Annotated in this window: 110 protein-coding genes and 2 tRNA genes (2 of these 112 running past the window's edge); 60 read left to right on the top strand and 52 right to left on the bottom strand. The window is 64.3% G+C overall.

From position 1 onward, the window contains the following. From recJ to AC04PH_RS12650, 5 genes are all read right to left on the bottom strand, one after another. Positions 1-1713, bottom strand: the 5' portion of a protein-coding gene (recJ, locus tag AC04PH_RS12670; RefSeq protein WP_483066101.1) for a single-stranded-DNA-specific exonuclease RecJ. 51 nt of this gene lie to the left of the window's left edge; the window shows 1713 of its 1764 coding nt (coding positions 1-1713); the start codon lies at positions 1711-1713; the stop codon falls past the left edge of the window. 72 nt (positions 1714-1785) lie between these two features. Next, positions 1786-2751 carry a class II fructose-bisphosphatase gene (glpX, locus tag AC04PH_RS12665; RefSeq protein WP_483066100.1) on the bottom strand — a complete coding sequence of 322 codons (966 nt, stop codon included), beginning with the start codon at positions 2749-2751 and terminating at the stop codon, positions 1786-1788. Between the two features lie 88 nt (positions 2752-2839). Beyond that, complete coding sequence (locus AC04PH_RS12660) at positions 2840-3226, bottom strand: VOC family protein (protein ID WP_483066099.1); 387 nt, start codon at positions 3224-3226, stop codon at positions 2840-2842. Positions 3227-3293: 67 nt separating this feature from the next. Beyond that, complete coding sequence (locus AC04PH_RS12655; protein WP_483066098.1) at positions 3294-4580, bottom strand: homoserine dehydrogenase; 1287 nt, start codon at positions 4578-4580, stop codon at positions 3294-3296. Between the two features lie 55 nt (positions 4581-4635). Continuing rightward, the gene (locus AC04PH_RS12650; protein ID WP_483066097.1) at positions 4636-4956 is read right to left on the bottom strand and encodes a hypothetical protein; all 321 of its coding nucleotides are present in this window, start codon (positions 4954-4956) and stop codon (positions 4636-4638) included. Between the two features lie 106 nt (positions 4957-5062). On the opposite strand from AC04PH_RS12650, the gene AC04PH_RS12645 reads away from it, so the two are divergent. Next, positions 5063-5659, top strand: a complete 597-nt coding sequence (locus AC04PH_RS12645; protein ID WP_483066096.1) for a TetR/AcrR family transcriptional regulator — start codon at positions 5063-5065, stop codon at positions 5657-5659. Between the two features lie 67 nt (positions 5660-5726). On the opposite strand, the gene AC04PH_RS12640 is transcribed toward AC04PH_RS12645, so the two are convergent. Then, a complete protein-coding gene (locus tag AC04PH_RS12640) occupies positions 5727-7934 on the bottom strand; it encodes a hypothetical protein (RefSeq protein ID WP_483066095.1) in 2208 nt (735 codons plus the stop codon). A 275-nt stretch (positions 7935-8209) separates the two neighbouring features. On the opposite strand from AC04PH_RS12640, the gene AC04PH_RS12635 reads away from it, so the two are divergent. Continuing rightward, positions 8210-8791, top strand: a complete 582-nt coding sequence (locus AC04PH_RS12635; RefSeq protein WP_483066094.1) for a thiamine diphosphokinase — start codon at positions 8210-8212, stop codon at positions 8789-8791. Here the strand turns inward: AC04PH_RS12635 and AC04PH_RS12630 are convergent. The 4 genes from AC04PH_RS12630 to AC04PH_RS12615 all read right to left on the bottom strand — a co-directional run bounded on the left by AC04PH_RS12630 (position 8736) and on the right by AC04PH_RS12615 (position 14013). Then, complete coding sequence (locus AC04PH_RS12630; RefSeq protein WP_483066093.1) at positions 8736-9644, bottom strand: DMT family transporter; 909 nt, start codon at positions 9642-9644, stop codon at positions 8736-8738. The genes AC04PH_RS12635 and AC04PH_RS12630 overlap by 56 nt on opposite strands. Positions 9645-10648: 1004 nt before the next feature. Next, positions 10649-11794: a serine hydrolase domain-containing protein gene (locus AC04PH_RS12625; protein ID WP_483066092.1), complete on the bottom strand. Its 1146-nt coding sequence runs from the start codon at positions 11792-11794 to the stop codon at positions 10649-10651. A gap of 162 nt (positions 11795-11956) precedes the next feature. Then, a complete protein-coding gene (locus AC04PH_RS12620) occupies positions 11957-13330 on the bottom strand; it encodes an L-serine ammonia-lyase (protein ID WP_483066091.1) in 1374 nt (457 codons plus the stop codon). After that, positions 13330-14013 (bottom strand): glutathione S-transferase family protein, encoded by a 684-nt coding sequence (locus tag AC04PH_RS12615; protein ID WP_483066090.1) that lies wholly within the window; start codon positions 14011-14013, stop codon positions 13330-13332. The genes AC04PH_RS12620 and AC04PH_RS12615 overlap by 1 nt, the downstream gene beginning before the upstream one ends. A gap of 130 nt (positions 14014-14143) precedes the next feature. Here AC04PH_RS12615 and rpiA point away from each other — a divergent pair, with 130 nt between their 5' ends. Continuing rightward, complete coding sequence (gene rpiA, locus AC04PH_RS12610) at positions 14144-14932, top strand: ribose-5-phosphate isomerase RpiA (protein WP_483066089.1); 789 nt, start codon at positions 14144-14146, stop codon at positions 14930-14932. An 8-nt stretch (positions 14933-14940) separates the two neighbouring features. Here the strand turns inward: rpiA and AC04PH_RS12605 are convergent, their stop codons facing one another. Both AC04PH_RS12605 and AC04PH_RS12600 read right to left on the bottom strand, forming a co-directional pair. After that, on the bottom strand, positions 14941-15288 hold the full coding sequence (locus AC04PH_RS12605; RefSeq protein ID WP_483066088.1) for a hypothetical protein: 348 nt from the start codon (positions 15286-15288) through the stop codon (positions 14941-14943). A 62-nt stretch (positions 15289-15350) separates the two neighbouring features. Then, a complete protein-coding gene (locus tag AC04PH_RS12600) occupies positions 15351-16004 on the bottom strand; it encodes a hypothetical protein (protein ID WP_483066087.1) in 654 nt (217 codons plus the stop codon). Between the two features lie 235 nt (positions 16005-16239). Here AC04PH_RS12600 and AC04PH_RS12595 point away from each other — a divergent pair, with 235 nt between their 5' ends. The 5 genes from AC04PH_RS12595 (at position 16240) to AC04PH_RS12575 (ending at position 21976) form a co-directional block, all read left to right on the top strand. Beyond that, positions 16240-17694 carry an FAD-dependent oxidoreductase gene (locus tag AC04PH_RS12595; protein WP_483066086.1) on the top strand — a complete coding sequence of 485 codons (1455 nt, stop codon included), beginning with the start codon at positions 16240-16242 and terminating at the stop codon, positions 17692-17694. 69 nt (positions 17695-17763) lie between these two features. Continuing rightward, positions 17764-18933, top strand: coding sequence for an FtsH protease activity modulator HflK (gene hflK / locus AC04PH_RS12590; protein WP_483066085.1), 1170 nt, complete (start codon positions 17764-17766; stop codon positions 18931-18933). Further along, positions 18933-19814 carry a protease modulator HflC gene (gene hflC / locus AC04PH_RS12585; protein ID WP_483066084.1) on the top strand — a complete coding sequence of 294 codons (882 nt, stop codon included), beginning with the start codon at positions 18933-18935 and terminating at the stop codon, positions 19812-19814. The genes hflK and hflC overlap by 1 nt, the downstream gene beginning before the upstream one ends. Before the next feature lie 106 nt (positions 19815-19920). Further along, on the top strand, positions 19921-20328 hold the full coding sequence (locus AC04PH_RS12580) for a hypothetical protein (protein ID WP_483066083.1): 408 nt from the start codon (positions 19921-19923) through the stop codon (positions 20326-20328). A gap of 223 nt (positions 20329-20551) precedes the next feature. Continuing rightward, the gene (locus AC04PH_RS12575; RefSeq protein WP_483066193.1) at positions 20552-21976 is read left to right on the top strand and encodes a Do family serine endopeptidase; all 1425 of its coding nucleotides are present in this window, start codon (positions 20552-20554) and stop codon (positions 21974-21976) included. Positions 21977-22032: 56 nt separating this feature from the next. Here AC04PH_RS12575 and AC04PH_RS12570 read toward each other — a convergent pair whose 3' ends face one another. The 3 genes from AC04PH_RS12570 to AC04PH_RS12560 all read right to left on the bottom strand — a co-directional run bounded on the left by AC04PH_RS12570 (position 22033) and on the right by AC04PH_RS12560 (position 25874). Continuing rightward, the gene (locus tag AC04PH_RS12570) at positions 22033-24141 is read right to left on the bottom strand and encodes a TRAP transporter permease (RefSeq protein ID WP_483066082.1); all 2109 of its coding nucleotides are present in this window, start codon (positions 24139-24141) and stop codon (positions 22033-22035) included. A gap of 72 nt (positions 24142-24213) precedes the next feature. Further along, a complete protein-coding gene (locus AC04PH_RS12565; RefSeq protein ID WP_483066081.1) occupies positions 24214-25221 on the bottom strand; it encodes a TAXI family TRAP transporter solute-binding subunit in 1008 nt (335 codons plus the stop codon). A gap of 113 nt (positions 25222-25334) precedes the next feature. Then, a complete protein-coding gene (locus AC04PH_RS12560) occupies positions 25335-25874 on the bottom strand; it encodes a peptidoglycan-binding domain-containing protein (protein ID WP_483066080.1) in 540 nt (179 codons plus the stop codon). A gap of 200 nt (positions 25875-26074) precedes the next feature. On the opposite strand from AC04PH_RS12560, the gene AC04PH_RS12555 reads away from it, so the two are divergent. Then, positions 26075-26398 (top strand): 2Fe-2S iron-sulfur cluster-binding protein, encoded by a 324-nt coding sequence (locus AC04PH_RS12555; RefSeq protein ID WP_483066079.1) that lies wholly within the window; start codon positions 26075-26077, stop codon positions 26396-26398. A 2-nt stretch (positions 26399-26400) separates the two neighbouring features. Continuing rightward, a complete protein-coding gene (locus tag AC04PH_RS12550) occupies positions 26401-27135 on the top strand; it encodes an FG-GAP repeat domain-containing protein (RefSeq protein ID WP_483066078.1) in 735 nt (244 codons plus the stop codon). A gap of 1 nt (position 27136) precedes the next feature. On the opposite strand, the gene AC04PH_RS12545 is transcribed toward AC04PH_RS12550, so the two are convergent. Further along, the gene (locus tag AC04PH_RS12545) at positions 27137-27904 is read right to left on the bottom strand and encodes an adenosylcobinamide-GDP ribazoletransferase (RefSeq protein WP_483066077.1); all 768 of its coding nucleotides are present in this window, start codon (positions 27902-27904) and stop codon (positions 27137-27139) included. Positions 27905-27980: 76 nt separating this feature from the next. On the opposite strand from AC04PH_RS12545, the gene cobT (AC04PH_RS12540) reads away from it, so the two are divergent. Continuing rightward, entirely contained in the window at positions 27981-29003 is a 1023-nt protein-coding gene (gene cobT / locus AC04PH_RS12540) for a nicotinate-nucleotide--dimethylbenzimidazole phosphoribosyltransferase (RefSeq protein WP_483066076.1), read from the top strand. On the opposite strand, the gene AC04PH_RS12535 is transcribed toward cobT (AC04PH_RS12540), so the two are convergent. Together AC04PH_RS12535 and AC04PH_RS12530 are read right to left on the bottom strand one after the other, a co-directional pair. Then, positions 28988-30904: a monovalent cation:proton antiporter-2 (CPA2) family protein gene (locus AC04PH_RS12535; protein WP_483066075.1), complete on the bottom strand. Its 1917-nt coding sequence runs from the start codon at positions 30902-30904 to the stop codon at positions 28988-28990. The genes cobT (AC04PH_RS12540) and AC04PH_RS12535 overlap by 16 nt on opposite strands. A gap of 39 nt (positions 30905-30943) precedes the next feature. Beyond that, positions 30944-31399 (bottom strand): Lrp/AsnC family transcriptional regulator, encoded by a 456-nt coding sequence (locus tag AC04PH_RS12530; RefSeq protein WP_483066074.1) that lies wholly within the window; start codon positions 31397-31399, stop codon positions 30944-30946. 141 nt (positions 31400-31540) lie between these two features. On the opposite strand from AC04PH_RS12530, the gene hppD reads away from it, so the two are divergent. Next, positions 31541-32635: a 4-hydroxyphenylpyruvate dioxygenase gene (hppD, locus tag AC04PH_RS12525; protein ID WP_483066073.1), complete on the top strand. Its 1095-nt coding sequence runs from the start codon at positions 31541-31543 to the stop codon at positions 32633-32635. 54 nt (positions 32636-32689) lie between these two features. On the opposite strand, the gene AC04PH_RS12520 is transcribed toward hppD, so the two are convergent. Continuing rightward, positions 32690-35425, bottom strand: coding sequence for a hypothetical protein (locus AC04PH_RS12520; RefSeq protein ID WP_483066072.1), 2736 nt, complete (start codon positions 35423-35425; stop codon positions 32690-32692). Positions 35426-35600: 175 nt separating this feature from the next. Between AC04PH_RS12520 and AC04PH_RS12515 the strand changes: the two genes are divergently transcribed. After that, positions 35601-36326 carry an SIMPL domain-containing protein gene (locus tag AC04PH_RS12515; RefSeq protein WP_483066071.1) on the top strand — a complete coding sequence of 242 codons (726 nt, stop codon included), beginning with the start codon at positions 35601-35603 and terminating at the stop codon, positions 36324-36326. A 45-nt stretch (positions 36327-36371) separates the two neighbouring features. Here the strand turns inward: AC04PH_RS12515 and AC04PH_RS12510 are convergent, their stop codons facing one another. Together AC04PH_RS12510 and AC04PH_RS12505 are read right to left on the bottom strand one after the other, a co-directional pair. Next, complete coding sequence (locus AC04PH_RS12510) at positions 36372-37664, bottom strand: O-acetylhomoserine aminocarboxypropyltransferase/cysteine synthase family protein (protein ID WP_483066070.1); 1293 nt, start codon at positions 37662-37664, stop codon at positions 36372-36374. 359 nt (positions 37665-38023) lie between these two features. Beyond that, complete coding sequence (locus tag AC04PH_RS12505) at positions 38024-39025, bottom strand: hypothetical protein (RefSeq protein WP_483066069.1); 1002 nt, start codon at positions 39023-39025, stop codon at positions 38024-38026. A 102-nt stretch (positions 39026-39127) separates the two neighbouring features. On the opposite strand from AC04PH_RS12505, the gene AC04PH_RS12500 reads away from it, so the two are divergent. After that, the gene (locus AC04PH_RS12500) at positions 39128-39661 is read left to right on the top strand and encodes a hypothetical protein (RefSeq protein ID WP_483066068.1); all 534 of its coding nucleotides are present in this window, start codon (positions 39128-39130) and stop codon (positions 39659-39661) included. A 16-nt stretch (positions 39662-39677) separates the two neighbouring features. Here AC04PH_RS12500 and AC04PH_RS12495 read toward each other — a convergent pair whose 3' ends face one another. From AC04PH_RS12495 to AC04PH_RS12485, 3 genes are read right to left on the bottom strand one after another with little or no spacing between them, the layout of a single operon-like run. Then, positions 39678-42812 (bottom strand): efflux RND transporter permease subunit, encoded by a 3135-nt coding sequence (locus AC04PH_RS12495; RefSeq protein ID WP_483066067.1) that lies wholly within the window; start codon positions 42810-42812, stop codon positions 39678-39680. Further along, a complete protein-coding gene (locus tag AC04PH_RS12490; RefSeq protein WP_483066066.1) occupies positions 42809-44026 on the bottom strand; it encodes an efflux RND transporter periplasmic adaptor subunit in 1218 nt (405 codons plus the stop codon). Before AC04PH_RS12490 ends, AC04PH_RS12495 begins: the two co-directional genes overlap by 4 nt. Then, on the bottom strand, positions 44023-44535 hold the full coding sequence (locus AC04PH_RS12485; RefSeq protein WP_483066065.1) for a GbsR/MarR family transcriptional regulator: 513 nt from the start codon (positions 44533-44535) through the stop codon (positions 44023-44025). The genes AC04PH_RS12490 and AC04PH_RS12485 overlap by 4 nt, the downstream gene beginning before the upstream one ends. Before the next feature lie 229 nt (positions 44536-44764). Between AC04PH_RS12485 and AC04PH_RS12480 the strand changes: the two genes are divergently transcribed. Beyond that, positions 44765-45235 carry a Dps family protein gene (locus AC04PH_RS12480; protein WP_483066064.1) on the top strand — a complete coding sequence of 157 codons (471 nt, stop codon included), beginning with the start codon at positions 44765-44767 and terminating at the stop codon, positions 45233-45235. A 65-nt stretch (positions 45236-45300) separates the two neighbouring features. Here the strand turns inward: AC04PH_RS12480 and AC04PH_RS12475 are convergent. Next, a tRNA-Tyr gene (locus tag AC04PH_RS12475) sits at positions 45301-45384 on the bottom strand. Positions 45385-45497: 113 nt separating this feature from the next. Here AC04PH_RS12475 and rlmB point away from each other — a divergent pair. The 3 genes from rlmB to AC04PH_RS12460 all read left to right on the top strand — a co-directional run bounded on the left by rlmB (position 45498) and on the right by AC04PH_RS12460 (position 47287). Continuing rightward, complete coding sequence (gene rlmB, locus AC04PH_RS12470; RefSeq protein ID WP_483066063.1) at positions 45498-46274, top strand: 23S rRNA (guanosine(2251)-2'-O)-methyltransferase RlmB; 777 nt, start codon at positions 45498-45500, stop codon at positions 46272-46274. Positions 46275-46288: 14 nt separating this feature from the next. Continuing rightward, positions 46289-46633 carry a hypothetical protein gene (locus AC04PH_RS12465; RefSeq protein WP_483066062.1) on the top strand — a complete coding sequence of 115 codons (345 nt, stop codon included), beginning with the start codon at positions 46289-46291 and terminating at the stop codon, positions 46631-46633. A gap of 183 nt (positions 46634-46816) precedes the next feature. Continuing rightward, entirely contained in the window at positions 46817-47287 is a 471-nt protein-coding gene (locus AC04PH_RS12460; RefSeq protein ID WP_483066061.1) for a CoA-binding protein, read from the top strand. 114 nt (positions 47288-47401) lie between these two features. Here the strand turns inward: AC04PH_RS12460 and AC04PH_RS12455 are convergent, their stop codons facing one another. Both AC04PH_RS12455 and hisF read right to left on the bottom strand, forming a co-directional pair. After that, positions 47402-47707 (bottom strand): phosphoribosyl-ATP diphosphatase, encoded by a 306-nt coding sequence (locus AC04PH_RS12455; RefSeq protein WP_483066060.1) that lies wholly within the window; start codon positions 47705-47707, stop codon positions 47402-47404. Beyond that, positions 47704-48465 carry an imidazole glycerol phosphate synthase subunit HisF gene (hisF, locus tag AC04PH_RS12450; RefSeq protein WP_483066059.1) on the bottom strand — a complete coding sequence of 254 codons (762 nt, stop codon included), beginning with the start codon at positions 48463-48465 and terminating at the stop codon, positions 47704-47706. The genes AC04PH_RS12455 and hisF overlap by 4 nt, the downstream gene beginning before the upstream one ends. A gap of 77 nt (positions 48466-48542) precedes the next feature. Between hisF and AC04PH_RS12445 the strand changes: the two genes are divergently transcribed. Continuing rightward, positions 48543-48992: a DUF302 domain-containing protein gene (locus AC04PH_RS12445; protein WP_483066058.1), complete on the top strand. Its 450-nt coding sequence runs from the start codon at positions 48543-48545 to the stop codon at positions 48990-48992. Here AC04PH_RS12445 and hisA read toward each other — a convergent pair. Next, entirely contained in the window at positions 48989-49711 is a 723-nt protein-coding gene (hisA, locus tag AC04PH_RS12440; protein WP_483066057.1) for a 1-(5-phosphoribosyl)-5-[(5-phosphoribosylamino)methylideneamino]imidazole-4-carboxamide isomerase, read from the bottom strand. The genes AC04PH_RS12445 and hisA overlap by 4 nt on opposite strands. 138 nt (positions 49712-49849) lie before the next feature. Between hisA and AC04PH_RS12435 the strand changes: the two genes are divergently transcribed. Next, complete coding sequence (locus AC04PH_RS12435; protein ID WP_483066056.1) at positions 49850-50242, top strand: DUF2147 domain-containing protein; 393 nt, start codon at positions 49850-49852, stop codon at positions 50240-50242. A gap of 54 nt (positions 50243-50296) precedes the next feature. On the opposite strand, the gene AC04PH_RS12430 is transcribed toward AC04PH_RS12435, so the two are convergent. From AC04PH_RS12430 to hisB, 3 genes are all read right to left on the bottom strand, one after another. Then, on the bottom strand, positions 50297-50797 hold the full coding sequence (locus AC04PH_RS12430; protein ID WP_483066055.1) for a transglycosylase SLT domain-containing protein: 501 nt from the start codon (positions 50795-50797) through the stop codon (positions 50297-50299). Between the two features lie 96 nt (positions 50798-50893). Beyond that, complete coding sequence (gene hisH, locus AC04PH_RS12425; RefSeq protein WP_483066054.1) at positions 50894-51532, bottom strand: imidazole glycerol phosphate synthase subunit HisH; 639 nt, start codon at positions 51530-51532, stop codon at positions 50894-50896. After that, positions 51529-52116: an imidazoleglycerol-phosphate dehydratase HisB gene (gene hisB / locus AC04PH_RS12420; protein ID WP_483066053.1), complete on the bottom strand. Its 588-nt coding sequence runs from the start codon at positions 52114-52116 to the stop codon at positions 51529-51531. Before hisB ends, hisH begins: the two co-directional genes overlap by 4 nt. Before the next feature lie 128 nt (positions 52117-52244). Between hisB and AC04PH_RS12415 the strand changes: the two genes are divergently transcribed. After that, complete coding sequence (locus AC04PH_RS12415; RefSeq protein WP_483066052.1) at positions 52245-52484, top strand: Lrp/AsnC ligand binding domain-containing protein; 240 nt, start codon at positions 52245-52247, stop codon at positions 52482-52484. A gap of 98 nt (positions 52485-52582) precedes the next feature. Here AC04PH_RS12415 and AC04PH_RS12410 read toward each other — a convergent pair whose 3' ends face one another. The 6 genes from AC04PH_RS12410 to AC04PH_RS12385 all read right to left on the bottom strand — a co-directional run bounded on the left by AC04PH_RS12410 (position 52583) and on the right by AC04PH_RS12385 (position 58945). Beyond that, complete coding sequence (locus AC04PH_RS12410) at positions 52583-53572, bottom strand: hypothetical protein (RefSeq protein ID WP_483066051.1); 990 nt, start codon at positions 53570-53572, stop codon at positions 52583-52585. Positions 53573-53783: 211 nt separating this feature from the next. Then, positions 53784-53858: transfer RNA gene (locus AC04PH_RS12405), tRNA-Gly, on the bottom strand. 96 nt (positions 53859-53954) lie between these two features. Then, entirely contained in the window at positions 53955-54353 is a 399-nt protein-coding gene (locus tag AC04PH_RS12400) for a VOC family protein (RefSeq protein ID WP_483066050.1), read from the bottom strand. Beyond that, positions 54353-54748, bottom strand: a complete 396-nt coding sequence (locus AC04PH_RS12395) for an MAPEG family protein (RefSeq protein ID WP_483066049.1) — start codon at positions 54746-54748, stop codon at positions 54353-54355. The genes AC04PH_RS12400 and AC04PH_RS12395 overlap by 1 nt, the downstream gene beginning before the upstream one ends. Then, positions 54745-58188: a pyruvate carboxylase gene (pyc, locus tag AC04PH_RS12390; protein ID WP_483066048.1), complete on the bottom strand. Its 3444-nt coding sequence runs from the start codon at positions 58186-58188 to the stop codon at positions 54745-54747. Before pyc ends, AC04PH_RS12395 begins: the two co-directional genes overlap by 4 nt. A gap of 109 nt (positions 58189-58297) precedes the next feature. Then, complete coding sequence (locus AC04PH_RS12385; RefSeq protein WP_483066047.1) at positions 58298-58945, bottom strand: PAS domain-containing protein; 648 nt, start codon at positions 58943-58945, stop codon at positions 58298-58300. A gap of 129 nt (positions 58946-59074) precedes the next feature. On the opposite strand from AC04PH_RS12385, the gene AC04PH_RS12380 reads away from it, so the two are divergent. Then, the gene (locus AC04PH_RS12380; protein WP_483066046.1) at positions 59075-59470 is read left to right on the top strand and encodes a hypothetical protein; all 396 of its coding nucleotides are present in this window, start codon (positions 59075-59077) and stop codon (positions 59468-59470) included. On the opposite strand, the gene AC04PH_RS12375 is transcribed toward AC04PH_RS12380, so the two are convergent. Both AC04PH_RS12375 and AC04PH_RS12370 read right to left on the bottom strand, forming a co-directional pair. Then, positions 59467-60216, bottom strand: a complete 750-nt coding sequence (locus tag AC04PH_RS12375; protein ID WP_483066045.1) for an SDR family NAD(P)-dependent oxidoreductase — start codon at positions 60214-60216, stop codon at positions 59467-59469. The genes AC04PH_RS12380 and AC04PH_RS12375 overlap by 4 nt on opposite strands. A gap of 16 nt (positions 60217-60232) precedes the next feature. Further along, positions 60233-61369 (bottom strand): alpha-hydroxy acid oxidase, encoded by a 1137-nt coding sequence (locus AC04PH_RS12370; protein WP_483066044.1) that lies wholly within the window; start codon positions 61367-61369, stop codon positions 60233-60235. Between the two features lie 164 nt (positions 61370-61533). On the opposite strand from AC04PH_RS12370, the gene AC04PH_RS12365 reads away from it, so the two are divergent. Together AC04PH_RS12365 and AC04PH_RS12360 are read left to right on the top strand one after the other, a co-directional pair. Continuing rightward, positions 61534-63927, top strand: a complete 2394-nt coding sequence (locus AC04PH_RS12365) for an ATP-dependent helicase (protein WP_483066043.1) — start codon at positions 61534-61536, stop codon at positions 63925-63927. A gap of 128 nt (positions 63928-64055) precedes the next feature. Then, positions 64056-64457, top strand: coding sequence for a DUF6157 family protein (locus tag AC04PH_RS12360; RefSeq protein ID WP_483066042.1), 402 nt, complete (start codon positions 64056-64058; stop codon positions 64455-64457). A 51-nt stretch (positions 64458-64508) separates the two neighbouring features. Here AC04PH_RS12360 and AC04PH_RS12355 read toward each other — a convergent pair whose 3' ends face one another. Both AC04PH_RS12355 and AC04PH_RS12350 read right to left on the bottom strand, forming a co-directional pair. Then, complete coding sequence (locus AC04PH_RS12355; protein WP_483066041.1) at positions 64509-65345, bottom strand: phytanoyl-CoA dioxygenase family protein; 837 nt, start codon at positions 65343-65345, stop codon at positions 64509-64511. 68 nt (positions 65346-65413) lie between these two features. Beyond that, complete coding sequence (locus AC04PH_RS12350; protein ID WP_483066040.1) at positions 65414-66013, bottom strand: LysE family translocator; 600 nt, start codon at positions 66011-66013, stop codon at positions 65414-65416. Between the two features lie 73 nt (positions 66014-66086). Between AC04PH_RS12350 and AC04PH_RS12345 the strand changes: the two genes are divergently transcribed. Beyond that, complete coding sequence (locus tag AC04PH_RS12345; protein WP_483066039.1) at positions 66087-66539, top strand: Lrp/AsnC family transcriptional regulator; 453 nt, start codon at positions 66087-66089, stop codon at positions 66537-66539. 20 nt (positions 66540-66559) lie between these two features. On the opposite strand, the gene AC04PH_RS12340 is transcribed toward AC04PH_RS12345, so the two are convergent. Beyond that, the gene (locus AC04PH_RS12340) at positions 66560-67183 is read right to left on the bottom strand and encodes a hypothetical protein (RefSeq protein WP_483066038.1); all 624 of its coding nucleotides are present in this window, start codon (positions 67181-67183) and stop codon (positions 66560-66562) included. A gap of 408 nt (positions 67184-67591) precedes the next feature. Then, the gene (locus tag AC04PH_RS12335; RefSeq protein ID WP_483066037.1) at positions 67592-67801 is read right to left on the bottom strand and encodes a DUF1127 domain-containing protein; all 210 of its coding nucleotides are present in this window, start codon (positions 67799-67801) and stop codon (positions 67592-67594) included. A gap of 266 nt (positions 67802-68067) precedes the next feature. Between AC04PH_RS12335 and AC04PH_RS12330 the strand changes: the two genes are divergently transcribed. The 12 genes from AC04PH_RS12330 (at position 68068) to AC04PH_RS12275 (ending at position 80653) form a co-directional block, all read left to right on the top strand. Continuing rightward, entirely contained in the window at positions 68068-69162 is a 1095-nt protein-coding gene (locus tag AC04PH_RS12330; RefSeq protein ID WP_483066192.1) for an Mrp/NBP35 family ATP-binding protein, read from the top strand. A gap of 3 nt (positions 69163-69165) precedes the next feature. Next, positions 69166-69651, top strand: coding sequence for a GNAT family N-acetyltransferase (locus tag AC04PH_RS12325; protein WP_483066036.1), 486 nt, complete (start codon positions 69166-69168; stop codon positions 69649-69651). A 614-nt stretch (positions 69652-70265) separates the two neighbouring features. After that, positions 70266-70760, top strand: a complete 495-nt coding sequence (locus tag AC04PH_RS12320) for a division/cell wall cluster transcriptional repressor MraZ (protein WP_483066035.1) — start codon at positions 70266-70268, stop codon at positions 70758-70760. A gap of 9 nt (positions 70761-70769) precedes the next feature. Beyond that, on the top strand, positions 70770-71777 hold the full coding sequence (gene rsmH, locus AC04PH_RS12315) for a 16S rRNA (cytosine(1402)-N(4))-methyltransferase RsmH (RefSeq protein ID WP_483066034.1): 1008 nt from the start codon (positions 70770-70772) through the stop codon (positions 71775-71777). 1 nt (position 71778) lies between these two features. Next, a complete protein-coding gene (gene ftsL, locus AC04PH_RS12310; protein ID WP_483066033.1) occupies positions 71779-72141 on the top strand; it encodes a cell division protein FtsL in 363 nt (120 codons plus the stop codon). After that, the gene (locus AC04PH_RS12305) at positions 72138-73919 is read left to right on the top strand and encodes a peptidoglycan D,D-transpeptidase FtsI family protein (protein WP_483066032.1); all 1782 of its coding nucleotides are present in this window, start codon (positions 72138-72140) and stop codon (positions 73917-73919) included. The genes ftsL and AC04PH_RS12305 overlap by 4 nt, the downstream gene beginning before the upstream one ends. Positions 73920-73932: 13 nt before the next feature. Beyond that, complete coding sequence (locus tag AC04PH_RS12300) at positions 73933-75435, top strand: UDP-N-acetylmuramoyl-L-alanyl-D-glutamate--2,6-diaminopimelate ligase (protein ID WP_483066031.1); 1503 nt, start codon at positions 73933-73935, stop codon at positions 75433-75435. Beyond that, on the top strand, positions 75432-76868 hold the full coding sequence (locus AC04PH_RS12295; protein ID WP_483066030.1) for a UDP-N-acetylmuramoyl-tripeptide--D-alanyl-D-alanine ligase: 1437 nt from the start codon (positions 75432-75434) through the stop codon (positions 76866-76868). The genes AC04PH_RS12300 and AC04PH_RS12295 overlap by 4 nt, the downstream gene beginning before the upstream one ends. Before the next feature lie 15 nt (positions 76869-76883). Next, positions 76884-77966 (top strand): phospho-N-acetylmuramoyl-pentapeptide-transferase, encoded by a 1083-nt coding sequence (mraY, locus tag AC04PH_RS12290; protein WP_483066029.1) that lies wholly within the window; start codon positions 76884-76886, stop codon positions 77964-77966. Between the two features lies 1 nt (position 77967). Then, positions 77968-78483: a hypothetical protein gene (locus AC04PH_RS12285; protein WP_483066028.1), complete on the top strand. Its 516-nt coding sequence runs from the start codon at positions 77968-77970 to the stop codon at positions 78481-78483. 42 nt (positions 78484-78525) lie between these two features. Then, the gene (murD, locus tag AC04PH_RS12280; protein ID WP_483066027.1) at positions 78526-79935 is read left to right on the top strand and encodes a UDP-N-acetylmuramoyl-L-alanine--D-glutamate ligase; all 1410 of its coding nucleotides are present in this window, start codon (positions 78526-78528) and stop codon (positions 79933-79935) included. Then, positions 79922-80653 carry a CPBP family glutamic-type intramembrane protease gene (locus tag AC04PH_RS12275; RefSeq protein WP_483066026.1) on the top strand — a complete coding sequence of 244 codons (732 nt, stop codon included), beginning with the start codon at positions 79922-79924 and terminating at the stop codon, positions 80651-80653. Before murD ends, AC04PH_RS12275 begins: the two co-directional genes overlap by 14 nt. Here AC04PH_RS12275 and AC04PH_RS12270 read toward each other — a convergent pair. Further along, positions 80632-81819 carry a BaiN/RdsA family NAD(P)/FAD-dependent oxidoreductase gene (locus AC04PH_RS12270; protein ID WP_483066025.1) on the bottom strand — a complete coding sequence of 396 codons (1188 nt, stop codon included), beginning with the start codon at positions 81817-81819 and terminating at the stop codon, positions 80632-80634. The two genes, AC04PH_RS12275 and AC04PH_RS12270, sit on opposite strands and share 22 nt — an antisense overlap. Before the next feature lie 181 nt (positions 81820-82000). On the opposite strand from AC04PH_RS12270, the gene ftsW reads away from it, so the two are divergent. The 17 genes from ftsW to AC04PH_RS12185 all read left to right on the top strand — a co-directional run bounded on the left by ftsW (position 82001) and on the right by AC04PH_RS12185 (position 100123). After that, positions 82001-83164: a putative lipid II flippase FtsW gene (gene ftsW / locus AC04PH_RS12265; protein WP_483066024.1), complete on the top strand. Its 1164-nt coding sequence runs from the start codon at positions 82001-82003 to the stop codon at positions 83162-83164. A gap of 1 nt (position 83165) precedes the next feature. Continuing rightward, positions 83166-84287, top strand: a complete 1122-nt coding sequence (locus tag AC04PH_RS12260; RefSeq protein WP_483066023.1) for a UDP-N-acetylglucosamine--N-acetylmuramyl-(pentapeptide) pyrophosphoryl-undecaprenol N-acetylglucosamine transferase — start codon at positions 83166-83168, stop codon at positions 84285-84287. Between the two features lie 17 nt (positions 84288-84304). Then, positions 84305-85702 carry a UDP-N-acetylmuramate--L-alanine ligase gene (gene murC, locus AC04PH_RS12255; protein ID WP_483066022.1) on the top strand — a complete coding sequence of 466 codons (1398 nt, stop codon included), beginning with the start codon at positions 84305-84307 and terminating at the stop codon, positions 85700-85702. A 4-nt stretch (positions 85703-85706) separates the two neighbouring features. Then, on the top strand, positions 85707-87257 hold the full coding sequence (locus AC04PH_RS12250) for a hypothetical protein (protein WP_483066021.1): 1551 nt from the start codon (positions 85707-85709) through the stop codon (positions 87255-87257). Continuing rightward, the gene (locus AC04PH_RS12245; RefSeq protein ID WP_483066020.1) at positions 87254-87508 is read left to right on the top strand and encodes a DUF2484 family protein; all 255 of its coding nucleotides are present in this window, start codon (positions 87254-87256) and stop codon (positions 87506-87508) included. The genes AC04PH_RS12250 and AC04PH_RS12245 overlap by 4 nt, the downstream gene beginning before the upstream one ends. Next, positions 87505-87756 (top strand): DUF2484 family protein, encoded by a 252-nt coding sequence (locus AC04PH_RS12240; protein WP_483066019.1) that lies wholly within the window; start codon positions 87505-87507, stop codon positions 87754-87756. The genes AC04PH_RS12245 and AC04PH_RS12240 overlap by 4 nt, the downstream gene beginning before the upstream one ends. After that, entirely contained in the window at positions 87756-88055 is a 300-nt protein-coding gene (locus AC04PH_RS12235) for a UDP-N-acetylmuramate--alanine ligase (RefSeq protein ID WP_483066018.1), read from the top strand. Before AC04PH_RS12240 ends, AC04PH_RS12235 begins: the two co-directional genes overlap by 1 nt. Next, entirely contained in the window at positions 88055-88342 is a 288-nt protein-coding gene (locus AC04PH_RS12230) for a hypothetical protein (RefSeq protein WP_483066017.1), read from the top strand. Before AC04PH_RS12235 ends, AC04PH_RS12230 begins: the two co-directional genes overlap by 1 nt. Further along, on the top strand, positions 88339-89259 hold the full coding sequence (gene murB, locus AC04PH_RS12225) for a UDP-N-acetylmuramate dehydrogenase (RefSeq protein WP_483066016.1): 921 nt from the start codon (positions 88339-88341) through the stop codon (positions 89257-89259). Before AC04PH_RS12230 ends, murB begins: the two co-directional genes overlap by 4 nt. A gap of 106 nt (positions 89260-89365) precedes the next feature. After that, positions 89366-90292, top strand: coding sequence for a D-alanine--D-alanine ligase (locus AC04PH_RS12220; protein WP_483066015.1), 927 nt, complete (start codon positions 89366-89368; stop codon positions 90290-90292). Then, positions 90280-91164, top strand: a complete 885-nt coding sequence (locus AC04PH_RS12215; RefSeq protein WP_483066014.1) for a cell division protein FtsQ/DivIB — start codon at positions 90280-90282, stop codon at positions 91162-91164. Before AC04PH_RS12220 ends, AC04PH_RS12215 begins: the two co-directional genes overlap by 13 nt. Beyond that, positions 91164-92498, top strand: coding sequence for a cell division protein FtsA (gene ftsA, locus AC04PH_RS12210; RefSeq protein ID WP_483066013.1), 1335 nt, complete (start codon positions 91164-91166; stop codon positions 92496-92498). Before AC04PH_RS12215 ends, ftsA begins: the two co-directional genes overlap by 1 nt. A 174-nt stretch (positions 92499-92672) precedes the next feature. After that, positions 92673-94256: a cell division protein FtsZ gene (ftsZ, locus tag AC04PH_RS12205; RefSeq protein ID WP_483066012.1), complete on the top strand. Its 1584-nt coding sequence runs from the start codon at positions 92673-92675 to the stop codon at positions 94254-94256. Positions 94257-94488: 232 nt separating this feature from the next. Further along, positions 94489-95403, top strand: coding sequence for a UDP-3-O-acyl-N-acetylglucosamine deacetylase (gene lpxC, locus AC04PH_RS12200; protein ID WP_483066011.1), 915 nt, complete (start codon positions 94489-94491; stop codon positions 95401-95403). A gap of 169 nt (positions 95404-95572) precedes the next feature. Continuing rightward, positions 95573-96385, top strand: a complete 813-nt coding sequence (locus AC04PH_RS12195; protein WP_483066191.1) for an outer membrane protein assembly factor BamD — start codon at positions 95573-95575, stop codon at positions 96383-96385. A 39-nt stretch (positions 96386-96424) separates the two neighbouring features. Continuing rightward, the gene (recN, locus tag AC04PH_RS12190) at positions 96425-98077 is read left to right on the top strand and encodes a DNA repair protein RecN (protein ID WP_483066010.1); all 1653 of its coding nucleotides are present in this window, start codon (positions 96425-96427) and stop codon (positions 98075-98077) included. A 357-nt stretch (positions 98078-98434) separates the two neighbouring features. Then, on the top strand, positions 98435-100123 hold the full coding sequence (locus AC04PH_RS12185; RefSeq protein ID WP_483066009.1) for a chloride channel protein: 1689 nt from the start codon (positions 98435-98437) through the stop codon (positions 100121-100123). 2 nt (positions 100124-100125) lie between these two features. On the opposite strand, the gene AC04PH_RS12180 is transcribed toward AC04PH_RS12185, so the two are convergent. Genes AC04PH_RS12180 through cobS form a run of 5 tightly spaced genes read right to left on the bottom strand, consistent with a single transcriptional unit; the run spans position 100126 to position 105634 of the window. Further along, positions 100126-100470, bottom strand: coding sequence for a DUF427 domain-containing protein (locus AC04PH_RS12180; RefSeq protein WP_483066008.1), 345 nt, complete (start codon positions 100468-100470; stop codon positions 100126-100128). Between the two features lie 22 nt (positions 100471-100492). After that, complete coding sequence (locus AC04PH_RS12175) at positions 100493-102283, bottom strand: aminopeptidase P family protein (protein WP_483066007.1); 1791 nt, start codon at positions 102281-102283, stop codon at positions 100493-100495. 38 nt (positions 102284-102321) lie between these two features. Then, entirely contained in the window at positions 102322-104199 is a 1878-nt protein-coding gene (cobT, locus tag AC04PH_RS12170) for a cobaltochelatase subunit CobT (protein ID WP_483066006.1), read from the bottom strand. Next, complete coding sequence (locus AC04PH_RS12165; protein ID WP_483066005.1) at positions 104196-104603, bottom strand: hypothetical protein; 408 nt, start codon at positions 104601-104603, stop codon at positions 104196-104198. Before AC04PH_RS12165 ends, cobT (AC04PH_RS12170) begins: the two co-directional genes overlap by 4 nt. 44 nt (positions 104604-104647) lie before the next feature. Next, positions 104648-105634 carry a cobaltochelatase subunit CobS gene (cobS, locus tag AC04PH_RS12160; RefSeq protein WP_483066004.1) on the bottom strand — a complete coding sequence of 329 codons (987 nt, stop codon included), beginning with the start codon at positions 105632-105634 and terminating at the stop codon, positions 104648-104650. Positions 105635-105807: 173 nt separating this feature from the next. Between cobS and AC04PH_RS12155 the strand changes: the two genes are divergently transcribed. The 3 genes from AC04PH_RS12155 (at position 105808) to AC04PH_RS12145 (ending at position 107635) form a co-directional block, all read left to right on the top strand. Further along, the gene (locus AC04PH_RS12155; protein WP_483066003.1) at positions 105808-106350 is read left to right on the top strand and encodes a sigma-70 family RNA polymerase sigma factor; all 543 of its coding nucleotides are present in this window, start codon (positions 105808-105810) and stop codon (positions 106348-106350) included. Then, positions 106347-107036: an anti-sigma factor gene (locus AC04PH_RS12150; RefSeq protein WP_483066002.1), complete on the top strand. Its 690-nt coding sequence runs from the start codon at positions 106347-106349 to the stop codon at positions 107034-107036. Before AC04PH_RS12155 ends, AC04PH_RS12150 begins: the two co-directional genes overlap by 4 nt. Before the next feature lie 155 nt (positions 107037-107191). Further along, entirely contained in the window at positions 107192-107635 is a 444-nt protein-coding gene (locus AC04PH_RS12145) for a hypothetical protein (protein ID WP_483066001.1), read from the top strand. A gap of 47 nt (positions 107636-107682) precedes the next feature. On the opposite strand, the gene AC04PH_RS12140 is transcribed toward AC04PH_RS12145, so the two are convergent. Next, entirely contained in the window at positions 107683-108318 is a 636-nt protein-coding gene (locus AC04PH_RS12140; protein WP_483066000.1) for a J domain-containing protein, read from the bottom strand. Between the two features lie 76 nt (positions 108319-108394). Here AC04PH_RS12140 and AC04PH_RS12135 point away from each other — a divergent pair, with 76 nt between their 5' ends. After that, positions 108395-108649: a BolA family protein gene (locus tag AC04PH_RS12135; RefSeq protein WP_483065999.1), complete on the top strand. Its 255-nt coding sequence runs from the start codon at positions 108395-108397 to the stop codon at positions 108647-108649. Between the two features lie 16 nt (positions 108650-108665). Here the strand turns inward: AC04PH_RS12135 and AC04PH_RS12130 are convergent, their stop codons facing one another. Beyond that, complete coding sequence (locus AC04PH_RS12130) at positions 108666-109079, bottom strand: DUF4177 domain-containing protein (protein ID WP_483065998.1); 414 nt, start codon at positions 109077-109079, stop codon at positions 108666-108668. Positions 109080-109266: 187 nt separating this feature from the next. Next, positions 109267-110793 carry an Asp-tRNA(Asn)/Glu-tRNA(Gln) amidotransferase subunit GatB gene (gatB, locus tag AC04PH_RS12125; protein WP_483065997.1) on the bottom strand — a complete coding sequence of 509 codons (1527 nt, stop codon included), beginning with the start codon at positions 110791-110793 and terminating at the stop codon, positions 109267-109269. Positions 110794-110906: 113 nt separating this feature from the next. Here gatB and AC04PH_RS12120 point away from each other — a divergent pair, with 113 nt between their 5' ends. Continuing rightward, positions 110907-111467: a type 1 glutamine amidotransferase domain-containing protein gene (locus AC04PH_RS12120; protein WP_483065996.1), complete on the top strand. Its 561-nt coding sequence runs from the start codon at positions 110907-110909 to the stop codon at positions 111465-111467. A 69-nt stretch (positions 111468-111536) separates the two neighbouring features. Further along, a protein-coding gene (locus tag AC04PH_RS12115) for a transglycosylase SLT domain-containing protein (protein ID WP_483065995.1) crosses the window boundary here: on the top strand, positions 111537-112100 show its 5' portion. 363 nt of this gene lie beyond the right edge of the window; 564 of the gene's 927 nt are visible here — the first part of the coding sequence; it begins with the start codon at positions 111537-111539; its stop codon lies beyond the right edge, outside the window.

Raw genomic sequence — 112100 nt, 5'->3', positions numbered from 1 at the left:
CTGCCAGTGATTGACTTCCAGGCGCCCGGCCAGATGAAAGCGCCGCCCGCCGTGATCGCGCAACGCCGGACCCATCGGCCCGTCCATCGCGCCAAAGCTGATCGCGTCGATCCGCGCACCCAGCCCGTCGCCGAATGTGACTTTCAGATGATTGGCCCCGACCGTCTTTGCAAACAGGATCTGGCAATCCGGAAAGACGAACCGTGGGGCAGGGGCACCGGCCCCGAAAGGACCGGCCGTTTCAAGCTGGGTGATCAGGGCCACGCTGGCGGCACCGGGCATCAGCACACCGTCAAGCCGCAGATCGGCCGGGCCGATCCGGTCGGCCCCCTGCCGCGCCAGCAGCTCCGCGATCCGCGCCATCGCCGCGTCGAGGTTCTCGCGCGCGACCGTCAGCCCCGCGGCCATCTTGTGACCGCCGCCCTTGATCAGCAGGCCCTCCTGCGCGACCCGCTGGATGACCGCCCCAAGATCGACGCCCGACACGGACCGGCCAGAGCCTTTGCCCTCGTCCCCGTCCAGCCCGATCACGATGGCGGGGCGGTTCGTGGCCTCTTTCAGACGCGCCGCCACGATGCCCACCACACCGGGGTGCCAGCCTTCGCCTGCGGCCCAGACCAGCGCGCTGTCCAACCCCCGGGCCTCCGCCTGTGCGAGCGCGCTTTCGCGCACGACAGATTCGATTTCGCGCCGGTCTGTGTTCAACCGATCCAGCTTTTCGGCCAGGGCGGCGGCCTCATGCGGATCGGCGGTGGACAGCAGCCGCGCGCCTAGGTCGGCCTGTCCGATCCGCCCGCCCGCGTTCACGCGCGGCCCGAGCAGAAACCCGAGGTGATAGCTGCTCGGCGCAGTGTCCATCCCGGCCACATCCGCCAGGGCCACGATCCCGGGTCGCATCCGGCGGGCCATCACGGTCAGGCCCTGGCGCACCAGCGCCCGGTTCACACCCACAAGCGGGGCGACATCGGCCACCGTGGCCAGCGCCACCAGATCGAGCAGCGCCATCAGGTCCGGCCCGCTCTGGCCCGCGACTTTGTACTGTCGGTTCGCCTCCACCAGCATCAGGAACACGACGGCGGCGGCGCAAAGATGTGCCAGCGCCCCATCCTCGTCCTGCCGGTTCGGGTTCACCACGGCCAAGGCATCGGGCAGCGTTTCGCCCCCCAGATGGTGATCGAGGATGATGACGTCCGCGTCCGACGCCGCGGCGACCGGCCCGTGCGAAAGCGTGCCGCAGTCGACGCAGATAATCAGATCGTGGTCTGTCGCCAGTTGCGCCATCGCCGCGTCGTTCGGCCCGTAACCCTCGTCGATCCGGTCCGGCACATAAAGCGTCGCGCCATGCCCCATGTCACGCAGCCAACTGATCAGAAGGGCCGCCGAACTCCCGCCGTCGACGTCGTAATCGGCAAAGATGGCGATGCGCTGCCGTTCACGCACCGCCGTCAGGAACCGTGTGGCAGCTTTCTCCATGTCGCGCAGGCTGCGCGGGTCGGGCAACAACTCGCGCAGGGTGGGGGCCAGATAGCCTTGCGCCTCCATCGCCGGAACACCGCGCTTGACCAAAGTCCGGCAGACAGGGGCGGGCAGGCCGGTCGCCTGTGCCATCGCTTCGGCCAGACGGTCTTCCGCCTCGCTGGGGCCGACCCAGCGCCGGCCGTTGAGCGAGGTCGCGACGCCCAGAAATGGCGGCTTATCTTGTGGCTTGTCCATGGCCGCATACTAGACCCTGCATCAGCGCAAGACCATGTCGCGCGGCATCGTCAGACAAGAAAATCGCGAGAATTAGGGCGCGGGATTGCGATAGCTCATCCGGCGTACCGATCCGGTCTTGGATCGCATCAACACGGTCTCGGCGGTCACGAACCCGACCTCGCGCTTGATCCCGGGCAACAGCGATCCGTCGGTCACGCCGGTCGCCGCAAAGATCACATCGCCCGTTACCATATCGTCGCGGGTATAGACGCGGTCGAAATTTGTGATCCCGGCCTTGGATGCGCGTGCGCGTTCGTCGTCGTTGCGAAACAGGAGCCGCCCGAAAATCTGCCCGCCCATGCATTTCAGCGCGGCGGCGGCCAACACACCCTCGGGCGCGCCGCCCGATCCCATGTACATATCGATCCCGGTCTTGCCCGGCTCGGCGCAGTGCATCACACCGGCCACGTCGCCGTCGGTGATCAGGCGGATGGCGGCCCCGGTGCTGCGGATTTCCGCAATCGTATCCTCGTGACGCGGGCGTTCCAGCACGCAAACGGTGATGTCGTTGACGGAACACCCCTTCGCCGATGCCAGCGCCGACACCCGTTCGGACGGCGACATATCAAGCGTGACGACACCGGGCCGATAGCCCGGACCGATGGCCAGCTTGTCCATATAGACGTCGGGCGCGTGCAGCATCGTCCCGCGCGGCCCCATCGCGATCACGGCGAGCGCATTGGGCATGTCCTTGGCCGTCAGGGTCGTGCCTTCCAGCGGATCGAGTGCGATGTCCACGCCCGGTCCGGTGCCGGTGCCGACCTCCTCGCCGATGTAAAGCATCGGCGCCTCGTCACGCTCGCCCTCGCCGATCACGACGACACCGGCAATGTCCAGTTTGTTGAGCTGTCGGCGCATGGCGTCGACCGCGGCCTGATCGGCGGCCTTTTCGTCACCGCGCCCGATCAGCGGGGCGCAGGCGATTGCCGCGGCCTCCGACACGCGGGCAAGGCCCAAAGACAGGGTGCGGTCGTGAAACTCGGGTGCGGTCGGCATGGTCAATTCCTCGGCTGGTTGGACGTGACCTAGACTCAAGGCGGAATCAACACAACCATGGTGGCGCTAACGGCCCGGAAATGGCCGGTCAGCCCTCCGGCGTGTGGCACACCGCCTCGATATTGTTGCCGTCGGGATCCAGCAGGAACGCACCGTAGTAGTCTTCGTGATACTGCGGGCGAAGTCCCGGTGCACCGTTGTCGCGGCCACCCGCGGCAAGGCCGGCGGCGTGGAAGGCATCGACCATCGCACGGTTGTTCGCGCTGAACGCGATATGGACGGCCGGCCGTTGCGGATCGCCTTGCGAAATCCAGAATACCGGGCGGTCGCGGCCATAGCCCGTCACGGCGACGCCGCCGGTGAATGCAGTGGGCACGGTGGCCAGCAGCGCGCCGCCCAGTGCCGCGAAAACGGCGTCGTAAAATTCCGTCGCCTTGGCGAAATCCGATGCGGTGATACCGGTGTGGTCGATCATTCTGGGCCTCCTGAGCAATGTGCGGCCCCAGTCTGCCAGACCGCCCTGTCAGATTGCGGCAGCAGGGTCAGACCGCCTCGATCCGGATGGCCACAGGCGATCCGGTCACCACACCCGTGCCGCCCATGGCGTCCAGCGCCTCGTCCAGCGCCGTGCGGGTCGTCTTGTGCGTCACGATCAGCACCGGGGCCGAGGCGTCCGCGTGTTCGTACTGCCGCATCCGGTCGATCGAAATCCCGGCCTCGCCCAGCGCGCGGGCGACCTTGGCCAGCGCGCCGGGCTTGTCCTGCAACTGCAAGCGCAGGTAGTAGGGGGCGGATACCGCCGACATCGCCGCCCGCGCGCGACGCAACCCCTTGGCAGGCTGCCCGAACACCGGCATCCGAAACCCGCGCGCCAGATCGACGACGTCGCCCATCACCGCACTCGCGGTCGGTCCTTCACCTGCGCCGGGGCCGCGCAGCACGATCTGGCCGACGCTGTCGCCCTCCAGCACGATCATGTTCGTGCCGCCCTGCAACTGCCCCAGAGGAGAGGTGTCGGGCACCAGACACGGCGACATGCGTTGTTCCAGCCCGCGCCCCGACATCTGTGCCACGCCCAGCAGCTTGATCTTGTAGCCCATGTCGGCGGCCTGCCGGATATCGTCGATCGTCACGCTGCCGATCCCTTCCAGCGTGACCGCACCGAAATCCACCTGCGTGCCGAACGAAATCGCGGCCAGCAGCGCCAGTTTGTGCGCCGCGTCGATCCCGCCGACATCCAGTTCCGGGTCCGCTTCGAGATAGCCAAGCTGGTTCGCCTCGTCGAACACCGCCTCATACGACAGGCCCGCGTCCTCCATCCGGGTCAGGATGTAGTTGCAGCTGCCGTTCATGACGCCCATCACGCGGGTGATTTCGTTTGCGGCCAACCCCTCGTTCAGCGCCTTGATGACCGGGATACCACCGGCGACCGCCGCCTCGAACCGGATCGCCCGTCCTGCCGCTTCGGCCTGTTCGGCCAGTGCCTGGCCGTGGATCGCCAGCAGCGCCTTGTTCGCGGTCACGATATCCTTGCCCGCCGCAAGCGCCGCCTCGGTCGCGGCTTTCGCCGGTCCGCTGTCCCCGCCCATCAGTTCGACGAACACATCGACGTCGTCGCGCGTGGCCAGGGCGACCGGATCGTCCTCCCAGGCGTAGCCCGACACATCGACATCGCGGTTCTTGGAGCGCGAGCGGGCCGACACCGCCGTGATTTCGACGGCCCGTCCGGCCCGCAGCGCAAGGTCGGCCGCGCGCTTCTGCACGATCCGCACCACGCCGACGCCCACCGTCCCGAGGCCTGCGATTCCAAGGCGAAGTGGCTGTGTCATGTCCGGGTCCGTTTCTGTCTAAATCTGTCGGGACGCTGTTAGCGAGTTTGCGGCGCTACCGCAACGCGGCGCGGGCAATTGCGCCCCGCATCCGCCCGCGCGTCGCGGCATCGACAACCGGGCCGCGCAATCCCGCAGCGCGCCCGCGCAGCGCCGCGATGCGGCTATCGAAGCTGGCGACAGTGGCCGGCGTGATCCGTGTCGTCGTGGCGTCGCCCGCCTGCGCCAACAACGGTGCCAGCGGCACCAGCGCCGGATAGGGCGTGCCCTCCGCAACCGCAGGCACCACCGCGTCGATCTGCGGGAAATCGGTGCAGGCGGCGAGGCACGCAACCGCAAGGATCGGGAACAGGCGCATGGGGTTCGGGGTCCGCATCTGGTGGGCCCATGGGGCCATCCGCGCGACCATATCGGCGGGGGGGCAGGAGGGGCAAGGCACGTCGGGGCTTTTCAAATGAACAGACGTTCAGTTAAATGCCGCCATGGCGCGCAAGCAAGGCTCTCACTCTGATATCACCGGACCGAAGGTCCGCGATGCGGCCCTGCGCCTGATCGCGCGCCACGGCTATGCCGCGGTGTCGATGCGCCAGATCGCGGCCGAGGTCGGCGTGCAGGCCGGGGCGCTCTACAATTACACGCCGGACAAGCAGTCCCTGCTGTTTGACCTGATGCAGTCCCACCTGGCCGAGGTGCTGGCCGCGCTCGACGCGGCGGGCATCGCCGGCAGTGCCCTGGATCAGCTGGAGGCTTTCACCCGGTTCCATATCCGGTTCCACATTCCGCGCACCGATCAGGTCTTTGTGGCCTACATGGAGCTGCGCAACCTGTCGCCAGAGAATTTTGCCCGGATCGAGCAGTTGCGGCGCGCCTACGAGGACCGGCTGGAGCGGATCCTCGATCAGGGCGTCGCCGAAGGTGTGTTCGACCTGCCGGACAAGCGGATCACCACGCTGGCGCTCATCGCTTTGCTGACGGGCGTGAACAACTGGTATCGCGCCGGTGGCAGACTGGAAATCGCGCGGATCGAAACGATCTATTGGGATCTTGTGCGCAAGGCCGTTGCGCAGGGCGGTGCATGACGCACCCCCACGCAAAAAAGCGGCGCCGGGTTGCTCCGACGCCGCCTTTCATTTCGTTTGTGCCTGATCAGCCGGCGCGCTGTTCCGGGCGGAACCGCGTCTGCTCGGACACCTGAAAGCGGCCGTTGCGGACCTTGCTGATCCGGCCCTGGCGCAGCAGCGTCCCGAAAGAGCGCAGACCGTCCTCGCGGCTGAACGCCTGATCCGTGGTCAGCTGCACCTTCTTCATGATCTGCGGGCGCGAGAAATCCTCGACCCCTTCGACGAAGGCGGTGTAGGCCGCTGCCGCTTCCAGAAGATCGGGCAACTCTGTCGCGCCCATTTCTTCGGCGAATTCGGCAAAGCTGGCCGCATCCGTCTGGATCATCGGCTCGGTTGCGGCCACGCGGCGTGGTTGCACCGGTGCCTGTGCCGCGGCGGGGGTGTCGACCCGCTGCGACGCCACCAGCTTGAGCGGGGCAGGGCGCGGACGCTCTGTCCGGCTCTGGTCCGATACCTGTGGCCGTGTAGGGCGTGCAGGACGCTGCGGGCGCACCGCATCTTCCAGATCGGCCCGGAACGCGGTTTCGGTCTCGGCAGCCGGGTCGCTCTTGTCGCCCAGCTGGCGCGCCGCCTCTGTCGCCGCGACGGCGGCTTTCAGCTGTGCAATCGCGTTGCGCCGGCGGCTGCCTTCGGGCTCCGACAAGGCCTCGTCGGTCTGGGACATGATGCGCGACATCGCGGCATCGTCCGTTTCGGGAAGCACGCTGCGACCGGGGCGGGGTGCGGGTGCCGGCATCGCCGCCACTTCCGCCTCGACCTCTGCCAGTTCTTCCTGCAGCGCCGCCTCGTCTTCTGGCGACAGGTCGCTTTCGGCGTCGGCATCGGTGCCGTCGCTGCCGATCAACTCGTCGGCACCGTCAAGGGCAGCGATGCTCTCGACGGGTTCGTCTTCATCGGCGACCGAAAAACTGTCGTCGAGCAAAAGCGCGTCGGCAGCGTCGTCCTGTGCAGCATCTTCCTGCTCAGCGACGTGCGCTTCATCGCTTTCGGCGACATCGTCCTGTGCATCGGCGCTGGCCTCTTCGGGCGCCGCCTCCGCAGCATCCGTATCCGTACCAAGAACGCTTTCGATCAGGCTTGTGTCGGCGGTAGTCGCCTGCTCCGTCACGGGCGATTCTTCAACTGGCTCGGTCTTGCGAAGACGCACGATCCGGGCGCGCACGGCTGGCTGTGCCGCACCTGTGTCGGTCTGTGCCGCGATATTGGCGAGAGTGTCGCTGTCGTCGGTAGCATCGGCTTCGGAGGAGACCTCATCGTCGACGTTATCCGACACTTCCGCCTCGTCAGACGCTTCAGCCTCTTCCGACGTGTCCATGTCGAACCCGTCGTCTTCGGCCGTCGCCTGTTCGATCGCGTCAGCGGCAAGCGCCGTCTCTTCGGCGACAGGCTCCGCCTCGGTGCGGTCGTCCGCCGGGTCTTCCGCAACTGCGGCATCACCCGCAACGGCATCGTCCGTCACGCCGTCGAACGCCTGTACCTCATCGATGGCGTCTTCTTCGATGGCGGTCTCGGCTTCATGTGCCGCGTGATCGTGCACGGATTCCGCCATGTCTCGCTCGTCGTCGCTGTCGACATCGGCCTCGAACGTGTCTGCGGTCAGGGTGTCATCTGCGTCAGACCCGGCGATGTCACGCGCGTGCTGGTCCTCGGCATAGGCGGCGGTGGGAGCGGCCCCCTTGCTGACCACGGCACGGATACGCTGCAACTTTGCCGCGACGCTTTCGGCGTCGGGATGGGCCGGCGGCTCTGTCGGTGTCGTCGGTGCCATATCCGCAAAGGTGAGCGACGTATCGGCCAAGGCATCGTCCTGATCGGACTGGTCGTCGGCGAGCGTTTCTGCGGCGACCTCCTGATCCGGCGCTGTCGCGTGCTCTGCGGCGGTATCGGCGACTGGTGCTGCGTCCTCCTGCGTCCGGTCGGCAACAGCCTCGTCCATCGCCTGGGCGGGCGGTGTCGCGGCGGGTGGCATCGTCGGCGCTTCGGTCTGCCCGGCGGGGGCGGACGGTTCGGATGCCTCGGGCGCTGCAAGCGCGCTTGCGGCGCGCAGCACAATGCCGGAATCATCCGTGCGCGCCTCGACCCGGCGCGAAATTTCGCGTTCGGCGATGCGCGCCAGCATGTCGGCGTCGGGGGTCGGGGGTTCGGCCCCGAAATATCTGTCGTCGGCTGCCAGATCACGGAAGTATTCCGCAATCGCCTTCATCGTGGAGAAGGAATCGTCGAATCCCTCCAACGTGCACGAGAAGGTCCCGTAGGAAACCGTTAGAATCTTCGATGATCCTAGCATGTTTTTGCTCGCTTTCTCCCAATCCCAGTGACAGTTTGTTTACCATCAATTGGTTCGCAAACCGGCACAAGACAGGGTTTATGGCGGTATTATTTCGTGGCCGTTTTGGGGAATGTTTCCCGATTGGAGTGTAATCGCAAATGCCCGGCCCGATTGTTCGCAGCCCCGATCCTGTCGGCCTTTTCGGTGGGGCCGAGATTGCACCGCAAGTTCTTAACATAGTGCAAACCCACGCGCCAACCCATGTGGCGGCTGACGGCGGGGCGGATCATCTCCTGCGGGCGGGGCTGGTGCCGCAGGCGGTGATCGGCGATATGGACTCGCTTTCGCCAGCGGCGAAGGCGGCCTTCGCCGACCGGCTGTATCCTGCGAACGATCAAAACCTGTCGGATTTCGAAAAGGTCGTGGCCGAGATCGACGCGCCGCTGATCATCGCCGCCGGGTTTCTGGGCGGGCGGCTGGATCATACGATGGGCGTGTTGAACACGCTGGTGCGCCGCAAGCTGTGGAACGTGGTACTTTTGTCCGCCGCCGACGTCTGTTTTCTGGCCAGACAGGGGCGGACCACACTCGACCTGCCGCCCGGCACGCGGGTCGGTCTGCTGCCATTGGGCGCGGCGCGGGTCGATACCGATGGCCTGCGCTGGGACATCACGGATGCCGCCATGACCGCACAGGGCTTTGTCAGCACATCGAACGAAACGCGCGCGCCCCGCGTGACAGTTCACTGCATGGGGCAGCTGTTGATCACGCTGCCGCTGGCGGCATTTTCAGCCGTGCAAGGCGTTGTTCGCGCAGGATGATGTAAAGCCCGGCGGCCACGGTGATCACGATGCCCACAGCCGCCAGCCCGTTCGGCAGGGCCGCGAAAATCATCCAGCCGATCAGCGTGCTGATCGGAATTTCCAGATATTGCATCGGGGCCAGCGTCGCCGACGGCGCGAAACGCAGGCTCCACGTCATCAGCAGATGCGCGAAGGTGCCCAGCAGGCCAAGGGCGGCCAGCATCAGCCACGTCGTCTGGTCGGGCATGACGAGGGCCAGACCGGGTGCGTCGGGAAACAGGATCAGGAACGGCAGGATCATCGCGCTGGCCTGCGCGCCGCTGACGGCCTGCAGCGGGATCGCGTCGATCTGCTTGGCGATCTGCCGGGTGACGAGCATGAAGAACGCGAACACCACCGCGACGCCCAGCGGCAGCAGCGCGGGCCAGCCCACGGCGGCGAAATTGGGCTGGATCACCAGCAGCGTGCCGATGAACCCGACGCCGCAGGCCCACATCCGCTGCGGGCCGACCTCCTCGCCCAGCACGAAGTGACCCAGCAGCAGCATGATGAACGGCATGACGAAGGCGATGGCCACCGCATCGGCCAGCGGCAGATAAAGCAAGGCGCTGAACATCAGGCTGATGCCCGCGATATGCAGCATGGTGCGCAACATGACGAACTTCAGCGTGCCGGGGGGAAGGCGCAGCGATTTGCCTGAAAGCAGCGCCAGCGGAATCAGGATCGCCGCCTGCACCGAGAACCGCACGAACACGAGCAATCCGATGGAAATCCGGTCGCCGAGCAGCTTGGCCAGGCTGTCGCCCAGCGGTGCCAGAATGCAGAACCCCAGCATCAACAGGATTCCGAGAAAGGGGCGATCAGCGTTCATCCGGCAACCCTAGGCCGCGCCGGTGCCGGGTGCAATTTGCAATGCGACGGTCCGCGCGGAGAGACGGCGGCGTTTCGCACGCGAAACGTGTTATGTGCAGCGTACGTTCCTGAAAGGTTAATATGAAGAGAGGGTTAACGGTGGGTACGGGTGGGAGGTAACGGTGAACAGTCGAATGTCGCTCTTGAATTCAGATATGGTAATTTGCTGCAGAACGGCGAATGTCGGGACTGAGTCCAGACTAACCTAAGCGCTGCAACGTGGCGAAGGTCGGCTATGATGCTGGCGGCCAGTGAGTGCGAACCCAATCAACGTTCTGTTCATTCGAGGCCTTACCTCAAACTTTTTTCGTAGAAACGCGACATTTTGAGATTTTGCAGGTTGCGTAACTTCTAAAATTCCCAAAGCATCTACAACTAACTGTTTTATATATATTTTCCATTTTATTTGAATGGCAGAGTTTCTCTTTCGCTCATAAGTTTACTCATCGTAGACAGTCGGTGGCGTGCCGCACAGGTCGTAAACGACTTACGGCGACCAAAAAATATGTGAATATTGGAGGGCTATAACGAATACGGAGTATATCGATATGGCACCAGTAATAGGGTTGATTTCTGATCTAGTGGCTACACTGGCAGGCGTCCTTGCAATTTGGTTGGGAATCAAAGTCCTCAAAGATGGCAAAGCAAAGAATGATGACACGTCAGAGAAAGAACATCGGGATACTTCTGATCGCGATCGGCGTGATGATCCTGAGCAATAGGATGCCCGATCTATTTGCTTTCATCTTGAGTTTGTAACACGAACTGTCTGCTTGTTCGTACTGCTAAGTCATCACTCTTTCGACGTGGGCGTGTCTGAAACCACGAGCATTTGTCACTTGAGCAGACTTCAAAACTTCCAGCCTACCCAGCAATAGCAAATCTTGAACTTTCACTCATGGATGACTGCTAACTCCCGCAAACCGGACACCCCTCAGAAACCAAAACGCAATGCATCCCTACTCAGCGCAAAGCGCGGAGGATTCGGCCGAGGATCACCTCGTCGATACCGCTGCAACAGGTGTCGTAGTTGCCCGCGAAGATGGTGATCGCCAAACCCTCCTCGGGCAGAACGAATATCCGCTGATCGCCGCTGCCGACCGCGCGGATCACCTTTTGGCCGGACGGGAGCGTGCCGGGGAACCAGAAATAGCCGTAGCCATAGACGCCGGGCGGTCCCCAATCGGTGTTCTGGACGTGGCGCATGGTGGACAGCCTGACCCATTCCGCAGGCACGACCTGACGCCCTTGCCACCTTCCGTCATGCAGGATGAGCGAGCCGATCTTGGCCAGATCGCGCGCCCGCATGCGCAGACCCGCCCCGGCGCTGGGAAAGCTGTCCGGCCCCCAGGCGGCGGGCCGGTGCCAGTCGTAGTCGGTGATGCCGAGCGGGCCGAAAAGCACTTCGTCGGCGTAGTCGATCACTGGCCTGCCGGTCAGGTTCCCGATGACCCCGGCGGTGATGTCGGTCAGCCCGGAGTTGTAGGTCCAGCGATCCCCGGGTGTGTCGCGAAGCTCTTTCGTCAGCACAAATCCGACAGGATCGTCTGTCATGCCAAGCCTGCGGAAGTCATTATTTTCGTTGACGTAGGGCACCAGCGTCTCGTTCCACGCCAGCCCGGCGGTCATCGTCAGGACATGGTGCAGCGTGACCGCCTCCAGCCCGCCGCCGAGGTCAGGCCTGTCGGGGAAGAAGCCGGCAATCGGGCGGGCAAGCGCATCCTCTGCCGTATCGCCGAGCGCGATGCCCAGGAGCAGGGAGGTCACGCTTTTTGTAACGGAGCGCAGGCTGTGCAGGGTCGTCGGGCCATGGTTCACGCGGCGCATCGGTCCGTCCCAGTCCAGGTCCTCGCCGGGCCAGTACTGTTCGAAAACCAGCCGTCCCTCATGTTCGATCAACAGGGCGTGGACGTTCGGTATGAAGGGGCCCGCGTCGATCCGCTCGGCAAGGGCGGCGAGCGCATCGGGGTCGAGTCCTGCCTGAGACGGTGACGCGACCGGCCAGCCGTCGCCGCGTTCGGCTGGCGTGGTGTCGATCTGCTGGGCCGCCACGACCGCCGGCAAACAGACGGCGAGCAGGCTGGACAGAATGGTACGCCGGGTGAACATCGCTGACCTCCCTCGTTCACCGACAGGATGAAGGGTTGGAACGATACGCGCAATGGCCAAGGACCCCCGTCAGAGAACATTGCCCATGTCCGTGTCGGCTTGCCGCTATTGGACGACAGTCAGCGGACACGCGTAAGGTTTAGTGGACGCAGAGGTCCGCCATCAGCAATTCGGCACGTTCACCGCCAAGCCACCCAAGGCCGTTTCCTTGTATTTCTCCGACATATCCATGCCGGTCTGGCGCATCGTCTCGATCGCGACGTCGAGATGCACCAGATGGGTGCCGTCGCCGCGCAGGGCGAGGGACGCGGCGGAGACGGCCTTGATGCAGCCCAGACCGTTGCGTTCGATGCAGGGGACCTGCACGAGGCCCTTCACCGGGTCGCAGGTCATGCCGAGGTGGTGTTCAAGCGCGATTTCCGCTGCGTTTTCAATCTGCTCCGGGGTGCCGCCCATCACGGCGCAGAGGCCCGCGGCGGCCATGGCCGAGGCCGATCCGACCTCTGCCTGGCAGCCGCATTCGGCACCGGAGATCGAGGCGTTGAACTTGATCAGCCCGCCGATGGCCGCCGCCGTCAGCAGGAAGTCCGGCACGCGGTCGACCGTGGCACCCGGTACGTGATCGAGCCAGTAGCGGATCGTGGCGGGCACCACGCCGGCGGCCCCGTTGGTGGGGGCGGTGACGACCTGCCCGCCTGCGGCGTTCTCCTCGTTCACGGCCATGGCGTAGGCCTGCATCCAATCGTTGATCGTGTGCGGCGCGCGCTGGTTCATGCCGCGTTCCGCGATCAGCGCATCGTGGATGCCCTTGGCCCGCCGCCGCACCTTCAACCCGCCGGGCAGGGTGCCGTCGGTGGTCAACCCCCGGTCGATGCAGCCGTTCATCACGTCCCAGATGCGGGTCAGGCCATTGTCGAGGTCGAGTGCGGCGCGGCGGCTGAGTTCGTTGGCGCGTTTCATCGCGGCGATGGACTTGCCGCTGATCTTTGCCATCTCCAGCATCTCTGCGGCGCTCTTGAACGGGTAGGGGACAGGGGGGCCGTCGTCGGTGTCCTTGCCTGCGGACAGTTCCGCCTCGGTCAGGACAAAGCCGCCGCCGATGGAATAATAGGTGACGGAGGTGATGACATCGCCCTGCGCATCGGTGCCGCGCAGGATCAGCCCGTTGGCGTGGCCGGGCAGCGGCGGGCCGAAGTCGAAATGCAGATCGCCGGTGGGATCGAAGCGCAGGGTGCCCAGCCCGTCCGGCATCACCGTCTTGTCCGCCTTGATCCGCGCGAGTTCCGCCTCTGCCTTTTCGGCGTCGTAGTCATCGGCGCGAAACCCGGCGAGGCCGAGGATCACCGCGCGGTCGGTGGCATGGCCGACGCCGGTAAACGACAGCGAGCCGTGCAGCGACGCCTTCAGCCCGGCGACCGCGAAAGGCTGCGCGCGCAGGTGATCCAGAAACCGGGCGGCGGCGACCATGGGGCCGATGGTATGGGAGGACGACGGGCCGACGCCGACCTTGAACATATCGAAAACGGACAGAAACATCAGGTGGCGGTCCCTTCGGGCGGGTTGGGGTGCACGGGTGCGGTGATCGGATGCGAGCCGAGACCTTCGGCAGTGATCGCGTCCAGCATCGCGGGTGTGGTTTCGAAACGCGCGGCAAAGCGGCGCAGGTTTGGATAGTCCGCCAAGCCAAACCACGACGCATCACCGCCGTAAAGCCCGGACCAGCGCAGCATCGGGGCCAGATAGCAGGCCATGATCGCGGGGCCGTCGCGGTCGATCCAGGTCAGATCCGCCTGGTCGAGTTGCCGGTAGAGTGCTTTCAGCCGTCCCTGTGTTTGCTTGCGCAGATGCGCCGCAGCCTCCGGCGCGTAGTGGTCGGGGTAGAACAGCATCCTCAGGGCCGGGTGCAGGGTGTTCGACAGCCAGAACAGGCGGGCCAGCGCCGTCGTGCGGGCCGGGTCACCGGGGGCCGGAAACGCGGTGCCGGGCTGGCGGTCGGCCAGCCACAACAGGATCGCCGCGGTTTCGAAGATCGGGCCGTCGGGGGTTTCCAGCACCGGGATCAGGCCGTTGGGGTTCAGCTTCAGGTAGGCAGGCGACCGTTGCTGCCGCGTGGCGCGGTCCACCAGCTGCGTTGAAAAGGGCAGGCCCAACTGCCGCAGCGCGAGGCGCACGCAAAGCGAGGCGTTGTCGGGGGCGTAGTGGAGGGTCAGCTGTGTCATGCGCGCACCTTATCCGCTGGCGCGGAACCGCGCGCGCGAAATGCGACGTGGCGCGACGGGATTGCGGTCTGGCGCGCGCGTGCCGCCGGCGTTATCCTAAGATCGACCCCAAAACGCGGAGACCAACAAGATGTCATCGACCCTTTCCCCCATCGACAAGGCCAAGTTCGTCGCGGCCAAACAGGCCACGACCTATGTGGAATCGGGTATGAAAGTCGGCCTCGGCACCGGGTCCACCGCGGCGTGGCTTGTGCGCTGTCTGGGCGATATGGTGCGCGACGAAGGGCTGCGCATCAAAGGCGTGCCGACCAGCAGCCGCACGGCGCAACTGGCCCGCGATGTCGGGATCGAGGTGATCTCGCTGGACGAGGCAAAGTGGCTGGATGTCACCATCGACGGGGCCGATGAGTATGACGGCAGCCTGAACCTGATCAAGGGCGGCGGCGGTGCGTTGCTGCAGGAAAAGATCGTGGCGACTGCGAGCGACCAGATGGTCGTGATCGCCGATATATCCAAGCAGGTCGAGACGCTGGGCGCTTTCCCGTTGCCGGTTGAGGTGATCCCCTTCGGCTGGCAGACGACCAAGACCCTGATCGAGGAGACGCTGATCGGCATGGATGTGCTGGGCCGCACCGCCAGCCTGCGGATGAACGGCGATGCCCCGTTCTTCACGGACGAGGGCAACCATATTCTCGACCTGCATCTGAACCGGATCGGCAACGCGCGTCAGTTGAGCCTTGTGATCAACCAGATCCCCGGTGTCGTTGAAAACGGGTTGTTCATCGACATCTGCGATGTCGTCGTCATCGGATTCGGCGACGGCCGGGTGGAGGTCCGCGACATCAACAAGGGGTCGGTCGAACAGGGCCGGATCGACTTTCTGGAAGACGAAAACCTGTTTGCCGATTTCGCGGACTAGGGTCGCGGCTAGCTGATCGTGTAGCGGGTCGCGCGGCCACGGCCACGGTCGCGCACCAGCGTCAGCGTGTTCCCGGTGACGTTCACGGTCTGGCAGGTATTGGAAACCGGAGTCGTGCCCAGCGTGCCCTCGCGGCAGAAAAAGCCATCCGTTTCGCGCCATGTGCCGGTCAGTGGCTGCCCGTCGATCGTGCCCGAGAACGTGCCGTCGGAGGCGATGACGATCGTGCCTGTATCATTGCTCAGCTGCCGGTCGAGGATCGCCGCGAGGTCGGAGCCTTCGGTCTTCGGCACCGCGCAGGCCGCAAGGGCCGCACAGGCGGCGGTGACTACCAGTGACTTGAGTGCGTGTATCATTTCGGTCTCCCTGATGTGGGGTTTCCCCGCGCCGTCATACGGCAGCGCGGGGGTGGTATGCGTCAGTCAGCGGCATAGGCCCCGACAAAGACCTCTTCGACGCCGTCGACGGTGACGGTGCCGTTGATGATGCCGCCGATCCCGTCGACACCGTCCGGCCCGACCAGAACGCCGCCGGCGCTGGCATCGACGGTATGTGCCACACCTTCGGGAGAGGTGATGGTGCCGTCCACATCGACGGTCAGGAAGGCATCGTTGGGCGTATTGGCGGCCCCGAAACGGCGCACACTGTTGGAGAACGTGAGGCTGCCGCTATAGGCGCCGGTGCTGGCCTGATCGTAGAAATTGGTCGCCACGCCGGTCAGTGGCGCCCTTGTCTCGTTGCCGATATAGACCGTCAGGCTCGCCTCGCCGATATGGCTGGGCGGGGGCAGGGTGGCCGATGACGCCTGTGCCACGGTCGGCGCGCCGTCGAAGAACAGCGCGACATTGCCTTCCATCGCAATCGTCGCCCGCGTCGGGATATCGGCCACGTCGGTGTAGTTGGAGAATGACCCGAAACTTTCGTACTGGTTGCGATCAAGCAGCATCTGCGTGTCGTTGACCAGCCGTTCATATTCCGTCGGGCCACCGGGATCCATATTCGACGATCCGCCGCCGGAACAGGCGGCGGCGAGGCCGAGCGGCAGGACGATGGTCAGCATCTTGGTATTCATGATTTTTCCCCTTTATGCATTCAATAATTTTGCAGCCGCCCGCAGCAGTGCAGAACGACCTTAACAAACGGTTAAGGCGGATCGTGCGGTCGGTCATCACCCATTTGGGTAAGCCGCGCTATCGCAGCGGTCCCTTTCGGATGCACCGGCACGTGACCGACACGCCGTGTTGTAGTTGTGACGGCGGCTCATTAGGTTGCGCGAAATCGATGCGCATTGGAACGGGAACACGCGGATGGCCTTTGACTATGATTTGTTTGTGATCGGCGGCGGGTCCGGTGGCGTGCGCGCGGCGCGGGTCGCTGCGGCGACAGGGGCCAAGGTCGCCATCGCCGAGGAAAGCCGGATGGGCGGCACCTGCGTAATCCGTGGTTGTGTGCCCAAGAAACTGATGGTCTTCGCGTCGGGCTATGGTGGTGTGATGGAAGACGCGCAGGCCTACGGCTGGAAGGTAAAGTCCAGCGGTTTCGACTGGCAGCCGTTTCGCAAGAAACTGCATACGGAGCTTGACCGGCTCGAAGGGGTTTACCGCAAACTTCTGGGCAACTCCGATGTCGAGATTTTCGACGCCCGCGCCCGGTTGACCGACGCGCACACCGTGCAGATGGGCAAGAAATCGGTCACGGCCAAGCATATCCTGATCGCCACCGGTGGCCGGCCCGTGCGTCCGGACATGAAGAACGCCGATCTGGGGCTGGTGTCCAACGATATGTTCCTGCTGGAAAAACTGCCGGACTCCGTCCTGATCGTCGGCGGCGGCTATATCGCCTGCGAATTTGCCTGCATCCTGCACGGGCTGGGCGTGGCGGTGACGATGTACAACCGTGGCGCGGGCATCCTGCGCGGCTTCGATGACGAGGCGCGCGGCCTGTTACAGGAAAGCATGAGCGCCCGTGGCATCGACATTCATACCGGCACCGTGATCACCGAAATGGGGTCACCGGATGCAGAGCATATCTCCGGCGGTGCCAATTCGGACGCCGCGTCCGGCGCCGAAGCGCGCGACCTGTCCGACAACGACAAGAGCGAGACCGATCCCAAGGCGGCGGGTCCGATCTGGGTGAAGGCCAGCAACGGCATCGAAAAGGTGTTCGATCATGTGTTTTTCGCCACCGGTCGGGCGGCCAACAGCGACGACATGGGACTGGAGGACGTGGGCGTGAAGATCGGCCGCGGCGGCGCGATCGCGGTGGATGAATACAGTCAGACCGCCGTGCCGTCGATCTATGCCATCGGCGACGTGACCGACCGGGTGCAACTGACGCCCGTGGCGATCCGCGAGGGCATGGCTTTCGTCGAAACGGTGTTCAAAGGCAACCCGACGCCGGTGGATCACGAATTGATCCCCTCGGCGGTCTTTACCCAGCCCGAACTGGGCACCATCGGCATGACAGAGGAACAGGCGGCGGCGCAGGAAGAGATCGAGGTTTACTGCACGTCCTTCCGGCCGATGCAGTCCGCCTTTGCGGACCGCGACGACCGGGTGCTGATGAAACTGGTCGTCAGCAAGGAAAACCGCACGGTGCTGGGCTGTCATATCGTCGCAGATCACGCGGGCGAAATGATCCAGCTTGCGGGCATTGCGGTCAAGATGGGTGCGACGAAAGAGGATTTCGACCGCACCGTGGCCGTTCACCCGACGATGTCGGAGGAACTGGTGACCATGAAGGAACCGGTGCGCACAGCTTGATATTGCACCGGGCACCCACACATTACAGTATAAGGGTCTGCGACGAGCAGACACAGCATAGGAAGCACAATGGCTGGAAATAACGGTGGCCCCTGGGGCGGCGGCGGCAATAACGGAAAGGGCGGCGGCGATGATGGCCGCGACCGTGGCGGGCGAGATCCGCAAAACGGCAGGCCGGGCAACGATGGCCCGCAGATTCCCGAAATCGACGAATTGATGAACAAGGGCCGCGAACAGCTGCGCGTTCTGATGGGCGGCGGCGGCAATGGCCCTCGGCGGCCGGGCGGCAGCGGTGGCGGCGGCGGTTTCGCCGTGACCCGCGGCATGATTGTTCTTGGGCTGCTGGGTGCGCTGATCCTCTGGCTGATGGCGTCGTTCTATACGGTGAAGCCGGAAGAACGGTCCGTCGAACTGATGCTGGGCCGCTACAGCGAAACCGGCGGTCCGGGCCTGAACTTTGCGCCCTGGCCCATCGTCACCCGCGAAGTGCTGGCGGTGACGACGGAACGCAACATCGACATCGGCACACAACGCTCCGGTATGGATGCGGGTCTGATGCTGACGGGTGACGAGAACATCGTCGACATCGACTTCCAGGTCGTCTGGAACATCACCGATCCGCAGCAATACCTGTTCAACCTGGCAAACCCTCCGCAGACGATCGAGGCGGTGGCGGAATCGGCGATGCGCGAGATCATCTCGCAGTCCGATCTGGCACCGATCCTGAACCGTGACCGGGGTGCCATCGCCGACCGGCTCAGCGATCTGATCCAGTCGACGCTCGACAGCTATGATTCCGGTGTGAACATCGTGCGTGTGAACTTTGACAAGGCGGACCCGCCGGAGCCGGTGATCGCCGCGTTCCGCGCCGTGCAGGACGCCGAGCAGGAGCGTGACCGGCTGCAGAACGTGGCCGACGCCTATGCAAACCGCGTCGTGGCGGAGGCGCGCGGTGAATCCGCTCAGCTTCTCGAACGCGCCGAGGCCTATCGGTCGCAGGTCGTGAACGAGGCGCAGGGTGAGGCGTCGCGCTTCACTGCCGTGTTGCAGGAATACGAGAAAGCGCCGGAGGTGACCCGTAAGCGTCTTTACCTCGAAACGATGGAAGAAGTGCTTGGCGGGATCGACATCATCCTGCTTGATGAAACCGGCAACGGTGCCGGGCAGGGCGTCGTGCCCTACCTGCCGCTCAATGAATTGCGCCGCGCCCCGGCGCCCGCGAACGGAGGGTCGAACTGATGCGGAAAACGACACTTTTGCTGCCCGCCGTCCTCGTGGTCGTGATCGGGCTGCTGTCTTCGGTCTTTATCGTGGATGAACGGGAAAAGGCGCTGGTGCTGCAATTCGGACAGATCGTGCGTGTGCAGGAGGAACCCGGGCTGGGCTTTATCATCCCGGTGATCCAGAACGTCGTGCGCTATGACGACCGTATCCTCAGCCGCGACCTCGACCCGCTTGAGGTCACGCCATCGGATGATCGTCGTCTCGTGGTCGACGCCTTCGCCCGTTACCGGATCGCCGATGTGGAACGGTTCCGACAGGCCGTCGGTGACGGCGGTGAAGAGGCCGCGGCCCGTCGCCTTGACAGCATCCTGCGCGCCGAAACGCGCGAGGTGCTGGGTTCTGTGTCCTCCAACGATATCCTGTCGGTGGACCGGGCCGCGCTGATGCTGCGTATCCGCAATCAGGCGATTGCGCAGGCCAACGCGCTTGGTCTGCAGGTGATCGACGTGCGTCTGAAGCGGACCGATCTGCCGCAGGAAAACCTCAACGCGACCTATCAGCGGATGGAGGCGGAGCGTGAACGCGAGGCCGCCGACGAAATCGCCCGCGGTAACGAGGCCGCGCAGCGTGTCCGCGCGACCGCCGACAGAACCGTGGTCGAACTGGTCTCTGATGCCACGCGCCAGGCCGAAATCGCCCGTGGTGAGGCGGATGCTGAACGCAACGCCATCTTTGCCGAAAGTTTCGGCGCGGACCCGGAATTCTTTGAATTCTACCGCTCGATGACGGCCTATTCCCGCGCGCTGAATCCAGGCACGACCAGCATGGTCATGTCGCCCGACTCGGAGTTTTTCAACTATCTGAAAAGCGATCAGGGCCAGCGCGCCGATCAGTAAAGCCGGTATCGCTGATGCGAACACCCAAAAGCCTCCCGCATCTGCGGGGGGCTTTTTTCGTATAGCTGGCCCGCTTATAATCATGCCGACCGATGGAGCCTGATACGTGAGCACCGAACTTTACATGCAAGGATTTCAGGACGGCGCGGCGCATGGATTGCCGCTCGCCACTGTCCGCGACATTTTTGGCGTGACGACGCAGGACGGGAAAGACGGCCTTTATGTGCTGCGGTACGATGACCGTAACGCCCTGACACTGCATATTCAGGAAACGGACGGTCGCGCCACGACCGTGACGGCCATGCGCCCCTGCCAGCACGCGGCGTTCTGGTCGGCGGTGTTCGATTTGCTGCGCAAGGGTCTCTACGTCGCCTTCATGCCGGACGGTCTCGCGCCGGTAGTGGCACGCGCTGAAACGACTGCGCAGATACCGCTCGACATGGTGACAGCACTGGGCGATCCGGTAGTCGTGCAACGTGCCGACGACCTCGTCCCCGCCCTGCTTGGCGGTTGAGGGGGCGCGAGTCGTACTGACCTTCGCCCCGTCAAATCACAGGACCGTCAATTCCTGCGATCAACATTTGTGTTGTGTCTTTTATGTCCTACATAGACAAACACAAGACGCATGGGGGCGGCAGGGCCACCCCCATTCACCAAGCTAGGAGAGAGACGTGACCTCAAGAGCGATTGCAATTCAGGCAGAGCGCACCGGCGCGCGACAAATGCTGTCCGCGATGATGGGCGGGCTTGCGCTTGTCGCGGCGCTGGCCGTCGCCGCCCCCACCATGGGCGAGGCGCAGACCCGCCCCGCAACCTTTGCCGATCTGGCCGAACAGGTCAGCCCGGCGGTCGTCAACATCACCACATCCACAACTGTCGCCGGACGGACCGGGCCGCAGGGCATCGTGCCCGAAGGCTCCCCGTTCGAGGATTTCTTCCGCGACCTCGATCCGGGCGACGGCCAGCCACGGCGGTCGTCCGCGCTGGGTTCGGGCTTCGTGATTTCGGCCGACGGCTACATCGTGACGAACAACCACGTCATCGAGGGTGCTGACGAGATCGAGATCGAATTTTTCCCCGGTGACGGCCAGCCGCCCGAACTGCTGCCCGCCGAACTGGTCGGTACCGACCCCAATACCGATATTGCGCTGCTGAAGGTCGAATACGACACGCCGCTGCAATTCGTCGAATTCGGCGACAGCGACGCCGAAGGCGCGCGCGTGGGCGACTGGGTCATGGCGATGGGTAACCCGCTGGGGCAGGGGTTCTCTGTCTCCGCCGGGATCGTATCGGCGCGCAACCGGGCGCTGTCGGGCACCTATGACGACTACATCCAGACCGATGCCGCGATCAACCGCGGCAACTCCGGCGGGCCGCTGTTCAACATGGATGGCGAAGTCATCGGCGTGAACACCGCAATCCTGTCGCCCACCGGCGGCTCTATCGGGATCGGTTTCGCGATGTCGTCGGAAGTGGTCACCAACGTCGTGGATCAGTTGCAGGAGTTCGGTGAAACCCGTCGCGGTTGGCTGGGTGTGCGCATTCAAGACGTCACCCCTGATATGGTCGACGCCATCGACGGGCTGGACACCGCGCGCGGTGCGCTGGTCACCGATGTGCCCGCCGGCCCCGCAGAGGACGCCGGGATGGAATCGGGCGACGTGATCGTCAATTTCGACGGGATCGAGATCGAGAATACCCGCGAACTGGTCCGCATCGTCGGCAATTCACCTGTGGGTAAAGAAGTGCCGGTGATCGTCCTGCGTGACGGCGAGAGCGAAAGCCTGACCGTCGTGCTGGGCCGCCGCGAGACATCCGAAGCGACGGCCTTCCCCGCCGCGGGAGAGCCGGAAGCGCCTGAGCAGGCGGATATCCTTGGACTGACGCTGTCGGAAATCACGCCGGAACTGACCGAGCAATACAGCCTGTCCGCCGACAGCGGTCTGGTGATCACGGAAATCGACCCGGAGTCGGAAGCCGCGTCCAAGGGCCTCGTCGTCGGTGACCTGATCACCGAGGCCGGTCAGCAGAAGGTCGTGAGCGTGTCCGATCTGGAAGACCGGATCGCCGATGCCCGCGACGCCGGACGCAAATCGCTGCTGCTGCTGGTGCGGCGCGGTGGCGACCCGCGCTTCGTGGCGCTGGTGCTTGACGAGGAATAACCGTCCCGTCATCGCGAGTGTTGAGGGGCCGCCCGCCGGGGTGGCCCCTTTTCGTGTCAGGTGCCGGTCACATGCGTGGCCGCGACCCCGCGCTTGTTGAACACCAGCAGCACGACGATACCGATGGCCGCCGCGATGTGCATCCACAACGGACCCGGCCACAGGCAGGCCGCCCCCAGCACACCCGCCACCACACGCATCTGCCAGCCGATGGGGTTCTCCATGCTGCCCTGCAGGGCGGCGGCGAGGCCGTAGATGCCGAACACGCCGAACCCGAAGATCAGCAGCATCACGCCCCAATCCCCTGACAGGAAGGGCGTGTAGGCGATCATCAGTGGCACGATATAAAGTCCTTTCGCCAGCTTCCAGCTTGCGAACCCCGTGGCCATGGCTGGTGCCTTGGCGATGGCGGCGGCGGTGAAGGCGGCGAGCGCCACCGGCGGTGTCACGTTGCTGTCCTGGCTGAGCCAGAAGATGATCATATGCGCTGACAGCACGGCGGCCACCGTCACCTCTGTCGGGACCACGATATCGCGCAGCGGTGCCGCGACCTCCAGCGGCAGGCCGCGCACGATCTGCGATGCGCTGTCATAGGACATCGCCTGGCCCAGTTCCGCTGCGCGTTCGGGGATGCCGAACATCAGGATCGCGTTGGCCGCATCCCCCAGCGTGCCCGCCGCCATCGCGTCGATCACGAAGCGGTCGGCGATCATGCCAGCAAGGGCCGGGGCCGATAGCGTGGCCAGCACGATATAGGCCGCCGTCACGGGCAGCCCCATGCCCAGCACCAGCGACGCGAGCGCCACCAGGACGATGGCGATCAGCAGGTTGCCCCCGGCCCAGCTTGCGATCATCAGGCTGAATGTGTTGCCGATGCCCGCGGTGGCGATCACGTTCACGACGAGCCCCACCGCGCATAGCAGCACCGCCGTCATCACCATGCCCTTGGTGCCCATGACCAGCGCCTCGTAAACCGCCTTTGGCCCCATGCGGGTTTCCGTCAGCCAGCTTGACACCACGACGGCGCAGATGCCGAAGACGGCGGCATAGGCGGGCGTGAAGCCCGCCACGAGCATCCCGATCAGACCGGCGATGGGAATGACGAAGGATGCGCCGCCCTTGCGGAAGGCGGAGCCCAGCGTCTCGCCGTCGGCTGCCATGGGTTGCAGGCCAAGCCGTTGCGCCTCGATCCGCACGAAGAACGCGACCGAGAGGAAATACAAAAGCGCGGGCAGGGCGGCCACGGCGACGATGGTTTCGTAGGGAATCTGGGTGAAGCTGGCCATGACGAAGGCACCCGCCCCCATGATCGGCGGCATCAGCTGGCCACCGGTCGACGACGCGGCCTCGACGCCGCCCGCGAATTTCGGCGGAAAGCCCGCCTTCTTCATCAGCGGAATGGTGATGACGCCGGTGGAGGCCGTGTTCGCCACGGCGGACCCCGAAATCGTCCCGGTCAGGCCGGAGGCGATCACCGCGACGATCCCCGGCCCGCCGACCATACGGCCCGCGACCGCGCGCGCCAGATTGATCACGAAATCCCCGGCGCCTGACCGCAGCAGGAAGGCCCCGAAGATGATGAACAGAAACACGTAGGTCGAGGAAATCCGCGCGATGGTCCCGAACATCGCGTCATCGCCATAGACGGAGCGGAAGGCGATGGTTTCCCAGCTGAGGCCCGGAAAGCTGAACACCCCGCTGATGTATTTCCCCCAGAACCCGATATAGGTCAGCGACAGCACGATCAGGATCGGGATCACCAGACCGGTCAGGCGGCGGGTCAGTTCGACCGCGCCGACGATGCAGATCGCGATGGCGATCCAGTCCAGCGTGATCAGTTTGACCCCGCGGTCGTAAATCCCGTTTTCCGCCGTCGTTAGATAGATTGCCGACAGGGCCACCGCGGCCCCCAGCACTGTATCGACGATCAGCAAGCCGCGGTCTTGCGTGCGTCCGCGCAGGGCCGGGGTCAGCACCGCGGCGAGAAACGCAAAACCCGCATAGTGAAACGCATTGCGCTGTAGTTCGGAGATGAACGGATCGAAGGCGACATAGATATGCCCCACCGCGATGAACGCGCAAAGCAGCGACAGCGCGTGGTCGATGCCGCCTGTGAAACTGCGCTGCACAAGGCCCTCGGCCTCTGCCTCTGTCTTGTCCGCCATGTCGTCATCCCCCGAGTACGAAAAGCCCGCGCAAGGGATGTCTTGCGCGGGCGGTTGTTCTAGCGCGGCACGTTACTGCGCGATCAGGCGATCAGGGATCGTGACGCCCACTTCCTCGTAATACCGCTGTGCACCGGGGTGCAGCGGCACCGGCAGACCGGCGATCGCGGCTTCGATCGTCATGACCTTCGTGGCGGGGTGGATCGCCTGCAGGAACGGCAGGTTCTCATAGATCGCCTTGGTGATCAGATAGACGTTTTCCTCCGACAGGCTTGCGTCGGTCGCCAGAAAGTTCGGCTGTGCGATGGTGTTCACGTCTTCCGTTTGGCCGGGGTAAGTGCCCGCAGGGATCACATAGCGTGTCCACAGGTCCTTGCCGCCGTCGGCCGCGGCCATTTCCTCGTCCGTGAAGCTGAGCAGCGTCACACCGTCACCGGCGGATGCGAGCAACTGGCTGATAGCACCGGTGGGCACACCGGCGGGCGTGCCGATACCCGCGACCTGGCCGTTCTGCAGCGCCTCGGCCGATGGTCCGTAGCCGCCGTAGACCAGTTCATAGTCTTCGTAGATGTCGACGCCCAGACCGCCCAGCAATGTCGCGTTCGACCCGATGGTGCCGGAGTTCTCGCTCCCCAGCGCCATGGCGGAGCCTTTCAGCGCGACCATATCGGCCATCGTGCCTGTCGCGGCGGCGTCGGAGGAAATCGCGAATTGCTCCACGTTCTGCCACAGCATCGACACCGACCGCAGGTTGTCCTGTGCGCCGGCCTCTTCCAGCGGGCCGGTGCCCGTGGCGGCGTAGTAGCCGTAAAGACCCTGCAGAATGGCGAACTGCGCCTCGCCCTCGCGCAGCAGGCGCACATTTTCGCCCGATCCCGCGCTGCTGATCGCGGACATACCGATGCCTTCGCCCGGCTCCAGCTTGACCTTCACCAGCGTCGAAAGGGCCACGCCGACGGGGTAGTAGGTTCCGCCGGTCGAGGCGGTGGCCAGGATGTAGTTGGCTTCTTCCGCGATCGCGGCGGGGGCCGACAGGCCGGTGGCCAGTGCCACACCGGCGGCAAGAAGTGTCTTGTTCATATATGTCATGTTTTCCTCCCAGGAATGGGTCGTTGGTCCGACCCGGTGCGCAAAGACTAACCGCTGCCGTTCAAAAAACCACCGGATATCGGGAAATTTCGGGCCTGTTTACGCTAACCCGCGTCCAGTTCCGAAAGCGGGGTCACGACGATGCCCAATTGTTGGGCGATTTTCACCTCGATCAGGTCGCTGGCGATCCCGCGCGGGGACTGGAAATTGCGGATCGCCTGTCCGGTCGCGGCGTCCAGCACCCCGTTGATCGGTCCCTGATAGGTGCCGCGCACCCGCAGGGCACGTTGCAAAGTCGCCACCCGCTCTGGCGTGAAATTCGGCGGACACAGCGTTTCGAACCGCGCGCCTTCGCCGACCGCCACGGTCTGCGGACGCGAGACGGTGCGATAGACCGGCGGGGCGGTCACGGTGCCGTTGGCATCGCGCACGGCCGGCACGACAAGTTCGAGTTCGTCGACGATGCTGGTCCGGGTTGGCCTGTCCGCCTTGGCAAAGCAGCGCCCGTTCGGCCCGGTTTCGATTTCTCCAAGGTCCAGCAAACCCACGGCGTTGACCGGCCCGGTGGCGGGTACCGGCACCGCCGCGCGGTCACAGGCGGCGAGGGTCAGAACGGTGATGCCACTCCACAGAACGTGTCTCATCAGGGGTCCGTCACACAGGTTGCGGGTGACACCGGTGTAGCGGCTGCCCGACACACCCGCCAGTGCGCACCGCGGCGGTCGGTGCCTGCCGCGCGATGTGTCGCCGTCAGCCCACAAATCGTGCCGTTTTCGGGCTGGTCGCTGGCAGCCCGAGCCTTTAGACAGGCCCGCAGATTTGTGTCGCAAGAGGTATCAGGCAGATGGCAAAGATCACATATGTGGAACATGGTGGCAAGGAACACGTCGTCGACGTCGCCAACGGGCTGACCGTCATGGAAGGCGCGCGCGACAACGGCATTCCGGGGATCGAGGCCGATTGCGGCGGCGCCTGCGCCTGTTCGACCTGCCACGTCTATGTCGACCCGGCCTGGGTCGAGAAACTTCCCGCCAAGGACGCGATGGAAGAGGACATGCTGGATTTCGCCTATGAGCCGGATGCCGAACGCTCGCGCCTGACCTGCCAGCTGAAGGTCACCGACGACCTTGACGGGCTGCGGGTGCAGATGCCGGAAAAGCAGATCTGATCATGCGCCGCGCGGTCTGGGGCATCGCGGTTGTTCTGGCCTCGGCCCTGCCGGCCTGGGCCGAGATCACCGGCGCGCAATACGCCCTGCCGACCGATGCCTACGGTCACGGTGCTGTCGCGGGGGGCGAATACGCCGCGATTGAGTTCACCGTGGCACCGGATCGCACCATTGCGGCAGGTACCTTTGAAAATGTTTACGAAGACACCGCCCCGCGCCTGATCGACTTTGACGGTGACGGCACGCCGGAGGTGCTGACCGTCGTTTCCTATTTCGACAGGGGTGCCGTCATTCGTATCTGGGACGAGATCGACAACCCCGATCACCCGGAGGGCACGACCATGGCGATCGCCGTCGAAGGCGCACCGATCGGCACGCGCCACCGCTGGCTGGCCATCGCCGGTGCCGCCGATCTGGATGGCGACGGCTGGATCGAGATCGCTTATGTCGATCGGCCCCATCTGGCCAAGGTGCTGCGCGTGGTCGAGGTGCGGCGCGAGGGTGACACGTGGTCGCTGCGGGCCGAGGCATCGGCGCCCGGCTACACCAACCACAAGTACCGCGATCCGTCCATCGAGGGCGGTATCCGGCTGTGTGACGTGCCCGAAATTATCACCGCCAGTGCGGACTGGACCCGGGTTCTGGCCACGCGGTTGACCGGGGGCGTGTTGGTGACGCGCGATCTGGGACCCTATAGCGGGCCGCAGTCACTGACGGCGGCGCTGGCCTGCGCCTAGATCAAATACCGGTCGCGATCAGGATCAGGAGCGCGATTTCGGAAAGTTGCTGCGTCGCCCCCAGAATATCGCCGGTCTGGCCGCCGATCTTGTGCCGGGCGATCATGGCCCAGCCAAGCGTGACAGCCCCCGCCAAGACAACCGCGCCGATCACGCCCGACCCAAGGGCAATCAGCGCGACCACGGTGGCGATGGCGACGCCTGACCATGCAATCTTCAGGGGCGCGCGGCCGACGCTCCGGCTCAACCCGTCGGCGCGTGCGTGGGGCAGGGTGGCCATCACCGGCAGCATCGCGGCGCGGCTGAGTGCCGCCACGGCGATCAGCACCGGCCAGTGGTTTTCATGCGCCAGAACTACCGTCAGCGCGAACCACCGCAAACCGAGGCTCAGAACCAGTGACAGAACACCGTAGGTGCCGATCTGGCTGTCCTTCATGATCGCCAGCCTTTTGTCGCGGTCCCAGCCGCCCCACAGCCCGTCGCAACTGTCGGCCAGACCGTCCTCGTGTATCGCGCCGGTCATCACGATCAGCATCGCCAGCACCAGCCCGGCGACGATGGTGGACGGCACGCCGAGCCACAGCCAGGCGCCGGCCCAGAGTGCGGCGATAGCGCCCAGCACGGCACCGGCGACCGGATAGGCCCAGGCCGCGTTTGCGCCCCGCGCCTGCGCCCTGCCGACATCCACCCGCACCGGCAGGCGGCTCAGCAATCCCAGCGATCCGGCCACATCCGACCATGCCTGCGCGACCGTGTCGTTTTTTGTCATGGCGATGCCCTTTGCGGTCTTCCACTCCGTTGCGTGATCGTTAGACAGATGCAAACACGCTTGCAATGAGGTCCCGATGACTGCGCCGTTTTCCACGCTCACCGAATTCCGCGACACGCTGGCCAACGCCCCGGCCACGGACGTTGCGGCCCTGGCCGCCGCACAGGATCGCAACGGACAGTTGACCAAACCGCCCGGCGCGCTGGGCCGGCTGGAGGATCTCGCGATTTGGTATGCGGGCTGGCGCGGCACCGCGACACCGGCGATCGACGCCCCGCAAGTCATTGTCTTTGCGGGCAATCACGGCGTCTGCGCGCAGGGTGTGTCGGCCTTCCCGCCGGAGGTGACGGTGCAGATGGTCGCCAATTTCGAACACGGCGGTGCGGCGATCAACCAACTGTCCAAAGCCTTCGGCGCGAAGATGGACGTGCATGCGCTCGACCTCGACACGCCGACAGCCGATTTCACCCAGGGCCCCGCCATGACCGAAGGCGAGGTTGTCGCGGCACTGCAAACCGGCTGGAACGCGGTCGACCCCAACGCCGATCTGCTGGTGACCGGCGAGATGGGCATCGGCAACACAACCGCCGCCGCCGCTGTCGCCGCTGGCGTTCTGGACGGCGATGCCGCCGCGTGGACAGGACGCGGCACCGGCGTCGATGATGCGGGTCTGGCGCGCAAGACCGAGGTGGTGGCGCGGGGCCTCGCACTGCATGCCAGCGACGACGCGCTTGAAATTCTGCGCTGTCTGGGGGGGCGTGAACTGGCCGCCATGGCCGGGGCCATCGCCGCTGCCCGCGCGCACCGGATCCCGGTGATCCTCGACGGGTTCATCTGCTCCGCCGCCGCTGCGGTGCTGCACAGGGCGGCCCACGGCGCGCTCGATCACTGCGTCGCCGGGCACCTCAGCGCGGAAGGGGCGCATGAAAAGCTGCTCGCCGCTCTGGGGAAAGAGCCGCTGCTGCGCCTTGGCTTGCGTCTTGGCGAAGGGTCGGGTGCGGCACTGGCTATCGGCGTGCTGAAAGGTGCCGTCGCCTGCCATTCCGGCATGGCCACCTTTGCCGAGGCGGGCGTCGTCGCCGGTCAGTCCGACGCCTGATCCTGCCGCGCGCCCAGCCGTCGCCTCTTGCGGGCGGCGGTCTTGGCTTCCTTGGTCTGCTGGCTCGATGCCAGCGCGGCCTCCAGATCGTTGTTGAGCGCGCGCGCCTTTTCCAGATAAAGCGGGTTGTCGGCGACGGGAACGCTTGGGTCCCAGTAGTCCGCCAACTCGCGCATCGCGGCCCGGTCATGGTGATAGAACATGGTCTCGGCCTCGGCGGCCTCGTATTCGCTCAGCCCGAGGTTCTCGAGAGCATAGCGCCCCGCACGCAACGAGCTGTCGAACATCTCGCGCACGATATCGTCGGCGCCTGCGGCATACATCTCGTAGACATGCACCCGGTCGCGGGCGCGGGCGATGATATGCAGATCGGGACGGACCTTGCGCGCATAGGCGACCAGCTTGTTGGCCTGCGCCTTGTCGTCGATCGCCACCACCAGCACCTTGGCCGCGTCGATCCCTGCGGCCTTCAGCAGGTCAGGGCGCGTGGGGTCGCCGAAATAGCCGCGAAACCCGAACTTGCGCATCATCTGCACGGTCGGCAGGTCGCTGTCGATCACGACGGTGCTGAAGCCCGCCGATTGCACCAGCCGGTTCACGATTTGCCCGAACCGCCCGATGCCCGCGATGATCACGGTGCCCTGTTCGTCGATCTCGTCATCGGCGGGCGCGTCGTGATTGGCGGCGCGGCTGTTGATGTAGCCATAAAGCATGAACAGCAGCGGCGTGATCAGCATCGACATCGCGATCACCAGCAGCAGCGTTCCGGCCAGACCGGGGCTGAGCACGCCCTGCGTCAGCGAGAAGGAGATCAGCACGAAGCCGAATTCCCCCGCCTGCGCCAGCCCCAGCGTAAAGAGCCACCGGTCGGTGCCGCGCAGTCGGAAGATAACCGCCAGGGTGAACAGCACCGCCCCCTTGATCGCCATGACCGCGACGGTCAGCGACAGGATGTAAAGCGGTCTGTCGAACAGCAGGACAAAGTTGATGCCCGCGCCGACGGTGATGAAAAACAAACCTAGCAGCAGTCCCTTGAACGGCTCCAGATCGCTTTCCAATTCGTGCCGGAATTCGGAGTTCGCCAGCACCACGCCCGCCAGAAACGTCCCCAATGCGGGCGACAGCCCGACCATGCCCATCAGCACGGCGATGGACACCACCATCAGAAGGGCGAGGGCGGTGTACATCTCGCGCAGGCGGGCATGATGAATGTAGCGAAAGATCGGCCGCGTCAGATAGACGCCGGCAAAGATGATCGCGGCGACAGCCCCCAACGTGACCAGCGTGACACTCCAGCCGGGCAGGCCTTCGACCAGCGAAAACCCGTGATGCGCGTCGTGGGCGTCGGCCCGGATCACGGACCCGTCCGGCGCAATGGTCATCAGCGTGCCGATCCCCAGAAGCGGCAGCACCGCCAGCATCGGGATCACGGCGATATCCTGTGTCAGCAGGACAGAGAAAGTGGACCGCCCGCCGCTGGTCTGTGTCAGGCCCTTTTCGTGCAGCGTCTGCAACACGATGGCGGTGGAGGACAGCGCGAAGATCATGCCGATGGCCAAGCCGCGCGCCCAGTCATAGCCCATCGCCATGGCACCGCCCATGATTAGCAGCGTGGTCACCACGACCTGCAAGCCGCCCAGCCCGATCAGCCGGTCGCGCATGCCCCAGAGCGTGCGCGGCTCCAGCTCCAGCCCGATCAGGAACAGCATCATCACGACGCCGAATTCGGCGAAATGCTGCAAGTCCTGCGCCTCGGTCCCGATCAACCCGGTCAGCGGGCCGATCACGATGCCCGCCATCAGGTAACCCAGCACCGACCCCAGCCCCAGACGAGCGGCCAGCGGCACCGCTATGACCGCGGCCCCCAGATAGATCGTCGCCTGAAAGAGGAATGTTTCCATGACAGTCGTATCGCCCCGCAGCTGCGCAAAGGCAATGATCTATAGCGGCAGCGGCGCGTCCGGCTTCACTCTTTCCATCACGATCTGGCTATGGACCCGGCTGACTGCGGGATGCGGCAGCAAGACCTGCTGGACCAATGTGTTCAGTGCGGTAAGGTCGGCGCAATAGACCCGCAGCAGGTAGTCGGCCTCGCCGGTCAGCGTCCAGGCACCGACGATCTGCGCCTGCGTCCGGGTCAGGCGCACGAAATCGCGGGCGTTCTGTTCCGTGTGCGTCGCCATGACGATCTGCAGAAAGGCCTGCACGCCCAGACCGACGGCCTCTGGCGCGACAGTGGCGCGGTAACCCGCGATCAGCCCGGCGGTTTCCAGCCGCTGCTTGCGCCGCCCTGCTTGGGACGCCGACAGGTTCAGCCGTTCGCCCAGCGCGTGCACGGACAGGGTAGCGTCCTCTTGGAGCAGCGACAACAGGCGACGGTCGAGGTGGTCGATCACTGTGCAAATTTCTCGCGTAGTTTTCAGCTAATACGCGAAACTTTCGCAGCTTGTCAGATTTTAGTCCAGCAGATTGCGCCCCGTTCGCGCGCCAGTGCAGCTATATTCGCATCAACCGCGATCAATCCAAGGAGACACCCCATGGGACCCTTCCCGCACGACGCCCCCAAAGCCACCATCACCGACAAGAACCCCGCCGGCACCGACGGTTTCGAGTTCGTCGAATTCGCCCACCCGGAGCCGGAAAAGCTGCGCGATCTTTTCGGCAGGATGGGCTACGTCCACACCGCGACGCACAAGACCAAGGCGATCGAATTGTGGCAGCAGGGCGATATCACCTATGTCATCAACGACGAACCCGGCAGCCACGCCCGCACCTTCGTCGAGGAACACGGCCCCTGCGCCCCCGCCATGGCCTGGCGCGTCGTCCACGCCGACCATGCGTTCAAGCACGCCGTGTCGAAAGGGGCCGAACCCTACGAAGGGGACGGCAAGACGATGGACGTGCCCGCCATCAAGGGCATCGGCGGCAGCCTGATCTATTTCATTGACCAGTATTACGAAACCAATCCCTACAACGCGGAATTCGACTGGGTCTCGCACGCGCACCCCGAAGGTGTGGGGTTCTACTACCTCGATCACCTGACCCACAACGTCCACAAGGGCAACATGGATACGTGGTTCAAGTTCTACGGCGACCTGTTCAACTTCCGCGAAATCCGTTTCTTCGATATTTCCGGCAAATACACCGGGCTGCGTAGTCGCGCGCTCACCTCGCCCTGCGGGCGCATCCGCATCCCGATCAACGAGGACAGCGGCGAGACGGGCCAGATCGTCGAATACCTCAAGCGTTACAACGGCGAGGGCATCCAGCACATCGCCGTCGGCGCGCGCGATCTTTACGAGGCGACCGACCAGATCGCCGAGAACGGCATCAAGTTCATGCCCAAACCGCCCGAGACCTATTACGACTTGTCATACGACCGCGTCGTCGGCCACGACGAACCCAAGGACCGGATGTCCAAGCATGGCATTCTGATCGACGGCGAGGGCGTTGACGACGGCGGTGAAACCCGCATCCTGCTGCAGATTTTCAGCAAGACCGTCATCGGGCCGATCTTTTTCGAGTTCATCCAGCGCAAGGGCGACGACGGGTTCGGCGAGGGGAACTTCAAGGCGCTGTTCGAAAGCATCGAGGCCGATCAGGTCGCGCGCGGCGTGCTCGAAACCGACTAGCGGCGGGTCCTGCGGAAAACCAAAGCGGCTCGGCATGTCCGGGCCGTTTTCACGTCAGCCCGACGGCAATTGCAGCGCATAGGTCTGGCCGCGCACCACGTAGTTGAGGGCGCTGTCGCCGATCGCCGTCACCCGCCCGCCTTCGAGAGAGCTGCCGACCTCGACCTTCACGTAACGGCCGTTCGACAGCCGGATCAGCGCGCGACGGTCGTTGGGGCGGCCATAGACGCCGATCAGGTTGACGCTGCGCAGGTTGATTGCCCCATCCATCGTCGCCGCGGCGGCCACGCTTTGCGGGATCGCCCCCGATGGCCGTGCGGCAGCGGAAGATGCGACGGCGGGCGCGCTGGCCTGCTGCGTCGTCTGCTGCTGTTGCTGCTGGCGGGCCGCGTTCTGCTGCGCGCTGGCCACCACGCGCGAGAAGTTGTTGGGCCGGGTGTCGGGCCGGGGCGAGGCGACGATAGCGTTCTGCGTCGGATTGACCAGCGCGCTGGGCGGGGCGGCGGCGGCGATGGTCGCGATGACGGACGCGATATCGGCAGGGGCCGGTGCGGCTTCCTCCTCCTCGGGCGTTTCCTCCGCCTCGGCCACGTCCTCTTCCGGTGGCGGGGCCAGTCCTTCGGGCCGCAGCGACGGGCGCAGCCCGGCCAGTGCCTCGTCGGCAAACGGCGCTTCTGGAGCCAAACCGTCAGGGCGCAACGCGGGCCGGAAGCCGAACAACGCGGGATCGGCAAAGGCCTGTTCCGTCTGTGCTTCTGCCTCGGTCGTGGGCACATCACTGTCGGCGACCGCCGTATCCGGCGCAGTATCGTCCGCATCGGGATCGGCCACGTCCGGTTCGGCAACTTCGGGATCGGGCGCAGCGGCCACGTCGGGTTCATCCAGCGCCGGGGTTGCCGGCACCTCCACCTCCGGCTCGGCGATCACGGGGGTCGCTTCGGGGACCTCCGTTTGCGGGCGCAGCGGCGGTCTGATCTGCGGCGCGCGGGCATAGACGAGCACCCCGTCCGGCATCACCGTCCCTGAGGCAGAGGCAAGGATGAATCCGTCCGCGTCGCGCGGCACGACAGTCCCGGCTGGCGCTGGGTTCGGCGGTGCAAGGAACGGCGTATCGAGGCTTTGCGCCGCCGCCGCCAGATCGCGCGGACGGGTCACGGGGGCCACGACCGGCACGGTGGCGATTTCGGTCAGGCCGTCCAGCGAACCGGCCTGGGGCAGAGCGGGCAGGCGTGGTGCACGTTGCCACACGCCCGTCGCGGCATAGATTCGGTCGGCCTCGGCGGGGCTCAGCACGCGGCCCGGCACAGTGGTCACAATCGGGACCGGCGGCGTGTCCTCCGCAACAGCGGCGGTCTCTTCGGTCGGCGCGTCCGCGTCGGACACCTCCGGTACTGCGGGTTGCAGGATCTGCGGCGCCGGTGCCTCGGGCGGGACACTGGCCAGATCACTGGGGTTGTCCCGACCAAAGCCGAGCAGCCCGGCAAGACCGTCCTCGTCAAGCGTGCTGGCCCAGAGTGCGACGAGCATCAGGAAAACCAGCAGCCCGGCCGTCAGCATCAGCCCCAGAAAGCGCGGCTTGCCTCCGACCTGCGCCGCCGACGCGCCACCGATGGGGCCGATCCCGGTCGGCGCCGTGCGGGCCGGTTTGGTTTTTCTGCGCGCGGGCCGCTCCGACGCGGGGGCGGCAGCCGTCGGTTCCGGAGCAGCAGCGGCGACCGGCACGATCGGCGGCACGACGGGCGTCGCGGCAATCACGGGCGCGCGGGGTTCGGGGTCGTTGTCGGGGACGTGCTGCGGCGTGGGTGGTGCGGGCGCGTCGGATTCCGCCACGCGCAGCGGCGGCGGTATCGCGGCCTCGCGGTTGCGGCGGAAAAGAGGTTCCGGCGACGCATCTTCGCCTGCATCGACGACTGGCTTCTTGTCTTCCGAATCCGGGGTCGCGCCGCGGTGGCGGGTCGCAAAGACCGGCTCCTCGATCTCAGGCACGCTCGGCGCTGGCTTTCGCGGTGCGCCGTCCGTATCGGCCACCGGTGCTTTTTGTTCCTCCTGCGCCGCGCGGCGGAATGTCGGGACGATCTCTGGCGGTTCCTCCGCCTCGCCGCCGCTGTCGATCGCGTCACCGTCATCCGCGACGCCCGGCGTCAGCGCGGTTTCGGGCGGTGCATCGAGCGCTGTCTCAAGATCGGGTGCTTCGTCGGCCACGCGGGTGGTCAACGGCATCGCGTCCGGGGCCGGGTCCGGTTCGGGGATGGTCGCGCTGCCGATCACCTGCACCGGGTCGTCGTCGCGCGCGATCACGACATCCGGCCCCAGCACCGCAGGCGCGGATTTGGTCATCCCGAAAAAGACCTCGGTATTGAACGTGAACGGCTCGGCCACCGCGGCAAAGGTGACAGGGGAAAAGCGGTGTTGTGTGGCAAAGGCCTCTGCCTCCACCAGCGTCTCGCGGGCGACGGCGGCAATATGCGTGCGCCCGCCCGAGCGGTTGAAATCAATCGCCAGTTCGTCGACGGCATAGGGCGTCGCCCCTGCGAGCGCGCCGCGCACATCGTCGATGGTGGTCTGCGTGGTATCGAGCGACAGATACTTGATCTGGTCGTTGGGCAGCAGCACCTTCGTGCGCATGCCGCCCGGTTCCAGCGCCACCGCGGTTTGGCGCAGGCAGGCCAGCGCCGCCGTCAGGTCGGGATCGTCAAGCGCCACTTCGCCCACAAGATGCCAGCCGCCGGTGACGCGGTGCATCAGGCGGATGCCGTCGAACGAGAGCGAAAGCGCGAAGTTTGGTGTCATGCAAAGGCTCTAACAGGTTGGATCACGTGACAAAACGGCTTTTCCGCCTGGAGCGGAACCTAGCGCAAAATCCCGCCAATTCCAAGTTGCGGCCATTCTCTCGCCAAGGCACAGCGATTAGCATGCGTCAAAGAGGTTAATCGCAATTTACCACACCGCACGAGGATCGTCGCAGATGCTGAAATTCCTGACCCTGATCGCCGTTCTGGCAAGTGCCGCGCCAACCGTCGCAACCGCGCAGGACGTGGCGCCGCCGCCCTTGCGCACGCTGACGGTCAATGGCACGTCCGAACTGCGCGTCGCTCCCGATCTGGCCACCGTGTCCATCGGCGTCCGCGCCGCCGCCGACACACCCGACGCCGCCATGAATGAGGCCAGCGACCGGACCGCGGCCATGCTCGCGGAAATCACGTCGCTCGCCATCGACCCCGGCGACATCCAGACGACGGGTGTCCGGCTGACGCCGCAATATGGCCAGACGGTCCTCGGCAACACCGACTATCGCCGGATCGACAGCTACACCGCCGCCAACACCGTGATCGTAGAGGTGCGTGATCTGACCCTTCTCGGTGATCTGATCGCACGGTCCGTCGGCGAGGGCGCGAATGCGCTGAACGGGGTGAGCTTCGGCCTGCAAGACCCTGAAAACGCGGAAGATGATGCGCGCCTCGCCGCGGTGATCGAAGCCCGCAGATTGGCCGGACTTTACGCCGAGGCCGCCGGGGTGGCGCTCGGTCCGCTGCAGCAGTTGACCGAAGGCGGATCGGGCGGGTACCGCGCCTACGATGCCCCCGTGGTGGCAGAGGCGTCGTTTGCCTCCTCCGCCGTGCGCGAGGTGCCGGTCGCGCCGGGCGAAATCGCGATCAGCGCGCGCGTGACGCTGGTGTACCTGATCGAATGAGAGGTCGCCGCCCCGATATTCCGGGGCGGCGAATTGGCCATGATGTCAGGCGACAGCCTTGGCCAGCGCCTGATCCAGATCGGCGATGATGTCGTCGGCATCCTCGATCCCGATGGACAGGCGCACGATGCCCGGGCCGGCACCCGCCGCTTCCTGCTGCTCTGCCGTCAACTGCCGGTGCGTGGTCGAGGCCGAGTGGATGATCAGCGACCGCGCATCGCCAAGGTTGGCGACGTGGCTGAAGATTTCCAGACTGTCCACCAGCTTCACACAGGCGTCATAACCGCCCTTCACGGCGACGGTGAACAGCGCCCCGGCCCCGCGCGGGCAAATCTTCGGCACCAGCTTGTTGTAGGGCGAAGACGGCAGCCCGGCGTAGGTGACGTAATCCACGCGGGAATCGCTCTCCAGCCATGTGGCGACCTTCACTGCGTTTTCCACATGCCGGTCCATGCGCAACGACAATGTTTCGATCCCCATCAAAGTATAGTGCGCCGCCTGCGGGTTCATCGTCATGCCCAGGTCGCGCAGACCGATGGCGATGCCGTGGAATGTGAAGGCCAGCGGTCCGAAGGTCTCGGCGAACTTCAACCCATGGTAGGCGGGTTCCGGTTCGGACAGCGACGGGAACTTGTCGTTCGCTGCCCAGTCGAACTTGCCCGAATCGACGACACAACCGCCGGTGACCGTGCCGTTGCCGGTCAGGTATTTCGTGGTCGAGTGCACCACCAGCGTCGCGCCGTGCTCGATCGGGCGGCAGAGGTAGGGCGTGGCCGATGTATTGTCCACGATCAGCGGAATGCCCGCATCGTCCGAAATCGCGCTGATCGCGTCCAGATCGGTGATATGCCCGCCGGGGTTGGCGATGGCCTCGCAGAACACCGCGCGGGTGTCGTCGTCGATGGCCGCTTTGACCGCGTCCATATCGTCGAAATCGACGAATTTCGCCGACCAGCCGAAACGTTTGATCGTCTGCGAAAACTGCGTGATCGTCCCGCCGTAAAGCCTTGAGGACACGACGATATTGCGCCCCGGTGCCATCAGCGGAAACAGCGCCATCAGCTGTGCCGCGTGACCAGACGAACAGCATACACCGCCCGCACCGCCCTCCAGCGTGGCGATGCGTTCCTGCAAGGCCGCGACCGTCGGGTTGGTCAGGCGCGAATAGATGTAGCCGACCTCCTGCAGGTTGAAGAGTGCCGCGGCATGTTCGGCATCGCGGAACACATAGGCGGTGGTCTGGTAGATCGGCACCTGCCGCGCGCCGGTCGCAGGATCGGGCCGCGCGCCCGCGTGGATCTGCAGCGTGTCGAAGCCATAGGATGTAGTGTCGGACATGGATCTCTCCCCTTGGATGATTTTGCACCCTGTGTAGGGCCAATCCCGCCGCCTGTGCAACGTGCCGCCCGGTCTTCGGACCGTCCGGTCCGGTTTCGGTGCATCCTTTGGAACCATGTTCCGCGTTCAGCGGCCTATCAGGCCAGCCAAACCGGACAAGCGGGCGGCCCGCGGAGCAAGCCTGCTGATTTCATCCGGTCAAAAATACCTCGGGGGAGGGGCCGCAGGCCACGGGGGCAGCGCCCCCAAAAGTGCGGTCGCCGCAAACAGGATCATGGGCTGCGGACCGACGCCGGTGCCGCCTCAATCATGCAAAAGCCTGAAATGCGGCGCAGCCGCACATCGCGGTCAAACCATCGTCAGCGGACCCAGAAACCTGCGGATTTGATCCGGTTGCGGATCTGTTTTTCCTTTACCGGCAGGTCGTCGCGGTCGAACATCGCGCGCACCTTCTGCCCGCGCCCGTGAAAGATCATCTTCTTGAAGGCATCATGCTGCTTGAGCCATTTTTTGATCTTGTTGGGGGCCGCGACATCCTCCATCACCTTGACCGCGTGATCGCTTTCGCGGGCGTAGAAGAGCGGCAGCAGACGATAGTGGCAGGTGATGTCGCCATCCAGACCGTCCAGTTCCGGCCCGGGGCGTCCGCCGCCAAAGGAATGGATCACCAGCGGCAGCACCACCTGATCCAGCCAGGGGTCGAGCGATTGCACGACCAGCGGTTCCGGTCTGTCGTCGCGCACGGAGACCGCCCAGTCCAGATACCGTTGGCCGAACGCGGCGGGATCGGCCCCGAAAAACCAGCCCGCGTTGAAATAGAGATACCGCTGCCAGTATTCATCCGGCTGGCTGAGGTCGAGCGAGCTTTCGAAATCCAGACCGAAGCGGTCGTAGAGCGATTTCCAGATCGCGGTGTAGCCGGGCCAGTAGAGTTCCTCCTCGGGCCATGTGCCTTCGCGTTTCATCGACGCGGCTGGCCAGTCGAAATCGAAAGGCACCGACATGATATCCCCGGTGATCAGCGTGTCCGTGTCGAAAAATACGAAGGGTTCGCCGGCGGGCAGGGTCGCCAACCCCTCGATCTTGTTGCCGTAAGGATAGGACTGGCCGAAGTGCACGGACTGGAACGGTACGATCTCCGCGCCGTTTTCCTCCAGCGCCGCGCGGATATCGTCGCCGATCCGCGGATCGTCGTCCCACAATGGCCCCGGCTGCGGTTCGGCCACGATCATCCGGCCCGCAAAATCGGGCGACATCGCCCGCAATGAGGCCACGAACAGCAGCGCCTCGTGCTCCAGCCGCCCGGCCTGACCGACGATCATGATGTTGAATGGCTGGCTTGATGCCTTTTTCTTCGCCATAATCCGCTCATCCCGCAATTATTGCGAGGACTATAGGGTGGATTGCCGGGGCTTCACAATCGCCGTGGCCGTCCCGCACCCTGTTGCAGGAGGAAAAAACATATGCTCGATCTCTATTTGCCGTTCATCATCGGCATCGCCATCGGTATCGCACCGGCCCCGCAGGACGTGGACATCGCCGTCAACGAGTTGCCACAGGTCGAGGAGGCGGTGCCGCTCGATGTGGGGTCCGGTGACGATATCACCGCGCGCGAACCCGAACCGCAGGTGCCCACCGGCAAATACACCACCGCAGTCGAGGTCCGTCCGATCCTGGGCATGACCAAAAGCAACTGGGCGGCGGTGCGGCTCTTCAACGATCAGGATCTTGTCTATTTCACGCACCTGATGGCGTGGCGCTGCGGGCTGTGGGAAATCCGTTACGGCATCAACGGCGACCCCGCCGACACGATCATGCCGATGGAGCCTTGCAACGAGGAGTTCCAGCAGCCCAACGTCATGGTCGATGTCGAAAACTTCCTGCCCTATGTGACCTTTCCCCCCAATTCGGTGGAATCGGTCTATGTGGAGATCACCTTCGACGACGGCACGACCGACTTTGCGCAGTTCAATCGCAACGAAATCCTGATCCCCTGACCGGTGGTCGCCCTGGTCATTCCGCAGGCAGCGCCGTTTGCGGCGCTGTCGGCTCTGCCCTCCGCGCCCGCTTTTCGCCCAGCATCAGCATGGCGGGTGTGACCACGAGGGTCAGCACCGTCGCCACCACCAGCCCGCCTGCAATGGCCGACGACAGTTCGGTCCACCACTGCGTCGACGGCGCGCCATAGACGATCTCGCGCGTGAAGAAGTTCAGGTTCAGCCCGATCACCATCGGCATCAATCCCAGCGCCGTGGTCACAGAGGTCAGCACCACGGGGCGCAGACGTTGGGCACCGGTACGCAACGCGGCCTCCAGCGGCGATTGGCCCAGCTTCTTGAGGTCGTTGTAGGTGTCGATCAGGATGATGTTGTTGTTCACCACGATGCCCGCGAGCGCGATCACCCCGATCCCGCCCATGACGATGCCAAAGGGGCGGCCGGTCACGATCAGCCCCAGCAAAACTCCGGCAATCGAGAAGATGATCGCGCTCATCACGATGAACGCCTGATAGAAGTTATTGAACTGCAGCACGAGGATCACGAACATCAGGAAGATCGCCGATACGAAAGCCCCGACGAGGAAAATCATGCTCTCCTGCTGGTCCTCCGCTTCACCGGCAAAGCTGAACGCCACGCCCTCGGGCAGATCGGCGGCGTTGAGCGCCTGCGTCAGCGCCACGACCTGATCGTTGACCAGCACGTCGGGGGCCACGTTGGCCTCGATCGTCGTGACGCGTTTTTCGTCGATCCGGCGGATCACGCCGGTGCGGTCAGAAGGCGCGAAGGTCACGAAATTCGCGATCGGCACCAGACCGGAGGATGTCGGCACCCGCAGGCTGCCCAACTCGGCCAGCGAGCGTTCCTCGCGCGGGAAACGCACCCGGATATCGAGCGAGCCGTCCACATCGTCGGGGCGGTAATCCGCCACCGTGATGCCCTGCGTCAGCAGTTGCACCGCCTGCCCAAGCAGGCTGACGTCGGCACCGAAACGCGCGGCCTCTGCCCGGTTGACGAGGATCGAGACCTCGACCCCGGGCACGGGCCGCGTATCGGTCACGTCGGTAAACCCGCCGATACGGTCCATGATGTCGCGGATTTGCTGGACCGCGGCGGCTTGCGCATCGCCGTTGCGCGCGGTGACCTGAAGATTGATCGGCTTGCCTGCCGCCGGGCCGCCGCTTTCGGTCTGCACCTGCACGTCGATGCCCGCGATGTCGGACACGCTTTCGCGGATATCGACGCCGATCTCGGCAGCGGTCCGGCGGGTGTCCCACGGTGTCAGTTCAAGCTGCAGCGTGCCGATGGTTTCCTCGTCGCCTTGCCCGGCCGACATGGTGGAGCGGGCGTAGATACTTGCGATCTCGTCGTAACCCAGCAGCCGGTCCTCGACCGCGCGGACCAGCGCGTCGCGCTCGAAGATCGAAAAGTTGTCGCGCGCGCGGACCTGCACCTGCATGAAATCGGGTTCGACCGAAGGGAAGAACGTGACGCCCTTGCCGAATTGCCCATAGGCCCCGAACCCGCCCAGCAGCAGCGCCACCGCCAGCAAAAGCGTCGCACCGGGCCGCAGGATCGCCCAGTGCAGGACGCGCACATAGGCCCCGGTCAGCCCGCCCATGTCGCGCGGATCGCCGATTTCGGCGGCATGCAGCGCGGCCTTCTGCCGGGCGGTCTGCGGTTGCCGTTTGCCGATCAGCCCGCCGACGACAGGAATGAAGATCAGCGCCATGAACAGCGACGCAAACAGCGTCAGGATCACCGTGATCGGCAGGAATTTCATGAACTCACCGACCATGCCGGTCCAGAACAGCAGCGGGAAGAACACGCTCAGCGTCGTGGCCGTCGATGCGATGATCGGCCAGGCCATGCGCTTGGCGGCAAAGGCGTAGGCCTCGCGCGGTTCGGCCCCTTCCTGCAATTTGCGGTCGGCCAATTCGGTGGTCACGATGGCCCCGTCGACCAGCATCCCCACGACGAGGATCAGCGAGAACAGCACGACGATGTTCATCGTATAGTCCATCGCCCAGAGCGCGATGACACCGGCCAGAAACGCCCCCGGAATCGCCAGCCCCACCAGAATGGCGGAGCGAAACCCCAAAGCCAGCACGATCACGATCATCACCAGGATCACGGCGGCGATCACGTTCGCCTCCAGATCGCTGAGCAGGTCTTTCACCGATTTCGACTGGTCCTGCAGATAGGTGATCTTGATGCTGTCGGGCCAGTCCTGCTGCAATTCCGCGACGGTCGCGCGCACCTCCGCCACGGTCTCGATGATGTTGGCGCCCGACCGTTTGGTCACTTCCAGCGCCAGCGCGGGCTGGCCGTTGATCCGGGCGAATGAATCCGGGTCCTCGAACGTGCGGCGGATGGTGGCGACGTCGCCGAAGGTCACGACGGCGTCGCCGCGCACCTTGACCGGCATCGCCATCACATCCTCAAGATCCTCGATCAAACCCGGCACCTTGAGCACGATACGCCCCGATCCGGTTTCGATGGCCCCCGCCGCGATCAGGCGGTTGTTGCGCTGGATCTGGCCGATCAATTCATCGAATGACAGGTTGTAGGTCTGGAACACGGTCGGGTCGATCAGCACTTCGAGAAACTCGAACCGCTGGCCGCCGATATCGGCTTCCAGCACGCCCTCCAGCCCCTCCAGTTCTTCCTGCATCTCTTCCGCCAGCGTGTTCAGCGTGCGTTCGGGCACTGGACCCGACAGGATCGCGGTGATGATGGGAAACAGGGCGGTGTTGATTTCCGTGACCGTGATATCGCGGGCGTCTTCGGGCAGGTCGCCCTGCGCACGGTCGGCGGCCTCGCGCACCTTGTCGAGCGCCTCGTCGTTGTCGCCGCCGGGGGTGAATTCAAGCTGGATACTAGCGAAGCCTTCGGTCGCTTCCGACGTCAGGCGGTCCAGCCCCTCGATGGAGGCGAACTCCGTCTCCATCGGTTCCAGCAGCAGGCGTTCGGCGTCACCGGGGCTGATCCCGTCGAGACTTGTCGAAACGTAGAACAGCGGCAGCGGCACCTCCGGGTTCGATTCCTTCGGGATCGCGGTATAGGCGTAGGCGCCCACCGTCAGGACCATGACCAGCGCCATGACCACCACGCGGCTGCGCGAGAATGCGGCGTCGACGATGGCGTTCATTGGTCCGTCTCCGCAGATGCGTCACCGGCAACATCCTCGGCCAGATCCTCCGCCACGGCGTCGACATCTTCGCCCGCGCTCGGGTTCACGGTCTCGCCCGCGTTGACGAAGCCCTGACCGACGGTGATGACCCGCACGCTGTCCGGCAGGCCGGTGACCCAGATGCCGTCGATCTGCGCCTTCACGACCTTGATGGGAAAGAAAGTCACGACATCGTCGTCATCCACCGTCTTGATCCCCAGCGCCCCTTCGGTGTCGAGCGACACGATGGACGGCGACAGGAAATGCGCCGTGGTCTCGCCGGTGGGGATGATCACCTCTGCCGATATTCCTGCGGGGATCGCGGCATCTTCGTTCGCTACCTCGATCTCAGCCAGAAAGGTGCGGGTTTCGGAGGCGGCGGAAGTGCCGACGAAGGCGACCGTGCCCTCGCGCTCCTCACCGGTGATGAAACGCACCATGGCCGTTTGCCCGGCCTTGATCCGGGTCAGCGATTGCTGCGGCACCTGAATGGCGACGGTCAACGGCGTGATGTCGACCAGTCGCCCGACCTCTGTGCCCGCCGACACGAATTCGCCCACGTCGATGTCGAGCGTTTCGATCCGTCCGTCGAATGGCGCAGTGATCTGCAGAGCGCCGGCAGCCTGTTCCACGGCGGTGACCTGCGCCTGCGCGGATGCCAGCGTCGCGCGCGCCTGTGTCACGCGGTCCTGTGTGGCCACACCGCGTTCGAGCAACTGCTCTGCGTTGTCGAATTCGCGCTGGGCGCGGACCAGTTCCTCGGCGGCGCGATTGGCCTCGGCTTCGTTGTTTGCGGGATCGAAGCGCGCGATGACATCGCCTGCGGCCACATCCTGCCCCTTGCGCACCAGAACTTCCGCCACATCGCCGGAGGTTTCCGCGCGCAGCGTGGTGTCGCGGTCGGGCAGGGCCTGCCCCTCGGCCTGAAAGAATTGCGTGACCGTTTCGGCAGTAGAGGTCGTGACCGCGACGGCGACGGGTGCCGGTTCGGTCCGCGCCACGGGGGGCGCTTCCTCCTCGGAAGGAATGACGAAACCGCTGCCCATCCAGCCGACGATCAGAATGACGAGCAGAGCCGCGATCCAGGTGGAGCGCCCCGCGCCCTTGTCCGCCTCGAAGGACAACGGTGTCCTTGTATCGGGGCGCGGTGCGTCGGCTGTGTCCGGCGTCGTGTCTGTTTTTGGCGCGGTCATGTCGTCTGGTCCTTCTGGTCGGCGAGGGCGTGCCCCTGTTCCGGCGTGTGTTCGGTGCCGAGTGTTTCGAGTGCGGCTGCAATGGCGGCATCGGTCGCGGCATAGAAATCCGCATATTCCTGCAATCGTGCGACGGCGCCGGCCCCTGGTGGGAGCGCCGCGATGGTGCGGGCGATCTCGCCATGGGTCGCGCGGGTGCGCTGGCGGATACCCCGAAGCATCGTTGCGTAGGGATCGGGCGCGAGCTGGAAATAATCCTGCCGTTCGCCGGGTTTCGTCATACGTTTCACCAGCCCGCGTTCCTCCAGCAGGCGCATGCTGGTACTGATACTGGCGCGGCTGACCTGAAGCTGCGTCGCAAGGTCGCCGAAGGACACCATGTCGCCGTCGAAGATCAGCAGTCCAAAGATGCGGCCCGCGATGCGCGGCAGCCCCTCGGCCTGACTGATCAGCCCGTTACGTTCGATGAATGCGGCGCGGGTGGTGTCGAGCGTGTCTATGGCGGTCATGCGGGGCCTCCGGTGTCTGCGCCCACATACGGCGCGTTGGCAGACGATGTCAAATCCGTTCAGTCATGACTGAACGGAACGTCACGTCATCGGCGGACGTTTGATATCGCCTCATCTTTAGTTTAGAATTATTCTAATTTGCTCTTGCGCTCATCCCGTCGCGTATTAATTTCAGATCGAAAGCCGCGAACGGCAAGTTATGCCCGACGCTTAAGGACAGGAGAAACCCATGACACAGACAGCGGACGCCCTCAGGAACGACGCCCGGGCAGAGATCGCCGACGCCTTGAACCAATGCGTCGCGGAAACTGCCGTGACGACAATGCTTGCCCAGAATTTTCATTGGAACGTCAAGGGGATGGCCTTCGGACCTTTGCACGCCCTGTTCCAGACCATCTATGAAGACCATTTCGTCGCACAGGACGATCTGGCAGAACGGATCCGCGCGCTGGAGGCCCATGCCGAAGGCATGCTCGCCAAAATGCTCGAACGGTCGAAGGTGACCGAACACGACGGCCACGCCACCGACCGCGAGATGATCGAAACGCTGCTGTCGGCGCAGGAAACCCTCGCCGCGACCCTGGCCGGGGCGGGCGATCTGGCCGCCAAGCACGGCGACACCCTGACCGAGGACCTCTGCATCGCCCGCGGGCAGACGCACGAGAAATTCGTATGGATGCTGCGTGCGCATCTCGCATGATACCAGGCCCGTCGGCATGATGTGCAGCCTAACGTACACATGGCAGACGTTTCAGGCGTTATGAATGGTGGGCGACCCTGGAATCGAACCAGGCGTGCGTCTCCGCGAGGGAGTTACAGTCCCCTGCCACACCTTGCGGCCTGTCGCCCACTGCCGCGCTGATTACGCAAAGCCGCCCGAGGCGTCAACCGCGAAAAGACCCGCCCTTTCCACAAGTCGCAGGCTCGGGTAGGGAGCAGCGGACAACCAGTGGAGACGGGCCATGCAGAAGCCGAAATGGGTGATCGCCAAGGAACAGGGCAAGCGGGCGGCGGCGCAGGCGACGGTCTGGCTGTTCGGCCTGCACGCGGTGCGCGACGCGCTGGAAAACCCGCGCCGCGAGAAGCTGCGGCTGGTGGTGACACGCAATGCGCTGGACAAGCTGCAGGATGCCGTTGCCGCCGCCGGGATCGCGCCGGAAATGTCGGACCCGCGCAAGTTCGCGGCCCCGCTCGATCCGCAATCGGTGCATCAGGGGGCCGCGCTGGAGGTGAAACCGCTGGACTGGGGCACGGTCGCGGATGTCGCACTTGGCGACGGGCCGATGCCGCCGCGCTTGGTGCTGCTCGACCGGGTGACCGATCCGCACAATGTCGGCGCGATCCTGCGCTCTGCAGAAGTATTCGGCGCGCGCGCGGTGATCGCGATGCAGCGCCACGCGGCACCGGAAACCGGCGCGCTGGCCAAGACTGCCAGCGGCGCGCTGGAACGCCAGCCCTATTTGCGGGTGCGTAATCTGGCCGATACGATGACGGCGCTCAAGGACATGGGCTATCTGGTATTGGGCCTCGACGGGGACGCGAAACAGGGGATCGAGGACGCGCTGGACGGCAAACGCGACCGCGCGGTGGCGCTGGTGATGGGTGCCGAGGGACCGGGATTGCGCGAAAAGACCCGAGAGACCTGTGATGCGCTGGTACGGATTGACGCAAGTGGTGGATTTGGGTCGCTCAACGTCTCAAATGCCGCCGCAGTCGCCCTATATGCTTCTAAGGGCTGACTGAAAGGAACGATATGGGTGCCGTCAAGATTGCGACCTGCTGCTATTGCGGGGTGAAGGCGGCGCTGGTGTTGCGCGGGGCAGAGCGGCACGAGTTGAGCTGCGCCAGTTGCGGCGCGCCGCTGCACGCGATGAAACTGCTGCCCGCCAGCCCGGACGGGGCGACTGCGCCTGCGGCGACACCCGCCCGCCCGGCCAGGACCGTGCCGCAATCGCGCCCCGCCGCCGATCCCCGCCGTCACGACGAAAAGCCGAAGCGCAAATCCGTGAAACGCCCCGGCAAGCGCAAAAAATCCAGGAGCCTGGGCCGCAAGATCTGGTCCGAGGTCTGGGACGTGATCGAGGACGTTTTCGACTGAGCGCCTTTCACATTTTCTTGAACGGTACTGGCAAATCGAGATGCGGCCCCCAATTTCAGTTTCAGAGAGGCGACCGGTCGGAACACCGCGCCTCGATACACTGTCCCTCGTTCCACACTCAGGCGCCCGTGGTATCCCCCCACGGGCGCTTTTTTCTTTGGCTCGCCCCGGCTAGGGTGGGCCATGACATACTCCGACGCCTTTCTGAAAGATATCCTGTCACGCACCCGCGCGATCGCGGTGGTCGGCGTATCGGCCAACCCGGTGCGGCCGAGTTATTTCGTGGCGCGTTATCTCGGGCTCAAGGGCTTTCGTGTGATCCCCGTCAATCCGGGACTGGCCGGGCAGACCCTGCTGGGCGAGACCGTTCATGGCGGACTGGACACGGTGCCGGACGATGTGGACATGGTCGATATCTTTCGCCGCCCGGACGCGGTGCCGGGTATCGTGGATGCGGCGCTTGCGCGTTGGCCCGGCCTGCGCACGATCTGGATGCAGATCGGCGTGATCCATGACGAGGCTGCCGCCCGCGCCCGGGCACGCGGTGTCGACGTGGTGCAGGACCGCTGCCCCAAGATCGAATACCAGCGCCTGTTCGGCGAATTGCGGATGGGCGGGTTCAACACCGGCGTGATTTCATCGCGATTGCGATGAAGCGGGGGCGCTGCCCCCGGGCCGGGGCTCCGCCCGTTCATGGCTGAAATGTTCCCCCGGAACATTTCCAGGCTGCCATTCACCCCCCGAGGTATTTTCGACCGGAAGAAGGGCCTAGCGGGCCGACTTTTCCGATAATCCCGATTGGCCGGTGCGGCGGGCCAGTTCACCCTCGATGTCCTGCAGCGTGACATCGCGGGCGGCGCACATGACGAGCAGGTGATAAAGCGCGTCGGCGGCCTCTGCCGTCAGCCTCTCACGGTCGCCCTTCACCGCTTCGATGATCGCCTCGACCGCTTCCTCGCCGAATTTCTCGGCGCATTTCTCAGGCCCCTTGGACAGCAGCTTCGCGGTCCAGCTGTCGTCCGGGGCGGCGGCTTTGCGGGCCGCGATGGTCGCGGCGAGGTCGTGGATGCTCATGCGGGCCTCACTGCGATGCCGGCGGCGGCCATTTGGGCCTTGGCCTGTGGGATGGTGTAGGTGCCGAAATGGAAGATCGAGGCGGCGAGCACGGCGGAGGCGCCGCCCTCCAGCACGCCCTCCACCAGATGATCGAGCGTGCCGACGCCGCCCGAGGCGATGACCGGCACCGAGATTGCATCGCTGATGGCGCGGGTCAGCGGCAGGTTGAAACCCGCGCGCGTGCCGTCCCGGTCCATCGAGGTCAACAGGATCTCTCCCGCGCCCTTGGCGGCGACCGTTTTGGCGAAATCCACGGCGTCGATTCCTGTCGCGCGTCTGCCGCCGTGCGTGAAAATTTCCCAGCGGCCCGGTGCCACGGTCTTGGCGTCGATGGCGCAGACGATGCACTGGCTGCCGAAACGGTTGGCGGCGTCCGCGATCACATCGGGGTCGGCGACAGCAGCGGAGTTGAAGCTGACTTTGTCGGCCCCGGCCAGCAGCAGCTTGCGCACATCGTCGGCGGTGCGCACGCCCCCGCCGATGGTCAGCGGCATGAAGCATTGTTCCGCTGTCCGGGTGGCCAGATCATACATCGTGCCGCGGTTTTCATGTGTGGCGTTGATATCGAGAAAACACAGCTCGTCCGCGCCCGCGGCGTTGTAGGCGCGGGCGGCTTCGACCGGGTCACCGGCGTCGACCAAGCCTTCGAAGTTGACGCCCTTGACGATGCGGCCGTCCTTCACGTCGAGGCAGGGGATGATGCGGGTCTTCAACATGCCGCGAGGTGTAGGCGAAACCCTTTGCCAAGGGAAGGCGTTGGTGCAGCAATGATCCACCCAACAGGAGAGACCACATGACCCCATTCAAGACACTCTGCACCGCCGCTGCGCTGATCGCGGCCGCCGGTGCGGCCTCGGCCGAGATGATCACGCAATCCTCGGCCAAGTCAGTCGATGAGACAATGGACGCGCTGGAGGCGGCAGTGACGGAAGCGGGGGCCACTGTCTTCGCCCGCGTCGATCACGCGGCGGGTGCCGATTCCGTCGACATGGAGCTGGCGGATGCGCAGCTGCTGATCTTCGGCAATCCGCAGCTGGGCACGCCCGCGATGCAGGCGGATATCCACGCCGGGCTGCAACTGCCGCTGCGTGTGCTGGTCTATCAATCGGACGACGGTACCATGGTTGCTTACGAGAGCGTCGATCAATTGTTCGACGGACTCGATGTGCCGCTGGATGCGGAATTCGCGATGAAGATGTCCGGCGCGCTGGAGATGCTGACCGGCAAGGCCGTCGCCGACTAGGGCGCGGCCAGCAGCGCCTGCGCCTCGGCCAGGTCGATGGCCCCGTCATAAAGAGCGCGGCCCGAGATGGCACCGGCGATCACGCCGGTGTCTTTCAGTGCGCGCAGGTCGTCCAGCGAGGACACGCCGCCCGACGCGATCACGGGGATGTCCACGACGCGGGCGAGTTCGGCTGTCGCCTTGACGTTCGGCCCCTGCATCGCGCCGTCGCGCAGGATGTCGGTGTAGATGATCGCGGCGATGCCCGCATCTTCGAACGAACGGGCGAGATCGGTCACCATTACGTCGGTCTCCTCGGCCCAGCCGCGCGTGGCCACGCGCCCGCCCCGTGCGTCCAGCCCGACAGCGACCTGACCCGGAAAGGCCATCGCGGCCTCGCGCACCAGATCGGGGTTCTCGACCGCGACGGTGCCCAGAATTACGCGGGTCAGCCCCTTGTCGAGCCATGCCTCTATCGTCGCCATATCGCGGATGCCGCCACCCAGCTGCGTCGGCACCTTGCAGGCGCGCAGGATCGCCTCCACCGGGGCGGCGTTGACGGGGGCGCCCGCGAAGGCACCGTTCAGATCGACGAGGTGCAGCCATTGGCAGCCTGCGTCGACGAAGGCCCGCGCCTGTGCCGCGGGGTCGTCGCTGAAGACCGTCGACTGATCCATGTCGCCATGGACGAGCCGCACGGCACTACCGTCCTTGAGATCGATGGCGGGGTAGAGGATCATGGCGCGCTCCGTCGGATGGTTCGCGGCGCTTTGCCACGCGGACGGGCTGAATGCAATCGGTGCCGGACCCAACGTCAGACTTGATCGGCGACGGGCAAGTTGGGCAAGCTGCGCATACACTCAACGGGAGGACGAGGAATGAAGAAACTTGCGATGATGGCCGGGGCGGCGCTGATGGCGCTGGCAGGTGCCGCGCAGGCACAGGACGCCGCCGTCGGCACGTGGCAGACAGAGGTGGACGACGGCGCATTCGCGCATGTGCAGATCGCACCCTGCGGCAACGCAGTCTGCGGCACGATCGCGCGGACGTTCAACGACAGCGGTGAATACCAGTCGCCCAATATCGGCCGCCAGATCGTGATCGACATGGTGCCCCAAGGCGGTGGTGAATACGAAGGCTCCGTCTGGCGGCCGTCGAACGACAAGGTCTACTACGGCACGATGTCGGTCAGCGGCAACAACCTGATCCTGCGCGGGTGCGTGGCAGGTGGTTTGATTTGTGCAAGCCAGGGCTGGGCACGTATCCAGTAACGACTGCTGATATTGGAAATCTGAAAGGGCGCGGCGCAACGCTGCGCCCTTTTGCTATCCGCAATAGCGCCGCACCTCAGTGTCGCGCAGCCCGGTTTCGCGCAACATGCAACGGTTGCGTGCCTCGTAGTAATAGCCGCGCGCATACCACTGCACCGCCTCCGCCTCGTCACCATCGGACACCAGCCACGCCCCGCGCAGATAGCGCCCGGCGTAAAGCAGGTTGGTCTCCGCATCCAGAAGCGACGACGGCGACCCGGTATGCCCCATCTGCCGCGCCGTCGCGGGCAGGATCTGCATCAGCCCCCAGTACGGCCCGTTACGCGCGCCCGCGCGGTAATCGCTTTCGCGCTGGATGACTCGGTGCAGCAGGCTTTCGGGAATGTCATGGAAAGCGGCATATTTCTGGACGAGTGCGCGCATCTCGGGCGTCTCGCCGGGGTAAAGGCCAACGGTTGCCAGCGGCGCGCGTGTCGTTTCGGGCGCTTCGCTGGCGGTAAATAAACTACAGCCGGTCAGGGCCAACCCAAAAGAAAGTGCAAAGAGGAATCGCATCGGTTCACTGCCTGTCAGATCGCAACGACGCAGCTTTAGGCGATCGGCCTCCGCCTGTCCCGCACCCCTTGCTCGGTCGGCGATCCGTCGCCGATGTCAGGGCCGCCAGCGCAGGAAATTGGCGATCATGCGCAGGCCCGCGGCTTGACTCTTCTCCGGATGAAACTGCGTGCCGATGATCGTGTCGCGCCCAACGATGGCGGTCACGTCACCACCGTAGTTCACATGCGCCAGCCGTTCCGCCGGGTTGGTGACCGCCATGGCGTAGGAGTGCACGAAATAGGCGTGTACCCCGGTGTCGATGCCCTGCAAAACCGGATGTGTGCCGTTCACGATCAGGTCGTTCCAGCCCATATGCGGGATTTTCAGCGCAGGGTCGGCAGGCGCGATCCTGTCGATGGTGCCGGCGATCCAGCCGAACCCCGGCGTCTCCTCGTATTCGAACCCGGTCGTCGCCAGCATCTGCATCCCCACGCAAATGCCGAAGAACGGCACCGCACGGCGGTCCACGCTGTCGATGATCGCCTCCGCCAGCCCCGACCGGCGGAACAACTCCGCCCGGCAATGCGGGAACGCCCCGTCGCCGGGCAGTACGATCCGGTCCGCCTTCGCCACGATATCCGGGTCGGCGGTCACGACGACGGGGCCGCCACCTGTCTCTGCCGCCATCAGTTCGAACGCTTTTTGCGCGGAATGCAGGTTGCCGCTGTCGTAATCGACAAGTGCCGTGGTCATAGCGCGCCTTTGGTCGATGGGATCGCATCGGCCTTGCGCGAGTCGGTCTCAAGTGCTTCCCGCAGTGCGCGCGCGACCGCCTTGAACGCCGCTTCGACGATGTGATGCGCGTTGAAGCCGTGCAATTTGTCGATGTGCAGCGTAATGCCGCCGTGGGTGCTGAGCGCCTGAAAGAACTCGCGCACCAGTTCGGTATCGAAGGTGCCGATCTTGCCATATGGCAGATCGAGGTTGCAGATCAGGTAGGGCCGCGCCGACAGATCGAGCGCGCAGCGCACCTGCGCATCGTCCATCGCCAGATGGCACGACCCGTAGCGCACGATGCCTTTTTTGTCGCCCATCGCCTGTGTCAGCGCCTGACCGATGGCGATGCCCACGTCCTCGACCGTGTGGTGGTCGTCGATGTGCAGGTCACCCGCCGCCCGCACCGTCATGTCGATCAGTGCGTGGCGCGACAGCTGGTCCAGCATGTGGTCGAAAAACCCGACACCGGTCCGGTTATCGTAAACGCCGGTCCCGTCAAGGTTCAGCGTGACTGTGATGTCCGTCTCTGCCGTCTTGCGGGTGATCGTTGCGCTGCGCATGTGGCGGCCCCTTGGTTGCGGTGGTCTGCCGCCTCTATAGGGGCCATGGGGGCAGGGGCCAAGTGGGTGATTGCGCGCCGCCCGCCACTGTGCCAGCCTGAGCGCAACCGGACAGAAGGACCCCGACCATGACCACCTGCGTCTTCGTGCAAATCCGCTGCAAACCCGGCACGACCTACGCCGTGGCGGACGGGATCGCGCTCAAGGAAATCCATTCGGAACTCTATTCCACCAGCGGCGAATACGATTTGCTGTGCAAGCTCTACATTCCCGAAGGCGCCGATGTGGGCAAATACCTCAACGACAACCTGATGGATGTGGCGGGGATCGAACGCACGCTGACGACGCTCACGTTCAAGGCGTTCTGAACGCGGGTCGGCGCGGATATCGCATTAACCTATTGTTAATAAAAGAAACCTTCCCCGCGGGGAAGGTTTCGTGTTTTGTGGACGACCGATGGCCTGCCTCAGGTCGCAGGCTCCTGCGGTGCGGCGGTCTTCCCGCGCCCGCCCGACGCCCAGTTGACGGCTTTCTCGCCCAGCTTCTGGAATTTCTTGGAAGCGGCGTCCAGTTTCGCCTCCCATTCCGGGTTCGGCGTCTGTCCGTCCGTCACTTTGAAAAAGGCCTGAAGCAGGCAAGCGATGGCGAAGGGTTCGATCACCGCGGCCTTCACCGCCCAGGCGAAAACCAGTGCAAAGACAACACCGCCCGCCGACCACGCGCCGGGGATCAGATAAACCACCAGTGCCGCCGGGGCCAGCATCAGGAAAAATACCACAATCGTCAGCGCCCAGGTGAAGAGCGTCAGCCAGGCCGCGTTCTTCAGCATCGGCTTGGCGTTCTGGCCGTAAAGCACCAGCGCCTCCTTGGCCGAGGCATAGGGGTTTTCGGACCGCTTGCGGATCGCATGGGCCAGGATCACCTCATCCACCAGCCCCACGGCCATTTTCAGATAGGCGCGGAAGATGGACATCACGTTGCTCAACCCCGGAATCGGCAGCAGCGACATCAGCCCCTGCACCAGCCCGGTGATCACCTGAATGACCCCCTTGACCAGTTGGTCGATGCCGAACAGCACCGACGCTTCCCCGAAGCGTTGTGTGACGATATCCCTGGCATAGGCGACCTGCCCCTGACCATCGGGCAGGGGGCGCCCGTCGAGGATCTCGACCATGACGGCGATGTGTCCGGCTTTCACGATATAAAGCAGGTATTCGCGCATCAGATAGAGCACACCCGCCACGATGGCGAAACCGATGCCGCCGCCCCAGAATGTCGCCCCGGCCTGAAAGTCGTCATCCCCGAACCCGCCGACGCCATAGCCGATCCCGGCCCCGGTGCCGGTCCCGATCACATAGGCAAATGCGATGCCCACATAGACGGCGATCCGGAACAGCAGGAACGGCATCGTCTGCGCCAGCAGGCCGAGAGCGCGGCCCATCGAAAAATCCCACATCTTGAACACTCCGTGTTTGAAATCCTGGCGCCGATAACAGTCCATCGACCATACCGCCGCAAGTGAGGTTTTCCTGCCCCTCCCATTGGGGGGAGGGATCGCGCTTCTTGGGGACTTGATGATCCGGTGGTCCCCGGCAGCGGTGATCCCACCGTCGTCGGTCACAACGCAAAAGGGCCACCCGAAGGCGGCCCGTTTGGCGTTCGGAAACTGGAGCGGGCGATGAGATTCGAACTCACGACCCTAACCTTGGCAAGGTTATGCTCTACCCCTGAGCTACGCCCGCACTCCGTTTCGTGAGGCTGGATTTATAAAGACTTGGGGTGCTTCGCAAGACCAAAAACCGGTTTCGCGCGAATTCTTTGCATCGCCCGTCGCGGCGTCAACGCTCGGGCGGGCCTTCGTCGAACTGGATCAGGTCCCAGCGGTTGCCGAACGGGTCCTGGAATACCGCGACGGTGCCGTAGGCTTCCTCGCGCGGCGGTTCCTCGAAGCGCACGCCCTTCGCGAACATAGCGTCGTGGTCGCGGGCGAAGTTGTCCGTCTGCAGGAACAGCCATACGCGCCCGCCACCCTGCTTGCCGATGAAATCCGCCTGATCGCCCACCGCGCGGGCCAGCAGGAACGCGGTCTGCGCGCCTTTGGGCGCGACCCGGACCCAGCGCTTGCCGCCGTCCATGTCGGTATCCTCCAGCAGATCGAACCCCATCGGTCCGGTGTAGAAGGCGATGGCAGCGTCGTAGTCGGGCACAAGAATTGCGACGAGCGCCAGATGCGGCATCAGAACAGCGCCACGAGTATCAGGATGAGCGCGGAGAGCGCGATGGCACCGGTCGTCAGCAACATGCCCCATGTGCGGAATTTGAACGGCATCGGGTGCTGCCAGAAGGCCACGGCGTGCAGCGCGCGTCCGGCAAACAACGCCAGCCCTGTCAGATGCACCCAGAACCAGCCGACGCCCTGAATTTCCAGCAACGCCAGCAGAATCAGGCCGATGGGCGCGTATTCGGCGCAGTTCTGCTGGCCCCGGATACGCTGGCGTAGGTCCTTGCTGTCGGCGTCACCCAGCGACACGCGGTTGGCGCGCCGATACGCGATGACGCGGAAGCTGAGTGCCAGAAAAATCAGCGCGATCAGGCCAGCGTAGAAGGATGTGACGGGCAAGGACAGCATCATTCCAGCTCCACCAGCAGGTCCTTGGCGTCGATCTGGCTGCCGGCCTGCACATGCACCGCCTTGACCACGGCGTCACGTTCGGCGTGGATGCCGGTTTCCATCTTCATCGCCTCGATGGTCAGCAGCAGGTCGCCCGCCTTCACCTGCTTGCCCGCGCTCGCCGCGACGGTCGCCACGACACCGGGCATCGGTGCGCCGATGTGGTCGGCGTTGCCGGGTTCGGCCTTCATCCGGCTGACTTTCTCTGACGCGGCGGCGCGGTTCAGCACGCGGATCGTGCGGGGCTGACCGTTGAGTTCGAAGAACACCTTGACCTCGCCGTCCTCGTTCACGTCGGCCACGGCCTGCATGCGGATTTCCAGCGTCTTGCCGGGGTCGATTTCGGCCACGATCTCTTCGCCCGGGGCCATGCCGTAGAAGAACGTGCGCGTAGGCAGGGTGCGGACCGGGCCATAGGTGCGGTGACGGCCCATGTAATCGAGGAACACCTTGGGATACATCAGGTAAGCGTTCAGATCCTCGTCGTCGATCGTGATACCGTCGAGCTGCTTGGACAGGTCCTTGCGCGTGGCCTCCAGATCGACGGGGGGCAGGTGCGCGCCGGGGCGGTCGGTGCTGGCTTTCTCGCCCTTGAGCACTTTTTTCTGGATCGCCTTGGGCCAGCCGCCGGGGGGCTGCCCCAATGCGCCCTTCATCATGTCGACGACGCTGTCGGGGAAGACCACGTCTGTTTCGGGGTTTTCCACATCCGTGCGGGTGAGGTTCTGGGAAACCATCATCAGGGCCATGTCGCCCACGACCTTCGACGATGGCGTGACCTTCACGATGTCGCCGAACATCTGGTTCACGTCGGCATAGGTCTGTGCGACCTCGTGCCAGCGGTCTTCGAGGCCGAGGCTGCGCGCCTGCGCCTTGAGGTTGGTGAACTGGCCACCGGGCATTTCGTGCAGATATACCTCTGACGCCGGGGCCTGCAGGCCGGATTCGAAGGCGGCGTAGTGTTCGCGGACCTGCTCGAAGTAGTTGGAAATCTCGCGGATCGCCTGCACGTCGAGCCCGGTGTCACGCTCCGATCCCTTGAGGCTTTCGACGATGGAGCCCAGCGTCGGCTGCGACGTGTTGCCGGAGAAACTGTCCATCGCGGCGTCGACGACATCCACGCCCGCCGCAGAGGCGGCAAGGACCGTGGCGATGGCGGCACCGGACGTATCGTGTGTGTGGAAATGGATCGGCAGGCCGGTTTCCTCTTTCAGGGTTTTGATCAGCTGCGTGGCCGCGGCGGGTTTCAGCAGGCCCGCCATGTCCTTGAGGCCCAGCACATGCGCACCCGCTTTCTCAAGATCCTTGGCCATGCCGACGTAGTATTTCAGGTCGTATTTCGACCGGGCCGGGTCCAGCATGTCGCCGGTGTAGCAGATCGTGCCTTCGATCACCTTGCCCGCCTTGCCCACCGCATCCATCGCGACGCGCATGTTCTCGACCCAGTTCAGGCTGTCGAACACGCGGAACACGTCGACGCCTGACTCAGCCGCCTGCGCCACGAAAGACTGCACCACGTTGTCGGGATAGTTGGTGTAGCCCACACCATTCGATGCCCGCAAAAGCATCTGCGTCATGATGTTGGGCATGTTGGCGCGGATGTCGCGCAGTCGCTGCCAGGGGCATTCCTGCAGGAAACGGTAGGCCACGTCGAAGGTGGCGCCGCCCCAGCATTCGACGCTGAAAAGCTGGCTCATCTTCGTGGCGTAGGCGGGGGCCGCCTTGATCATGTCGATGGAGCGCATCCGGGTCGCCAGCAGCGACTGGTGCCCGTCGCGCATGGTGGTGTCGGTGATCAGCAGTTGCGACTGATCGCGCATCCAGTCGGCCACGGCCTCGGGTCCGAAATCATCGAGGATATTGCGCGTGCCGGGGGTCACGTCCGTCGTCGGTTTCACCGGCGGGCGGGGGGGCTTGATATCGGCCGGTGGCGTCGGGCGGCCCACGGTTTCGGGATGCCCGTTCACGGTAATATCGGCGATGTAGGTCAGGATTTTCGTGGCCCGGTCGCGGCGTTTCTTGAAATCGAACAGGTCCGGCGTCTCGTCGATGAACTTCGTGTGGTATTCGTTGTTCAGGAACGTGGGATGTTTCAGCAGGTTCTCGACGAAAGCGATGTTGGTCGAAACGCCGCGAATGCGGAATTCGCGCAGGGCGCGGTCCATGCGCGCGATGGCCATTTCCGGCGTCGGCGCGCGGGCGGTCACCTTGGTCAGCAGACTGTCGTAGAACCGCGTGATGACGGCCCCCGAGTAGGCCGTGCCGCCGTCGAGCCGGATGCCCGGCCCGGTGGCCGAGCGATACATCTGGATGCGGCCGTAGTCGGGGATGAAGTTGTTCATCGGGTCTTCGGTCGTCACCCGGCATTGCAGCGCGTGGCCGTCGAGTTTGACGTCGTATTGCGACGCGCAGCCCGTGGCCTCCACCAGCGATTTGCCTTCCGCGATCAGGATCTGCGCGCGCACGATGTCGATGCCGGTGACCTCTTCCGTCACGGTATGTTCGACCTGCACGCGGGGGTTCACTTCGATGAAATAGAACTCGCCCGAATCCATATCCATCAGAAATTCGACCGTACCCGCGCATTCGTAATTCACGTGCTGGCAGATTTTCTTGCCCAGATTGCACAGCTGTTCGCGCTGCGTGCCGGAGAGATACGGGGCGGGGGCGCGTTCCACGACCTTCTGATTGCGGCGCTGGACGGAACAGTCACGCTCCCACAGGTGGTAGATCGCGCCGTGGCTGTCGCCCAGGATCTGCACCTCGACGTGGCGGGCGCGCATGATCATCTTTTCCAGATAGCCCTCGCCGTTGCCGAAGGCGGCCTCGGCCTCGCGGCGGCCCTCCAGCACCTTCTCCTCAAGCTCGCTCTCGTCCATGATCGGGCGCATGCCGCGTCCGCCGCCGCCCCAGGATGCCTTGAGCATCAGCGGATAGCCGACCTCCTTGGCCTCCGCCTTGATCGCTTTCATATCGTCGCCCAGCACCTCGGTCGCGGGGATGACGGGCACGCCCGCCTCGATCGCGACGCGGCGCGCGCTGGCTTTGTCGCCCAGCTGGCGCATGGTTTCGGCGCGCGGGCCAATGAACTTTATCCCGTTGGCGTGGCAGGCATCGACGAAATCGGGGTTTTCGGACAGCAGGCCATAGCCGGGGTGGATCGCGTCCGCGCCCGACATCTTGGCCACGCGGATGATTTCCTCGATGGACAGATATGCGGCGACCGGGCCGAGGTCTTCCCCGATGCGGTATGCCTCGTCCGCCTTGAACCGGTGTAGGCCCAGCTTGTCCTCCTCGGCGAAGACGGCGACCGTCTTTTTGCCCATCTCGTTGGCCGCCCGCATGATGCGGATCGCGATTTCGCCACGGTTGGCGATCAGGATTTTCTTGAAGTCGGCCATGAGCTGTCCCCGTCTTTTTCGCAGTTGCAGCATTGATAGGCAGATGCGCCGCGATGTCCAGAGGGGGCGGTGTGAGATCGGGGCGGGGCGGCGACCCCGCGCGGTCGTTTTACTGCATAAGCGCAACCACATTATCGGTGTCGGGCAATGCCCGGACCGGTCTTGTCTTATGCTCCGCTCCTGGTCGTGCGGCGTGCCGGATGTCATGCAAAAGGCTGTCGACGCTGCGGTTCAGCCCGGCCATCATCATCGCGCCCATGCGCAGGTCCTGCGGCAGATCGGGATGATCCTGCAGCATTTGCAGGAAATGACCGATCTGGCCGAACCGCATCTGGGCCAGCGCCGCGAAATAGGCGGCATCGGCCATATCATGCGGGTTGACGGGCAGGCCGAGCGTCAACGCCGTGCCGACCACCCGTTCAGCCCCGTCCGGCAGCGTCACCGGCACCAGCGTCGTTTCCCAATGCGTAAGCCGCCCGTTCAGGTGCAACGCCTCCTGATAGCTGATGATCTTCCGCCCGGTGACGCAATCGGTGTAATGCTGTTCCACCGCGCGCCCCTCCGCCTGCGGCAGGATGTCGAGCGGACGCAGTCCGACCACGTGGTCGTTGCTCAGCCCCGTCGTCCGCCGGTGTGCGGCGTTGAGCCCCAAAAGCCGGAAGACATCGTCTTTGTCGGATCGCTGGGCGGCGAACATCGGTACGGGAAACTGGTCAAGATCGGCACACAGGGCGCGGGCATCGGGTTGCTGGAACATGGAAGGGCCTTTTCGTGAGTCGCAAATTTGCCCCAGTCATCCATACCCACGGTTAATGATGCCCTAACGGCTTAACCATGCTGTCTTTTTTGCCTATGCGTCGCGTTAACCTTTTGTTAACCTTTTTCCATGGCCACCGAAACCGAACTTGCCGCGATCCTGTGTTCCCTGATTCTGGGGGGCGAGACGGAGGTGCGGCATTACTATCCGGTGGTGGACCGCACCCATCACATCCGCGTCGACTGCGAGACCGACACCCATGTGGTCGAAGTCGGGTTCGACGACAAGCGGTCGTCGCAGGACAGCCTGCATCAGGCGCTTTTCGCCGCCGAAAGGTCCGGCAAGCTGCCGATGATCGTGATCATCGACACCAACGGGATCGAGGAAAACGTGCAGTATCAGGTGGAAACCGTCGCCCGCGCGGCGGGTGTGTCCTATCTGACCGTGACGCAGGATTATCTGATCCGCTGGCAGATGACGGCACCTTTCCGCAATCGCGACCGACCGACACTGTTCGGCTACTAGATCGAGCCTGCCTCGACCATGTAGTTGTTGGCGGTGCACATGGCCGCATCGTCGGAGGCCAGAAACAGCACCATGCGCGCCACATAGACCGGGTCGATCAGCACGGGCAGGCATTGCGCCTTCTTCTGGCCTTCGAGTGCCTCGGGCGTCGCCCAGAGCGTTTTCTGCCGCTCCGTCATGATCCAGCCCGGGACGACTGTATTGACGCGGATCATGTCGCCACCCAGATCGCGCGCCATGGTGCGGGTCAGCCCGTGCACGGCGGCCTTGGCCGTGGCATACGCGGGAAAGCCGCCGCAGGCCTCCCACCAGCTGTTGGACCCCATGTTTATGATCGACCCGCCCCCGGCGGCGGCCATGCCGGGGGCCACGGCCTGTATGGCAAAGAACATATGCTTGAGGTTGGTTTGCTGGCGTTCGTCCCAATAGTCCGACGTCACGTCCTGCCAGGCGTGCCGGTCGTCACGGGCGGCGTTGTTCACCAGCACGCGGAACGGGCCGTGCTCTGCCGCCAGATCGGCGATGGCCGATTGCATCGCGTCGATCTCGCGCAGGTCGCAGATTGCGTGGGCGGCACCGGTTTCGGTACTCAGGGCCGCGCTTGTCTCGGCGTCCTTGTCCAGAAAGCAGACCTCGGCACCCTGCGCCGCAAAGGCGCGCACCATCTCTGCCCCGATCCCGCTGGCCCCGCCGGAGATCAGAACTGGCGTATCTTTCAGGCTGGGGTAGCTTGCGAATTGCGGCATGGCGTCGTCCTTTCGTTTATGTGCGGGGCAGCAGGCGGTCGGGCAGGTCTGACAGCTTGCGCGCGCCAAGCTGCCCCATATTGGCGATCATATCCTGGCGCAGGATGTCGAGCACATGCGCCGCCCCCGGTTCGCCCATGGCACCCAGCCCGTAATGGAACGCTCGGCCCAGCATCACAAAATCCGCGCCGAGCGCCAGCGCGCGCATCACATCGAGCCCGCCCGCGATCCCGCTGTCGAAGAGCAGCGGCAGTTTCGTCGCCGCACGCACCGCAGGCAGCGCCTCGATCGTGGCGGGGCCCGCGTCGAACTGTCGGCCCGCGTGGTTGCTGATCCAGAGCGCGTCGACACCGGCCTTTTCCAGCCGTTCCACATCACGCGCATCCGTCACACCCTTCACGATCAGCGGACCGTCCCATTCAGACCGGAGCGCGTCGACATAGGACCAGTCGGGCGAAGTGCGCAGCAGGTAGCCCACGTGCTGGGTGGAGGGCAGGGCGGTTTTCTGGTCGGCGTAGCTGTCCATCAGCTTCATCCGGGGCATTCCCGTCTTGCGGATACCGGCCAGCCACGCCGGGCATTGCGCGGCCTGGATCGCCAGACGTGGCGTGAGTTTCGGCGGTTGCTGCAATCCGCCCCGCGTCTGCCGTTCGCGGCGCGACGCGACCGGCACATCGACCGTCAGCACCAGCGTTTGCAGCCCTGCGTCCTTTGCCCGCTTCAGCATGTCGGCGCGGATGGTCGGGTCACGTGGCGGGTAGATCTGGAACCAGCCTTGCCCGCCGTGGTGCGCCGCCACATCCTCGGGCGTTTGCGTCGCGACGGTGGAGATGGTGTAGGGGATACCCTCGCGCGCCGCCGTTCGCGCCAGCATCTGTTCCGCCCCCGGCCAGATCAGGCCGGACATGCCCACAGGGGCGATGCCCACCGGCAGCGGGTAGTCGCGGCCCAGAAACGTCGTGGACAGATCGGGCGTGAATTCGCCGTGCAGGATCGACGGCTGGAACAGCACCTCGTCGAGTTTCGCGCGGTTGCGGCGCAGCGTCGCCTCGACCCCCGTGCCGCTGTCGAGGTATTCCCAGACGAAATGCGGAATACGCCTGCGCGCGGCGGCTTTCAGGTCGGAAATGGCGGGGTAACGGGCGTGGCTCATGCGGTGCACGCTAGGGCGCGGCCTGCGGGTTTGGCAAGCGGCGGCGCCTCCGGCGGGAGTATTTATGGCAAGATGATGCGGGTGACCGGCGTAAAGTGAAGGCTCTGCGAACGAAGCGCGAACGTCAGGCTTTTCTAGGGATGGGATTCGGGGTATCAGGGGCCATGAGCAGTTATTCCGACGAAGACGCCTTCGAGGCGGCATCCGTTCCGCTGTCGCAGCGTGCCATGGCGGGGCGGGCGGCACCCTATCTGGATGGCCTGAACCCCGCGCAGCGCGAAGCGGTGGAGGCGCTGGACGGCCCTGTGCTGATGCTTGCCGGGGCGGGCACCGGCAAGACCAAGGCGCTGACCACGCGCATCGGGCATCTGCTGATGACCGGCACCGCGCGCCCGCACGAGATATTGGCGGTGACATTCACCAACAAGGCCGCGCGCGAGATGAAGAACCGGATCGGCGGCATGATGGGCGAGGCGGTGGAGGGCATGCCCTGGCTGGGCACCTTCCATTCGGTCTGCGCCAAGCTGCTGCGGCGGCACGCGGAACTCGTCGGGCTGAAATCGAACTTCACGATTCTGGACAGCGACGACCAGCTGCGCCTGATGAAGCAACTGGTGCAGGCGGCGGATATCGACGACAAACGCTGGCCCGCGCGGATGCTCGCGGGGATCATCGACGGCTGGAAGAACAAGGCGCTGACGCCCGACAAGATCCCCGTGGCCGAAAGCGGGGCCTATGACCACAAGGGGGTGGAACTGTACGCCGCCTATCAACAGCGGCTGAAGGACCTCAACGCCGTCGATTTCGGCGATATTTTGCTGCATATGGTGGTGATTTTCCAGACCCACCAAGACGTGCTGGAGCAATATCAGCGCTGGTTCCGCTATATTCTGGTGGACGAGTATCAGGACACGAACGTCGCGCAATATTTGTGGCTGCGTCTGCTGGCGCAAGGGCACAGGAATATCTGCTGCGTGGGTGACGACGACCAGTCGATCTACGGCTGGCGCGGTGCGGAAGTGGGCAACATCCTGCGGTTCGAGGCGGATTTTCCCGGTGCCGTGGTGGTGCGGCTGGAACAGAACTACCGCTCCACCCCGCATATTCTGGCCGCCGCCTCCGGTGTGATCGCGGGCAACAAGGGACGGCTGGGCAAGACACTCTGGACCGCTGCGGAGGAGGGCGAGAAGGTCCGCCTGATCGGCCATTGGGATGGCGAGGAAGAAGCCCGCTGGATCGGCGAGGAGGTCGAGGCGCTGCAACGCGGCACGCGTGGGCTGGACCCGGTCGGGCTGGACGGGCAGGCGATTTTGGTGAGGGCATCGCACCAGATGCGCGCCTTTGAAGACCGGTTCCTGACCATCGGCTTGCCCTACCGCGTGATCGGCGGGCCGCGCTTCTACGAGCGGATGGAGATCCGCGACGCCATGGCCTATTTCCGGCTGGCCGTGTCGCACGACGACGATCTGGCGTTTGAGCGGGTAGTGAATACGCCCAAGCGTGGCCTTGGCGACAAGGCGGTGCAGACGATCCAGCGCACGGCACGCGCCAACGGCGTAAACCTTGTCGAAGGTGCGCGATTGGTCTGTCAGGGCAAGCTGATCGGCGGCAAGGGGCTGAAGGAACTGACGCAATTCGTGCAGGGGCTGGACCGCTGGCACGCGCAGGTGCGGGCCGAAGAGGACACCCACGTCGAACTGGCCGAGATGATCCTGGACGAGAGCGGCTACACCGGGTTCTGGCAGAACGACAAGACGCCAGAGGCACCGGGGCGGCTGGAGAACCTCAAGGAACTGGTCAAGGCGCTTGAGAACTTCGAGAATCTGCAAGGGTTTCTGGAACACGTCAGTCTGATCATGGACAACGAGACCGATGAGCAGGGCGAGAAGGTCAGCATCATGACGCTGCACGCGGCCAAGGGGCTCGAGTTTCCCGCCGTGTTCCTGCCGGGTTGGGAGGACGGGCTTTTCCCCTCGCAGCGGTCGATGGATGAAAGCGGGATGAAGGGGCTGGAGGAAGAACGGCGGTTGGCATACGTCGGTATCACGCGGGCCGAGGCGATCTGCACCATTTCGTTTGCCGCGAACCGGCGGGTTTACGGGCAGTGGCAATCGGCGATGCCGTCACGCTTCATCGACGAATTGCCAGCCGATCATGTGGAGGTGCTGACGCCGCCGGGTCTTTACGGTGGCGGATACGGTGCAGCCGGTATGGCCGTCAGCGCCTCGCCCGTGTTGCAGGAGGCGATGGGATCGGACCTGCACCAGAAGGCGGCGGATGCGAATGTGTATAATTCGCCCGGCTGGCGGCGCTTGCAGGCGCGGGGCCAGCAGCGCGGCATGACGATGCCGTCGGAGGCGCGCAACATGACGATCGATCTGGATGCTGTCAGCGCCTTCACCACGGGCGATCGGGTCTTTCACCAGAAGTTCGGCTATGGTGAGGTGATGGCGATCGAGGGTGACAAGCTGGAAATCGCATTCGACAAGGCGGGATCGAAGCATGTCGTGGCACGGTTCGTGGTGAATGCGGCGCAGGCCGATGATGTTCCGTTCTGACGCCGGATGACGCTTTTGCGCCTGTGTGGCGCAACTCGCCCCACCCGCCGTCCCGGCGACGCGGATCGTTGCGTCGTTTTCGCCGGTGATGTTGCGCCGCCTCCGGCGGGAGTATTTGGAGCAAGATAATGCACACGACCAACTACACCGATACGCTGATCCTGATCGCCGAGGATTGCCGGGCTGACGCAGGCACCGTCCCGGCCAAACCCGAGACCGTGGCGGGGTTGCAATATGCGATGCTGATCGACGCGCCCTATACCATGACCAGCGACGACCTGCTGGTGGCGGTGACCGCCGCGCGGCGCGATGTGCCGCAGGCGGATCACGCGGCATTGCGTGAAGACCTGTTTTCCAAGGGCCAGCCCTGTCTGCGCGCCTCGCCGCTGGTCAAGACCCACGGCTGGGGTATTCATGCCGACGACCGGTCGCGTGTCGCTCTGGTCGGGCGCGAGACGGCGACCTACCGGGCGCTGATGGGCGATCCGGCTGTCACCAAGGTGCGCGGGATGCGGTCGCGGCGTGGGTAAAACCGGGTGCTGCGGCGGGGGTAATCCATTCATCTGCCGTCCGAGTATGACTTAATCCGGCGGCCCGACCGTGTCCGCGTGCGGCATGACGATCTTGCGCTGCTCCGGTGTCAGCCGTGACAGCAGTGCCGCGCTGGGCCTGTAGGGGTGGCGGAAGAACCCCCAGCTTGGTCCGTAGCGATAGACAGCCATACGCCGCTGGCCTTCGTTCATCCGTGCCGCGGCGCCATGCATGATCGCATCGACGAACATCAGCGCATCGCCGGCGTTCAGGTGCACCTCGACAGCGCCGGTCACCCCATCGACGGAGCGCGCGGCGTCCGTCATCGCGGCATCACCGAATTCGGGGTGCATGACGTTCGATTTGTGGCTGCCGGGGATCACCATCGTGGCCCCGTCGCCCGGCCCGATGTCGGTGAAGGCCATGAGGATATTGACCTGCCCGCAGTGAAACCGACCGTCGTGATAGCGATACTGGCAGCGGATCACCCGGTCCTGTCCACCCGAATGCAGCCCGATCGCCTCGCCCTTCGTGCGGATGCTGGCGAAATTCTCGTCGATGAAACAGGGGCCGTGCAATGCGTCGAAGCCCGGTTCGTCGGTGCCGATGAAATGCTGCACCTTGGCGATCCACGCCGGGTGGTCGATCAGTGTTTCGAAGGCCGGTCCGGCCTCGTAGATCTGTTGCATGTTCAGCCCTTCATGAGCACCGGTGAAGGTGTGGCCATGCACATGGCCGCGCCATTCGCCCGAGCCGCAATCCTGCAGGTGGTCGAGCGTGGTGTTGCAGGCCGCGACCTCTGCCGTGGACAGCGCGCCTTTCAGCACGACGAAGCCCTGCAGGTCGAAGAGGTAGCGTTCCATGTCGGTGACGGCGCGGTCGGTCATCGGCGGCTCCCTGGTTGCCTGCTACAGGCTGGCCCGCGCCCCGCCGGAAATCAAGCCGCGCGCAATCGCTAATGCGTGAGCAGCGGGTAGAGCGAAATCACCAGCAGCACCGCCATCGTGATGTTGAAGACCCGCAGGCGTCGCGCGGTGCCGAGGAACCGGCGCACCTGCACGCCCATCCATGCCCAGATCGTGATGCTGGGCAGGTTCGTCGCAGCGAAGACCAGCGCCACGATCAGCGAGCCGTAAAGCACGCTTTTGTCCTGGGGCGCATAGCCGCTGATCGCGGTGATCGCCATGAACCAGGCCTTGGGGTTGACCCACTGGAAGGCGGCGGCCTGAAGAAAGGTGAAGGGCTTGCCCTCGACCTTCTTGGCTTCTGGCGGAACGGCATTGGCGATCTTCCACGCGAGCCACAGCATGTAGGTCACGGCCAGAACCTTCAGCACGATGTTCAGCCAGGGGAATTCCTCGAACATACGCAGCAGCACCAGCCCGACCATCGTCACCATGAAGGAATGACCCAGCGAGATGCCCAGCATATGCGGCACCGTGCGGCGCAGCCCGTAGTTGGCGCCCGACGCCATCAACATCAGGTTGTTCGGCCCGGGGGTGATCGAGCTGACGAAGGCGAACTGCACGAGCAGGAAGAGGGTGACGGTATCCATGCGGTGCAGATTATGCGCAAGAAGCAACAATGAAATTGCGTTCACTGCACAATTGGCGCTATTGCTGCAATCCATGGCGAAGATCGACGACATCAACGCGCGGATATTGCGTGAGCTGAGCCGCGACGGGCGCGCCAGCAACCTTGTGCTGGCGGAAAAGGTCGGGCTGTCGCCCTCCGCCTGCCTGCGCCGGGTGCAGGAACTGGAGCGTGCGGGCGTGATCAAAGGATACCGCGCCCGGCTCGACCCTGCGCAGACGGGCCGCGCCTATGTCGTCTACGTTGCCGTCGGCCTCGCGGAGCATACCAAAGCCGCGCAGGAAGGGTTCGAGCGGGCCATGCAGCGCGCCGACGAGGTGACGGAGTGCCACAACGTCGCCGGTGCCTTCGAATATATGCTGCGGGTCGAGGTGGCGGACCTGCCGGCCTACAAGGCGTTTCACACCGAAACGCTGGGCACCGTGCCGCATGTGCGCTCGATCACGAGCTACATGGTGATGGGGTCGCCCAAGGACGTGCGGGGCTGAACCCGCACGTCCCGTGCAGATCAGCGGTTGGCGTAGAAGATACCGGCGATGGCGTTGCCGTCGAACGCGCCTGCTGCCTGGTTATCGGTATAAAAGCCACCCTCGAGCGGGGCCGATACACCGTTGTAGGTCGCCGTGCCCGCCATCGTGCTGCCTGTGACGGTCGCGCTGATCACCATGGTGTCACCGTCGTCCACGTCCGACATCTTGAAGCTGTTGCTGGCCAGATTGTAGTTGAACGAGACCGGGCGGCTGTTCACGAAACGTGTCGGCGTCAGAACCGAATAGCGACCGGCGAAGGTGGTGTTCCCGGCGGGTGCTGCCTCTGTCGTGCCGGTGATGCCGGAAAAGACGGTGCCATCGGTCTGTATTCCGCCGATCGCAAGTACGTTGCGCCCCTGATAGCTGGCGCCCTGCGTCATGCCGGTGCTGATCCACGACCGCTGGCCGTTGAGGGTCGCACCGCCCTCGGGGAGCGCGTAGGTCGTGCCGTCGTCGACGACGGAATAGCGGCCGGCTTCCAAATAGGCACCATCTGCGGCGGGTGGTGGCGGCGGCATCATCGGCGGCTGATCGCTTGTGCTTGAACCACCGCAGGCCGCAAGAGCGGACACGGCGAGGACTGACATGAGGGATTTACGCATAACAAGGTCTCCTGATCGCAAGACGGCAACGGGCTGCCGTGACCGATGATCCCGCCTTTCATGCGAATTTGCGAGTCCAAGACAAACACTGAAAACAAAAAACGGCCGCGCCCGGGAGGAGGTGGGCACGACCGTTCATTTGATCGGCGCCCGACCGCGTCTCGGGAGGAGAAGAGCGGGGCGCGTCCTCGCCACCTGGCCCGGGAGGAGGTGGACACCGGTGGCGGTATTTTCGTTCCCGCCGGGAGGAGGTGGCAGGTCCGAATTCCATTCGGTTGGCAGGCGGCATCCGGGGAGGAGGTCGGATGCCGCCACCAGTTGGTGACCCGCGCCACAGGGGAGGAGGAAGGGCGCGAGGTCGTGTCAGGCCTGCCATAAAGGGAGGAGGCGGCAGGCCCGATCCTGAAATTATGTCGCGTTTGCGGCGTCGAGCGCTACGGCCTTGATCATCGACCGGTTGATGCCGAGATCGGCCAGGTCGCGGTCGGACAGTGCTGCCAGTTCGGCGTAAGTGGCGCGATATGTCTTGCGAGCCTGACGTGCTGCGGACAGGTCTGCCATCCAGGCGGAAAAGCGGTCGGCCAGGGTGACGGTGCGGGTGTTGTTTGCGTATGTCATGGTCTGTCTCAATCTAAAGCGTCTTGCTTTTGCTGCGGCGGCAACCGGATGTCGCCGCCCTTGTGACCCATACTTGGGGTTTTGCTGCAGTTGCACAATAGACGAGTGTGCAATGCTGCTATGCAGAAACCGCAACGGAAAAGCTGACTTAACGTCATATTATCGTTACGATAATTTACGCGAACCGCCTCCGCCCTTGTGATTTGCCTGAAAGGTAAGCAGTAAGGCGCGGACTTGTGCAGGATATCAATGCCGGAGAGATCAACATGGCTGTCGAACGCGATGACGTATTGGGCGCCCTCGACCGGGTGACGCTGCCGGATGGCGGCACGCTGGTCAGCCGCGACATGATCCGCGCTCTTTCCGTGAGTGACGGAGCGGTGAAATTCGTGATCGAGGCGGCGGACCCGGCGCAGGCCAGCCGCATGGCGGCGGCGCGCGACGCGGCGGAGGCCGCCGTCAAGGCCTTGCCCGGGGTCTTGTCCGTCTCTGTCGTGCTGACGGCGCATGGCCCGGCCGCGCCAAAGGCGGCACCCGCGGCCGCCAAAGATGCGCCGCCATCGCTCAAGGTCGGCCGGCATCCGACACCGCAGGCCGGGCCGGTGCCCGTCGCGGGCGTCGACCGGATCATCGCGGTGGGGTCCGGCAAGGGCGGTGTCGGCAAATCGACCGTGTCGTCGAACCTGGCCGTGGCACTGGCGCGCGAAGGGCGGCGTGTCGGCCTGCTTGATGCCGATATTTACGGCCCCAGCCAGCCGCGCATGATGGGCGTGAACAAGCGCCCCGGCTCTCCCGATGGCAAGACGATTATCCCCTTGCAGGCGCATGGTGTGACCATGATGTCGATTGGCCTGATGGTGGACCCGGACAAGGCCGTGGTCTGGCGCGGCCCGATGCTGATGGGGGCCCTGCAGCAGATGCTGGGGCAGGTGGAATGGGGCCAGCTCGATGTGCTGATCGTCGATCTACCCCCCGGCACCGGTGACGTGCAACTGACTCTGTGCCAGAAAACGCAACTGACCGGTGCGGTCGTCGTCAGCACGCCGCAGGATGTGGCCCTGCTCGATGCGCGCAAGGCGCTGGATATGTTCAAATCGCTGAACACGCCGGTATTGGGCATGATCGAGAATATGTCGACGTTCCATTGCCCCAACTGCGGGCACGAGACCCATATCTTTGGCCAGGGCGGTGTCGCGGCGGAAGCGGCGAAAATCGGTGTGCCGCTGCTCGGCAGTCTGCCCATCGACTTGGACACCCGGCTCGCGGGCGACGGCGGCACGCCGATCGCCGCGGGCGACAGCGCCGCCGCAGACGCCTACCGCGTACTGGCGCGGCGTTTCGTCGACGGCGGCATGGCTTAGGCGATGGTCGACATTCGCGCAGCCGGACCGGATGATTTCGATGCGATCTGGCTGTTGCTGCGCGACACCTTCCGTGCCGGCGATACCTATGCCGTCGATCCCGCGATCACCCGTGACGATGCGCGGCGCTATTGGATGGAGCAGCCCGCCGCGACCTATGTGGCGGTCGACGCGGGGCGTGTCGTCGGAACTTACTATATAAGAGCCAATCAACCGGGCGGCGGGGCGCACATCTGCAACTGCGGATATATCGTGTCTCCGGATGCGCGGGGGCAAGGCATCGCCGCGCTGATGTGCGAGGCGTCGCAGGATCAGGCCCGCGCGCTGGGCTTCCGCGCGATGCAGTTCAATTTCGTGCTGGAGAGCAACGCCGGGGCCGTGCGCCTGTGGCAGCGCCTGGGTTTCACCATCATCGGCACGATTCCCGAGGCGTTCGACCATCCCGACCTCGGCATGGTCGCGGCACACATCATGCACAAGCCACTCTGAGCGCGGCCACGCGCGTTCCCGTAGAATCGGGATTTCATGGAATCAAGCTGGAAGAGTCTGGAATCGGCTGTCCGATTCTGGTTCTTCCATCAAAATTGAGCCGTGAAGTTCACTTGATCCGGCGGAAACCGCAATATGCCGGGAAAAAAGGTGGGACTTTTCTGCATCACGTTGAATCGTCGATTTTCTACAACATGTAGTGGATTGTAGAGACATTTGTCACAGCATAAGCCAATTCGACAGGGCCGTCGCATCTATATGTTGTTTTTCAGGTCACCCAAAAACACCATCTAGTTCCATGAATTCCCAAATAGTTGTTGCCAGACTCGTTTCGCCCTGCCACAAGGATTGCACGGAAGAGACGAGCAACAACAAACCGGGGCGCAAAGAACCCCAACCGGCAAAAGCAGGTTTCATACAGGCCTCGTTAATTTCGAACAAAGAGATCCGGCGCGCGAGCGAGCAGACATCCCCCCAGGTGGCGCGCGCAGTCGGACAGGCCCGCAAGGGCGGAGAACGGCGGGTTTGATCAGTGGCAGCAGATCAAAACCCGCCGTTTTCACATTCAGATCAAGATTTTCGGGGGCGACGTTAAAGTAAAGGACCGAGGGACAGTGGTTCTGAGTTTCACAGGCGAACACACCCAAAAGGTGGACGGCAAGGGACGCATGTCGATCCCGGCCGATTTTCGTCGTGTACTGGAAGCCGGTGATCCTGACTGGGCCCCGGGGCTGTCGCCGCGCATGTATCTTCTTTACGGCGATCACCTGAAGAACGAACTGCATGGCTATACGGTCAAAGAGTTTTCCGCCGTCATCGAACAGATCAACGCGATGCCGCGCGGATCGGCCAACAAAAAGAAACTGTCGCACCTCTATATCGGGCAGTCCATCAAGCTGGACGTCGACAAGGATGGCCGCACGGTCATGCCGATCCGTCAGCGCGAGAAACTGGGGTTGAGCGACGGCGAATTGTATTTTCGCGGCGTGGGCGACCATTTCGAGATCTGGAAGGCGGAGACGTTCACGGCGGAGGTCGGTGAAAGCCTCAAGGGGTGGCTGGACGCGCAGGACGAGGACTTCGATCCGCTCAGCCTGCTGGACGGGTAGGGCCACCGGATGTCAGCTGCCGCAGACAAAAGCGATCCCCATATCCCAGTTCTAATCGATCCGCTGATCGCGGCGGTGGCGCCGGTAAAGGGTGTCTGGCTGGACGGCACGTTTGGTGCGGGCGGCTATACCCGCGCACTGCTCGACGCCGGGGCCGACAAGGTGATCGGGGTGGACCGCGATCCGCTGGCATTCGAGATGGCCGACCCGTGGGTCGGCGCGATGGGCGACCGGATCGAACTGGTCGAGGGGACGTTTTCACGGCTGGATGAGTACGGCGAAGACTTTGACGGTGTCGTGCTCGACCTTGGCGTTTCGTCGATGCAGCTCGATTTGGCCGAGCGCGGCTTTTCCTTCATGCGCGACGGGCTGCTAGACATGCGGATGAGCCAGGACGGGCTGTCTGCCGCTGATATCGTCAACACGAAGGACGAGGCGGAGATCGCTGATATCATTTATCTTTACGGCGAAGAGCGTGCCTCGCGCCGGATCGCGCGCGCCATCGTGGCGGCGCGGCCGCTGACGACGACGCTGGAATTGGCGAAGATTGTGGAAAGCTGTCTGCCGCGCAGCAAACCCGGACAATCACACCCGGCGACACGGACGTTTCAGGCGCTGCGGATCGCGGTGAACAATGAATACGGCGAACTGGCCGAGGGGCTGATGGCCGCCGAGCGCGCGCTGAAACCCGGCGGGCAACTGGCCGTCGTGACCTTTCATTCGGTCGAGGACCGGATGGTCAAACGCTTCCTGCAACTGCGGTCGGGCGGGGCGGCGAACGCAAACCGGTTCGCACCGCAGGTGGAGCAGGACGCGCCGGCGTTCAAGGTTCTGAAGAAAAAGGCCATCGGCCCGGACGACGCGGAACTGGCGCGCAACCCGCGATCACGCTCGGCGAAACTGCGGGTGGCGGTGCGTACCGATGCGCTGGCACAGGCCATCGACCCGGCGGAGCTGGGCATGCCGATGATGAAAGACAAAAAAGACGCACCCGGCAAACGGGGCAGGAGGCAGTAGGATGCGGGGATTTCTGTTCGTTCTGGCCGGGTTGGGCGTCATGGCGCTGGCATTCTGGTCGTATCAGGAAAACTACAAGACGCGGGACGCGATTTCCGAGGTGCGTGAGTTGCACCGCGAGATCGGTGCGGCCCACGAACGGCTGAGTATGCTGGAAGCGGAGTGGGCCTATCTGAACCGGCCCGACCGGCTGCGCGATCTGGCGGACCTGAATTTCGACCGGCTGGCGCTGTTGCCGCTGATGCCAGATGCCTTTGGCGAGGTCGAGCAGATCATCTATCCGCTGCCCGAAATTCTGCCGATCACCAACCCGATCGACGTGAACGCCTTTACCGCAATGCAAGATGACGAGGACCCGCTATGATCCGCACCCCATTGCGCCCGCTGGCCCGTATCCTGAAAGCGCGGGAGCGCGGCGAGAACCCGGATGCCATCGAGGCCGAGAACATCCGCCTGCGGCAGGAACAGGCGCAGGACCGCGCGCGCGATCGGGCCGAGGGGCGGCTGCTGGTTTTGGGACTCGCGTTCTTTTTCGCCTTTGCCGTGATCGGCGGGCGGATGGGCGTACTTGCCTCGACCGAGGCCGAAGAGCCCCGTGCGGTGGCCACCGGCAATCCGATCATCGGCCAGCGCGCCGATATCGTGGACCGCAACGGGCGGATCCTTGCGACCAATCTGGACACCTATTCGCTCTATGCCCAGCCACAGGAAATGGTGGACCCCGTGGCGACGGCGGCCAAGCTGATGGAGGTTTTCCCCGCGCTCGATCACGACCGGCTGGTGCGCGATTTCACGGGAGAGCGGAAGTTCCTGTGGATCAGGCGGCAGATCAGCCCCGAACAGATGCAGGCGGTGCATGACATCGGATCGCCGGGCCTGCTGTTCGGCCCGCGCGAGATGCGGCTTTACCCCAACGGGCCAGTGGCGGCGCATATCCTTGGCGGTGCCTCCTACGGCCGTGAGGGGGTTTCGTCGGCCGAGGTGATCGGTGTCGCCGGGGTCGAACGGCAGTTCGACGATTTCCTGCGCGATCCGGCCAACGAGGGCGCGCCGCTGGAACTGTCCATTGACCTGACAGTGCAGGCGGCGGCGGAACAGGTGCTGGCCGGTGGCATGGCGATCATGAATGCGAAGGGTGCGGCGTCGGTTCTGATGGATGTGCACACTGGCGAGATCATTTCGATGGTGTCGCTGCCTGATTTCGACCCCAACAACCGGCCGCAAGTGCTGACCAGCGGCGATCAGTCCGACAGCCCGCTGTTCAACCGTGCGCTGCAGGGCGTTTATGAACTGGGGTCGGTGTTCAAGATTTTCGCGGTAGGGCAGGCCCTGGAACTGGGGCTGCTGAACGCGCACACGATGATCGACACGAAAGGGCCGCTGACGTGGGGCCGGTTCCGTATCCGGGATTTTCACGATTACGGCGCATCCTTGAGTGCGACGGATGTGATCGTGAAATCCTCCAACATCGGCACAGCGCGGATCGCGATGCAGATCGGTGCGGCGCGGCAGCGGGATTTCTTGGGCGAACTGGGCTTTCTGGAAGCCACGCCGGTCGAAATGATCGAGGCCCCGAGCGGCGCGCCGCTGCTGCCGCGCCAGTGGTCCGAGATTTCCACGATGACGATTTCCTACGGGCACGGGTTGTCGACCTCTCCGGTACATCTGGCGGCGGGCTATGCGTCGCTCCTGAACGGCGGGCTGCGGGTGGAGCCGACCCTGCTGCGTCAGAACGGGCCGCAACTGGGCGAGCGCGTGGTGAGCGAACAGACCAGCGCCATCGCCCGCGATATGCTGCGGCAGGTGGTCGTGCGTGGCACCGCGTCGTTCGGCGAGGTGCCGGGCTATGAGGTGGGTGGCAAGACCGGCACGGCGGACAAGCCGCGCCCGCAGGGCGGCTACTACGACGACAAGGTGATCGCGACCTTTGCGAGCGTGTTTCCGGCGGACGATCCGCAGTATGTTCTGATCGTGACGCTGGACGAACCCGTCGAATCCTCCGGTGACAGGCCGCGCCGCACGGCAGGCTGGACGGCGGTGCCGATCGCGGCGGAAATGATCCGCCGGGTGGCGCCCTTGCTGGGGCTTAGACCACAGATTGAAAGTCTTGAACCAACTGGTGTAACACTGACCTCGAACTAGATATGGGGGCAGCATGACCGGTCAGCCACAACGCACATCGACGCTGGCGCGCCTTGGGCTGACAGCCGCGGGCGGGCGCGAGGCAGAGATCACTGGGCTGAGCGTGGACAGCCGGGCGGTGATGCCGGGGCATTTGTTCGCGGCCCTGCCGGGGACGGCGGTGCATGGGGCGAATTTTGTCGGCACGGCCATCGGCAACGGGGCCGTCGCGGTGCTGACCGATGCCGAAGGGGCGGCCCTCGCGGCGGAGGATCTGGACGATGTCGCCGTGATCGTCGCGCAGGACCCGCGGCAGGCGCTGGCACAGACCGCATCGCTGTGGTTTGGCGCGCATCCGGCCACGGTCGTCGCGGTGACGGGCACCAACGGCAAAACCTCCGTTTCCACCTTCACCCGGCAAATCTGGGAGATCATGGGCCTGCCAGCCGTCAACCTCGGCACCACCGGGGTGGAAGGGGCCTGGGCCTATCCGCTCAAGCACACGACCCCGGAGCCGGTGACGCTGCACAAGGTGATGGCTGAGGCCGCCCGCGAGGGGGTCACGCATGTGGCGATGGAGGCGTCTTCGCACGGGCTGGACCAGCGGCGGCTGGACGGTGTCGTGCTGTCGGCGGCGGGGTTCACGAACTTTACGCAAGACCATCTGGACTATCATGAGACGTTCGAGGCCTATTTCGCCGCCAAGATGGGCCTGTTCACACGAGTGCTGGGCGAGGACGGTGTAGCGGTCATCAACCTCGACGATCCGATGGGTCAGCAGGTCATGGCCATCGCGATGGCGCGCGGGCAGGAAACCATCGGCGTCGGGCGGCACCCGGAAGCGGTGTTGCGGCTCAAGGCGCAGCGGTTCGATGCCACGGGGCAGGACCTGCTGTTCGAATGGAACGGGCGGCCCTATCGGTCGCGGCTGTCGCTGATCGGCGGCTTTCAGGCGGACAACGTGTTGCTGGCGGCGGGGCTGTGCATCGGTGCGGGCGCGGACTCGGAGGATGTGTTTCCGGCGCTGGCATCGCTGAAAACCGTGCGCGGCCGGATGGAACTGGCGGCGACGCGCGAGAACGGGGCGGCGGTGTTCGTGGATTACGCGCATACGCCCGACGCGGTGGCGACGGCGCTGAAGGCGATGCGCCCGCATGTGATGGGCCGGGTGATCGCCATCGTCGGTGCGGGCGGCGACCGCGACACGGCGAAACGCCCGTTGATGGGGGCGGCGGCGGCGGAACATGCGGATGTGGTGATCGTGACGGACGACAACCCCCGGTCGGAAGACCCGGCGAGCATCAGGGCCGCCGTGATGGCCGGTGCGCTGAACGGGACCGGCACGCCGTCGGTGACGGAGGTGGGCGACCGGGCCGAGGCGATCTTGCGCGGGGTCGACGCGCTTGGCCCCGGTGACGCGCTGCTGATCGCGGGCAAGGGGCACGAAAGCGGGCAGACCATTGGCGATACGGTGCTGCCGTTCGACGATGTGGAACAGGCCAGTGTCGCCGTCGCGGCGCTGGAGGGGCGCATATGAGCGCGCTCTGGACGGCGACTGAGGCTGCGGAGGCGACAGGCGGCGAGGCTGTCGGCGACTGGACCGCGAAAGGCGTTTCCATCGACACCCGGACGATCCAGCCGGGCGATCTGTTCGTCGCACTCAAGGATGTGCGCGACGGGCATGATTTTGTGGGCATGGCGCTGGAGAAAGGGGCGGCTGCCGCAGTGGTATCGCACCGGCCCAAGGGCGTTGCGGAGGATGCGCCACTCCTGATCGTGCCGGATGTGCTGGCAGCACTTGAGGCGTTGGGCCGTCACGCGCGGGCGCGCACTGCGGCGCGGGTCGTGGCGATCACGGGATCGGTTGGCAAGACATCGACCAAGGAGATGATGCGCATCGTGCTGGAACGGCAGGGTTGGACCCATGCGGCGGAGGCATCCTACAACAACCACTGGGGCGTGCCGCTGACGCTGGCGCGGATGCCGGTGGATACGGAATTCGCGGTGATCGAGATCGGCATGAGCAATCCCGGCGAGATTGCGCCGCTGGCGCAGATGGCGCGGCCGCATGTGGCGATGGTCACCACGGTGGCGGCGGCGCATCTGGAGGCGTTCGAGAACCTTGACGGGGTCGCGCGAGAGAAGGCCGCGATCATGGATGGGCTGGAGCCGGACGGCATCGCGATCCTGAACGGGGACATCCCGACGAAGGACGTGCTGGCCGGTTATGCCGCTGATAAGGGGATTGCGCCGCAGTGGTTCGGTCACGGCGATGCGGACTGGCGGATCGGTGACGTGCGGCTGGGCGACGACACCACGATCATCACGGCCCATGCGGACGGCACCGACTATCTGTTCAAACTGTCGGTCACGGGCCGTCATTTTGCGATGAACGCCGTCGCCGTATTGGCGGCGAGCGCCGCGCTGGGCGCGGACCCGGTCGCGGCGAGCCTCGATATCGCGCGCTGGGCACCGCCCGCCGGACGCGGTACGCGCGAGACGCTCGTGCTGGACAGCGGGGTGGAGGACGGCACGATTGACCTGATCGACGATGCGTTCAACGCGAACCCGACGTCGATGGCCGCGGCACTGGAGGTTCTGGCGGCGACCCGGCCCAAGGATAACATCGGACGCGTCGCCAAGGGCCGCCGCATCGCCATTCTGGGCGACATGCTGGAACTGGGGCCGACAGAGGCGGCGGATCACGCTGCCATCGCCGCGCTTCCGTTTATGGACGGTCTGCACACCGTGCACTGTGCCGGGCCGCGGATGAAACACCTGTGGGACGCCTTGCCCGAGCATCAGCGCGGCCACTGGACGGATACCGCAGACGCACTGGCGGCTGAGGTCAGGCGGCTGGTCGACGCCGGTGATGTCGTCCTCGTCAAAGGCTCCAAGGGGAGCAAGGTCAGCCTTGTCGTTGACGCAATCCGCAAACTGGGGCATCCGGTGCCGCAGCAAGAAACCTGAAGGATCCATCCGCGCATGTTGTATTGGCTTACCGAATTGTCGGATGGCGGCGATTTCTTCAACCTGTTCCGCTATATCACGTTCCGCGCCGGTGGCGCGTTCATGACGGCGCTGCTGTTCGGGTTCATTTTCGGCCTGCCGCTGATCAACGTGCTGCGCAAGCGGCAGGGCAAGGGCCAGCCGATCCGCGACGACGGCCCCGAGGGACATATCGCCAAGGCGGGCACGCCGACCATGGGCGGATTGCTGATCGTGGGGGCGCTGACGACATCGACGCTGCTCTGGGCGCGGCTCGACAACCCTTACGTCTGGATGGTGCTGTTCGTCACGCTGGCCTTTGCCTCCATCGGGTTCGCCGACGATTTCGCCAAGGTGTCCAAGCAGAACACGGCCGGCGTTTCGGGCCGCGTGCGGATCGTGCTGGGCCTGCTGATCGCGGCGATCGCCGGGTTCTGGGCCGCGCAATACCACCCGGACGAATTGAGCAACCAGCTGGCGCTGCCGATCTTCAAGGATACGCTGATCAACCTTGGCATCCTGTTCGTGCCGTTCTCGATCATCGTGATCGTGGGGGCCGCGAATGCGGTGAACCTGACCGACGGGCTGGACGGGCTGGCGATCATGCCGGTGATGATCGCGGCGGGCACCTTCGGGATCATCGCCTATGCCGTCGGGCGCACCGACTTTACCGAATATCTGGACGTGCATTACGTGCCGGATACCGGGGAAATCCTGATTTTTACCGCCGGGCTGATCGGCGGGGGGCTGGGGTTCCTGTGGTATAACGCACCGCCTGCCGCCGTCTTCATGGGCGACACGGGGTCGCTGGCCTTGGGCGGGGCGCTGGGCGCTATCGCCGTGGCCACCAAGCACGAGATCGTGCTGGCCGTCGTCGGCGGGCTGTTCGTGGTCGAGGCGTTGTCGGTGATCGTGCAGGTGCTTTACTTCAAACGCACCGGCAAGCGCGTGTTCCTGATGGCCCCGATCCATCATCATTACGAAAAAAAGGGCTGGGCCGAACCGCAGATCGTGATCCGGTTCTGGATTATTTCGCTAATTCTGGCGATGATCGGCTTGGCTACATTGAAGGTGCGGTAGGATGCCAGTCATCATATTGATATTGAGTGTTGTAGGTGGCGCGATCTGGTGGTGGGTGCGCAACAACCCGAGGGACGCGATCCACGTGGCGCAGGACGCCGTGACCACAGTGCGCAACGCACCGCGCCGGCTGGCATTCCGCAAGCAGACCAAAGCGCATCCCGTCGAAGGGATCGACGACCCGCGCATCGCGGTCTGTGCGATCGCGCAGGCGTTCATCGAACTGGACGATCTGCCAACGCAGGAGCAGCGCAAGAAACTGCATATCCAGCTGCGGACCCGTCTGCGCTGTGACGCCGCGGAGGCGGAAGAAATGGAAGTGCTGGGTCGCTGGCTGCAAAACCAATGCGACTCGCCGCGCGCGGCGATCCCGCGACTGGGTCGTCGTCTGTTCAAGATCGACGGCGATGCGTCATGGGCCACGATGCAGGACATCCTGACCGATCTGGCGGGCGAGAGCCTGTCGGAGGCGCAGATTGACGCGGTCGACGACCTGCGCATCGCGTTCCGGCGTTGATATGAATTACCAAGGCAAGCGTGTGTGCGCGACCCGTAAGGCATGATCCCGGTCCAGGGTTACACCGGCCAGACGGTCGCCGTGCTCGGGCTGGGACGGTCGGGCCGGGCGGCGGCGCGGGCGTTGCAGGTGGGCGGTGCGCGGGTGATCGTCTGGGATGACGGGCAAGCCGGGCGCGAGGCCGCGGCGGAGGACGGTTTCGAGGTCGTGGACCTGACCAAGCCGGGGGCGTTCGACGGTGTCGCGGCACTGATTGTCAGCCCGGGTATTCCGCATCTTTATCCCTCGCCGCATCCGGTGATCGCGGCGGCCTATCGCGCGGGCGTCGCCGTGGACAACGATATCGGGCTTTTCTTCCGGTCTTTCGCAAAAGACGACTGGGACGGTTTCGACACCAGCCCGCGGGTGATCGCGGTGACGGGATCGAACGGCAAATCGACGACCAGCGCGTTGATCCATCACATTCTGGTCGAGAATGGCCGACCGGCGCAGCTTGCAGGCAATATCGGGCGCGGGGTGCTGGACATCGAACCGGCGCATGACGGCGAGGTCGTGGTGCTGGAACTGTCGTCCTACCAGACGGAACTGGCGCGCGCGCTGACGCCGGATGTGGCGGTGTTCACCAACCTCAGCCCCGATCATCTGGACCGGCATGGCGGCGAAGGCGGCTATTTCGCGGCCAAGCGGCGTCTGTTCACCGAAGGCGGGCCGGACCGTGCCGTGATCGGCGTGGACGAAGTGGCGGGGCAGTATCTGGCCAATCAGCTGGGCGGATCGCTGGCCGACGACCGGGTGATCCGGGTGTCGTCGGGGCAGAAACTGGACGGAGAGGGCTGGAGCGTGTTCGCACGCAAGGGCTTTCTGTCGGAATACCGCAAGGGGCGGCAGATCGCGTCGATCGACCTGCGCGGCATCGCGGGGCTGCCCGGCGCGCACAACCACCAGAACGCCTGTGCGGCCTTTGCCGCCTGCCGCACGATGGGTCTCGGCCCGCGCGGGATCGAGGCGGCGTTCCGCAGCTATCCGGGCCTGCCGCACCGCAGTCAGGTGGTGGGGGAACGGGGTGGCGTGACCTTCATCAACGACAGCAAGGCTACAAACGTCGACAGTGCCGCCAAGGCGTTGCAGGCGTTTCCGAAAATCCGCTGGATCTGCGGCGGATTGCAGAAGGAAGGCGGGCTGGACGGGCTGCTGCTGCATCTGGGCGGTGTCGTGAAAGCCTATGTGATCGGGCGCGAGGCGGAGGCTTTCGCGCGCGACCTGCCGGGTGTCGACGCGCAGATTTGCACCACGATGGATGTGGCCGTCGCCACCGCTGCGGCAGATGCGCAACCCGGCGAGGTCGTTCTGCTGGCACCCGCTTGTGCGAGTTTCGACCAATACGATAACTTCGAGCAACGGGGCGATGATTTCAGCGCCGCGGTGCAAGAGGTTCTGGATGACACACGCTGACCCGGTGAAGGATCGCGCCCTTTGGGTGGCCGTGCTGATCGTCTGGCTTGCGCTGCGCTTTTTCTGGCCGTTCCCGCAACTGCCCTGGTGGCAGACCATGGCGCTGCTTTACGGCATACTGATGGTCGGCGCGATCGTGATCATGGGTGGCAAGCTGCGCTATGTTTTCGACGCGGAAGACGCGATCTATGCGGACCGGACCGGTGGTTGGCACTGGCGGCGGGCCTGGCTGATCATCCCTATCGGGGCGGTGCTGTGGGGCGTTTCGCTGGCCCTGACCGCAATGACTGGCACGTTCCATGTCGATCCCGCGCGCGTCGATATCCTGCTGCTCGTGCTAGTAACACAGGTGCTTCTGACCGGCTTGGGGGAAGAGCTGTTCTTCCGCGAGGCGGGGATCAAGGCGGCGGCGGGGAACCCGATCTGGCTGTTCGCGATGACGGTCGTGGTCTTCGGTGCGATCCACTGGCAGGGCGGGGCCTCCGCGATCATGATCGCGATGGGCGTGGGGGCCGTCTATCTGGCGACGCGGCTGGCCGGTGTGCCGATCCTTTTCGTGGCGCTGCTGCATGGGGTGACCAATACCGTCATGCGCTACGTCCTGTGGCAGGAGATCGCCTATCCGCTGGTCTATGCAGCGTTGTTCATGCTGGCGGCCTTTGGCATGGCTGCGGGGATCGTGGCGCTGGCGGGGGTTTACGAACGCAGGCGGTCCTGAACGGCCTGACCGGCGGCCCAGCCCGACGACCACGCCCATTGAAAATTGTAGCCGCCCAGCCAGCCGGTCACATCGACACATTCGCCGATGAAATAGAGGCCGGGCACGGTGCGGCTTTCCATCGTCTTGGACGACAGCGTGTCGGTGTCGACGCCGCCCAGCGTGACCTCTGCCGTGCGATAGCCTTCGGAGCCGGAGGGCAGCAGCGGCCAGTGTGAAAGCGCGTCGCAGATCGCTTGCAGCCGCGCGTCGGATTGATCCGCGATGTTGCCGTGCAGGGACAGATCGCCCTTCAGAAAATCCACCAGCCGCGCGGGCAGATGTTGCGACAGCACGGTGGTGAGCGCCTTGCGCCCGTCCGTCTGGCGGGCGTTGCGCAGGGCCGTGAAGATATCCGCGGCAGGGAGCAGGTTGACCACGATCTGCTGACCTTCGTCCCAGTAGGACGAGGCTTGCAAAATCGCGGGGCCGGACAGGCCGCGGTGGGTAAACAGCAGCGCCTCGTCGAAGCTGGTGTCACCGGCAGTCACGCGCGCAGGGAGGGCGGTGCCGGCGAGCGGTTTGAAGCGGTCATCGGTGAAGGTCAGCGGCACCAGCGCCGCGCGCGTGGGTAGGACGAAATGGCGGAATTGCCCGGCGATCTGATAAGCAAGGCCGGTGGCACCCATCTTGGGGATCGACTTGCCACCCGTGGCGATGACGAGGTGCCTTGCGGTGATGGTCTGATCGCGCCCGTCGCGGGTGAGCGTGGCGGTGAAGCCGCTTTCCGTCCGCACAACCTCGCTGATCTGCGTTTGCAGCATCAGTTGCGCCCCGGCCTTGTCCATCTCGGCCCGCAGCATCGCGATGATGTCGCGGGCAGACGTGTCGCAGAACAGCTGACCGAGCGTTTTTTCGTGGTAGGGAATACCGTGTTCGGCGACGAGACTGATGAAATCCCACTGGCTGTAGCGTGACAGAGCCGATTTGCAGAAATGCGGATTCTGCGACAGGAACTGCGCGGGCGTGCAGCCGGTGTTAGTGAAGTTGCAGCGCCCGCCGCCGGAAATGCGGATCTTCTCGCCCGGCGCTTTCGCGTGGTCGATCACCAGCGCGCCGGGGCCCGCGTGGGCGGCGCACATCATGCCGGCGGCACCGGCACCCAGGATCAGCGTGTTGACTTGCATGGGGGGGCAGATAACCGGTGGCGCGCGCGATGCAATGGCGGGATGCCTCCGGCGGGAGTATTTTCGGCAAGATAATGCGGAACGGTGTCCTGCAATTTCAGGTGGAAATGAGGCCAAATCCGCGTTACGATGCGGTCAGACCCGGAAAACGGGCGACCAGAGGCAGTATGAGTAGCGATCCATGACAGAGATGGTCTATGGCACGGTCCCCGTGCAATCCGGCGATCCGGTTCTTCCACGGTGGTGGCGGACGATCGACAAATGGACGATGTCGTGCATCTTTGTCCTGTTCGGGATCGGGATTTTGCTGGGGCTGGCGTCTTCGCCGCCGCTGGCGGAACGCAACGGGCTCGACCCTTTTCACTACGTCACGCGGCAAGCGGTGTTCGGCGCAATGGCGATGATCGCGATGGTGGCCGTGTCGATGATGTCGCCGCAGCTGGTGCGCCGTCTGGCGGTGCTGGCATTTATCGCGGCCTTCATCGCGCTGGCCGGGTTGCCGTTCTTCGGGACCGACTTTGGCAAGGGTGCGGTGCGATGGTATTCGCTGGGGTTTGCGTCGGTGCAGCCGTCTGAGTTTTTGAAACCCGCCTTCGTCGTTGCCGCCGCGTGGTTGCTGGCCGCCGGGCAGGAGGTTGGCGGGCCGCCGGGGCGCACGTATTCCTTTGTCCTGGTGGTCATCATTGTAGCGTTTCTGGCGTTACAGCCGGACTTTGGGCAGGCGGCGCTGGTCATGTTTTCATGGGGTGTTATGTATTTCGTGGGCGGCGCGCCGATGGTGCTGCTGCTGCTAATCGCGGGTGCCGTGGTGGCGGGCGGGGTGTTCGCCTACGGCAATTCGGAACACTTTGCCCGCCGGATCGACGGGTTCCTGTCGCCCGATCTGGAGCGTACGCAGCTGGGCTATGCCACCAACGCGATCCGCGAGGGCGGTTTTTTTGGCGTCGGCGTGGGCGAGGGGCAGGTGAAATGGTCACTGCCCGACGCGCATACGGATTTCATCATCGCCGTCGCGGCCGAGGAATACGGGCTGGTCTGTGTGCTGGTCATCATCGCGCTTTATACCACCATCGTCGTGCGGTCGTTGACGCGACTGATGAAGGAACGCGATGTGTTCATCCGGCTGGCCGGGACGGGGCTGGCCTGTTCGTTCGGCGTGCAGGCGATGATCAACATGGGCGTGGCGGTGCGGCTGCTGCCTGCCAAGGGCATGACGCTGCCATTCGTGTCCTACGGCGGCTCGTCACTGATCGCGGGCGGAATTGCCGTGGGCATGCTTCTGGCCTTCACCCGGTCGCGGCCACAGGGCGAGATCGGCGATATTCTGATGCGGCGGGGCCGGTAGCATGGCGCCGCTTTTGATCATCGCGGCGGGCGGCACGGGTGGCCATATGTTTCCCGCGCAGGCACTTGCCGAGGAGATGTTGAAGAAGGGCTGGCGCGTGCGTCTGTCGACGGACGCGCGCGGGGCCCGTTATACCGGCGGTTTCCCGGAAGCGGTGGAGGTCGTGACCGTAGGGTCGGCGACATTCGCGCGCGGCGGAATTGCGGCGAAACTGGCGGTGCCGTTCCGGATCGCGGGCGGGATCGCTGCGGCCAAGGGGCGCATGCTGCGCGACCGGCCGGCTGTGGTCGTGGGGTTCGGCGGCTACCCGGCGATACCAGCCATGACAGCGGCCTGGGTCTTGCGCGTCCCGCGGATGATCCACGAACAGAACGGCGTGCTGGGCCGGGTGAACCAGCTGTTTGCCAAGCGGGTCGATCATGTCGCCTGCGGCACCTGGCCCACGGAACTGCCTGACGGTGTCGCGGGTATCCACACCGGCAACCCGGTGCGCGCGGCGGTGCTGGAGCGGGCGGGGGCGGCCTATATCGCACCCGGCGACTACCCGATGTCGGTCCTTGTCATGGGCGGCAGCCAGGGCGCGCGCATCCTGTCGGATGTGGTGCCGCCGGCCATCGCGAACCTGCCGACACCGATCCGCAGGCACATCCGCGTCAGCCATCAGGCCCGCGCCGAGGATATCGACCGGGTCGCGCAGTTCTATGCCGACGAGGGCATTCCGGCGGATGTGGAAACTTTCTTTACCGATGTGCCCGAGCGTATGGCCGAGGCGCAGCTGGTGATCGCGCGGTCCGGTGCCTCCACCGTGGCAGATGTCAGCGTAATCGGTCGTCCGGCGATCTTTGTGCCGCTGGCGCAGGCGATCCGGGACGAACAGACGGCCAACGCGCGCCAACTGGTCGAGGCCGGGGCGGCGCGGATCATGCCCGAAAACGTATTCGAGGTGGATGTGCTGTCGGCGGAGATCGAAACGATCCTGAGCGACGCGGACGCGGCGCTGGGCATGGCGCGGGCGGCACTGGACTGCAGCGTGCCTGACGCCACGACGCGGCTTGCGGCACTGGTCGACGAATTGGCAAACGGCGCGTCGCGGGACGCCACGGCGACAGCAGAGACAGAATGATGGACGGGACCCTACAGATGAACGCAGCGACCAAACTCCCCCTCGACGTCGGCCCGATCCACTTTGTCGGCATCGGCGGGATCGGCATGTCGGGCATCGCCGAGGTGCTCCTGAACCACGGCTATGTCGTGCAGGGGTCCGACCTGAAGGCGACGCCGATCACCGAGCGGCTGAAAAAGCTGGGGGCGGTGATCTTCGAAGGGCAGAAAGCCGAAAATCTCGACGGGGCGCAGGTGATCGTGATTTCGAGCGCGATCAAGCCTGGCAACCCGGAACTGGACGCGGCGCGCACGATGGGCCTGCCTGTCGTGCGGCGCGCGGAAATGCTCGCCGAATTGATGCGGCTGAAATCCAACGTCGCCGTCGCGGGCACCCATGGCAAGACCACGACCACCACCATGGTCGCGGCCCTGCTGGACGAAGGCGGGATCGACCCGACGGTGATCAACGGCGGGATCATCCACGCCTATGGTTCGAACGCGCGCATGGGGCAGGGCGAATGGATGGTGGTGGAGGCCGACGAGAGCGATGGCACCTTCAACCGCCTGCCCGCGACCATCGCCATCGTCACCAATATTGACCCTGAGCATATGGAGCACTGGGGCAGCATCGAGAACTTGCGCGCCGGTTTCCTCGATTTCGTGTCCAACATCCCGTTCTACGGGCTGGCCGTCTGCTGCATCGACCATGTGGAGGTGCAGAGCCTTGTGGGCAAGATCAGCGACCGGCGCGTCGTCACCTATGGCTTCAACGCGCAGGCCGACGTGCGGGCCGTGAACCTGCACTACAAGGGCGGTGTGGCGCATTTCGACGTGCTTTTGCAGAACGAGGATGGCAAGATCGAAGGGTGCGAGCTGCCGATGCCGGGGGATCACAACGTGAGCAACGCGCTGTCGGCGGTGGCCGTGGCGCGGCATCTGGGCATGAAGAAGGATGAAATCCGCGCGGCGCTGAAGGGCTTTGGCGGGGTCAACCGCCGCTTTACCAAGGTGGGCGAGGTCGACGGCGTGACCATCATCGACGACTACGGCCACCACCCGGTGGAGATCACGGCGGTGCTGAAAGCCGCGCGTCAGGCGACCGAAGGCCGCGTCATTGCCGTGCACCAACCGCACCGCTTCACCCGCCTGAGCCACCATTTCGAGGAATTCTGCGCCTGCTTCAACGACGCCGACGTGGTGGGCATCGCCCCGGTCTATGCGGCGGGCGAAGAGCCGATCGAAGGTGCCTCCCACACCGATCTGGTCCACGGGTTGATCCAGCACGGCCATCGCCACGCGCGGGTGATCGGTGGCGAGGACGATCTTGCGCGTCTGGTCCGCGAACAGGCGCGACCGGGCGATATGGTGGTCTGCCTTGGTGCGGGCACGATCTCTGGTTGGGCAAATGGTCTGCCGGACCGTTTGAAAGGGTAGAACGGTGGACGTTGCGGACGTTGTAGATCAGGAGAGTTTGGGGGCCTATTTGAATGGGCTGCCGGAGGATACTCGGATTGCGACAGCGCGGTATGTGGCGTCACGTGCAGCTTTGCGGGTAGCCCCTGTGGCTTTGCGATATTTTGCTGAAAACGCGCCCGAGGGCAAACGTGATTTGACGGCCTTGCCGATCTGGGGCGCAATCACAATACCGGAGGTTGCTTGTATTTCGCCAACCTCCGGTATTGCCGCCAATGCCGCCTATGCCGCCTTCCGTGCCGCTCGTGCCGCCGCCGATGCCGCCGCCCATGCCGCCGCCTATGCCGCCGCCCATGCCGCCCATGCCGCCGCCGATGCCGCTCGTGCCGCCGCCGATTCCGCCGCCCGTGCCGCCGCCGATGCCGCCGCCGATGCCGCCGCCCATGCCGCCGCCGATGCCGCCGCCGATGCCGCTCGTGCCGCCGCCCGTGCCGCCGCCGCCGCCCGTGCCGCCGCCGCCCATGCCGCCGAAATATGGGAGGCTGTGCGGGCGGATTTGCAAAAGCCCGATTTCGTTCAATCGCGGCCACTTTGGGACAAGTCCGCGATGCAAGTGGACATCGCCCGCGACTGGCAAGCGGCGAAAGCGGCTTTTGGTTCTGACACAAACGACTGGCGCTTCTGGGTCACTTGGTATGAGCGGGTCTTGGCGGGTCAGGTTACGCACCCCGACCTTCTCGCGCCGATCCTGTCAAAGCTGACCGAAGACGACTGGCTCGGCGATCCAGCCAAGGTGACGCCGCTGTTTGATGAGGTGTTGGCGGTTTATGCGAGCGAAAGCGCCACCACGACGGAGCGTATTTCCAAAAACGACAACGGTAAATTTCAAGCGTCAGCAATTTCTGGATTGTCTGACGACATCAAGCAGGAAGCAATTGATCGGGTGCAGGAAGCACTTTCCGAGATTCGTTCCGAGATGGTGTCTGCACAGACATATTTGGCCTGCATAGCGGGTGTTTGTGACACCATCGACCGCTGGATCGGGATGTATCAGGATCGTGCAGGCAGGCTCTACGAGAAACTGGCGGACGCGATGGATCGTATCGCAGAAGTCGCAAGGGACAATGGCCTGACGAAAGATCGCGCGATCAACGAACTGCTACGGGAGATTGAACGCAGTCGCACTGACTTGCGCGCAAATGATCCGGAAATCGAGGCGCGTATCAATGCACGTGTCAGGGTTCGCTATGATGAGTTGGCGCAGGAGGAACAATTGTCCTTCCAGCAATTGCTGGAAACCCGCGCGGGGCAATCAGAGCCCGGCCTTCAATCCGAGATTTTGGAAGATATCCCTCTGATCGCGTCAAGCGATACGCCGAATGAAGTAAGGGAACGTGCGCTCGTGCGCGAAGGTGAGCGTGCCATTCAAATGGATGCGTTGGATCGCAAAGAACAAAGAGACGCGCCGACGACCCGCGAAACGATTGTCAAGGGTGCCGAAGATGCGAACAAGGTAGGTAAGGCCGCCGGAGGCGGGTTCCGGATCATCTCCGAAATATGGAGTTGGTTCCTATGACCCCCTCCATCATCACAGCCGCCCTCTGGGTCATCGCCTCAGCCGTCACGGCTTTCCTGCCGATGCGACAGCAGTACGTCCCCGGCATTTCACTTCTCATCGCGGCACCGCTGGTCATCCTCTGGCTGGCCCATGATTTCGGCTGGATGTTCGGCGTCCTTGGCCTCTTTGCCTTTGTGTCGATGTTCCGAAACCCGCTATTGTACTTCTACCGCCGCGCGCGCGGCCAAAACCCAGAGGTCCCGAAATGACCCTTTCGCTTATCGCCGCCTGTCTGTGGATCGTTCTTGCCTCGCTACTGGGGATGTTGCCGTCGGGCGACAATCACTGGCGGCGGGCCTATTTCCTGATCGCCATCGGTGTGCCGCTCGTCGGCTGGGTCACCTATGAAAACGGGCCGTGGATCGGCATGGCGGTGCTGGCGGCGGGCATGTCGTTCCTGCGCTGGCCGGTGCTGTTTCTGGGCCGCTGGCTGAAGCGCCAGATCGTGCGCGGCTGATGGAAGGCTGGGCCGACATTGCAGTGCTAGGCGTGATGCTAGCCTGTGGGCTGGTGCCCTTTGCCGTTGTGACCAGGCTGATGGTGTCGGGTAAATCCGGTCTGGCCCTGACGATCGCAACCGTGCTGGGCGGTGCGCTGGTCGTCGCGATCTACTTTTCCACGCGGTCGCTGGGAATCCCCCCAATGGCGGCCATCATCGCGAGCGGTATCTTCCTGACACCCGCCACCATCGGCGCGAGTGCCGGTCTGTTACTGGGCTGGCTGATCTACCGCCGCCGCAACTCGAGGGCACGCTGATGGATAGTACGGAATTTGTGTTTCTGGTCGCCATGCCGACCGCCTTTGCGCTGGCGGGAGGGATCGCGGGCTTTGTCGCGCGCAGGATGCGGGCCTTCGCGGCGATCTGGGTGCTTCTCGCGCTGGCGCTCGCGGTCGGGGTCTTCCTTTATCTCTGGCTTCTGCGCACGACGGGATGGGAGGGCATGATACCCCTCTTGTTCGGCCTGTTCGCGAACTTGCCGTTTGCTGTGGGGCTGGGTATCGGCGTGATGATTGCCTGGCTCACGGAGGTGCGTCGTTCATGATTGCCGATCTGCCACCGGTGCGTGGCACATTGACCCCCGCGCGGGAGCTTGCGCCGCTGACCTGGCTGCGCGTGGGTGGCCCGGCGGAGGTGCTGTTCCAGCCTGCGGATGAGGCCGATTTGGCGGATTTCCTTGCCGCGCTCGATCCGAAGGTGCCGGTGTTCCCGATGGGTGTCGGGTCGAACCTGATCGTGCGAGACGGGGGGATCAGGGGCGTGGTGGTCCGGCTGGGGCGCGGGTTCAACGGGATCGAGATCGACGGGCAGACCGTGCGCGCCGGTGCCGCCGCACTCGATGCGCATGTGGCGCGCAAGGCGGCGGCAGAGGGCTGCGATCTGACCTTCCTGCGCACGATCCCCGGCACCATCGGTGGTGCCGTACGGATGAACGCGGGCTGTTACGGGTCCTATGTGGCCGATGTGCTGCGGTCGGTCACGGTGGTCCTGCGCGACGGGACGGTGACGGAATTGGCGGCGGCCGACCTGCAACTGGCCTATCGGCAAAGCACCTTGCCTGCGGGCGCAGTGATTACCGGGGCCGTGTTCGATGCCCCGGCGGGTGACCCGGCGGCGCTTGACCAGCGCATGACCGAGCAATTGGCGAAACGCGATGCGACACAGCCGACCAAGGACCGCACCGCAGGGTCCACTTTCCGCAACCCTGCGGGGTTCTCCAGCACCGGGCAGGCAGATGACACACACGAATTGAAAGCCTGGAAGGTGATTGAGGATGCGGGGATGCGAGGGGCGACCAAGGGCGGTGCCGTGATGAACGAAAAGCATGCAAACTTCCTGACCAACGCCGGGGGTGCGACCGCCGCCGACCTTGAAGATTTGGGCGAGGCGGTGCGGAAAAAGGTTTACGATTCCAGCCGGATCACGCTAGAATGGGAAATCATGCGGGTCGGTGTCCGGTAGGGCTGCCAGCACGTGTGCAAGATGGCCCGCAAAAGGGCCTGATCCGAGGCAAGGATCGTGAAAATCGAAAGACGGGGCGCAAAGCTCCGCGTTTGAGGCGGTGGGTATGTCGAGCAGGGCAAACCCGAAAGTGGTTGTATTGATGGGTGGCCCATCTTCGGAACGCGAGGTTTCGTTGAGTTCGGGCGCTGAATGCGCAGCCGCTTTGCGGGTATCAGGATGTGACGTGATCGAAGTGGACGCGGGTCAGCAGACCAGCGCGGCCCTTGGCGTGCAGCTACAAGACCTTGCCCCCGACGCTGTTTTCAACGCATTGCATGGTCGCTGGGGCGAGGATGGTTGCGTGCAGGGCCTGCTGGAATGGCTGCGCATTCCGTACACACATTCCGGTGTGCTAGCCTCGGCGCTGACGATGGACAAGCAGCGCACCAAGGAGGTCTATCGTGCCCACGGGCTGCCTTTCGTCGACTCGGTGTTGGCTTCCGCCGATGATGTGATGGCCGACCATGTGATGCAGCCACCCTATGTGGTGAAGCCCTACAACGAAGGCTCCTCTGTCGGGATCTACATCGTGCACGAAAGCGCGAACGGCCCGCCGAAGCTGGCCGAAGACATGCCGCCGCAGGTGATGGTCGAGACCTATGCGCCGGGGCGCGAGTTGACGACGGCCGTGATGGGCGACCGACCCCTGACCGTGACCGACATCATCACGGAGGGCTGGTACGACTATGCCGCGAAATACGAGGAAGGCGGATCGCGCCATGTGATCCCCGCCGATATTCCGCAGGAGATTCTCGACGCCTGCATGGATTACGCCTTGCGGGCGCATCAGGTGCTGGGTTGTCGGGGCCTGAGCCGCACCGATTTCCGCTGGGATGAAAGCCGCGGGCTGGACGGGCTGATCCTGCTCGAGACCAACACGCAGCCCGGCATGACACCCACGTCGCTGGCCCCCGAACAGGCCGCGCATTGCGGGATCGACTTTCCGGCGCTGTGCCGCTGGCTGGTGGAGGATGCGTCATGCGACCGCTGAACGGATACCGCCGCCCGCGTACCCTGCGCGATCCGGCCCCTTCAAAATGGGGCTATCGCTGGCAGCGGCTGATGCTGACGCCGGGGTTTCGCGGTGCCGTGCGGATCGGGACGCCGCTGATCCTGATCGCGGTGATCGGCACCGTCTGGTTTTCCAAGGACGCCAACCGCGCCCTGCTGACCGCCAAGGTGGCAGAGGTCAAGGCGATGGTGCAGCAGCGACCCGAATTCATGATCACCGAGATGAACGTGACCGGTGGCGACATGCAGATTGCGACCGATGTGGCGACCGTGCTGCCGCTGGAATTTCCTTTGTCGTCTTTCGACCTTGATCTTGAGGCGGTGCGGAACACCGTCGAGGATATGTATGCGGTGAAATCGGCCCGCGTGCGTGTCGGCGAGGGCGGAGCGCTCGATATCGGCGTCACACCGCGGGTGCCGGTTGCGATCTGGCGTGACGGTGAAACGCTGCGCCTGATCGACGCGGACGGGGTGTTCTCTGGCGTGATCGCAAGCCGGGCGATGCGCCGTGACCTGCCGCTGATCGCGGGCGACGGTGCCGAACAGCATATCGCAGAGGCGCTTGCGCTGTTCGCCACGGCGCGCCCCGTCTCCGACCGGGTGCGCGGGCTGGTCCGGATGGGCGAACGCCGGTGGGATATGGTGATGGAGCGGGGACAGCGTGTCCTGCTGCCGGAAAACGATCCGATGGGCGCGCTCGACCGGGTGATCGCACTGCAGCAGGCCCAGGACCTGCTGGCCCGCGACGTCGCCGCCATCGATATGCGAAACGCCGAAAGGCCAACAATAAGAGTGACGCACGACGCAGCCAACGCGCTGCGCCGGGTCAGCGAGACAGGGGATACGAATTGATGCGGGACCTTTATGAAAGCCAGCGCGCGATGCGGAACATGCGCAAGGCCGCGATGCAGCGGGGTGTAGTGGCGATCCTGGATGTGGGGACATCCAAGATTGCGTGCCTGGTGCTGCGGTTTGACGGGCCGGAGCGGTTCGAGGACAGCGATGGCGTGGGCTCTATGGCGGGGCAGTCGTCGTTCCGGGTGATCGGGGCTGCGACGACCCGTTCGCGCGGTGTGCGCTTTGGTGAAGTCGACGTGATGCAGGAAACCGAACGTGCGATCCGCACCGCCGTCAATGCCGCGCAGAAGATGGCGAACGTGCGTGTCGACCACGTGATCGCCTGCCTGTCTGGCGCGCGCCCGCGGTCCTATGGGTTGGACGGCGCGGTCGATATCGCGGGCGGCACCGTGACCGAACAGGATATCGGGCAGGTCATGGCGAACTGCGATGTGCCCGATTACGGCGCGGACCGCGACGTGCTGCACGCGCAGCCGGTGAATTTTGCGCTCGACCATCGCAGCGGCATGGCCGATCCGCGCGGGCAGATCGGAAACAAGCTGACGACCGACATGCACATGCTGACGGTGGATTCTGTCGCGCTGCAAAACCTTTATTTCTGTATCAAGCGGTGCGACCTGGAACTGGCCGGGCTTGCCTCGGCGGCCTATGTGTCCGGCGTCTCGTCGCTTGTCGAGGACGAGCAGGAACTGGGCGCCGCCTGTATCGACCTTGGCGGCGGATCGACCGGCATTTCCGTCTTCATGAAGAAACATATGATCTATGCCGATGCAGTGCGCATGGGCGGCGATCACGTCACCTCCGATATCTCGATGGGCCTGCAGGTGCCTATGGCGACGGCGGAGCGGATCAAGACATTTTATGGCGGTGTCGTGGCCACCGGCATGGACGACCGCGAGATGATCGAGATCGGCGGCGATACCGGCGATTGGGAACACGACCGGCGCACGGTCAGCCGGGCTGAACTGATCGGCATCATGCGCCCCCGGCTGGAGGAAATCCTGGAAGAGGTGCGCGTACGGCTGGATGCGGCCGGGTTCGACCACCTGCCGTCGCAGAAAATCGTGCTGACCGGTGGTGCCAGTCAGATACCGGGGCTGGACGGGCTGGCGACCAAGATACTGGGCCAGCAGGTTCGGCTGGGTCGCCCGCTGCGGGTGCAGGGGCTGCCGCAGGCCGCGACCGGACCTGCCTTTTCCGGTGCTGTGGGGCTCACGCTCTTTGCCGCGAATCCCCAGGACGAATGGTGGGATTTCGAGATTCCCGCCGACAGAACCTCGGCCAGATCGTTCAAAAGGGCCGTCAAATGGTTCAAGGACAACTGGTGATACGCAAGATTTTGCCGATACGCCGAAATCCGGCGGAAATGCTGCCAAACAGGCCCATATTTTGTGGGCAAATTGTGTTTTTTCCGTGACGTCTGGGCAACAGGCGTTTAGGATCGGCACAATTCAGGACAGACTGCCCGGTGGGACGGGCCCATAACACAGGCGGACAGCGACATGACATTGAACCTCTCGATTCCCGGTCAGGAAGAACTCAAGCCACGCATCACGGTGTTTGGCGTGGGTGGTGCCGGCGGCAACGCCGTCAACAACATGATCGAACAGCAGCTTGACGGGGTCGAGTTCGTCGTCGCCAACACCGACGCGCAGGCTCTGCAACAGTCGCGGTCCGACGCGCGGATCCAGATGGGTATCAAGGTGACCGAAGGGCTGGGCGCGGGCGCACGTGCAAGCGTCGGTGCCGCCGCCGCCGAAGAAAGCATCGAGCAGATCGTCGATCATCTGGCCGGCGCGCATATGTGTTTCATCACCGCTGGTATGGGCGGTGGTACGGGTACCGGTGCCGCCCCGATCATCGCGCAGGCCGCGCGTGAGTTGGGCGTTCTGACTGTCGGCGTCGTGACCAAGCCGTTCCAGTTCGAGGGCGGCAAGCGCATGAAGCAGGCCGACGACGGCATCGAGGCGCTGCAAAAGGTCGTCGACACGCTGATCATCATTCCCAACCAGAACCTGTTCCGTCTGGCCAATGAAAACACGACATTCACCGAAGCCTTCGCACTCGCCGACGATGTGCTGTATCAGGGCGTCAAAGGCGTCACCGACCTGATGGTCCGTCCTGGTTTGATCAACCTCGACTTTGCCGATGTCCGCGCCGTGATGGACGAGATGGGCAAGGCGATGATGGGCACCGGCGAGGCAGAGGGCGATGATCGCGCCGTGCAGGCCGCCGAAAAGGCCATCGCCAACCCGCTGCTGGACGAAATTTCGCTGGAAGGCGCGCGCGGCGTTTTGATCAATATTACAGGTGGTTACGACCTGACCCTGTTCGAACTGGACGAGGCCGCGAACAAGATCCGCGAAAAGGTCGACCCCGAGGCGAACATCATCGTGGGCTCCACCCTCGACACGGAAATGGGCGGCAAGATGCGCGTCTCCGTCGTGGCGACCGGTATCGACGCCATCGCCAAGGCCGACGATGTGCCCGTGCCGCGCCGGTCGATGTCGCAGCCGTTGACGCAATCCGTTTCCGCTGAGGAAGCCCCCGAGCCGCAGCCCGCACCCGTGCGCCAGCCCGCGCCCGCCGCCGCTGTTGCCGCCGCACCGCGCCGGGCCGAGCCTGCGCCGGAACCGACGCTGTTTGCGGAAATGGACGACGACCGTCGTGCACCGCAGGTCGAGGATGATTTCTCCGACATGCATGCTGCCATCGACGATAGCGACGATCTGCCGCCACCGGCCTACCAGCCGCGCGAAGAAGTCGCCGCCGAGGAAACCTTTGTCGCGCCACGCGCCGCCGCGCCCGGCACACCGTCGCCAGAGGCGATGGCACGTCTGCAGGCAGCCGTCAGTCGCGCGCCGCAGCAGCAGCCACGTGAGCAGGGCCAGCCCAGCGTCGCCGAGGGCGAAAAGCCCCGCTTTGGTATCAACTCCCTGATCAACCGTATGACCGGGTCGGGGGCCGAGCAGCAGCAACCCGTGCGTCAGGCCCCGCAAGTCAAGGCGCTGCGCGAAGAGCCGGAGACGGACCCCGAGCAGGAGCGGATCGAAATTCCCGCGTTCCTGCGTCGTCAGGCCAACTGAAACCCGTCGAAAGGTCAGACGACGTGACCTTTTGACGCTACGTTCCGCTCACGATCAAAAAGCCGCCTTCGGGCGGCTTTTTTGTTTGGAATCAAGGTGTTCAATGCGAATTGGCGAATCTGCGACAGTAATGCGACAGGATATTTCAGTCGGTTGCAAAGCGTGAATTGAGACCGAAGGCGTCACCAACTAGTTAAAATGGAACGGGAAATCAGACACGAAAGGGCCGTCCGTGCAGACGACCTTGAAGGCAGCAGTTCACTTTGAAGGCACGGGATTGCATAGCGGCAAGCCCGCGCGCCTGACCGTCCGTCCGGCCGCCGCCGGCAGTGGGATCGTGTTTCAGCGTACCGATGTCACGCATGGCCGGATCGCGGCACTCTGGCACAATGTGGACGTGTCCCCCCTGAACACGCGGTTGCTGAACGGGCAGGGTGTGTCCGTCTCGACCATCGAACACCTTATGGCCGCGCTAGCTGGCTGTGGCATTCACAACGCCCTGATCGAAATCGACGGGCCGGAAGTGCCGATCCTCGACGGTAGTGCGGCGCGGTTCGTGCGCGAATTTGTGGCCGCCGGTGTCTGCGGCGTGGCCCAGCCTCTGCGCGCGATCGAGATCCTCGACGAGGTGAGCGTGTCCCAAGGGCCGGCGCGGGCCAGCCTGTCACCGGCCACCACCCTTCAGATCGCGTTCGAGATCGACTTTGACGACCGGGCCATCGGTCGGCAAAGCAAGACGCTGAACATGGCGAACGGGTCGTTCGTCCGCGAGCTGTGCGACAGTCGCACGTTCTGCCGTCAGGCGGATGTGGACGCGATGCATGCCAAGGGCCTCGCCCTGGGCGGGACGCTCGACAACGCGGTCGTGGTCGATGGCGATGCGGTTTTGACGCCGGGCGGCCTGCGTCATGCGGACGAGGCCGTGCGCCACAAGATGCTGGACGCGCTTGGCGATCTGGCGACGGCGGGTGCACCGATCCTGGGGCGCTATACGGGCGTGCGCGCCGGCCATGCGCTGACCAATCAGCTGTTGCATGCCCTTTTCGCGCGGCCCGATGCCTGGCGCTGGGTTACCTGCGATGCCGCGATCGCGGCACGGCTGCCGGGCGTCGGTGTGAAGCCTGCGGACCTTGTCGCCGTTGCCTGACGCCATGCCCGCGCGAAGTTGACCGGGCAGGCGGCAAAAGGCATTTTGCACCGGATTTTTCTATGCTAGACACATCCGCAACGGGGCCAATGTGCCCGATGAGTGGGGTGCAGACGTGCAGGCGCATCAGAATTCAGGCTTTGGTCAGCGCACCCGCGCCGTGACGAAAATCCTTGCGACGGTGTCGCTCCTGACGCTTGCGGCCTGTGGCGGTTTTGATCCCCGCGCGGAAGGGGCGCTTGAAGCCTATACCGCGCAGGAAATATTCGAACGCGGCGAGTTCGAGCTTGAGACGGGGCAGGCGGACGATGCGGCCTTCTACTTCGGTGAGATCGAGCGGCTTTATCCATATTCCGAATACGCCCGCCGCGCGCTGATCATGCAGGCCTTCGCCTATCACCGTGACCGGGACTATCCCAACAGCCGTGCCAGCGCGCAGCGGTATCTGGATTTTTATCCGGCGGAGGAAGACGCCGCTTATGCGCAGTATCTGCTGGCGCTGTCCTACTATGACCAGATCGACGACATCGGGCGCGATCAGGGGCTGACCTTCCAGGCGCTGCAGGCGTTGCGGGCCGTGATCGAGAATTACCCCGAAACGGATTATGCCCGCTCCGCGATCCTGAAATTCGATCTAGCTTTCGATCACCTCGCCGCCAAGGAGATGGAGATCGGGCGCTACTACCTCAAGCGCGGGCACTACGCCGCCGCCGTCAACCGGTTCCGCATCGTGGTCGAGGATTTCCAGACCACGACCCATACCGCAGAGGCGTTGCACCGTTTGGTGGAGGCGTATCTGTCGCTGGGCCTGACGGCTGAGGCGCAGACCGCCGGTGCGATCCTGGGCTACAACTACCAATCGACGGAATGGTATCAGGACAGTTTTGCCCTGCTCACCGGGCGTGGGCTGGAGGCACGGGCGACCGGTGACAACTGGCTGGCGTCGATCTACCGGCAGGTCGTGCGCGGCGAATGGCTTTGATCCATGGCGGGCGCTTGGCCCGCCAGTCGGGCATGAAACATGCTGCGCGGACTTGATATCAGGGACATGCTGATCATCGACCGGCTGGAACTCGCGTTTCAGCCCGGTCTGAACGTGCTCACCGGGGAAACCGGTGCCGGGAAATCTATCCTGCTGGATTCATTGGGATTTGTCTTGGGCTGGCGGGGGCGCGCGGAACTTGTGCGCGCAGGGGCGGAGCAGGGCGAGGTGACGGCTTGGTTCGATCTGGCAGTCGGTCACCCCGGGCGCGCCGTGCTGGAAGAGGCGGGTATCACCGTCGAGGACGAGGTGATCCTGCGCCGCGTGAACACCGCCGACGGGCGCAAGACCGCCTGGATCAACGACCGCCGTGTGAGTGGCGAGGTGCTGCGGGCCTTGTCCGACACATTGATCGAATTGCATGGGCAGCACGACGACCGGGGGTTGCTGAACCCGCGCGGCCACCGTCAGATGCTGGATGAATACGCCGGGTTGCAGACCGATCTCGCGGCCTTGCAGCAGCTTTGGCGCGATTGGTCGGCGGCCCGCAAGGCAGTGGCCCGCGCGCAGGAGGCGCTGGAGAAAGTACAGGCAGAGGAAGAATACCTGCGCCATGCCGTCGCCGAACTGGACAAGTTGAGGCCGGAACCGGGGGAGGAGGCGACGCTGGATACCCAGCGCCGGTTGATGCAAGCCGCAGAGAAGATCCGCAAGGACATCGCCCGTGCGCATGACGCGATTGGCCTGTCGGGCGCCGAGGGACAGATGAACGACGCCTCGCGCTGGCTGATCGGGGTTGCCGATCAGGCCGAAGGGCAACTGGACGCCGCCATCGGTGCGCTGGAGCGGGCGACGATAGAATTGAGCGACGCGCAGGACAGTGTGATGCGCTGCCTGGACAACCTGTCGTTCAACCCTGCTGACCTCGAGGATGTCGAAGAGCGTCTTTTCGCGATCCGCGGCCTGGCGCGCAAACACGATGTGCTGCCGGACGATCTCGCTGCCTTTGCCGACGACCTGTCTGCGCGGCTTGCGGCGCTGGACGGGGGCAGTGCCGAAATCGCGCGGCTGGAGAAAGCGGCTGCCACGGCAGAGTCTGCTTATCTGAAAGCGGCGGAGGCTGTGCGTGAAAAGCGAAAAGGGGCGGGCAAGGCACTTGATGAAGCGATGGCGGCGGAACTTGCGCCGCTGAAAATGGATCGCGCAGTGTTCGAGACTGTTGTTGACGATGCCGAGCCGGGGCCGGAGGGGATCGACGCTGTCGCATTCAAGGTCGCGACGAATCCCGGTGCGCCTGCCGGACCGCTGAACAAGATCGCGTCGGGCGGCGAGATGAGCCGGTTTCTGTTGGCGCTCAAGGTCTGCCTGACCCGCCACAGCGACGGGCTGACGATGATCTTCGACGAGATTGATCGCGGGGTCGGCGGCGCGACCGCCGATGCCGTTGGTCGCAGGCTGGCGGCACTCGCCGAGGGTGGTCAGGTTTTGGTCGTGACACACTCACCGCAGGTCGCGGGCTATGGTGCGCACCACTGGCGGGTCGAGAAAACGCAGGACGACGATAGCACAATTTCAACCGTCACCCCGCTGGATTCCAGGGAACGGGTCAATGAAATTGCACGAATGCTGTCTGGTGATAAAATCAGCGACGAGGCCCGGGCCGCGGCAAAAGTCCTGCTGCACGACGGCTGATCCAATCCGCCCAGAAAGAATAAGGGGGCGATCACGGGTGTGATCCCGATGACGCCCCCTGCGATGTTCGGGCCAACTTACCCTTCAAATGGTTGCACGCTTCGGCCACTCACCTCCGTCGCGCGCGCCTTTGAATTCGGGGCTGCCCGCGCAGATCGCGTGAGGTCGACCATCCCCCAAAACGATCGGTTGCACGCGCATTTATCTGCGGGGTCGTGCGCAAGCATGGTCGTATTTGACCAACCAGTCAAATAAATCCGTATTTCGCGATGGCCCGGGAGGTTCGAGCCAATCGGCCTTGGACCGCCCACAGACTTCGCGTAAGCAGGAACGCACGCGGGGAAGGCGGATTTGCGCATGTCGGTGCCGATCAAAACGTGGGTCAGGGATGGCAGCCGGCATGTCGCCGGACAGTGTCGCAATGCGCTGCACGTGATGAAATCGCGCGGCCCCAGCCAAATCCAGTTCTGGTTTATCGCACTCGGCGTCGGTATCGCAGCCAGCGGTGCAGCGATCCTGTTCCGTCTGATCGTGCAGGAGGTGCAATCGGCGGTCTATGGCGTCGACGACATTCGCAAATTGCACAGCTTCGTCGCTGGGCTGGACTGGTATGCGGTGCTGATCGTGCCGATCATCGGTGGCCTTGTCGTGGGTCTTTTGCTCGACCGCTTCACCAACGACGGGCGGGTCCGCTCTGTCGCGGAAGTGATCGAGGGCGCGGCCCTGAACGAGGGCCGGGTCGAGGTGCGGCGCGGCCTTGTATCGGCGGTGGCCAGCATGATTACGCTGTCGACCGGCGGGTCGAGCGGACGCGAGGGGCCTGTCGTGCACCTGGCCGCGGTGCTGTCCACGCTGGTGTGCCGTGTGATCAAGGCCAACGGCATCACCGGGCGCGACCTGCTGGGCTGTGCCGTGGCCGCCGCCGTGTCCGCCAGTTTCAACGCACCTATCGCGGGGGCGCTTTTTGCGCTGGAGGTGGTGCTGCGCCACTTTGGTCTGCACGCCTTTGCCCCCATCGTGATCGCCAGCGTCGCGGGCAGCGTGCTCAGCCGGCTGACCTTCGGCGACGTGACCGAATTTGCCCTGCCGATCCAGAATGCGTTGGAATTCTATGTCGAATTGCCGGCGTTCCTGTTGCTCGGGCTGGTCTGCGGGCTGGTTTCGGTCGTTCTGATGCGCAGTATTTTCTGGGCGGATACGGTCGCGACGCAGTTGCAAACCTATATCGGGTTGCCGCGTGCCTTGCGCCCCGCTGTCGCGGGTGCCTTGCTGGGAGTGATCGCGATCTGGTTCCCGCACATCATCGGCGTTGGCTATGAGACGACGTCTGCCGCCTTGACCGGGGAGCTTCTGTTTCACGAGGCAGTGGTGTTCGCGATCCTGAAAGTCGTCGCGGTTTCGATCACCATCGGCGGGCGTATGGGGGGCGGCGTGTTTTCCCCGTCGCTGATGATCGGCGCATTGACGGGACTGGCGTTCGGCGGGGTCGCGACCGCGATCTTCCCGACTATGTCGGGGGAAGGCACGCTTTATGCGCTGGCAGGCATGGGGGCCGTCGCCGCCGCCGTGCTGGGCGCGCCGATTTCGACGACATTGATCGTATTCGAGCTGACCGGCGACTGGCAGACCGGCCTTGCGGTCATGGTGGCCGTGTCCCTGTCATCGGCCCTCTCCGCGCGTCTGGTCGACCGGTCGTTCTTCCTGACACAACTGGAGCGGCGCAACGTGCATCTGGCCGCCGGCCCGCAGGCCTATCTGCTGGCGACGTTCCGGGTGGCGAACGTGATGCGCCCGAAGGATGTGGCCAGCGCCGCGTCGGAGGACGACTGCTGGGATCTGATCGCGGAAGGCATCTATATCGACGGCAACGCCACGCTGGAGCAAGCCATGCCGATGTTCGAGGCGACGGGGCAGAGTTTCGTGCCGGTCGTGACCATCGGGTCGGAAACCACCCCGCCGGAACTCTGGGGGGCCGTGTTCCACGTCGACGCCCTGCGCGCCATGAACCGGGCAATGGCGGCCACCGCGGCCGAGGAACATTCCTGATCCTAGAGCTTTTCGACGGCGACTTTCTCGTGCGCGAAGGCGAGATAGCCCGCGATCTGCGCAACCTCGTCCTTGGGGGCCTGATAGCTCCAGCAGGCGTCGGTGAGCGGGCCGCTCTTCGCGACGATGGTGAAATAGCTGGCCTTGCCCTTGTGCGGGCAGCGGGTGACCGTTTCGGAGGGATCGAGAAAGGCCATCGCGATATCCTCGGCCGGGAAATAGATCACCGGATCCAGATCGCCTTCCTTCAGCGAAAGCGCCTGCGTGCTTTCCCCAATGACCGCACCTGCGGCGCGGACCACCCAGGTTCCTGTTGCGGGCGTTACCGTGATTTCAACGTCGGACATGCGGAAAGCTCCTTCAAGCGGATCAGAGTGGGGCGCAAGCGTTTTGCAGCCACGTCAGCGCCGCCCCGTCGAGTTGCGCCGCAAGAGCGTCCAGCGTAGCGGCATGATAGCCATCAATCCAGTCCCGTTCGGCATGCGTCAGAAGTTCGGTGTCGATCAGCCTGCGGTCGAGCGGCACAAACGTGAGTGTATCGAAGGCCAGCATTTCGCGGTCGTCGGCACCTGCAAGGTCCGGGGCCGGGACGACGACCATCAGGTTCTCGATCCGGATGCCGAACGCGCCCTCGCGGTAGTAGCCCGGTTCGTTCGACAGGATCATGCCCGGTTGGAACGGCGTGGTCGCGCGGCGTGAAATCCCCTGCGGCCCTTCGTGCACGCTGAGATAGCTGCCGACGCCGTGGCCGGTGCCATGGTCATAATCCTGTCCCGCCATCCAGAGCGGTGCGCGCGCCAATGCGTCGATATGCTGCCCCGATAGCCCGTTGGGAATCCGCAGGCGGCTGATCGCGATCATGCCTTGCAGCACGCGGGTATAGCAGGTGCGATGTTCGTCCGTAGGCGCGCCGATGCTCATGGTGCGGGTGATGTCGGTGGTGCCGTCGCTGTATTGCCCACCACTGTCGACCAGCAGCAACTCGCCCCGGTTCACGGCGCGGTTGCTGTCTTCTGTCACGCGGTAGTGCACGATGGCGCCGTTCGGTCCGGCACCGCTGATCGTCTCGAAGCTGATGTCGCGCAGGGCGTTGGTGGCGGTGCGGAAACCTTCCAGCTTTTTTACCACGTCGATTTCGGTCAACCCGCCCTTGGGTGCTTCGTCGTCGAGCCAGGCCAGAAAGCGCACCATGGCCAGCGCGTCGCGGTGGTGGGCCGCTTTCGCGCCAGCAATTTCGGTGTCGTTCTTGGTGGCCTTTGGCAGCACGCAGGGGTCCGTTTCGTGCAGGATCGTGGCACCTGCATCCATCAGCAACGTCGCCACGGCGGCGGGGCAGGATTTCGGGTCGATCTGCACCGTTCCGTCGAGGGTTGCGAGATGATCGTCAAAGCTGTCCTGCGCATGAACGGTCACATCGGGGCCTAGGTGGGCCGTGATGCCTTCGGTCTTGCCAAGTCGGGCGAAAAGGTCGACCGCACCGTCGCCGTGCAGAACGGCAAAGGCGTGCGGCACCGGATTGCGCGCGATGTCGGTGCCGCGGATGTTCAGCAGCCAGGCGATGCTGTCGGGCAGGGTGATCACGGCGCTGTCGGCCTTGAGGTCCGCGCCCAGACGCGTGCGCTTGGCTGAATGATCCTCGCCCGCCAACTCCACCGGGTGGGTCGTGAAGGGTGCATCGGGCGGCGCGGGCTGGTCATCCCACAGCGGGTCGATCATGTTGGCGACAGGGGCGAGTGTCACGCCCGAGTTGAGCAGCTTTTTCGTCAGTTCGGCGATCTCGTCCACCGTGTGCAGCCAGGCGTCGTAGCCGACCTTGCCGCCGTTGGGCAGGTGATCCTTCAGCCAGTCGGCAAGCTGTACCTCGGGCCAGTGGATAGGGGTGAAGACATCGGCCACTTGGCTGCGCACCTGCACCCGGTAGCGTCCGTCGATGAAGGCACCGGCGATCTCCTGTAACACGACGCAAAACCCGGCCGATCCGGTGAACCCGGTCAGCCAAGCCAGCCGGTCGTCGCGTGGGGCGACATATTCGCCCTGATGCACGTCGGCACGTGGAACGAGGTATCCGTCCAGCCCTGCCGCCGCCATGGCATGACGCAGGGCGGCGAGACGCGGCGGCCCCTGTTCGGGGGTGGAGGAAGCGTCGAACGTCTGGAACATGGGAGCGGTCTTTCGGTTGGTCCAAAGGTCGGACGGTGTCAGCTTGCCTTGCGCATTCCCAGCACGCGCGCGCGCTTGCGCGGGTCGCTGTCGAACAGGCTAGCGAGTTGTTCGGTCATCGCGCCCGCCAGTTGTTCCGCATCGGTGATGGTGACCGCCCGATCGTAATAGCGCGTCACATCATGGCCGATCCCGATGGCCACAAGTTCGACCGCGCGGCGCTTCTCCACCATGGCGATCACGTCGCGCAGATGTTTTTCAAGGTAGTTGGCGGGATTCACCGACAGGGTGCTGTCATCCACCGGCGCGCCGTCGGAAATGACCATCAGCACCTTGCGCTGTTCTTGCCGGGCCAGCATCCGGCGGTGCGCCCATTCCAGCGCCTCGCCGTCGATGTTTTCTTTCAGCAACCCTTCCTTCATCATCAGCCCCAGGTTGGGGCGCGCGCGCCGCCAAGGCGCATCGGCGGATTTATAGATGATGTGCCGCAGGTCGTTCAGCCGCCCCGGCGTGGCGGGCCGCCCTTCGGCCAGCCATTTCTCGCGCGCGAGCCCGCCTTTCCAGGCGCGGGTGGTAAAGCCTAGAATCTCGACCTTCACGTCACAGCGTTCCAGCGTGCGGGCCATGACATCGGCACAGATCGCCGCGATGGAAATCGGTCGCCCGCGCATCGAGCCGGAGTTGTCGAGCAGCAGCGTGACGCAGGTGTCGCGGAATTCGGTGTCTTTTTCCATCTTGAACGACAGCGGTGTGGTCGGGTTCGACACCACGCGCGCCAGACGCCCTGCATCGAGGATGCCTTCCTCCAGATCGAATTCCCATGACCGGTTCTGTTTGGCCTGCAAGCGGCGCTGCAGCTTGTTGGCCAGCCGTGACACGGCACCTTTCAGCGGTTCAAGCTGCTGGTCGAGGTAGGCGCGCAAACGTTCCAGCTCCACCGGTTCCGCCAGATCCTCCGCCTTGATTTCCTCGTCATGTTCGGCAGAGAACACCTGATAGTTCGGGTCTGCATCGGACACGGGCATCGGGGTCGGCGGCTCCGGCGGGGCCTCGCCCTCGGGCATTTCGGTCTCTTCGCCCATCTCGGCATCGGCCTGATCGTCCATGCTGATCTCGGCCTGGGACTGGTCCTGCTGCTCTTCCTGCGTTTGTTCGGGCGAGGCATCGGCCTCTTCGCCCTCGTCCTCTTCGTTGCCGGTGGATTCGTCGTCCTGTGCGTCGTCTGTGCCTTCCTCTGCGTCGTCCTCCTGCTCGTCGTCCAGCGCATCGGGGTCGTCGCCCAGCTGATCGGCATAGCCGAGGTCGGAAATGATCTGCCGCGCGAATTTGGCGAACGCCTGCTGATCGGCCAGCATGTCGGTCAGGTTTTCCAGCGTGCCGCCCGCCTGTTCCTCGATAAACCCGCGCCACAGGTCCATGACGTTGTCGGCCCCCTTGGGCAGGTCGCGGCCTGTGGCCAGATGGCGGATCAGGTATCCCGCGGCGGTGGCCAGCGGCGCATCGGCACTGGTCTTGATCTGGTCATAGCCCTTGCGCTGCGCCTCGTTGGCGATCTTGGCGTCGATATTGCCGGAGGTGCCGGGCATGTATCTCGCCCCCACGGCCTCGACCCGGGCGGTTTCCATCGCCTCGTAAAGGTCCTTGGCCATCTGGCCCTGCGGCATGTAGCGCGCGGCGGTCGCGGGGTCGTGGAATTTATGACGCAGCGCAAAGGCATCCGCCGTGCCGCGCGCCAGCAATACCTCGTCGCGGGTCATGCGTCGGGTGACCTGCGGCAGGCGGATCGTCTCGGCGGTCTGGCCCGCCGGATCGACGGAATAGCTGACCGACAATTCCGGATCGTCGGCCATTACCTTCGTGGCCTCGGCCAGCGCCTTCTTGAACGGATCGGCGGGATTGTCGGAGGGTTTGGTCAAATCACGAAGCCTTCGGCGCTGAAGCTGTAATCGGTCAAATCGTGGCAAAGGGTCGATGCCGGATTTGCCGTCGGGCTGCGCGCAGCCGACCGGGCGGCAAACATGCGCTCGGCCACGTCGGAGGAGACCATATCCGCCACACGTGTATATCTGTCGTTCAGTTCGGCCAGAGTGATCCGCGCCGGTGTCGCCTCGCCGATCGTGTCATCTGCAAGGGCGGGGGCAGGCTGCACCGCGTCAAACTCCGCCTTGCCGATGCAGGCGGCGAATTTTTCAGCGTCGGTCACGCCGGTGGGCAGCACCGGAGCCGGTTGGTCGTCGCTGTCGGTGGCGGCGCAGGCGCCCAGCATGATGAAGGCTGTCAAGGTTGCACCCATGGCCCAGGATTGCATTGATCTTGCCATGTCATCACCTCTTTGTTTCAGGGTGCCGCATCCGACACCGATGCTTACCCCAAACTCAGGCTCGCCGCACTCTCCGGCAGTTCCTCGTCGAAGCACCGCTGGTAGAATTCCGCGACCGTCTGGCGCTCCAGCTCGTCGCATTTGTTCAGGAACGACAGGCGGAAGGCATAGCCCACGTCCTGGAAAATCCGCGCGTTTTCCGCCCAGGCCAGCACGGTGCGGGGCGACATGACGGTGGACAGGTCGCCGTTCATGAAGGCGGTGCGGGTCAGGTCGGCAACAGTGACCATCTGGCTGACGATCTTGCGACCCTTGTCGGTGTTGTAGTGCGGCGACTTGGACAACACGATCGCGGCTTCCGCGTCGTGGGACAGATAGTTCAGCGTGGCCACAAGCGACCAGCGGTCCATCTGCGCCTGGTTGATCTGCTGGGTGCCGTGATAAAGCCCCGTCGTATCGCCAAGGCCGACCGTGTTGGCGGTGGCGAACAGACGGAAACAGGGGTGCGGCGTGATGATCGTGTTCTGGTCCATCAGCGTCAGCTTGCCGTCGGTCTCCAGTACGCGCTGGATGACGAACATCACGTCAGCCCGGCCCGCGTCGTATTCATCGAACACGATGGCGACGGGGTTGCGCAGCGCCCAGGGCAGGATGCCCTCGTGGAATTCGGTGACCTGCACGCCGTCGCGCAGCTTGATCGCGTCCTTGCCGATCAGGTCGATGCGCGAAATATGGCTGTCGAGGTTCACGCGCACGGCGGGCCAGTTGAGGCGGGCGGCGACCTGTTCGATATGGGTCGATTTTCCGGTGCCGTGATAGCCCTGGATCATGACACGACGGTTGTAGCCGAAGCCGGCGAGGATCGCCAAGGTCGTGTCGGGGTCGAACTTGTAGGTGCTGTCGATTTCCGGCACGCGGTCGGAGCGGTCGGCAAATCCCTTGACCTTCATGTCGCTGTCGATCCCGAACAAATCGCGGACAGAGATGTCCTCGGTCGGCTTCATCTGCGCATCAGTCGTCCCGTCAGCCATATCCGTCGTGCCTTTTCGTTTCGCGTCTCAAGTGCTGCCGGGATGCAACATAACGTGGTGCGCTGCAAGGGAAAGGCGATAAGGCCAGTGGCCAATTTTTCAGCGATCGCTTGAAATGGTTGATATTTGGTGCAGATCGGTGATGGTGTCCGTGGGACAGGAGCAGGGGCGACATGGCGACGATTTCCGACATAGAAAACATGATCGGGCGCATGGCGCTGGGGGACCGCGATGCGTTTTCCCAGCTCTATAATTCGACCTCGGCGAAACTCTTTGGCGTGGCCCTGCGTGTGTTGGGTAATCGCGCAGAAGCAGAGGACGCAGTTCAAGAGGCTTATCTGAAAATCTGGCGCAATGCGGACCGGTATCAGGTCAACGGGCTGAGCCCGATGACTTGGCTGATCACCATCACGCGGAACTTGTGTATCGACAAGTTGCGCGCCCGCAAGGCGACAGGCTCGGGTCTCGACGAGGCGGCGGAGATCGAAGACGCGCGACCCGGACCGGAGGCTTTGGCAATGGCCTCTTCCGATCGGGCACGGATCGTCGACTGCATGTCGCAGCTCGAAGACCAGAAATCGGATGCGGTACGCCGCGCATATCTGGAGGGGGAAACATATCAGGAGCTGGCCGATCGCTATGATCTGCCGCTCAACACTGTACGCACATGGCTTCGCAGAAGCCTGATAAAACTGAAAGAGTGTCTGTCGTTATGACTGAAGACATAGAACAACCAGAAGGCTGGCCACAGGCCGCGGAATATGTTCTCGGGCTTTTGCCCGTCGACGAGGTCCGTGCGTTCGAGGCGGCCATGACACGCGATCCGGCGCTGCGGGATGAATACGTGTTCTGGGCTGAAAACTATGTGCGGTTGACGGACGACATCGCCGAAGTCAAACCGCCGCCCTCGATCTGGAAGGCGATTTCCACAGCGGCGTTCGGTGTGGAAGAAAAGCAGCCCTGGTACGCGCGTCTTGGCCTTGTGTCGTCGCTTGCGGGCGGTGCCATCGCGGCTGTAGCGGTGTTGTGGGTGGTCAATACCACCGGTCTGCTCGGGTGGCTCGATCCGCCGACCTATACCGCCGAAATCGTGGCCGAGGACAACAGTCTCGTCGTGCAGGCGAGCTATGACGAAAGCGACGGCACGCTTAGCCTCACCCGGTCTGCCGGCAATGCCGCCGCGGGGCGCGCGCTGGAACTTTGGCTGATTGCGGGCGACAATGCGCCTGTGTCGCTCGGCGTCATTCCTGAAGCGCAAACCGCGGTGATCGAGGTGGCTCCCGACATCGCGCCAGCGCTTGAGAACGGCGTCCTTGCGATCAGCGACGAGCCCGAGGGCGGTTCACCGACCGGCGCTCCGACCGGTGCCGTGCTTGCCGTCGGGCCGATTATCTCGCTCTAGGGTGACGCCGCGTCGCCCTACTGCCGGCTCCGTTTCCCCAAACCGGCCCATTTTTTGGCGCATTTGGCCGTCAGACAGGGATGACGAACCGAATCGGAGTCTCCATGCACGCCCGTCGCTTGAAACGGTTGAAGTTATCTGAAGGAGAGCAGAGCTTGCTGCTTGCTCTGATCGGTATCGGTATATTCGGGGCGTTCATGGCGTTTATCGTCGTGAACCAGCTGGGTGGCGGCACCCAGATCATCCGTGCGCTCAGTCTCTACGACTATTGGATCATTTTCGCGGGTGCCATCGGCGGCCCGGTCGCGGCCGTTCTGGCGCGCGACTGGTTCGGCCATCCGGGCATCGTCGGGTGGGGCCGGGCCGTGACGGGTATTTTCATCGTCAGTTTTACCGCTTCGGTCATCGCCGGCACTTTGGCCTTGCCGCTCTACGGCACCATGTTCGGGCCGTTCTCGCTGGTCGTGACGATGGTCGGTTCGCCGCTTCTTGCGATGATCTGGGTGACGATGCTGCTGGCCGCGCATGTTCTTGTGGCGGCATGGCGGCGCGAGCGTGACAGCATTTTCGCGATCCGCACGGCAGAGGCGCTCGCCTAGGCCAAGGCGCGTCCGCGCTACATCTGCGCGGACGGTATCGTCGCAGCCTAATCCTTGTCGCGGAAATTCCGGCTGACCCTGATCTGATCCCACGCCCAGACCACCTCGTTCAGCTGATCTTCCTGGCTTCTGTCACCGCCGTTCATATCCGGGTGCAGCACCTTGATGAGCGACTTGTAGGCCTTGCGAATCTGGGGTTTGGACCAGTTGTCCTTGGCGTCCAGAATTTCGACGGCGCGCCGCTCGGTTGGCGGTAGGCGGCGCGTGTTGCCGTTGGTGCGCCCGGGGTTCTGGGTGGCGTTCGCGCCCAATACCTGATGCGGATCGTCGACACCGAGGCGCGACCATGCGCGCTGTTCCTCGGACCGCTTGAACGGCTTGGTGGGCCTGTCCCAGACGCGATCCTTGTCCATCTGCGCCATCAGTTCGGCCTCCGACGTGCCGTCGAAAAAATTCCACTTCAGATTGTATTCGCGCACGTGCTGCTGGCAGAACCACAGGTAATCATCCAGCACGTCAGGCGAGCGGGGCGCGCGGTATTTTCCGGCCTCTTCACAGCCCTCGTGATCGCAGACGCGTGTCGATGTTTCCGATGCGCCCGACATGCCACGGCGGCCACGCGGGTTCTTCTTCTTCGCACTGGAAACGGACATATCGAATCCGAAGGGGTCTTTCTTATCCATGTGCGGTTACCTTTCTTGGACGGCCATGCGACAATAAACACATGGCCAGCGGATTGAAGGGGGCAGGGCGAAAATAATGGGACTTGAAACCGAGATAAATGACGCGATCACCGCAGCACTCGCGCCAGAATCCCTGCAAGTCGTGAACGAAAGCCACCAACACGCGGGCCATGCGGGCGACGACGGGACGGGCGAAAGCCACTGGCGTGTCGTGATCCGTGCATCGGCCCTGGACGGGATGTCGCGGTTGGCCCGGCACCGCGCGATCCACGCGGCTATCGGGCCGGACATCATCGGACGGATTCACGCATTGGCGATCGAGGTGAGATAGCCGCGCAGGCTTTTCGCTACTCCGCCGCGACCTTTGGTTCGGGGCGGTCGGGATCGGTGTCCAGCGGCCTGTTTTCCAACATCGGTGTCGGTGCGGGGGCTGCGATTGTGGCGGGCTTGGCGACGGGCGGCGCCTCTGCCAGATACTCCGGCGCCTCGACCGGGCGGGACAGGTCGCGGTCGTCTTTTTGCATCGCTTTCAATGGCTTGCGGAAGACGAGCATATTCTGGAACACCGTGCTGCGCCCGGTCAGGCCGTGCCGCTCCTCGCATGGTAGGGTGTCGGTACGCAGATACTCCCACCCTTCGGCAGCGTATTCGTTCATGATCGACTGGATCGCATAGGCGAACCGGTCTTCAGAGGTCTTTACACCGCGTGCCTTGATGCCTTTTTTCGGTGCCGGAACAACGGCGTATTCGTAAGTGTTCATGTGCATATCCCCTGTTGTCCACCGCGACGGTATATCAACGCCGGGCGTCTGCGCCAAGCGTTGACGGACACGACGGCGCGCGTCGGCGGCGAATTGCTAGGGCTGGTGTCGGGGCGATGCGCGACCGCAAGATACCCCGCGCAAGCGGCGTATGAAAAGCGTGCACAGCGCGTGCACCGGACGTGCACTAGGAATTCAGTTTTGCGCTGACGATCTGGTTGACCGCGGCGGGATTCGCCTTGCCGCCGGTCGCCTTCATCACCTGACCCACGAACCATCCGGCCAGTTTCGGATTCTGCTTGGCCTTTTCGACCTGCGCGGGGTTTGCGGCGATGATCTCGTCCACCGCGGCCTCGATAGCGCCGGTGTCGGTGACCTGCTTCATACCCTCGGTCTCGACGATCTCGGTCGGGTCGCGATCCTGGGTATAGGCGATGTCGAACACGTCCTTGGCAATCTTGCCGGAAATGTCGCCGGATTTGATCAGGCCGACGATCTGGCCCAGACGCGCGGCGGAAATCGGGCTTTGCGTGATATGCTTGTCACCGTCCTTTTTCAGGCGTCCGAACAGTTCGTTGATGACCCAATTGGCCGACAGCTTGCCATCGTTGCCGGCGGCGACCTGTTCGAAATAGACCGCGTTCTCGGCCTCTGCCGTCAGCACGCTGGCGTCGTAATCCGACAGCCCGAAATCGGCGATGAAGCGTGCTTTTTTCGCGTCTGGTAGCTCTGGCAGCGTGCCTGCGATCTCGTCGACCCACGCCTGTTCGATCTCCAGCGGCAGCAGGTCGGGATCGGGGAAATAGCGGTAGTCATGCGCCTCTTCCTTCGACCGCATGGAGCGGGTCTCGTTCTTGTCGGGATCATATAGGCGGGTTTCCTGCACGACCTCTTTCCCATCCTCTACCAAAGCGATCTGACGCCGTGCCTCGACCTCGATCGCCATCTGGATGAAGCGCATGGAGTTCATGTTCTTGATCTCGCAGCGCGTGCCGAGGTGGCTGAAATCCTGCGTTTCCTGATATTTCTCGTAGGCACCGGGCGCGCAGATGGACACGTTCACGTCGGCCCGCAGGTTGCCGTTCTGCATGTTGCCGTCGCAGGTGCCCAGATAGCGCATGATCTGGCGCAGCTTGGCGACATAGGCGGCAGCCTCTTCTGGTCCGCGAATATCCGGGCGCGACACGATTTCCATGAGCGCGACACCCGTGCGGTTCAGGTCCACGAAAGACATATTCGGGTCCATGTCGTGCACGGATTTGCCCGCGTCCTGTTCCAGGTGGATACGTTCGATCCGCACGCGCCGCGCCGTGCCCTCATAGGGACCGGGACCCATTTCGACAAGCACTTCGCCTTCGCCGACGATCGGATGATACAGCTGCGAAATCTGGTAACCCTGCGGCAGGTCGGGGTAGAAGTAGTTCTTGCGGTCGAATGCGCTGAACAGATTGATGTCGGCCTTCAGACCCAGACCTGTGCGGACCGCTTGCGCCACGCAGCCTTCGTTGATGACGGGCAGCATGCCGGGCATGCCGGCATCCACGAATGCCACGTTGCTGTTGGGTTCCGCGCCGAACAGCGTGGACGCGCCGGAAAACAGCTTGGCTGCGGTGGCGACCTGCGCGTGCACCTCCAACCCGATCACCAGTTCCCAGTCCTGTTTCGCCCCGGCGATCACTTTGGGGGCAGGGGCGTCGTATGTCAGGTCCAGCATGGGGTCGGCTCCGTTCGCATGATGATCGCGTTCTAGGTCAGCAGACGACAAGGAACAAGTGCGGCGATCGTGCGTTGGGCCGGCGAACGTAACCCAAGCAAGGAGCGATCCAAATGCCGAAGATTACAGAATCGAAAATTCTCATCCTCTCCACCAACGGCTTCGAGCAGTCGGAGTTGGAAACACCCCGTGACAAACTGACCGAAAAAGGGGCCACGGTTCATGTGGCGACACCCGACGGCGAAGACATCAAGGGCTGGGACGGCGGCGACTGGGGCGATACCGCCAAGGCCGACTTGAAACTGGCCGACGTCAGAGTCGACGACTATGATGCGTTGGTTTTGCCGGGTGGTCAGATCAACCCCGACCTGTTGCGCGTGAACACGGATGCCGTGGCACTGGTCAAGTCCTTCGTGGACAAGGGCAAGATCGTCGCAGCCGTTTGTCACGCGCCCTGGCTGCTGGTCGAAGCGGATGTGGTTTGTGACCGCGAAATGACGTCTTACAAGTCGATCAAGACTGATCTGGTGAACGCGGGTGCCAACTGGATCGACGCCGAAGTGGCGATTTCCAACGGCATCATCACCAGCCGCAACCCTGACGACCTGCCTGCATTCGTGGCCAAGATCGTCGAGGAAGTGGAAGAGGGTGAACACCCGCGCGCGGCCGCCTGACGGTTCGGGTTGTGGCCGAGCATTCGGCCACAACCCGCCACGCTGAAACGTTTTTCTTGCATTGCGTCCATGGCGCGCGGCACATTGCGCGCCATGACCTTCGCTCGCTTGATCCTGGGGGGGATTTTGGCGCTGATCGTGTCCGGTTCGGCATTTGCCGAAGCGCCTATCAGGCCGATGTCCCGTGACGACGCCGCTGACCTGCGGCAAGAAGCGGCGACGCTGCGGCTTGCCTCATTTCGTGTCGTGCCACGGCCTGACCACATGATACGGTATCCCGTCGAAATCGAAACGGCGACGCCCGCCGTTCGGCCCCGCGCCCGGGACAGCTTTCTGCCACGCACACGCTGGGCCTTTCAACCGGGCAGCGCCGTCTGGACTCGGGCCGCGATGTCGGCGATCGGCGGCCATGGTGACGGGCTTGATTCGGTCGTGCCGCGCGATATCGACACCTGGTGCCCGGCCTATGCGCAGAATTCACCCGCGCTCCGGCGCGCCTTTTGGGTCGGGATGATGTCGGCCCTGGCCAAGCATGAAAGTACCTACAATCCGCGCGCCGTGGGTGGTGGCAATCTGTGGTTCGGGTTGCTGCAGATCTACCCCGATACGGCCCGCCGGTATGGGTGCAGGGCG

The organism is Yoonia sp. KMU-150, assembly GCF_056858355.1.
This window is presented reverse-complemented; position numbering and strand designations above follow the sequence as displayed.

Excerpts from the sequence above, each read along its gene's own strand:
- AC04PH_RS12240 (WP_483066019.1), top strand. The coding sequence starts at position 87,505 with ATGACCCTTTCGCTTATCGCCGCCTGTCTGTGGATCGTTCTTGCCTCG.
- AC04PH_RS12535 (WP_483066075.1), bottom strand. The coding sequence starts at position 30,904 with ATGGAAACATTCCTCTTTCAGGCGACGATCTATCTGGGGGCCGCGGTC.
- AC04PH_RS12325 (WP_483066036.1), top strand. The coding sequence starts at position 69,166 with ATGGTCGACATTCGCGCAGCCGGACCGGATGATTTCGATGCGATCTGG.
- AC04PH_RS12260 (WP_483066023.1), top strand. The coding sequence starts at position 83,166 with ATGGCGCCGCTTTTGATCATCGCGGCGGGCGGCACGGGTGGCCATATG.
- AC04PH_RS12230 (WP_483066017.1), top strand. The coding sequence starts at position 88,055 with ATGGATAGTACGGAATTTGTGTTTCTGGTCGCCATGCCGACCGCCTTT.
- cobS (WP_483066004.1), bottom strand. The coding sequence starts at position 105,634 with ATGGCTGACGGGACGACTGATGCGCAGATGAAGCCGACCGAGGACATC.
- rsmH (WP_483066034.1), top strand. The coding sequence starts at position 70,770 with ATGTCAGCTGCCGCAGACAAAAGCGATCCCCATATCCCAGTTCTAATC.
- AC04PH_RS12275 (WP_483066026.1), top strand. The coding sequence starts at position 79,922 with ATGACACACGCTGACCCGGTGAAGGATCGCGCCCTTTGGGTGGCCGTG.
- AC04PH_RS12555 (WP_483066079.1), top strand. The coding sequence starts at position 26,075 with ATGGCAAAGATCACATATGTGGAACATGGTGGCAAGGAACACGTCGTC.
- AC04PH_RS12615 (WP_483066090.1), bottom strand. The coding sequence starts at position 14,013 with ATGACACAGCTGACCCTCCACTACGCCCCCGACAACGCCTCGCTTTGC.
- pyc (WP_483066048.1), bottom strand. The coding sequence starts at position 58,188 with ATGGCCGACTTCAAGAAAATCCTGATCGCCAACCGTGGCGAAATCGCG.
- AC04PH_RS12135 (WP_483065999.1), top strand. The coding sequence starts at position 108,395 with ATGGGACTTGAAACCGAGATAAATGACGCGATCACCGCAGCACTCGCG.
- AC04PH_RS12490 (WP_483066066.1), bottom strand. The coding sequence starts at position 44,026 with ATGACCGCGCCAAAAACAGACACGACGCCGGACACAGCCGACGCACCG.
- AC04PH_RS12220 (WP_483066015.1), top strand. The coding sequence starts at position 89,366 with ATGTCGAGCAGGGCAAACCCGAAAGTGGTTGTATTGATGGGTGGCCCA.
- AC04PH_RS12285 (WP_483066028.1), top strand. The coding sequence starts at position 77,968 with ATGCCAGTCATCATATTGATATTGAGTGTTGTAGGTGGCGCGATCTGG.
- AC04PH_RS12300 (WP_483066031.1), top strand. The coding sequence starts at position 73,933 with ATGACCGGTCAGCCACAACGCACATCGACGCTGGCGCGCCTTGGGCTG.
- ftsW (WP_483066024.1), top strand. The coding sequence starts at position 82,001 with ATGACAGAGATGGTCTATGGCACGGTCCCCGTGCAATCCGGCGATCCG.
- murC (WP_483066022.1), top strand. The coding sequence starts at position 84,305 with ATGAACGCAGCGACCAAACTCCCCCTCGACGTCGGCCCGATCCACTTT.
- hisB (WP_483066053.1), bottom strand. The coding sequence starts at position 52,116 with ATGCGCAGCGCAACGATCACCCGCAAGACGGCAGAGACGGACATCACA.
- AC04PH_RS12165 (WP_483066005.1), bottom strand. The coding sequence starts at position 104,603 with ATGGCAAGATCAATGCAATCCTGGGCCATGGGTGCAACCTTGACAGCC.
- AC04PH_RS12620 (WP_483066091.1), bottom strand. The coding sequence starts at position 13,330 with ATGTTTCTGTCCGTTTTCGATATGTTCAAGGTCGGCGTCGGCCCGTCG.
- AC04PH_RS12625 (WP_483066092.1), bottom strand. The coding sequence starts at position 11,794 with ATGTTCACCCGGCGTACCATTCTGTCCAGCCTGCTCGCCGTCTGTTTG.
- AC04PH_RS12155 (WP_483066003.1), top strand. The coding sequence starts at position 105,808 with ATGGCGACGATTTCCGACATAGAAAACATGATCGGGCGCATGGCGCTG.
- AC04PH_RS12550 (WP_483066078.1), top strand. The coding sequence starts at position 26,401 with ATGCGCCGCGCGGTCTGGGGCATCGCGGTTGTTCTGGCCTCGGCCCTG.
- AC04PH_RS12350 (WP_483066040.1), bottom strand. The coding sequence starts at position 66,013 with ATGGATACCGTCACCCTCTTCCTGCTCGTGCAGTTCGCCTTCGTCAGC.
- recN (WP_483066010.1), top strand. The coding sequence starts at position 96,425 with ATGCTGCGCGGACTTGATATCAGGGACATGCTGATCATCGACCGGCTG.
- AC04PH_RS12600 (WP_483066087.1), bottom strand. The coding sequence starts at position 16,004 with ATGAATACCAAGATGCTGACCATCGTCCTGCCGCTCGGCCTCGCCGCC.
- AC04PH_RS12410 (WP_483066051.1), bottom strand. The coding sequence starts at position 53,572 with ATGTGGGATTTTTCGATGGGCCGCGCTCTCGGCCTGCTGGCGCAGACG.
- AC04PH_RS12445 (WP_483066058.1), top strand. The coding sequence starts at position 48,543 with ATGACCCCATTCAAGACACTCTGCACCGCCGCTGCGCTGATCGCGGCC.
- AC04PH_RS12505 (WP_483066069.1), bottom strand. The coding sequence starts at position 39,025 with ATGGCGAAGAAAAAGGCATCAAGCCAGCCATTCAACATCATGATCGTC.
- AC04PH_RS12400 (WP_483066050.1), bottom strand. The coding sequence starts at position 54,353 with ATGCCGCATCTGGCGCTCGTCGCAATTCTTGTGCCCGACTACGACGCT.
- AC04PH_RS12345 (WP_483066039.1), top strand. The coding sequence starts at position 66,087 with ATGGCGAAGATCGACGACATCAACGCGCGGATATTGCGTGAGCTGAGC.
- AC04PH_RS12515 (WP_483066071.1), top strand. The coding sequence starts at position 35,601 with ATGCTGAAATTCCTGACCCTGATCGCCGTTCTGGCAAGTGCCGCGCCA.
- hisA (WP_483066057.1), bottom strand. The coding sequence starts at position 49,711 with ATGATCCTCTACCCCGCCATCGATCTCAAGGACGGTAGTGCCGTGCGG.
- rpiA (WP_483066089.1), top strand. The coding sequence starts at position 14,144 with ATGTCATCGACCCTTTCCCCCATCGACAAGGCCAAGTTCGTCGCGGCC.
- AC04PH_RS12575 (WP_483066193.1), top strand. The coding sequence starts at position 20,552 with ATGGGCGGGCTTGCGCTTGTCGCGGCGCTGGCCGTCGCCGCCCCCACC.
- hisF (WP_483066059.1), bottom strand. The coding sequence starts at position 48,465 with ATGTTGAAGACCCGCATCATCCCCTGCCTCGACGTGAAGGACGGCCGC.
- AC04PH_RS12495 (WP_483066067.1), bottom strand. The coding sequence starts at position 42,812 with ATGAACGCCATCGTCGACGCCGCATTCTCGCGCAGCCGCGTGGTGGTC.
- AC04PH_RS12435 (WP_483066056.1), top strand. The coding sequence starts at position 49,850 with ATGAAGAAACTTGCGATGATGGCCGGGGCGGCGCTGATGGCGCTGGCA.
- glpX (WP_483066100.1), bottom strand. The coding sequence starts at position 2,751 with ATGCCGACCGCACCCGAGTTTCACGACCGCACCCTGTCTTTGGGCCTT.
- gatB (WP_483065997.1), bottom strand. The coding sequence starts at position 110,793 with ATGCTGGACCTGACATACGACGCCCCTGCCCCCAAAGTGATCGCCGGG.
- mraY (WP_483066029.1), top strand. The coding sequence starts at position 76,884 with ATGTTGTATTGGCTTACCGAATTGTCGGATGGCGGCGATTTCTTCAAC.
- AC04PH_RS12430 (WP_483066055.1), bottom strand. The coding sequence starts at position 50,797 with ATGCGATTCCTCTTTGCACTTTCTTTTGGGTTGGCCCTGACCGGCTGT.
- hisH (WP_483066054.1), bottom strand. The coding sequence starts at position 51,532 with ATGACCACGGCACTTGTCGATTACGACAGCGGCAACCTGCATTCCGCG.
- AC04PH_RS12655 (WP_483066098.1), bottom strand. The coding sequence starts at position 4,580 with ATGACACAGCCACTTCGCCTTGGAATCGCAGGCCTCGGGACGGTGGGC.
- AC04PH_RS12565 (WP_483066081.1), bottom strand. The coding sequence starts at position 25,221 with ATGAACAAGACACTTCTTGCCGCCGGTGTGGCACTGGCCACCGGCCTG.
- AC04PH_RS12295 (WP_483066030.1), top strand. The coding sequence starts at position 75,432 with ATGAGCGCGCTCTGGACGGCGACTGAGGCTGCGGAGGCGACAGGCGGC.
- ftsL (WP_483066033.1), top strand. The coding sequence starts at position 71,779 with ATGCGGGGATTTCTGTTCGTTCTGGCCGGGTTGGGCGTCATGGCGCTG.
- AC04PH_RS12500 (WP_483066068.1), top strand. The coding sequence starts at position 39,128 with ATGCTCGATCTCTATTTGCCGTTCATCATCGGCATCGCCATCGGTATC.
- AC04PH_RS12180 (WP_483066008.1), bottom strand. The coding sequence starts at position 100,470 with ATGTCCGACGTTGAAATCACGGTAACGCCCGCAACAGGAACCTGGGTG.
- hflK (WP_483066085.1), top strand. The coding sequence starts at position 17,764 with ATGGCTGGAAATAACGGTGGCCCCTGGGGCGGCGGCGGCAATAACGGA.
- AC04PH_RS12510 (WP_483066070.1), bottom strand. The coding sequence starts at position 37,664 with ATGTCCGACACTACATCCTATGGCTTCGACACGCTGCAGATCCACGCG.
- AC04PH_RS12335 (WP_483066037.1), bottom strand. The coding sequence starts at position 67,801 with ATGACATACGCAAACAACACCCGCACCGTCACCCTGGCCGACCGCTTT.
- AC04PH_RS12330 (WP_483066192.1), top strand. The coding sequence starts at position 68,068 with ATGGCTGTCGAACGCGATGACGTATTGGGCGCCCTCGACCGGGTGACG.
- AC04PH_RS12395 (WP_483066049.1), bottom strand. The coding sequence starts at position 54,748 with ATGATGCTGTCCTTGCCCGTCACATCCTTCTACGCTGGCCTGATCGCG.
- AC04PH_RS12235 (WP_483066018.1), top strand. The coding sequence starts at position 87,756 with ATGGAAGGCTGGGCCGACATTGCAGTGCTAGGCGTGATGCTAGCCTGT.
- AC04PH_RS12455 (WP_483066060.1), bottom strand. The coding sequence starts at position 47,707 with ATGAGCATCCACGACCTCGCCGCGACCATCGCGGCCCGCAAAGCCGCC.
- AC04PH_RS12595 (WP_483066086.1), top strand. The coding sequence starts at position 16,240 with ATGGCCTTTGACTATGATTTGTTTGTGATCGGCGGCGGGTCCGGTGGC.
- AC04PH_RS12480 (WP_483066064.1), top strand. The coding sequence starts at position 44,765 with ATGACACAGACAGCGGACGCCCTCAGGAACGACGCCCGGGCAGAGATC.
- cobT (WP_483066076.1), top strand. The coding sequence starts at position 27,981 with ATGACTGCGCCGTTTTCCACGCTCACCGAATTCCGCGACACGCTGGCC.
- AC04PH_RS12460 (WP_483066061.1), top strand. The coding sequence starts at position 46,817 with ATGACATACTCCGACGCCTTTCTGAAAGATATCCTGTCACGCACCCGC.
- AC04PH_RS12175 (WP_483066007.1), bottom strand. The coding sequence starts at position 102,283 with ATGTTCCAGACGTTCGACGCTTCCTCCACCCCCGAACAGGGGCCGCCG.
- murB (WP_483066016.1), top strand. The coding sequence starts at position 88,339 with ATGATTGCCGATCTGCCACCGGTGCGTGGCACATTGACCCCCGCGCGG.
- ftsA (WP_483066013.1), top strand. The coding sequence starts at position 91,164 with ATGCGGGACCTTTATGAAAGCCAGCGCGCGATGCGGAACATGCGCAAG.
- AC04PH_RS12645 (WP_483066096.1), top strand. The coding sequence starts at position 5,063 with ATGGCGCGCAAGCAAGGCTCTCACTCTGATATCACCGGACCGAAGGTC.
- AC04PH_RS12375 (WP_483066045.1), bottom strand. The coding sequence starts at position 60,216 with ATGCCGCAATTCGCAAGCTACCCCAGCCTGAAAGATACGCCAGTTCTG.
- hppD (WP_483066073.1), top strand. The coding sequence starts at position 31,541 with ATGGGACCCTTCCCGCACGACGCCCCCAAAGCCACCATCACCGACAAG.
- AC04PH_RS12185 (WP_483066009.1), top strand. The coding sequence starts at position 98,435 with ATGTCGGTGCCGATCAAAACGTGGGTCAGGGATGGCAGCCGGCATGTC.
- AC04PH_RS12415 (WP_483066052.1), top strand. The coding sequence starts at position 52,245 with ATGACCACCTGCGTCTTCGTGCAAATCCGCTGCAAACCCGGCACGACC.
- AC04PH_RS12630 (WP_483066093.1), bottom strand. The coding sequence starts at position 9,644 with ATGAACGCTGATCGCCCCTTTCTCGGAATCCTGTTGATGCTGGGGTTC.
- AC04PH_RS12385 (WP_483066047.1), bottom strand. The coding sequence starts at position 58,945 with ATGTTCCAGCAACCCGATGCCCGCGCCCTGTGTGCCGATCTTGACCAG.
- AC04PH_RS12120 (WP_483065996.1), top strand. The coding sequence starts at position 110,907 with ATGCCGAAGATTACAGAATCGAAAATTCTCATCCTCTCCACCAACGGC.
- AC04PH_RS12380 (WP_483066046.1), top strand. The coding sequence starts at position 59,075 with ATGGCCACCGAAACCGAACTTGCCGCGATCCTGTGTTCCCTGATTCTG.
- AC04PH_RS12520 (WP_483066072.1), bottom strand. The coding sequence starts at position 35,425 with ATGACACCAAACTTCGCGCTTTCGCTCTCGTTCGACGGCATCCGCCTG.
- murD (WP_483066027.1), top strand. The coding sequence starts at position 78,526 with ATGATCCCGGTCCAGGGTTACACCGGCCAGACGGTCGCCGTGCTCGGG.
- AC04PH_RS12605 (WP_483066088.1), bottom strand. The coding sequence starts at position 15,288 with ATGATACACGCACTCAAGTCACTGGTAGTCACCGCCGCCTGTGCGGCC.
- AC04PH_RS12465 (WP_483066062.1), top strand. The coding sequence starts at position 46,289 with ATGGGTGCCGTCAAGATTGCGACCTGCTGCTATTGCGGGGTGAAGGCG.
- AC04PH_RS12650 (WP_483066097.1), bottom strand. The coding sequence starts at position 4,956 with ATGCGGACCCCGAACCCCATGCGCCTGTTCCCGATCCTTGCGGTTGCG.
- AC04PH_RS12130 (WP_483065998.1), bottom strand. The coding sequence starts at position 109,079 with ATGAACACTTACGAATACGCCGTTGTTCCGGCACCGAAAAAAGGCATC.
- AC04PH_RS12140 (WP_483066000.1), bottom strand. The coding sequence starts at position 108,318 with ATGGATAAGAAAGACCCCTTCGGATTCGATATGTCCGTTTCCAGTGCG.
- AC04PH_RS12355 (WP_483066041.1), bottom strand. The coding sequence starts at position 65,345 with ATGACCGACCGCGCCGTCACCGACATGGAACGCTACCTCTTCGACCTG.
- AC04PH_RS12485 (WP_483066065.1), bottom strand. The coding sequence starts at position 44,535 with ATGACCGCCATAGACACGCTCGACACCACCCGCGCCGCATTCATCGAA.
- AC04PH_RS12340 (WP_483066038.1), bottom strand. The coding sequence starts at position 67,183 with ATGCGTAAATCCCTCATGTCAGTCCTCGCCGTGTCCGCTCTTGCGGCC.
- AC04PH_RS12245 (WP_483066020.1), top strand. The coding sequence starts at position 87,254 with ATGACCCCCTCCATCATCACAGCCGCCCTCTGGGTCATCGCCTCAGCC.
- AC04PH_RS12545 (WP_483066077.1), bottom strand. The coding sequence starts at position 27,904 with ATGACAAAAAACGACACGGTCGCGCAGGCATGGTCGGATGTGGCCGGA.
- AC04PH_RS12150 (WP_483066002.1), top strand. The coding sequence starts at position 106,347 with ATGACTGAAGACATAGAACAACCAGAAGGCTGGCCACAGGCCGCGGAA.
- rlmB (WP_483066063.1), top strand. The coding sequence starts at position 45,498 with ATGCAGAAGCCGAAATGGGTGATCGCCAAGGAACAGGGCAAGCGGGCG.
- AC04PH_RS12270 (WP_483066025.1), bottom strand. The coding sequence starts at position 81,819 with ATGCAAGTCAACACGCTGATCCTGGGTGCCGGTGCCGCCGGCATGATG.
- AC04PH_RS12660 (WP_483066099.1), bottom strand. The coding sequence starts at position 3,226 with ATGATCGACCACACCGGTATCACCGCATCGGATTTCGCCAAGGCGACG.
- AC04PH_RS12360 (WP_483066042.1), top strand. The coding sequence starts at position 64,056 with ATGCACACGACCAACTACACCGATACGCTGATCCTGATCGCCGAGGAT.
- ftsZ (WP_483066012.1), top strand. The coding sequence starts at position 92,673 with ATGACATTGAACCTCTCGATTCCCGGTCAGGAAGAACTCAAGCCACGC.
- AC04PH_RS12305 (WP_483066032.1), top strand. The coding sequence starts at position 72,138 with ATGATCCGCACCCCATTGCGCCCGCTGGCCCGTATCCTGAAAGCGCGG.
- AC04PH_RS12215 (WP_483066014.1), top strand. The coding sequence starts at position 90,280 with ATGCGACCGCTGAACGGATACCGCCGCCCGCGTACCCTGCGCGATCCG.
- AC04PH_RS12365 (WP_483066043.1), top strand. The coding sequence starts at position 61,534 with ATGAGCAGTTATTCCGACGAAGACGCCTTCGAGGCGGCATCCGTTCCG.
- AC04PH_RS12570 (WP_483066082.1), bottom strand. The coding sequence starts at position 24,141 with ATGGCGGACAAGACAGAGGCAGAGGCCGAGGGCCTTGTGCAGCGCAGT.
- AC04PH_RS12370 (WP_483066044.1), bottom strand. The coding sequence starts at position 61,369 with ATGAGCCACGCCCGTTACCCCGCCATTTCCGACCTGAAAGCCGCCGCG.
- hflC (WP_483066084.1), top strand. The coding sequence starts at position 18,933 with ATGCGGAAAACGACACTTTTGCTGCCCGCCGTCCTCGTGGTCGTGATC.
- AC04PH_RS12560 (WP_483066080.1), bottom strand. The coding sequence starts at position 25,874 with ATGAGACACGTTCTGTGGAGTGGCATCACCGTTCTGACCCTCGCCGCC.